A 115,343-nucleotide genomic window follows, 5' to 3' on the forward strand; every position below is an offset into this window, starting at 1 on the left:
CTTTGGACACTAAATATGCTGCTCCACCAACCGCCATTAAATACACAGCCTTGTGCTTTGCGATACTTTCTACTGTCGATGGGCCACGCTCAGCTTTTCCAATCATGCCGATGAGGCCAGTTTGCTCTAGCATCATGTCGGTAAACTTGTCCATGCGAGTTGCCGTTGTTGGGCCTGCTGGACCAACTGCTTCATCACCTACCGCATCAACTGGCCCCACGTAGTAAATAAATCTATTTGTCAAATCTACGCCATCGGGCAAGCCTTCGCCGTTGTCTAACATCGTTTGAATTCGCTTGTGTGCCGCATCACGCCCCGTTAACATTTTCCCACTTAACAAGACAGTTTCACCCACCTTCCACTCTTGAATGTCGTCTTTAGTAATATCGTCAAGATTCACTCTTCGTGTATCTTTACCTACTTCCCACGTAATTTCTGGCCAATCTTCTAGTTTAGGTGCTTCCAATTCTGAAGGACCAGAACCATCAAGATAGAAGTGTGCATGTCTGGTAGCAGCACAATTGGGGATCATCGCAACGGGTTTAGACGCGGCATGAGTTGGTACAGATTTGATTTTGATATCAACCACCGTCGTTAGGCCTCCTAGGCCCTGTGCACCAATGCCGAGGTCATTCACTTTCTTAAATATATCAAGACGGAGTTTTTCTTCAGTCGTCTCAGCGCCTCGCTCCATCAACTCTTGAATATCGACAGGGTCCATCAAACTTTCTTTTGCTAGAACTGCAGCTTTTTCAGCTGTTCCACCAATACCTATGCCTAGCATGCCAGGTGGACACCAGCCCGCTCCCATCGTAGGTAGCGTTTTTACTACCCATTCAGCGATATCATCACTTGGATTGAGCATGACCATTTTAGACTTATTCTCTGAACCACCGCCTTTTGCAGCAATCATGACTTCGATTTTATTGCCACTGACAGTATCCATATGAACTACCGCTGGCGTATTGTCTTTGGTATTTTTTCTTGCACCGGCAGGATCCGATACAATCGACGCTCTCAAGGGGTTGTCTGGGTTCAAATATGCGCGACGAGTCCCCTCATCGACCATTTCTTGCACAGTCATATCTGTTTTATCCCAAGTCACCCCCATGCCTATTTTAACAAAGCAGGTCACAATACCCGTATCTTGGCACAGTGGTCTTTTACCTTCAGCTGACATACGAGAGTTGATCAAGATTTGCGCCATCGCATCTTTTGCGGCTTGGCTTTCTTCTCGATTGTAAGCGGCTTCAACTGCTTTTACGTAATCTAATGGATGGTAATAAGAAATGAATTGAAGCGCATCCTCGATGCTGTCTATAAAGTCTTGTTGACGAATGACTGTCATGTTGTCCCCTGTTTTTTCAAAGAATAATATTGTTTTCACACTGAGAGAAGTATACTACTTAACGAACTATTTTTTCGCTATAAAACTGAATATTTCCGAGGATTGTTTTGTCAGTACCTTTACACATTATCGACGTACCCGCTTTGGACAGCATGTCCGCGGCAAGTGTCTTTGAAGCCTTTCAAGAACAACCATGGGCAATCCTACTTGATACCTGCAACAATCAGTTGAGTGACGGTAGATACGATATTATTGTCTACTCACCCGTTGTAAAGCTAGTACAAGAATCTACACTTTTAGTCGAAAGTGCTGAGCAATCATGGCAAAGCCTACTCAATAAAGATCGTGCTTCGAGTGAAACAGAGGCAAGTTGTCCTTTTGAGCGTATTTCTGAAATTCATCAGCGCTTCTGTGATTCAGTGCAAATACAAGAAGAAACAACACTTCCTTTTTTATGTGGTGCTCTCGGTTTCTTCAATTACGACCTCAATACCCGTCTAGCAGATATCCCAGATGCCAATCCGAAGCAATATAGCACGCCGGATAGTTGCGTTGGTATTTACGATCAAAGTCTCATATTTGATAATAAGCTGAATAAAGTGTTCTGTTGTTATCTTGATGAAAGTCGGGCAACGGAAATGATTCGTTTGGCAACTCAACCACTTAAATCAAAGGCACCAGCCTCTTCAACTCAGTTTGCCTTAAGCTCAGAATGGACATCGAACCTGAGTGTCGATGACTATCAGAAAAATTTATCGAAAGTTGATGATTACCTGCATTCAGGTGATTGTTATCAGATTAATTTTGCACAGCGTTTTAATGCTTCTTACACTGGGAGTGAATGGCTTGCGTATAAACGTTTACGAGAAGTAAATAAAGCGCCTTTTTCTGCTTTTATCCGTTTAGAAGATGCTTGCATTATGAGCGTGTCTCCCGAGCGTTTTCTTCAAGTGAAATCAGGACAAGTTGAGACCAAACCAATAAAGGGAACAAGAAAACGAGCGAAAGATGAGTTTGAAGATAAAAAGCTGAGCGAGGAACTACTGCATTCTGAAAAAGACCGAGCAGAGAACCTCATGATCGTAGATCTACTTCGAAACGATCTGAGCAAACACTGTTTGCCTCATTCGGTTAAGGTCCCCGCCTTGTTTGCTTTAGAAAGTTATCCAGCAGTGCATCACATGGTAAGCACTGTATTGGGCGAATTAAAGGCTGACGCAACGCCGCTTACCTTATTAAAAGGCGCTTTTCCTGGCGGTTCGATTACGGGCGCCCCAAAAATCAGAGCGATGCAAATTATACAAGAGTTAGAGCCCGACAAGCGCAGTATTTATTGCGGCAGCATTGGTTATATTGGCGTTCGCCAGGATATGGATACAAACATTTGTATTCGAACAGTCTTGGCTGAGAACAATAATCTATATTGCTGGGCTGGCGGCGGCATCGTATTGGATTCGGATATTAGCGCTGAGTACCAAGAGAGTTTGGATAAAGTAGCCAAAATACTCCCTGTTCTTGCAGAAAGTTTAGAGGTACCCTTTACGCATGAATGAAAAAGACTTCCTTGCTAAATTTCATCTACCTTGGTCTGGCGGCCCTGCACACGACTTCCCGTTCCCAGCAAGCACGAGGCCTGCTGCGGTATTAATATGCTTACAACCACCTTTCGATGACTTACAGGTATTATTTACTCAACGTGCTATGCATTTAAATCATCATGCGGGACAGATTAGCTTTCCTGGTGGTAAATTTGAAGATACTGATGCTAGCTTAATTGATACCGCTCTGCGAGAGGCCCAAGAGGAAATTGGGCTACCGCCTGAAAATGTGCGCATACTAGGTACCCTACCCGAATATAAAACCATAAGTGGCTTTGCCGTGCTTCCAGTAATCGGTATTATTGATGAGAGCATGGACCTCGAGTCCGATCTTCAAATAGATCCGAACGAAGTCAGTCGTATATTTCAGGTGCCATTAGCTCATTTGATGCAAAAAGATAATTACTATGTGCATCATGTTGAGCGCCGAAAACAAAAATTCCCCGTGTACTTCATTCAGTTCGGCAACGATGTCATATGGGGAGCGACCGCCGGTATGACAGCTCTTTTGAGTCGACACCTCGATTTTTATACCAAATAATAGTGGTACTAGCCGCCTTTTTAAAGTGCCAACTTGCCCAGTACGAGCTAACATACCATTAACAAATCTCATGCAAGCCATTAGCATTTCTCATTTGTTAATTTGCTATTCTATGTAAAACTGAATGCGGAATTAATAAACGGTATATATTGTTATGATCAGTGTTTTCGATATGTTTAAGATTGGTGTTGGACCTTCGAGTTCACATACAGTTGGTCCGATGCGCGCGGCAGTCGAATTTTGCGATTATCTGCGAACAAGTGAGCAACTGACTGATGTTACAGCAGTCAAAACAGAGTTATATGGATCTTTGGGCCAAACCGGCAAAGGTCATGGAACGGGTAAAGCTGTCATCTTAGGCCTAATGGGTTTCTTGCCGGATAATGTGCCTGTTAAAAAAGTCGATGCTATGCTCAGTGAAGTCGATAGCACTCAAGTACTAAGGCTTAATAACGAACACGAAATTGCATTTCCACGAGATGGCGCTATTGTATTTCATCGACGAAAAACACTATCACTCCACTCTAATGGCATGACCTTTTTTGCATATCGCGGCACAGAGTGTGTCGCGCAAAAAACCTATTACTCAATTGGCGGCGGATTCATCGTTGAAGAATCTGAGTTCGCTGCGCAAAAGGCAGAAAAATTCGCTGAACAACAAGTAGATGCCCCCTTTCCTTTCTCAACTGCAGCAGAGTTACTCAGTATTTGTCATGAAAACGGATTCTCGATCAGTACCTTAATGATGCGGAACGAGTTGTCTTTGATATCTGAAGAGGAATTACAAGGACGCTTACTTAAAATTTGGCAAGTCATGCAAGAGTGTGTAGAAAATGGCATTAGTACTGAAGGTATTCTGCCAGGTGGCCTGAAAGTGCATAGACGAGCGTCTGGACTGTATAGAAAGCTAAAAAATGAAAACAGTAATGACCCAATGCAAGCCATGGACTGGGTCAACTTATTTGCCTTAGCGGTGAATGAGGAAAATGCAGCGGGCGGCAGAGTGGTAACCGCGCCGACAAATGGTGCTGCTGGCATTATTCCGGCGGTCTTGTGCTACTTCAATAAATTTATCAGACCTGTCGACGACGATACAGCTTGTCGATATCTACTCACTGCTGCTGCCATTGGTATTTTGTACAAGAAGAATGCGTCGATTTCAGGCGCAGAAGTAGGCTGTCAGGGTGAAGTTGGCGTGGCTTGCTCAATGGCTGCTGGCGCATTGACTGAAATTTTAGGTGGCTCTGTGCTTGCTGTTGAAAACGCAGCTGAGATTGGCATGGAGCATAACTTAGGACTTACCTGTGACCCAGTTGGTGGTTTGGTTCAAGTGCCTTGTATCGAGCGAAATGCTATGGGTGCCATTAAAGCCATCAACGCCTCGCGCTTAGCATTTAGAGGGACCGGAAACCATAAAGTATCACTAGATAAAGTCATCAAGACAATGTGGGATACAGGCAACGATATGAAAACCAAATACAAAGAAACCGCTCGAGGCGGTTTGGCTGTCAATATTATCGAGTGCTAGTAATGCACTACCAGCGCTACCTGTTTTATTTTACAGGTAGCGTTAGGCCTTTGAACATGGCCTCTACTTCATCATTGTTCTTTTGCATCATTGCACGCTCAACCACTTCTTTTGTTAAGTGCGGCGCAAAGCGCTCAATAAAATCATACATATAGTTACGTAAAAATGAGCCTTTTCTAAAGCCAATCTTAGTGGTGCTGTAGTCAAATAAATGGCTGGCATCTATTTTCACCAAGTCAGAATCTAGTTCGTCACTTACCGCCATTGACGCTATCACGCCAATACCAACACCCAAACGAACGTATGTTTTGATCACGTCTGCATCGGTAGCTGTAAAGACTATTTTTGGATCTAAGCCGGCCTGCGAGAATGCCTGATCTAACTCTGAGCGCCCAGTGAACCCAAAAACGTAGGTCACGAGAGGATATTTCGCAATGTCTTGTATGGTAATGGATGTTTTCTTCGCTAAGGGATGCTCTTTATTTACAATGACAGAGCGATTCCAGTGGTAGCAAGGCAACATGACCAAATCGTTGTATAGATGCAAGGACTCTGTTGCAATAGCAAAATCTGCTTCACCTTTCGCTGCAAGATCGCTTATTTGAGACGGAGTTCCTTGATGCATATGCAAGGAAACCTTTGGATACTTCGTCATAAATCCTTGGATCACGTCAGGTAAAGCATAGCGTGCTTGAGTGTGCGTGGTGGCAATATTAAGCTTCCCTTGGTCTGGCAAGGTGTGCTCTCTCGCGACGGCTTTGATACTTTCTACTTTGGCGAGAATTTCACGAGAAATATTAATGACATCCTTGCCAGCTTCAGTGACATGCGTTAAATGCTTACCACTTCTTCCAAATATTTGAATACCAAGTTCGTCTTCCAACATGCGAACTTGCTTACTGATACCAGGCTGCGATGTGAATAGTGTTTCGGCCGTTGCTGACACATTGAGATTATTATTTAATACTTCGACGATGTATCTTAATTGTTGTAATTTCATTTAATAGCCTAGTCTGGTTGGCGATGCGTAGCGGTCATACTTCACGGTCTTTTATCAGTCATTCGGACAGATAGGTGGCGAGGTGGAAAGCATATAAACTTTCGAGTCAAATAATAGCGAATTTAAAACAAAATTGCATAAGAATTTTCATAGCGACTGATCCGACCATTAACACAAACAACAAGTTGATACCTTCGTATCCAATCCTAGCAACCTTTCGAGTACAAATAGTGTAGAATTTGGGCTTTAAGTCGATAAGCTTTAATATGCCAGCGTTATCTAACGCATAACAAACAACTATCCACAAGGGTGACACATGCAAGAAGCCGAAATGCCTGTAGAATCAATGTCTGAGGATGACCAAAAGCTAAATGATAAAATAGATTTTGCTTCGGTCATGGCTGTTGCAGTTCACGATATGAAAAACTCGTTGAGTTTGCTCCTTCATACAATTGAAGAGTTGCACACTCAAATACCCACAACCGAATCGAAGTCACAAGAATACATCGTTGACTTGCATTATGAAGCAAGCCGCATGAACACGACATTAGTGCAGGTTCTTTCATTATATCGCTCAGGCTTAGATGCCCTTCCATTGCACGTGGATGAATGTTTTATTTTCGACTTAGCCGAAGAATTAGTTGAATCCAATAGAACTTACACGAAACAAAAAGATATCGATGTTAATATAAAACTCGATGAAGAATTGTCTTGGTACATGGACAAGGATTTGTTATTTTTGTTGATGAACGATGTCCTCGTTAATGCGATGCGCTATGGTGCAAAAAGCATCGATATTCGTGCTGAAATAAAAGACGAATTTTTATGTTTAACGGTAGAAGATGACGGCCATGGTTATCCGCAAAGCATGCTCGATATGTCAGCAGCTGCAATGGATACCTTGTGCATTAGCGAAGGAAGAACTGGCTTGGGGCTATATTTTGCAAGAATGATAGCGCTGGCTCATAAGAATAAAAATAGACAAGGAAGCATTCAACTGAGTAATAATAGTGTTACTGGTGGTAGTATCTTCACGGTACTTTTACCTTAAGGGAAATGTAACAATACTCCGGAACGGAAATATAAAATGAGTTACACCATTGTAATACTGCTTATCGCTATTTTGATCATTGCTGGCATATCTGCGAGTGCGGTCCAGCAACATAAAGAGCGAAAAGAAACACAAAAAAGAGAAGAAGTCAGTCGTCAACGCGCTATCATTGACGAAACTGAGGCCGCTTTGACCGCGGCAGGTCAAATGCCAGTATCTCAGCAACTCATCGCTATCCTTCTGAAACGCATACATAACGCGATAAAATCAAGTTTAGAAAAAAGCCCAAACCCAGACCTTAAGCAACGCTTGGGGGAAACCACAGCGAACCTTAAAAACGTTGATATTGCCCAACCGCCTCCAGACCAAAGTGCGTTTCAGCTGCCGTCGAACGACAAGGTCATTATTAAGTACATTCAAGCAGTAAAGAAATTACGGGTTATTTTGCGCTCAGAGCAAGGTAAAGGAAATATTTCACCAAAGGTTTTTGCGTTTGAAGACAAGAGTCTTGAGCGCTTGCAGCTTCGTGTGAACATCGAAACCTTAAATAAACGTGCGAATGATGCCTTGACGTCTGGCATGCAAGGCAGTGCAAGACAGTATTTAGAAAAAGCAGTCCACGCGCTTAAGTCTCACAAGCCACAAGATGAATATACAGCGCTAAGAGTTGCTGACTTCGAGAAAGTACTTAATAGTTTAGAGAGTGCCATGAAGGAAGCGAACCTTGCTCAGGTTGCGGCAGAAAAGGCAAAAGAAAGCGAAGATATTGATGAGCTTTTCGCCCCAAAGAAAAAGTGGTAGAGACTGTATTTTTAGGCCTCTACTACAAGCTCAAGGTGCTAATAAACGCACTTGCGATTGCAGATAATGCCGCCTCTTTTGATGTAATATAACCCACCGATTTTACAATATTTAAACCATCTACTTGCTTAGCTACACACCCTTTTGCCCGCATTTGTTCGATACACATAGATGGCACGATTGACACCCCTAAACCTGATGCTACTAAATTCCCAATGGTACTAAATTGAGATGCTTCAGCGGCAACTTTTACCTTCAAATCCTGCTGCTCAAAGGTGTGCTCAATCCAATTTCGCGTGCTCGAACCTCGATTCATTGCAACAAAGGCATGCCCTGATAAATCATTAATTCGAAGGTTTTCAACCTGATTCAAAGTATGGGCCTCGTTCATTATCAATACAAATTCGTCGGTGAATAAAGGTGTAAAATCGACTAAATCATTGTCTTCAGGTGCGAAGCTAAAACCAATTTCAACACGCTGTTCAATGACGCTCTGAATCACGTTCTCCATTACCTCATCAATAACCCTAACTCCTATTCCGGGTTGCGCGTAACCAAACGAGCTCAATAAAGACGGGAGTTTACCTTCTGCAAAGGAAGGCATGGCCGCTATGCTCAATAAGCCCTGTTCTAGGTTAAAAAGTTGCTTTACGTCGAATATAGCATTCTCTAAATCAGCAATGAGCCGCCTTGCAACAGGTAAAAAAGCAGCACCTTCAGGGGTAAGTTTCACACGTCGAGTCGAGCGACTAAACAAACGCCCTCCCAGTTGCTCCTCCAACTTTTTAACCGCGGATGACAGCGCTGGCTGAGACAAATGCATCCGATGAGATGCGTCAGCAAATGATTGAGACTGGGCTACAGCAACAAATGCGCTGATGTTTTTGATGGAGACCAAGTTTATGCTCCTAATAAGCAAAATAAACACAAGCATATTAATAAATTATTTTTATCAATAGGTCAATTAAATCAATTTTACAAAACATAAACCGTGTTAAATACTGTAGTAGAAAATTTACTCAACTATAAAAAGAGGACCTATGGCAGGTTTTGATAAAGTGGTAACAACATACGCCGAGGCAATGGCGGGTTTGAAAGACGATATGACCGTCATTGCCGGCGGATTCGGTTTATGCGGTATTCCTGAAGGATTAATTGCACAGATAAAAACAATGGGCACCAAAGGGCTGACTGTTGTCTCTAATAACTGTGGAGTAGACGGTTTTGGTCTAGGGGTATTGTTAGAAGACAAGCAAATTAAAAAAATGGTGTCTTCGTATGTGGGTGAGAACGCGCTTTTTGAACAGCAGTTACTTAATGGTGAACTAGAAGTTGAATTAACCCCACAAGGCACCCTTGCAGAGAAAATGCGAGCTGGTGGTGCTGGGATTCCTGCATTCTACACTGCGACAGGTTTTGGGACACCTGTTGGTGACGGTAAGGAGAGTCGTGAGTTTGATGGCCGTGACTATATCCTTGAAGAATCTATCACCGGTGACTTTGCCATCGTGAAAGCGTGGAAAGCAGACCGCTACGGTAATTGTGTCTATCGCCATACTGCCATGAACTTCAACCCAATGGCTGCAACAGCAGGCAAAATCACTGTTGTTGAAGTGGAAGAAATTGTAGAGCCGGGTGAACTAGAACCTAGTCAAATTCACACGCCTGGGATTTATGTAGACCGCATTATCCAAGGTAGTTTTGAGAAACGAATTGAGCGTCTTGTTACGTCGAAAGGAGCATAAGCATGGCATTATCAAGAGAACAAATTGCGATGCGTGTCGCTCAAGAGTTTAAAGATGGCGACTACGTTAATTTGGGAATCGGTATCCCCACTCTAGCGGCAAACTACGTGCCAGCTGATATTGAAGTGATGCTTCAATCTGAGAATGGCTTGCTCGGCATGGGTCCTTATCCGAGCGAGGAAGAAGTGGATGCTGATATGATCAACGCTGGAAAAGAAACCGTGACTGCCAGCACGGGTGCGTCGATCTTTTCGTCTGCTGAAAGCTTTGCCATGATCCGTGGCGGCCATGTCGATTTTACAGTACTCGGCGCGTTCGAAGTGGATGTTAATGGAAGTATCGCTTCTTGGATGATCCCAGGCAAGCTAATTAAAGGAATGGGCGGCGCAATGGACTTGGTTGCTGGCGCGAAGAATATCATCGTAACGATGATGCATGCAGACAAGAAAGGTAACTCAAAGCTCCTAGAGGCTTGCACTCTACCCCTAACTGGCGTCAATTGCATTACCCGCATCATTACCGACCTAGCAGTATTGGAAGTCAAAGATCAAGCATTCTACCTGAGAGAGCGCGCGCCGGGCGTTAGTGTAGAAGAGATCCAAGAAAAAACAGCAGGTAAATTAGTGGTTGAGGGCGACGTTGCTGAAATGAATATTTAGTGACTCGAGTTCTCCAAACTCACTTTCCGGATTAATACGAAAGCCCCATTTATGTTTATTTGGGGTTTTTCTTTTATACCTGCGCCATTTAGCGGATAATAACACCTAGGCAATATTAAGAGGTTATCCATTGTTATTTTCTGAGCTCCCTATCAATAATCGAATCGTAAAGTCACTCTCTGTTCAACAAATAGAGGAGATGACTGAAGTTCAGCAAAAGAGCATTCCACATACGCTAAGAGGCAAAGATATTTTGGTGGGTGCGAAAACAGGTTCAGGCAAAACCTTTGCGTTTCTCGTCCCTGCAATCAATAGATTGCTTACAGAAAAAGCGCTAAGCCGTAAAGATCCTCGCGCCATTGTACTCGCGCCAACACGCGAATTAGCAAAGCAAGTTTTTATGCAGGCGAAAAAGCTTTGTAGCAACTTATCCATTTCAACAGCGCTCGTGGTAGGTGGTGAAAACTTTAATGATCAAGTAAAAACCTTGCGTAAAAACCCAGATATTATTGTCGGTACCGCGGGCCGTATTGCAGATCATATTAATGGTAGAAGCTTCTTTTTACATGGTATAGAGCTGCTAATACTAGATGAAGCCGATCGCATGCTGGAACTTGGCTTTTCAGAGCAACTTCAGCAAATTCATGCTGCAGCCAATCACCGCAAAAGACAAACCATGATGTTTTCAGCAACCATAGACAGTGCATCCGTTCACGCGATGACTGAAAAGATGTTGAATAGCCCAGAAACGGTAGTCATTGATAATGCCGCAATTCCACATGCAGACATAGAGCAGCGTTTCTATCTATCAGACGGTGTCTCGCACAAAGACCAATTGCTCCTTCGTTCACTTTCCCTCGTTAAAAGAGAGCAAGCCATTGTATTTACCGCAACACGAGAAGATACAGGCAGAATAGCGGATCAATTGAACGAGCAGCACTTACAAGCAATTAGCTTGCACGGTGACCTGGCACAAGCTCAACGCTCCAGTGTCATTAATGCATTTTCGAGAGGCCAACACGCCATTTTAGTCACAACTGATTTAGCATCTCGAGGACTCGATTTATCAAATGTCGCGCTTGTGATTAATTATGACCTTCCGAAATTCGCAGACGAGTACGTACACCGAATTGGACGAACGGGCCGCGCCGGCAACAAGGGTTTAGCGATTTCTTTCGTGAGTAAAAAAGATTGGTTTAGTTTCAGCGCAATTAAAACCAAAATGACTCAGCAGTACGATTTTTCTAGTTATGACGATATTGAAACAAAATTTAGCGGTTTGAAGAAAGCAACGCCAAAGGCTGAAAAAGTAGTCAAAAAGAAAGTCTCTGCCCCCAAAAAGGTGGCTGGTAAAAACAACAAAAAACGTATTACGACGATGGATGCTGTTGATGCTGGTTTCTCACCCATGAAAAGAAAACAAAAACCCGTATTGGACGATATCGTAGATAATGAAGAAACGGATATTACCAAACACTCTGAATAATTGATAAGCATTAACAACATGGACGTTAACGAATGAAAACTGCTTTTCCAATAAGCGCGACTTCCGCAATCTTTACTAGCTTGATATTACCGAGCGTATTTTTTGTCGTAATATTGTTTCTGGTTGATGCTACGAATGAGTATTACTTGTTTTTTACAGCGCTTGCATCACTTTTAACTCAGGTCCTTGGTTTTCATATCCTGTATACAATGATGCGCGCTAGAAAAATAGACCCGCGTCGATTCATTAAACCTCTCAAGCTAGGAGATAAGCGCACCATCATTCAGGTTACCTTGTACCTGTTGGCCGCTTCGTTCTTTTCATTCTATTTATTATATTTGCCATTGGCGCAAGTTTTTCCATCTCTTGTTAATATGCTGGTTCTAGATGCAAGCTCAGTATCGTACGCATTGAGTGAGCCAAACTCAATCATACTGAACATCATCGTATTTCTTAGTATTGTGATTATGGCGCCTGTTTTCGAAGAGTATTTGTTTCGAGGTGTCCTTTTGCAGAGGTGGTCACAAAAATGGAATGTGCGTAAAGCAATCATCGTATCATCACTGATTTTTGGTATTTTACATACCGATATCATTGGCGCCTTTTTATACGGCGTAGTGATGAGTTTGCTATATTTAAAAACTCAGTCCTTACTCGTCCCAATACTTTGCCATATGTTAAATAATTTAGTCGCGTGGGCCTTAGATGTGGGATTCTACTCGTATTATGGTTATGACTATGTGCAGAGCATTGAAGATTTTCAGAATGACTGGTGGCCGCTCTTTGTCTTTGGCGTGATTACGCTTGTCTGGACGGTTTACTACTACCTTACCAAATCTCGTTTAGCACTGAAAAAACCTGTAAAGGTTGTGTATTAATACAAAAAAAGCCCTGACTAGGGCTTTTCTCTTCTATTCATTTGATGCTGGGACCTAGTATTCCCACCAACCATCTTTCCACCAGTCAAGAAACTCTTCAAAATCAATAAAGCCGTCACCGTTTTCATCGATCATTGCAAAGCCTTCTTGAACGTTGCCAGCCTTCGTTTTGGGCGACAATACGGTTAGCAATTCAATAAACTCGTGTAAATCAATTTGCCCATTTAAGTCTCTATCGAAAAAATCGAAATCTTTTCTAATTTCCGCAATTTGTGCGTCTGTTAATTTTTTATCTTGGCTCATAATTGATCCTTCACGTCTTTGAGATAAAGTTTACTCCTTTGTACCCGCAGGTGTCTAGGGTAAATATCCTTTATCCCGCATTAATATTAGGAATTTTGTTTATTTTTCAACAAACTGCGCTCTCTTTGTTGTTGCGCTTTTTCTTCACGCTTTTTCGAGATAACAAGCCTTGCTTCAGTGCCAACGTGTTCTTCGTTACGCTCCTTGGCTAGTCTCACTTGTTTCTCACGCTCACGAAATCGTTCTATTTGATCGGGGGTATGCGTGCCATGACAGCGAGGGCAAGTAACACCGGCTTCATATAACTCGCTTTGCTTGTCTTCTTCTGTAATCGGAAGTCGGCAACCGTAGCATTGGTCATAATCGCTTTTTTGTAAATCGTGATTTACCGCTACACGATTGTCAAACACGAAACAATCTCCTTCCCACATGGTTTCGTCTTTTGGCACATCTTCTAAATATTGAAGAATACCGCCTTCCAGGTGATAAACCTCTTCGAAGCCCTGCTCTTTTAAATAAGCAGTGGATTTTTCACATCGGATTCCACCTGTACAAAACATAGCAACCTTTTTGTGCTTGCTTGGGTCGAGTTCTTTCGCCACATAATCGGGAAACTCTCTAAAGGTGTCAGTCTTCGGATTGATAGCATTTTTGAAAGTACCGATATCAATTTCATAATCATTTCGAGTATCAATTAAGGTAACTTCAGGGTCTGAAATGAGGGCATTCCACTCACTCGGTTTAACATATGTTCCCACGGTATTAAGAGGGTCTATACCTTCAACCCCCATAGTCACAATCTCTTTTTTCAATTTTACTTTTGTGCGATAGAACGGCTGCTCTTCATGCAAAGATTCTTTGTGAGATATTGGATTAATGCGTTCATCACTGTTGAGATAATCTAACAGTGCGTCAATCGACTCTCGAGACGCTGAGACAGTACCATTGATGCCTTCACTGGCTAGCAATAAAGTACCTTTGATACTTCTTTCTTCCATAAAACGACGGAGAGGTTCTCTCATCGCTTCGTAGTTATCTAGGCTGACAAATTTGTACAGCGCACATACGATGTAAGTGTTCATAATTATCCTTTTGCTAATTGGAACGTAAAACCAGTGCAAAATTGCGCGCGCACCTTACCAAAATTCACTTAAGTTTTAAAGCTTGAAATGATACCTCGGCGGCGTTTATATAAGTTCTGATGCTTTTGGGATGAGGTCGTACAAGAGTGTTGAATCGAGTGGAGTTTGCTGATCTAAGTCAGTGTCGCTATTTTGTGTTTCTGCCGCTACATCTAAATATCGGCGTTGTGTATGGTACGACGTATTTTCAATAATGGTCGGGTCGATATGAGTAGGCGTTCTGAATTCAGCTAAGCCTTGAGGATGCATGGATTTCATTAATAATAAACCAGCGTTATCTTGAGCACTGACCAGTGCGCTATACTCGGGTTGATGAGCAAAATCGGATGTTTGTTGGTTAATATTAGCTCTTCGATAATGATGTGTTTCTATATCAGCGAATATGATTTCATCCGTTGAATCATTATCTACAAACCTAGTTTGTTGACTCAAGTCGAGATCAACCATCGACAAGTACAGATAAAATAAGCTTTTGTCTGTATTGAGCGCACGTGTGCTTTGGTTTAAGCGTTGTGCTTGGCTAAATTCTATAGGGTCAAGTTTATTCATCAGTTCGATAGTGCAAACGGGTATAATTTGTTATCGTCTGTAGGTAGGATTTACTCAAGTAATTAAGTAAGGAAACGATAATTAATTAACATCCGTGATGTTTCCAAAGCTATTTCCACATCACTATTTCTTTCTCATCAGATAAGGTCTTAACTCTCTTATGGACAAGCTGGATTACGCTGACAAACGATGCTTAGTGGTAGAAGATAGACGTCCATTTCTGAACTTGCTAAAAGGTTTGTTAACCAGTCTTGGTGCAAAGAAAATTGATACCGAGTTATCAGCCGAATCTGCATTGAAATCATGTAAAAAAGTATCTTATGACATCGTCGTCTGTGATCTTCACTTGGGACCAAATAGAAAAAATGGCTTTGAGTTCCTAGAAGAAATTAGAAAACTCCACCTAATAAAACCTTCAGCTGTATTTATGATGATCAGCGGAGACAGTGCTCGCTCGATGGTGCTTGGCTCTCTTGAGAAACAACCAGACGACTACCTTGTTAAGCCTTTTTCACAGGCACAACTGAACGCCCGAATTACGCGCGCAAAAAACAAACGCTTAGCTTTATCAGCGCTGTACAGCCAAATTGAACACGAAAAATACGCACTCAGCATTGACACCTGCCAACACTTTTTAGAGGTTGGTACAAAATATACTGCCCACTGCACCCAAATTTTAGTGCAACTATTCTGGAAAACCGAAGAATACGATAAAGCCGAAGAACTCCTTCAGAAAGTGTTGGACGAGCGCTCAACGCAATGGGCGTTAAGTGCTATGGCAAAAACACAGTTACTCAAGAAAAATTACCAAGCAGCCATAGAACTCTCGAAGAAAGCCATTGATTCATCGCGTAATGACGTCGAATCGTATGACATTCTATCAGAAGCCTATCTTGAAAATGATATGCCGGACGAAGCGTTAAAATATATCAAAGATGCGATTGCCTTATCTCCACTATCTATTCAGCGCCATTATATGGTGTGTAAGATTGCTCGAGTCAATGATGACTTTGAAACAGCAATGCACTCTTCACAGTCGATTTTTGAATTATCTCAACGCTCGGTGCACCGCAGTGTCAATCACATGTGTACTTACATTAGAAGTATCCTAGATGCTGCTGAACACGCAGACAATAAAAAAACCTCTCACCGCTTAATGACCGATGCAGCTATGGTTTTGAAAAAAATTAAACTTGATGAAAATGCTGTAAAAATGGAAGAAGGCTTCGACTTCGATATCTTTGAGAAGTTAATTAACTCCCGATTGTCACATTTAGAAGGCAAACAAACTGAAAGTAAAGTGGCCTTAGAAGAGTCTCAGATAAAGATTGAACAACAGTTTTCCGAATTTCCTGTTGGCCTTGCCGCCGACAGTTTAAAAATCATGTTGGACTTAGGTGACTTTGAAGAAGCAGCAAAGGTCAGTAAAGCGCTAGCCGAGCAAGGTCATGACTTAGACGACAACATTCGATTTTCTATCGACAATGCGTTCAAACAAGTGAAAGAACAGCAGAGTATTTATATAAAATTCAACAAGCAAGGTATCGAGCACTACAGTAATGGCCGATTCATTGCCGCCTATGATGCATTTAAACAAGCGAAAGAGATATCTCCTGCTAACATTGGAGTGACACTAAACTTATTGCAAAGCGTTATTAAGCGCTTAGAAGGTGAATCAATGGGTGACGCAAGTCTGCAGCATGAGTGCAGAGAGCACTATCGATATATCAATAACATGCCATTGAGAAATGTTCATCAACACAAATTTGACAATATGAAAGATGATGCTGAAAAAGTCATGACCAAATAGTGAACTCGAATGAAAAAAAACGACATTCCAGCACAACAATTTGTCCATGCAATGGATCATATTACCGATGCTGTGGTGATCATCAGTCCTCAAGGCTTCGTTTCATTTATCAACGATAAATTTATCTCATTCTTTCCTGGTCGCGAAAAGCATGAGCTGATGAATCAAAACATCAAATTTCTTGTTTGTTATATTGTTGAAAGAATTCACGACTCCGAAACGAGAAGTAGACCGGCCCTCCAACGTTTCATCTGTAACAAAATAAGCAGTTCAACTGCCATCAGTGTTGACTTTCAAAAACAAGATGGTCGCCATGTGAAGTACACTGATCAAGGTTTAGCTGACGGTTCTAGAGTGGGTATTTTTTCTGACGAAAGTGCTATATCAGCCCTCCACAAACAGTTCGAAACTGCTTGTGACGAAGCTGAAAAATTGAGTCAGGCTAAAAGTGCCTTCATGGCAGCAATGAGCCATGAAGTTAAAACGCCGCTGAATGCAATCATCAGCATGTTAGATTTATGTTCTTTAGATGACTACATCGGCAATAACGAGTATATACAGCGTATTCAAAAGAACGCTGATAATTTACTAGGATTAATCAATAACGTTCTTGATTTTACAAAGTTTGAGGCGAATAAAGTCACCCTTTCCCCCACTTCTTGCAATATAAGAACCCTCTGTGAAAATATTATTGAAAGCTTTAGTGCTAGCGCGCTAAAACAACATACGCAACTCACGCTATTTGTTGACCCTCGACTTCCCACAGAAATTGAGGTTGACGATATTAGGCTAAGACAGGTCTTGAATAACCTGATTAGTAATGGTCTAAAGTTTACAAATGCATCGCACCCAAAACTGTCACTGTTTATACGCTACCATCAGCATGAAAAACGAATTGAATGCTGCGTACAAGACAACGGTATAGGGATTTCCGAGGAACAGCAAAAATATATATTTGCGGGCTTTGAGCAGGCATCCACTGACATTCACAGAAAGTTTGGTGGTACTGGTTTAGGCTTAAGCATTTGCCAAAAGATCTCTTGGTTGATGAATGGAAGCCTTAAAGTCGACAGTGTGCTCAATAAAGGCACCAAATTTACATTTAGCTTTCCATGTATAGAAAGTAGCATTGCAGAAAGCCCCGCATTACCAAACCTTCAAGACAAATTAATTCTCTGCAATGACCCTAGCCTATTTAAATGCCTCAATCTCTATCGTCCGTTTTTTCGTTTCCAAACCCGTTTTTGCGCAGAATTACCTGAACCTTTAAATGATAATGAATTCATCTGTGTTTCTCCAAGCAACAGCGCAAATTATCAAGATTGGTTAGAACAATTATCACATGACTCACGCAAACGGGTCAGTCAAATAGGAAATGCTAGCTCTGATACTAGACCAAAGAGCGATATATATTCCTTATCGTCAATGCCCCTGCGTTTGGGCGAGTTACTAGATTTTTTGTCCAGCGAGCAAACTCAAGCGTTTTCAAAAGCGTCGAGCAATACGTCTAGCAACAAGCAACAGCATGGCGTAGCTCAGGACCCTGACACCTTTTTCTTCGATGATATGACTGCACTCGTTGTGGAAGATAATAAAGACAATATGTTTGTTTTTGAGCGTCAACTACAAAGGCTAAATGTGAGCGCCGATTTCGTGCTGTCACCAGATGAGGCAATCACACGGTTTAAGGAACAGAATTACGATGTAGTGCTGAGTGATTTTCAAATGCCTCAACTAAATGGTGCACAATTGATCAGACGTTTACGTGCTATTGAACAGCTTCAACACAGACACGCTTGTCAAATGTTCATTGTGACTGCGGATAAAACACAATCGTGTTTTGATGATTGCCTAGCTGCAGGTGCTAACGAAGTTGTAATGAAGCCCTTAACACTCTCAAGTCTTTCTTCATTATTTGAAACTGCCCAGTTTCTTTTGCGAGATATTCACGAAACGAAGGTGCCTGCTTCCCAATCCCGTGACGATATAATTTACCAAATTGATGTTCTTAAAGATATTTTGGGAAGCGTTTCCGAACAAGAATTGAAAGATTTTATGGCCCAGTATTTAATCAACTTTGCCACAGCGACCGATTCCTTGAGCGCCGCAATCAGCCAAGCTGACTGGAAAAAGGTCGGCGGCTTGGCCCACTCTCTGAAGAGCAGCTCTTTAATTATTGGGGCACAAGGTTTGAGCCGAGTCTGTGTAGAATTAGAAAATGCATGCAACGAAGGTGCAAGTGCACAAAAAGAGCACTCTGTGCACACTATATGGCCAGCGGTACAAACACAAATAACCACATTGCGTGATGCGCTAAGACTAAATTATGAATAAGGTGTCGATTTAATGCCATCTACTACTATTGCAAATGTCATTATTGTTGGAGGTAATAGTCAGCAAGACCAGGCTTTGATTGACCTCGTAAACGATTATTTTAAAGCGGTAGAAACCACTCAAGACCTAAAGCAAGTTTGCAAATTAATGCTTGAACCAAAATCAAAACTGTTTGTTTTCATTGGTAATACCTTGGGCATTTGTTTAGCTTCATATTATAAATGTTTATCGGTTATCAAGAAAAGCGCTCATTGCGAACACAAAGTCGTCACTGCCATCCCTCGTAAATATGAACATGAAGCGTTTCAGGCGTACCAAGACCACGTTATAGATGATTACCTTGTTTGCCGTCCAATTTATGAAAAAAACCGGACAGTTCAGGTCTTACAAAAACAACTACACGAGCTAAAGCAAACCAAGGTAGCAAATTATAGTTTGGCAGGATTTCTTGATGCCTCTACTCATTATTCGGATGAACTGATAGCACTCATCACTGAAGGTTTAGCTGAAAAACATAAAAAGAACAGTAAGCTACAAAGTATCAGTCAGACAACCGAGCTGTATTTAGAAGATGCTATTAAACAAATTCAGCAACAACGCATACCTCAGTTAAATTTTGATGATTTGCTCCAAACTTTGGTCGCGCCGCCCTACTTACTCCCCGTCGATGTGAGTCAAAGTATCAAACAAAAAACAACCGAACTGCTGCATTATGCTTTCGAATTACTGCAAAACGAGACTGGTTTAGCAAACTCAAGCTTTGAACCACCAATACAGTTAGACAATGAAGGTATTGAAAACAACCATACTGGCATACTCGAATTAAGTGAGACGGAACCCGGCATATTACTTGTCGAAGATGATGTGCTTAGCTTACAGCTTAGCAAAACCTTATTTGCGAAACGGTCGGTTGCTTTAGATACTGCTAGCAATGGGAACAGTGCACTGCGAAAAATCAATGAAAAACAATACAGCTTGATTCTGATGGATATCAACCTGCCTGATAGCTCAGGTGTTCATGTTGTTGAGAGCACTATTGGCGGAGATGGGCCCAACAAAAAGACACCGTTCATAATGCTCAGTGGGAATAAAAGTAAATCGATGGTAGATGAAGCGATAAAAACTGGCGCCACGGGCTATTTAGTAAAACCCTTAAAAAGCGCCAGCATCGATAAGTTGTTCGCCAGGTTTAAGCTCTCTGGCAAGACAACAGACTAAGCACTAGTCTCCGAGTAAGTCTTGTACGTCATCACTAAAATCTGCAATTTCAGCAATGAGGTGTTTACGCTGTTTTTCAGTAACAAGGGTGTCGACTGCTAATAAAAATTCTTTGTATTTATTTCCATTCTCTAGGTTTCTTCTATTCAATTCTTCACCACGAAAAACTTCAGGATACAGTAATAACTCTTGTAAACGCTGCTGGAAATTTACGCCTCGATCCTGTTCTTGGAAAAGCCCCTTCAGCTCTGCTTGATAACGTTCCCGGTAAGCTTGCCACAAAGCCCCGTTACGATGATATTGACCATACATATTCTCGATTAGACGATCCTGTTCTGGAGTTAACGCACCCAGCCATTTTTTAAGGTTCTTTTTATTACGCTTTAAGCCGTCTTTTTTGCGCTTAGCTTCACTTTTTTCTTGGCGTTCAGCACGCTCCTCTGCTTCTTCCTCATTTTGCTTGTCTATTTCTGCAAACATATCCTCGATTTGTTGTTCATTCAGAAGCGGTGCTAATGTGACGAGGTCGGGTACAATGCGTGTTTTTAAACGGAGCCAGTGTTCGGCGGCTTTGTCCTGATGATAGTCCATCCTAGCCATACTGATACTTTGACTACGAATATCTTCAGAAAGCTCAGATAAATGAGCTAAATACTTGGGCAACTCTTCACTTTTATGCCAACTCAACCATTGCTGAAGTTTTATATCAACGGCTTCTTCTTGCTCGCTCGTTAACTCAATATAATCATCTATATACCAATAAGCTAACCAATCTAGGTTGTTGTAGGCAAACTTGGTCGAACAGCCCGATATCAGAATGACAAAACCGATTATTAGGAATTTTTTCACTCTCATCTTCTCCATTGTGAAAGTTTTGTTATGCTACAAGTTATACGACAACAATTACAATAAAGGTTTCCAATGCCCGTAAATAAAATTGCAGTACTTACCTCAGGTGGCGATGCGCCAGGCATGAATGCTTGTATCAGAGCAATTTGTTTGGCCTGTGAACACGAAGGTATTGAAGTCATTGGTTATACACATGGGTATAATGGCCTGCTACGCCAAGACTGGCGGACTCTGGAGCGCGCAGATGTTTACAACCTCATTCAGCGAGGTGGCACCATATTGTACAGTGCGCGCTGTGATAAATTTAAAACCAAGGAAGGCGCTGAACTTGCCGCAAAAAACCTTGACGAGTTAAATGTCGACGCACTCATTGTTATCGGTGGTAATGGCTCATTCATGGGTTTAGAGCATCTACAAACTGTTTGGGATAAGCCTGTGGTAGGGATACCCGGTACCATTGACAATGATATATCCGGCACCGATTTTACGATCGGTTTTCATACCGCAATCCAAACCGCAGTCGAATCGATCGACAAAGTAAGAGATACCGCAGAAGCATTTGAACGTATATTCTTAGTAGAAGTGATGGGAAGAGAAGCCGGTTTTATTGCCTTAGATTCTGCTATCAGTTCTGGCTCCGATCATGTTTTAGTCCCAGAGTTGTTTACCTCAGCAGCAGAAGAGTTGGTTAAAATCCTTGATAAACTCGAAGTGCGTCGGAAAAACAAAACGAATCCGAGCCATATTATCATCATAACTGAAAATCTGTGGCCTGGAGGATTACAAGTGCTAGCCGATTCTTTAGCCTCTGAGACTGGTTTTGATCTTCGAGTCCTTACTCTTGGACATGTTCAACGTGGGGGTTCGCCGGTCAGTAAAGATAGGATGTTAGCAACAAGACTCGGCGCTTTCGCTGTAGAAAGCTTATTAAATGGAGCACGAGGTGTCATGGTAGGCGAAACACATACTAAACCAGTACTAGTGCCACTAGAGCAGACCAGAACAACGACTAAAAACCTGAATCGTTATTCGGTGGAGATACTAGATCGCATTACGCGTTTGGGATAACCAGTAGGTACAAGCACCTGATCTTGATACTTAGGCAAAGGCGCAATCATGCGCCATGCCACAATGCTTTGTGATTAATAGCTGATGTTCATGCGTTTCAGCCAATGCACCCACCACCACGCCGGCCCCACTAACAAGTAGCGTAAATCTTCGAAAAATGAAGGTTTTTTGCCTTCAATATTATGCCCAATAAACTGTAAGACCCACATCACGACAAAGAGTGCGAGGCTGAACATCCATACTGAAATATCAAACATGACCAAGACTTTGATTACGCCAAATGCGGCAAGCGTGAGCAAGGTCATGGCTGCGCCAATGGGCCCAGAGAGCTTAAAATAGTAATACAGAGTTGGGATAGCCAGTATGTGGGCAAAGGTGATATTCATTGCACTCATGAACTCGGGCACTGGAATAGACCAGATAAGGCCAATCGTCACAAAATAAATGGACGGTACCGCAATGGCGTGGATCAAGATATTCGTTTTATTCGTATGACTTTCACCATAATGATTGATGAGTCGTTCTACTTCGCGCATGTTACACCTCAAGTTGTATTACTTTTGCCAGACTTTTACAGACCTAGCTGCAAAGTCATGAACTTATACTTATTATTTTATCGGCTTACGTTCATTATTAACAACGAGTTTACATTGTGAATCTATCTTGCTCAAGCGATGCTTTCATTGAGTCTACATGCTAGTCTTCTAGAACATAAATTCAATACCATCCCGATTAACCTTAGGTATACCGTATGACCGCGCAGTTAGTTTATAAGATCAGTCCTTCATCATTGAGCGAGCATTTGTTTTCTGTCTCAATAAATGTACCAAGTAGTGAATCTCAATCATTGCATTTCAGCTTACCAGCATGGATCCCAGGAAGTTACATGATCCGTGACTTTGCACGAAATATTCACCAAATTTCAGCAAAAGATGAAAACGGTGCTGAACTGAGTATTGTGCAAACAGATAAACAATCTTGGGAAGTCATCAATGAAAGGAAAGCGGTTCAAGTAGACTATTTAGTGTACGCTTTTGACTTGTCTGTTCGTGGCGCTTATTTATTTGACGAATATGCATTCTTTAATGGTACGAGTACTTTCTTAGAAGTAAAAGAAATGAGCAACAGACCAATCTCATTATCTATCACCAATAATCAAGTTGACCAAAACTGGCGTATCGCCTGTTCTTTTGCCAGTGTTGCTGAACATGAAAATGATGAAGAAACTGTTTATGAATACCTCTGTGAGGACTATCAGGAACTTATCGATCATCCTGTGCTACTCGGTCAATTTGAGCAACACACATTCGAAGTAGGTAAAACAAAATTTCACCTAGTATTGTCTGGTAGCACGCAAACTGATATTGAAAAAATATGTCTCGATCTAAGACCTTTATGTGAACACCACATGACCATGTTCGATGGCTTTCCGGAAGAAGAATACTGGTTTATTACACTTCTTACAGAAGATGGTTTTGGTGGCTTAGAACACCGTGCATCAACCGCACTGATGTATCCCCGCTTCCACTTACCTATGAAACAAGACTTCAAGGATACGAGCTATGATGATTGGCGCAGTGCAGATTATCAACGCTTTCTTAGTTTATGCAGTCATGAGCTTTTCCACACTTGGCACGTTAAACGAAATAAACCAGAAGTGATGATTAGCCCTGACTTAAGCCAAGAAGCTTATATGGAGCAGTTATGGATTTATGAAGGCTTCACTAGCCTTTATGACGATTTGAGTATGGCTCGCAGCAAACTGATTACACATGAGCGGTATGCGCAGATATTAGCCGAGAACTTAACTCGGCTAATTAGAACACAGGGGCGTCATTCACAAACAGTGACTGAATCTAGTTTTAATGCGTGGACCAAATTTTATAAGCAAGACGCTGGATCACACAATCATATCGTCAGTTATTACAATAAAGGCGCTATCGTTGCACTGTTACTAGATATCACCTTACGTGATTTATCCGCCGGAAAGTACTGTTTAGATAACGTGATGCAAATACTTTGGCGAGACTATGGTTCCAAAAATATCGGCACCCACGATCACGTTATACACGATATCTGCAAAGCGCATTTCGATATTGATATTTCCGCCTTCTTAGATATTGCTATTTACAGCACTATTGATTTGCCATATTCGCAAATGCTGTCTTCTATCGGTTTAAAACTGCATTATCGCAGCCGCAGCGGCCTGAAGGACCTTGGTGGTACACCTGCCGATAAAGTCGCCTTGAGTGGTTTTGGCGCAAGCTATCAGGACAAGGACAGCGGCGTCATTTTACAATCAGTGCAAGATGGTTCTCCAGCCAGTAGAGCCGGATTACAAATTGGAGATATATTGATAGCTATCGATAAATGGCAAGTGAGCAGCACGACCTTGCAATCTATCTTAGATAGTTACGCGTCGGATATAAATACAGCAGCAGAAAACAGTATGGTCACATTGACCTATTTGCGACAAGGCCGATTAATACACTCTAGTATGCGCGTTGAGGCAGCTATTCTTGACACGGTTTACTTCAGTATTGAGGATGCCTCAAAATTTGAGCGTTGGATTCAATAAGGTGTTCGCTAGAAGCTTCAGTCTGATTGACTTGAAGCTTCCGGCAAAACTAAAGCAGGATCTAAACGTTCTGAGAACCAATTAATACGCCAGTCTAAATGGGGACCTGTCACTCTTCCTGTCGCACCCATTTCACCAATTTTTTGGCCTTGTTCTACGAACTCCCCTTCTTTCACTGTTATTTTAGAAAGGTGGATAAACGTAGAAGACACTCCCATCCCGTGATCAACAATCAGCGTACCACCAGAGTAATACATATCATCATGCGCAAGGCTAACTCGTCCAGACGCTGGCGCCACAATAGCGGTGCCCACTGGACCTGCGATATCCAAACCATAATGTGGTCGTTTGGGCTCACCGTTAAAAACACGCTGACTGCCATACACACCAGAAATTGGACCTTCAGCAGGCAATATAAACGTTTCAAGGAAGCTCGTTAAATTGCTAAACGTTCTTCTGGCAGCACCAATCTGTCGATTATCTTCTCTGATTCTATCTGTCACTGACTGCGGCGGTGACACATATTTAGAAGCAACACCTTCAATACGCTGAATGTTGTATTCTCGCTGAGTAAGTGAAATCTGATGCGCATTTTTTTCACTTTTTTCAGGCGCTTGCCATTGTAAGGTATGACTTAGTTTAGCGTCACGCCCAAAACCAATGACAAAGTCACCTGACGGTAAAACCTTTATCTCCTTTCCGTTCAACCATACTTTGCTGTTTTCGGGAACGTTTCCACGCAACAAGGTACCTTGAGTCAACTCACCATTTAGTGTTAACTGCTCCGCTATGGCGGTGACAGGCAATAAAGAATGGGTCAACGCACACATGAGTAATGCGCGGAAAAGAACCTTAGTCATCGGCAACAATCGCTCCTTTGCCAACACCCTCGAATGCTCTCACCTCTAAACGCTTGTCAGTTTTGGTTTTAAGTTCATCAAACATATATTGCGCCAAGCACTCTACCGTTGAATCTGTTTGAATAATCTCGCTCGCACTTTTTTCAATGGCAAGTTCAAACACACCTTGAGAAGCTTCATATTTAAAACAATAAAATTGTTCTTCATTAATATTCGAATGTGAAAAGCTCAAATCACTGGGGGCAACAAGATCCTCTTCGGTGCCAACGTAGATGTCCGCCCAACGCTCCGACCAATATGACTGCCATTTTTGGCTTTCCTCACCATCTTCAAATATAAGGACTTTTGAACGATGACCGTGTGCGATCCGTTGGCAATTGCCATCGTGTTTTTTCAAACCATGGGTATAGTGATAAAAGTCCGTTAAGATAACTTCTTCACGCAAGGAAATAGCCACCGAGTGCACATTTTCAGGTAAGTGAACTTTTATGACTTCCTTTAAATACTCAGTCACAGAGTCCATATTGACCTCTTCGGCATAAACAAATGCATAGGCCTCAGGTGGACAATATAAGTGCATCGATTTTTGTTCTGAATCAGTTTTGTGCTGATAAGTGAAATCGACCTGAACGCGTTCATGAGAGGCATCATGGGTGATAACAACGCCTTGATTCTCGGCAGGCACAACAAGCTTGTGATCGACATATTCGTCGATTATGTGCTTCAGTTCTTTCTTCACTTTACCGAAATCTTGCACCATGCTTTCTTCATTCAATCCACCATCAAGCACGATATCGACAATCCAACTTTCCCCAACCATCCCTCTTTTTGGGCATAGATAAGAAAAGTCCATCACAGTTAAATCATTGACAAAAAGTTTCATAACTGTGATTAGTTTCCTTTATTTGCGCGAAGTAGTTGGTCTTTCAAGTTTGGTGGTATACCGCGGATAGTCAATGTATCAGTATTCGGATCGTATAACACGCGTTCCCCTAATAATTGGCGGTCGAAATTAAGCGTCACGCCGCCGCCGGCACCACTGAACTTCGCCAAGGTTTTAATTACGGCTCTGTCAGGTTGAAAAGTAGGCTCTAAGGGAACCTCTTGCTGTGCGTTAAAATCAGTGAATGACTGCCCTTCGTCTTCATTTTGAGGGAGATATTTAGCAATATCTTCTACGCTAACATCTTCACCGCTATCTATTTGCTCTTTAAAATAGGCGGCAACGCTCCCTCTGTGTTGATTCTTTTCGTACGCGTCGCATTGTTCCTGAGATAAATATTCATCAACGTTTTGCATTAATTGCTTATTTTGTTGCTTCACGTCAACTTGCTCTTCGCAGCCCATGAAGTTCATAAAGAAGTCAGATACTTTACGACCCATGCGCCCTTTAATGAAACTCACATAACGAAATTGTTCTGGTGTAACTTGCCATTGGGTAATATCAATGCGCACTGCAAGTTGCATTTTAGAGAAGTCGAGGTGATCGCTATAGTCCAAATCCATATTTTGATTAACTGCAACATGCTGTTTGGTATCAATCAATGCAATCATAAGATAGTTGGTTGCTAAGTATTCATATTGACTGAATATCAGAAAGCCGGTTTCAACTAACTCTTCCTTCGCCAATGTTTGTAATAAAAATTCGCCACTTTTGACGCTGAACTCATGAAAATCGAGATCACTGCTTAGAGTTTGCCCAAGATCTGCGGAAAAAGTAGACTCGCTCTCTTCAGCGAAGCCGCCAACACCCTTTCCAGGTTTACTATTGAAAGTATTATGAAGCTGCTGTGCTAAGGCTTCGATTTCTTTACTCACGTCGAAACAGGTGCTTCGCGGAATAAAATGAAGTTTTCCATCGTCAGATAAGTTTAGGCGATGGACTACGAATTGGTGAATGAGTGCACTCATATGCTAATAAGACTACCTTAAAAAATGTGCTAAACTGCTGTTTATTGCCAAATTTATTGCTTTCAAAAGAATTTGGCCAGACAATTGTTGGTGAATGTTCGGCGTGCCTTTATAATCCGCCGCCGTTATTAAACCAATTGTACCCAGTTTTTCACTAAAAATCACAGGACAGATTCATGCCTCAACAATCTCGCTACTCGAATCAAGAGTTTGAAGCCGCAATGCAAGACATATTCGATAGTTTAGAAAAAAATAATGCTAATCGAGATTTGTCCTTAATGGTCCTGGGTAATGTGGTATCAAACATCTTTGTGCAGCAGGTGCCGGAAGGAAACAGAGAAGCGATGCTTAATCAGTTTTGCGACGTGTTAAAGCGCGCAGTGAAGGGAAACTAGTAGTCCTATGATTTTTAATGAAACACCAAGAAGAAAACAGATTAATGAACTTGTTGCTTGGGGACATTGGTTTGCCTTTGCAAATATATTAATGGCAATCGTCATTTCTTCTGTGTATTTGTTGTCATCCCCTATTTCGAACACACCACTTAGCATTTTGTACATGGTGTTGACGTGGCTTGGGCATATCAGCTTTATTACTTTTTTTGGTTTTGTTCTATTGCTGCTCCCTTTGTGCTATCAACTAAAGCAACCGAGGGTGCTAAAAGCCATAGGCTCATTCATTGCGGCAGTGGGATTGGCTCTGCTTGCATTCGATGCTTTGCTTTACAACAAAACCGGTTTTCACATTAGCTTTCGATCTGCTGAACTTTTGCGCAGTGAGACAGAAGGTCAGATGGGCGCATTTTCATGGCTACAATGGTTTTACCTATTGCTACTGGTCGTTGTGTGGTTAATGTTCCAATTAGTGCTAGCGAATGCGATTCACAAGCGAATTAAACGTTTTATGAAAGTGCGGATCGGGGCCTACGTGTCATCAGCCTTTGTGGCGTGCTTTGTACTAAGTCATGCTATCCATGTTTGGGCTGATGCAAAGCTTTATGCTCCCGTATTACAACAAGACAATATGTTACCGCTCTCTTACCCTGCTACGGCGAAAACGCTGATGTCACGTATTGGCGTATTCGATTTACAGGACTACCGCCAGCGTCAAACACTCCAGTTTAACGATACTGACTTTAGCCTCACCTATCCGCCTAAGCCTATTTATTGCTCAGTAGATTCACAACAAAAACTGGTATTTATCAGTGTACAAGACAACACACCTACTGAACTTCCAGAGACACTAACACCCTATGGTTTCCACTTTGTAAGCAATACACTCGAAGAACAGTACTTGCAATCAGTGGTTTATGGTTTGCCAGAAGCATTACTTGCTAGCGTGTCTGATTCTCAACCCGTCTTACTCGCTCTAGCAAAGGCATTTAACTTAGAGGTCACTATGCATGACCATGTTAGCAGTGCAGATCAAGATAATCTGAACAAGCCTTATTACTCTGCAACATGGGAAGACTTTTCTGCGAAATTAAAAAGCTCGAACAGTGGCTTGTTCTTTGCCAATATCACTATAGATTCGCTAGAGGGCATCGACTTAGATCTATTAACTCGCTCTGCCAGCGTCATTCTGGTCACCCAGAACGATACACAAGCGCATCATCAGTTGTACTCAAATATTCCTCTCAAAGCGACCATGTCGACGACAGAAGATATTGCACCAACCATACTGCAACAGCTTGGTTGCAATGCAACGCCTAGCAATTATTCGATTGGTCAGGCATTGCAATCTCCCATCAGAACATGGGCGGTGAGCACGCAAGGCAGACATTTAGTTGTGGTGCACGACGGTCTGATTACTGAGGTGAGTAAAGATGGTAGCTTTGAGATTAGAGACTACATGACAAATGAAAAAGTATTGACCGAGATTGACACTAATTTGTTAAGTCGTTCAATCAAACACATTACTGAGTTCTCAAAACGCTAAATAAGCTTTCTATTCTCTCGATGGCAGTGTGGCCTGTTGCAAGCTTCACTGCCTCTTCTTCAATAAGGCTTATGGCTGCATTGTCTCTGGCCTCAGGTGTAAACCAGTACGCCTTAGTCAAACCTGCTGCGCATGCCGCCTGCATATCAATGTTTTTATCACCGACCATGATGCTGTTTGCCAAGTCAATATTTAACTCTTTAGCTGCACGCAAAAGCATGCCAGCTTTAGGCTTACGACAATCACAGGCTAACCGGTAGGTCTCAACACTTCCGTTAGGATGGTGAGGACAATGGAAAATGGCATCAATGTGTGACCGATGTTCTAAAAACTGATTGCTCATCCATTGGCTTAAGTTTTCAAAGGCTTCTTCAGTATACATGCCACGGGCAATACCACTTTGGTTAGTCACCACAATCACTTTCATATCAGCAGCGTTAGCACGTTGCACCAATTCAAAGATGCCATCAATAAAATCGAAGTCTTCGCGCTGGTGCACATATCCATGATTGACGTTAATCACGCCATCGCGGTCTAAAAACAAGGCTTTATGCATGAGTCCCCTTTGAGTTTTGGTAAACCCTCAGCACAAAGCTGGCCGTCACTGAGTGTAGTTCATTTTCGATCTGTGCCTTGCTTTCGTCGGACGCTCGCCAATAAAACGGAGTCATCTGCAACAGAGCTAAGCGTATTTCGGCAGTATCTAAATTCACAGGGAAAGTGATTATTTTTTCTTCCAATAAAGAAAATCCGGCAATGCCTGCTTCCGCTACCTTATGTTTTTCAGGTTTATCATAAACCTTTTGTTTAATCTCAAACAGATGTTCACTTGCAGGTTCAACGACAATGAGTAATCCGTGATGATGAAGTATTCTTCGGTACTCGTCAGAACAACTTGGTGCAAATATTTGATATACCACATCAACAGCATTATCTTGCAGTGGAATATTGATAGTAGAGGCGACAACCAATTGCTTATCTTTGTTCTTTTTAGCTGCCGCGATAATGGCAGCTTTAGAAATGTCATGTCCTGCGAACTGATAATTGTCCGGTAGAATAGCTGAGAGCGCATTTAAATAAAAACCTTCCCCACAGCCGGAATCGTATATTTTTATTGGGCTACCAGCACATGCACGCGAGTTACGCGGAACCTTTAGGGGTGATTTTTTTGACTCTTCATCTCCCAGTGCAGCGTTTTCTGAATGTGACTCTCTCAGATACGTGTTTATGCACGCTGCGATACTTTCAACGAGTGGCATATAGGGAGCCGATTCGAAAAATCGCCTTCTGGCTTGCACCATACCTTCGTCATCACCGGGGGTTTTGGAGTTTTTATGTTGCACTGGAAGTAGGTTGAAATAGCCTTGTTTGGCGCGATCAAAACTATGTTTGTTACCACACTGTAAGGTTTTATTTTCTAACTTGGCACTTGCCGAGTCGATATCTAAAAACGGGTCTTTGCACAGTGGGCATTGCCACATGTTGCGCCTCTATTCATAGTTAGCTGAACTTAAGGGCATGATAACATACCCTTATTTTTGAGTAGACCGATTTTAGCTCTAAGGTAACTGAGCGCAGCGCCCCCTAATGTTTAAACGATTTGAAAATGCTGGAGAAATCGAGCTTTCCATTGCCAGCATTACCATGTAGTTGAAACAATGACTTGGCAAGCGCTCCCATTGGCGTCACAGAATTATGCTGACTCGCGGTATTCATAGCTAAGCCTAGATCTTTGTTCATTAGATCAACCATAAAGCCACCTTGATAGTTATTTGATGATGGCACAGTTTCCATCACACCTGGACAAGGGTTATAAAGCTCTAACGTCCAATTTCGACCTGAACTTTGCAGCATAATGTCTGACATCACCTTAGGGTCAAGACCATTATCAATCGCCATTTGCAGAGCTTCAGAGGTACCCGCCATCAAAATCGCCAACAGCATATTGTTGCATATCTTAGCGACTTGACCGGCGCCAACCGCGCCAGCATGGAAAATATTTTTCCCCATGTTCTCCAGCACTGGTTTCGCCTGTTGAAAATCAGCTTCATGTCCACCCACTATAAATGTCAGCGTGCCAGCAGCAGCCCCGGCAACGCCACCAGACACAGGCGCGTCAACAAAGCGATGACCGCTATCATTTAACTTTCGGCCAATAGAAATTGCCGCATTTGATTCAATGGTACTGCAGTCGATAAACAGTGCATTGGCTTGTATATTTTCTACAAGCCCTTGTGGACCGAAATACAGTGATTCAACGTGCTTTCCTGCAGGCAGCATCGAGATAACTATTTGAGCACCCTCGCAAGCTTGAGCTGGCGTGTCTGCCCCTATTGCGCCAACATCAACCAGACTTTTTACCTGCGCTTCTACAAGATCATAAACGCTGACTTGAAAACCAGCCGATACTAAGTTTTTAGCCATCGAAGCGCCCATGTTACCTAAACCAAAAAACGCAATTTTTGTATTATTATTCATCGTTCTAGCCTTTTTTATTCAATTATCACCACAAACGCCTAGTTGGCCGTAAGCACTGAGTCAATGTGTAGTAGCGGGTTTTCACTCACGTCAAAATACGTAAAGTGCGAAGCAATAAAGCTTGCAGGCACATCGCCCCACTCTGTGTAACGCCACTTAGCCTGACGGTCTTTGTCAATCAGCAAGGCTCGCACGCCCTCTTGAAACTCACCGTGCATGCTACATGACACTGCAATATTTATTTCTTGCTGAAAGCAAGCCGCTAAACTCAAATCTCTACCTCTGCGTAGTTGTTCAACCACAAGATGGGCCGTAATTGGACTACCACGTTGCAGGCCTTTCAGTGCTTTTTGCAACCAAACATTGTCTTCATGCTGACTCGCAATCTCTTTGAGTGCTTGTTCTATATCCTGCACACCATTCACATCTGCAAATGACGCGAAAGCATCTTTAAATGGCGGCAATTTACCGCTTAAGCCTTCTAATTCCGGACTTTGGGATTCAGGGCTCACCTGTAAATCATCCAATATCGCAGACACATCTTGATCAGCTAATTGAGGACTTCTGAGCAGGTGTTCGACAAGCTGTGGTAGCACACTTGAGTGCAAGACATGCTTAGCAAGGCCAAGAAACAACGCATCCTTAGCATTGATGCTAGCGCCCGTTAAACCTAGGAACAGGCCCATCCCTGTTGGCATTTTATTTAGAAAATAACTCCCACCAACATCAGGGAACAATCCTATGGTGATCTCGGGCATGGCGATATGTGAGGTTTCGGTAACGATGGCGTGCTTCGCAGCAGCAAATAAACCCAATCCTCCCCCCATGACGATACCTGTACCCCAACAAACTATTGGCTTGGGATATTGGCTAATAAAGTAATCTAGCTGATACTCTTGGGTAAAAAAGTCTTGTATAAAACCAGGCGCCTTATCCAAAGTGTCATTAGGCGCAAGGTTTTCTTGTTCTCGTTGCTCCTGCATGGCGCGATGCATTGATACGACATCGCCGCCAGCGCAGAATGCCTTCTCGCCCTCACCTAATAGCAAAACAGCAGATACCGATACATCTTTTTGCCATTCACTTAAGAAGCCGGTGAGCACTTGTACCATTTCCAAATCCAGTGCATTAAGTGCTTTTGGCTTATTAAGACGTAATACCCCAAGAAATGTATTGCCTTGCTCCCTAGGCAACAAATGCGCTGTTACGGGAGCATCAATATGACTATTTGGTGCAAGTTTGGCACCTGAGAGCCAATCTTTCTCTAACATAATAGTCCCTACAATATTTCAGTGTCTGACGATACCAAACGGCGACCAATGATAACCCGCATGATTTCATTCGTACCTTCGAGGATTTGGTGCACTCGCACATCTCTAACGTGACGCTCTAGTGGATATTCTTTGATGTAGCCATAGCCGCCGTGTATTTGCAGCGCCTGATTACAAACCTCAAAGCCGACATCTGTCGCAAAACGTTTCGCCATGGCGCAATACGTGCTTTTGTCAGCGTGGTTATTATCAACCTTGTTAGCCGCCAACCGAACCATTTGGCGCGCCGCTACTAATTCAGTGGCCATATCAGCTAGTTTGAATTGAAGTGCTTGAAAGCTCGCTAAAGGCTTTCCGAACTGAGAGCGCTCTTGCATATACGCCTGAGCTGTATTCAATGCTTGTTGTGCCGTGCCAATTGAACAAGTTGCAATATTTACACGGCCTCCATCCAATCCTTGCATAGCAAATTTGAAACCTTCACCTTCATTACCTAATAAAGCAGTGTTGTCTACTTGCACGTTATCAAACGTAATCATGCGAGTTGGTTGGGCATTCCAACCCATTTTCTCTTCCGCTTTACCATACTCAATACCTTCGGCATCGGCTGGGACAACAAAAGCCGATACACCGCCCGGTCCGGCTTCACCGGTTCTTGCCATTACTACCAGTACTTGAGTTGCTCCAGCACCAGAAATAAAGACTTTAGAGCCATTCAATAAGTAGCCTTTGTCATTCTTTTTTGCACTGGTGCGAAGCGAAGCAGCATCAGAACCCGAGCCAGGCTCTGTTAGGCAGTAACTTGCTATTTTTTCACCCGCTACCAGACTCTCCATCCACTCACTTTTCACTTCCGTGGTGCCCCACGTTGCTATCATCCAAGTGGCCATGTTGTGTATCGTCAGCATCGCGGTTGTTGTGGTACATCCCATTGAAAGCTGCTCAAATATGATGGATGAATCTAGGCGAGAAAGGCCTAAACCGCCTTCACTCTCGGGCGTGTAGAGGCCACAAAAGCCTAATTCACCCGCTTTCTGAATCGCTTCGATCGGAAAGTAATGGTCAGCATCCCATTTCGCTGCATTTGGCGCTAATTCTTGGTCTGCAAACTGTTTTGCTGTTTCAGCGAAGGCCTTTTGATCTTCGGTCATTTCAAAATTCATACGTCAGTCTCCTTATCATCTTCCAAATGCGATTACTTAAGTTCAATCGTCATATTAGGGCCAGAAGGAATATCGTCATCTAACCAACGAGCAGTAATGGTTTTAGTCTCAGTGTAGAAGCGCACAGCTTGCTTTCCGTAAGCATGAAGATCGCCATAGAATGAGTTTTTCCAACCTGTGAAAGAGAAGAAAGGAAGCGGCACTGGAATAGGCACGTTAATACCAACTTGCCCTACTTCTATATCGCTTTGATACTTACGAGCAGCTGCGCCACTAGCAGTGAATATCGATGTACCGTTGCCGTAAGGATTAGCATTAACTAGTTTAATTGCGTCTTCTAATGAGTCGACAACCATACAGCACAATACGGGTCCAAAGATTTCTTCTTGGTAGATACTCATCTCTGCTTTTACATCGCTAAACACAGTTGGACCAACCCAGTTACCTTTTTCGTAGCCTTCAAGGGTAAACTCACTGCCATCAACTAGGCATGTAGCGCCTTGTTCTTTGCCTTCTGCAATCAATTTCAACACTTTTGCTTTTGCTTGTGGGCTTATCAACGGGCCAAAACCTGCATCTTTGTCGTCCCATAAACCCGGCTTCACTTCACCAATACGCTGAGCTAATTCAGGGATCCATTCTGCGCTATCGCCAACGAAAACGGCTACAGAAATTGCCATACAACGCTGGCCAGCAGCACCGACACTTGCACCAACAAGGTTATTCAATACAAACTCTTTGTTTGCATCCGGCATAATCACAGAGTGATTTTTAGCACCCGCGAAACATTGTGCACGCTTCATGTTGTCTGTTGCTGTTTTATAAATATGTTGACCCACTGGCACACTACCTACGAATGACACGGCTTTAATCGCATCATGATTCAGTAAATAGTTCACCTGGTCCTTTCCACCATGAATCACGTTCAATAAGCCTTTCGGTGCACCTGCTTGCAAAAACAATTCAGCTAACTTCATTGGCGTTTTTGGATCTTGTTCAGATGGCTTCAGGATAAAGGTGTTACCACACGCAATTGCCATTGGAAACATCCACAAAGGGATCATGGCTGGGAAATTGAATGGCGTAATACCTAAGCAAACACCTAGGGGTTGAATCATGCTGTACGTGTCAATGTTGGTCGCAACATTTTCAACTGTCTCACCCATCATCATTGAACAAACATTGGCTGCTTGCTCAACCACTTCGATACCACGCCAAACATCGCCTTTTGCATCAGCAAATGTTTTACCTGTTTCTTCCGACAGAATCGTCGCTATTTCGTCATGGTTTTCTTTTAATAGATGTTGGTAGCGCATCATTACTCTGGCGCGTTCGGGAACCGGTACTTTTTTCCAAGTTTTAAACGCTGTTTCAGCGCTCTTAATAGCATCTTCAAGTTCGCTTGTTGTTGCACAAGGTGCAAGCGCGATCACTTCGTTATTAGCTGGGTTGGTCACTTCAATGAATTGAGTTGCCGCAGACGGTGTAAATTCACCGTTAATCAATTGTGCTATTTTGTTCATGCTAAACCTTTAAATGATTCATCCGATATAATATTGAATGGTAAATATAGACGTTATGGCACTACAGTAAACAAGCATGCCCTTTACGTAAACGTAAAGTGTAGTTGAGCGACGCACCGCTTGTAAAGTAATTGTTACGGGTTAGTAAAGATTAGCAAGGCAATCCCCTGCAAGGTTTACCTATGTATTGCAGTGAATACCCAAATTTGATGGATTTTTACGCAATGAGAATGCAAAACAACACGTGGCTTGATATGCTCCAATCTCGGAATTTGGAATCGAAATACATGGCTACTAACAAAACTAAGATCGCAATTGTAGAAGACAACGCTACCGCAAGAATGAATTTGCGCAGTAACTTAATGTCGCTTGGCGACTTCGATATTGCAAGCTACAGCAACGGCAAAGAGCTGAGAAATGGTCTTAGAACAATTGAATTCGATATCGTTGTGACTGACTTTCACTTAGGGCAGAGTAAAAACGGTGTCGAGTGGATTCAGTATCTGACAGAAGGTAAGTTAATCAAACCTTCCACTGGCCTTGTTTTCCTGACCTCAGATAGACTCCCACGAACCATCAGTCAAATTTTAGATATTCATCCCGACATTTTAATCATTAAGCCCTACACTCTAAAAACATTGCATTCATCAATGTTGCATTACTTGGCTGTACGCAGAAAAATTAAACCCGCATTAGAATTTCTGGATAATGAACAACCGAACAAAGCACTCAAGTTCATCGACAATATGCTCACAGATGACCTGAGCAAGCGCACACGAGCAGACCTAATTAAATTGAAAGGCCGTTTGCTAATCAGCGAACAGCGCTACACTGAATCGGCCGCCCTATACAGTGACATCCTTGAAAAGAGTTCGAATGTATTGTGGGCACATTGGGGTCTTATAAAAAGTGAATTCATGGCGGGTCAATGGCGCCACTGCCAGTCAATGTTAGACAGCTTGATCACGGAACAGCTAACTAAAGACAAAGCATATGAATGGATGGCTTGCGTCGAAATTGGAAAAGAAAACTTCACAACAGCCGAACGCTTGTTAGATAACATCAAAGAAAATGACCTCACTATTCCTGCGACAAAATTAAAAGTACTCGCTTATAAAATGCAAGGACGAAGCGAAGAAGCGATTCGTCTGCTTGAAAAGAAACGCCAGAGTAATTTTACTGTAAAAGAGCGTTTCGATGAATACACAATAGAACTGGCACGTTATCATTTGCAATTAGCAGAAAACTCAGCTGTGAATGATAGAGCACCTAAGCTCCATGCCGCCAAATGTTTAATTGGTAACGCGAATAGAACGATTCTTGATCAACAAACCCAGCATCAGCGCGACTACATGCTGGCTTTCGCTAGTATTTTAGAAGGTGATAAGCAACGCGCTGAGCGCATAGTGCAAGATAAGACTGTGAATGATGCGAAGAATGCAAAAATCGCGTCGATGGTTGATGCAATCAAAGTCTGGTTTAATCTAGGGAATACAGAGAAAGCCAAAGAAATTTGGAACGAATGTGATCGCAAACTCTCTGCGAAAGACGACCAAATAGACCAGATCTTGGCAGACAATCTCATTTTTGAAACCGAAAAGTCACTTGGTTTTGCAGAAGAAAAAGCCAAGAAAATCAACGACCAGGGCATGGTATATTACCTTGCCAATCAACTCCAAGAAGCTATCGATTTATTCTATAAAGCCCGATTGCTTTGCCCCGAAGTACCTGCTTTTACTTTGAACTTGTTGCAATGTTTAAGCGATATCAAAAAAGCAGAGTACAAAGACCAGCAAGCACTCATGCTAGTTGAAGAGCTTCGCGACAAACCCTTATCAAGTTCTAACGAGAAGCGTTTCAAAATCATTCAACAGAAATTAAAAGCTAACCCTGAAATCTATAAGATCCATGATGTAGAGGATGATATTTCCATCAATGTCGCTTAGTACATTGAGGTAAATTATATTTATAGTTCACTATAGTCACAAATATAGCGACCTTATTTTGTTTATTGCTACAATAACAAAAAACAAAAAAGGAAGTACTATGTCTACCATTTATGATTTTGATTACACATCCAACAGTGGCGAAACGATAGCATTCAAGCAATACGAAGGGAAAGTGCTACTCATCGTTAACACAGCCAGCAAGTGCGGGTTTACTCCTCAATATGATGGCTTAGAAGCGCTTTACAAATCACACAAAGAGAATGGTCTTGAAGTGATTGGTTTCCCATGCGACCAGTTTGGTCATCAAGAACCAGGCAGTGATGACGAAATCGCACAATTCTGCGAAATGCGTTTTAATCTCTCCTTCCCCCTATCAAAAAAAATTGACGTTAATGGTGAGGATGCAGCGCCAGTTTACAAAATGCTAAAAGATGAAGCGCCTGGTGTGCTTGGTACGAAGCGAATCAAATGGAACTTCACAAAATTTTTGATTAACAAGGAAGGTAAGGTAGTCAAGCGTTACAGCCCCACCACAAAACCGGAACAAATCGAAAAAGATATCCTAAATCTTCTAGCAGCCTAAGCATCAGATTGACTCGGGGCGCTCAAGCATCAAGTGAAAGTACTTACCCAACCACAAGAATGGTTCCTCACTTGAATGTTTGAGCTCTAATTCAAACAAAACATCATACTCATCAATTTGCTTATTGCGGTCATGCAGATAATCATGAAAGCACCGTATGCCAGCCTTGTGTCGAATAATGTAGTCGCGGTAGTGCTCTTGCAAAAAATTGATAATCTCTTGTGGCCTCTGAGCATTATGAGGGTTCAAACGGACCTGATTACGGATATTCAACCCTTTATTAATATAATCAAAATTCCCCCATATCGCATTATTGAACAAAGCTGCGTCACGATTGAAGAAGCTTAAGGATAAGGTACCTCCGGGCTTTAACAAAGAACACAAGTGGTGAAGCAGCCTTTTCGGTTCATTCACCCACTCGAGTACCGCATGACACAACACTAAATCATAGCTTGCCGGTTCTAATGCTTCTATCTCACTATGGATGATGGTGCACTTGTTGTACTCAGCTAAACGTTGTTTCGCAATGTCGAGCACCTCTTCCGATCCATCACACAGCGTCACGCGATGTCCTTGTTGACAGAACGGCAAGGTCATCATGCCTGTGCCCCCGCCAGCATCGAGTACACTGAGTTCCTTTTCTGAATGGATAAAATCGCTCAGAAAATGCAGTAGTAACTGGTGTCTAATTTTGCCTTTACTGGTGCCGTAAATGTTCTTATCAAACTTATTCGCTATGCCATCGAAGAAAGTATCTTGTTTTACTGTAGTTGCCGCTACAGCTTGTTTTTTCTTCTTAGTCACTTCACGCTCTTTATTATCATTATGCTGGATTCTCTACGTCAACAAATTCGACACTGATTTCAGTATTCGCCTCGATATACTCGCCAAGCGCTTTCACGCCATAACGTTCGGTGGCATGGTGGCCCGCCGCAAAGTAATGTACGCCTAATTCCCTCGCCAAATGAGTAGTTTGTTCTGATATTTCACCGGAAATAAATGCGTCAACATTTAGTTCAGCAGCTTGTTCAATGTAGTTTTGGCCGCCGCCGGTGCACCACGCAACGGTGCTGATTAGATCTCGCCCCTGTGCCTCAATATGCATTGGTTCGCGTTTCAAACTTTTATTTATTAACTCACTGAAGTTCAAGAGAGTAATAGGATTAGCTAATTCTCCCTGCATAATAATTCCATACGGTTTAACTTCTGGATGCGCTTCAATATTCACTAAACCTAGCTGTTGACCAAGTTGGGCATTGTTCCCTAACTGGGGATGAACATCGATGGGAAGATGATAGGCAACTAAATTAATACCATTATCCAATAGTGCTTTAATGCGGCGCATCTTGATACCTGTGATACGCTGATCTTCTCCCTTCCAGAAATAGCCATGATGCACCAGTAAACAATCAGCTTGGCGTTTAATAGCCTCATCAATCAGGGCTTGTGATGCTGTTACACCTGTTACGATCTTGGTAATTTCGTCGCTTGCTTCAACTTGCAAACCGTTCGGGCAATAGTCATTTATCGTTCGACTTTGCAGTATTTCTTCTAAAAACGCTAAAAAATCTTGTTTTTTCACTATAAAAAGGCTCCAAATCACTCAAATTAGACATTTGAAATAAAAAAGGTTTACACTGTCACTAGTTTAACATCAACATAACAAAAAGGGTTCATAAGAACGTATGAGCAAATTAGACAAAGACAGCGTCTTAGCTAAATTTACAGCTGCATATGAAGCGGCAAATGGAAAGGCACCAACGATTGAAGCAAAAGGTGGTTGGTATAGTGTCGATGGCGGCAAAAACGTTCGTTTAGCACAGCTAGACGAAATGGCTGATAGTATGGGCAGTGCCCCTGCGAAGAAGCCTGCTAAAGCGGCCAAAGCAGAGAAACCAGCGAAAGCGGAAAAACCTGCTAAAGCAGCAAAAGAAGAGAAGCCTACCGCTAAGCCTAAAGCGAAAGCTAAGCCTAAAGCTAAAAAGCCTGCATCATCTTTTTCTGTAAAAGACTTTTACACGCAACAGATTAAAGAAGTTAACCCTGGGGCGAAAGCACCGCGTTAATTAAAAAGTTGTGTAGAAAAAAGCGGCCTCTAATTAAAGAGAGCCGCTTTTTTTATATCGACTAGCCTTTACACAAACCTAGATTATTTATACAACTTATTCCCTGCATCGACTAAACGCATGAAGGTCTGCTCTATTGCCTGATAGGCGCCAAAACCAAGCTTTTGGGCGAGCGACTTTTTGGTTGCATAGGATATTTTATACAGACGCTTGCTTTCATTCGCAGTCATTAAAAAGTCATCTGAAGTTTGCAGTACATCGACAAGGCCAAGATCTTTAGCACGTTGTCCATACCAGTATTCACCCGTTGCTACTTTATCAATATCCAGTTCAGGGCGATGCTGCTGAACAAAATCCTTGAACATTAGGTGCACATCTTCAATTTCCGCCTGAAACTTTTCTCTGCCAGCATCAGTGTTTTCACCAAACATTGTCAAGGTGCGTTTAAAATCACCTGCTGTGTGTTGTTCAAATTCAATATCGTTTTTCTTTAATACTTTATTAAAGTTCGGCAGTTGCGCAATAACGCCTATTGAACCGATAATTGCAAATGGCGCAGACAAAATAGTATCAGCGACACATGCCATCATGTAGCCACCACTTGCCGCAACCTTATCTACGCTCACCGTCAGTTTGATGTTCTTATCTTTAATTCGTTGCAACTGTGAGGCTGCGAGGCCGTAGCCATGCACAACCCCACCACCACTTTCAACGTTGACTAGCACTTCATCTTTTTCTGTGGCGACACACAAAATTGCTGTAATTTCTTCTCTCAGCGTATCGACTTCTTGTGCGTTCATAGAGCCTGAGAAATTAAGAACAAACAAATTATTCTTTTCAGGCTCATCTTCTTTTTTATTTTTACTCTTTTTCTTTTGTGCTTGTTTTTCTTCTTTTTCACGCTTTTTTAGCGCGTCTTTATCTAGCAATACTTGTTGTGCATCTCTTTTGATATCGTCGTAATGCTCCGACAAAGATTCAAACTCAAGATTACCGTTGCTTTGTTTTTGTTTTGTTGCCAATCCCGCAATCAAGCCAATAACGATTGCAATAGACACCACTAGGGTGACCGCTTTAGCCAAAAACAAACCATATTCAAATAAAAATTCCAAACTTCGCTCCTATGAACAACTATCCAAATGATATTGATATCATCCCGTATTTTCAGCAGTAGATATCGGGGCAAATAAAAAAAATAAAAGGACCTTATAGGTCCTTTTAAAATGCCATGCCGTTTATATCACATTACGAGATATATCGCGGTAACTTTATTCCATTGCTGCGTTTGATACCGTCATTTCCTTCACCAAATTAGCTGCAATATCAGCTTCAGTGAAGCGAAGTGGACGTAGTTGAGGTTGTTCGGAATACAGTTTGGTTTGATCGTCTGACTGCTCAGATTCCGGATTATGAGATTGCGAATAACTCAACAAGCCTCGCGCCACAGGCCCATCTTCAGTGAAGTTAGCGATAAACATCCAAGAGCTTCCATAAGTAATATGATAACCCTGACCTTCTGCGCTCAGTATCGAAGTTGAATCCATTAACGGATAGGTATGACGAGGCAATTCAGTCCCGTTATTTGATGTACGAGCATCAAATACATTGAAACCACCCTCTACATTATGTGCACCACCCCACGGCAAGCGTTCACCACTTGCTTCGCCACTAGCTGTGCTTTTCTCAACAAATTGCACTTCACCTAAGCTAGCGTCTAATGCAATGCCTGCGCGATTAATTTTATCCACCGCCGTAGCTAATTGAGTCAAGGTTGTATCATTATCTAAAAGACCATTCGGTGTGTTTAACACATCATTCACGTCATATTCGACAGCCCACTGTGGATCACGTCTAAATTGAAACGCAAATTCACGGAATAAATGAGCACCCACGCTCGCTTTATTCATAGTGCCATCCCAAGCTGAGAGTGCATCGCAAGCATCACCAAGAGAAACCATCGTCCCGTTAACGTCGATACTTGACTCACGATTTGCTTGGCAAATACTGATCAATTCATTGGCAATCGCTTCACCGAGATAATTGCGATTCCCCATCAGGGCTTCTTCAACTTCCATCATATTGAACTTAGCATCAGAACCCGCTGCGTCGGCTAACAGCTTGTGCGCCATTCTTGAACGCAGTGACTGTTGGTTGCCAACCTGTCCGTATAAAGGAGAAACGCCTGTGATCGGATTATCAAAATTCGTTAGCCAGAAGCTATCGTTCGAGTTTTGCACATAATCAGTACCTTCATACTTCGGTGCATTTTCATAAGGAACAGGACCGTCAAAATCAAATGCACTAATAAAGCCTGGCAAAACAGTGAAACCAGCCAAGGCTTTGGTTCCGATTAAGACTGGATTTGTTGCTAACTCATTCAACGCTGTTGCCCCTAATCCTGGCACGGTTGAATCATCAATATAGAAAACTTCACCCGATTTAGAAGCAGCCATTGTGTTATTAAAAATTACACCATCATAATCTTTAAAAGCCTGTTTGAACTCTTCCATATTGCTAGACAAGTTCATCGCTAACCAATGATCGATAACATCGTAATTAGGTAAGTTAGCATCTTTTATAGCAAACGCATTACCACTGCCCCAGTCAAAGTTGCCGGGCACGACAATCATAGGGCCATAGTTTGTGTAGTAACTTGTTTTTTCTAGCTCAATGGTTACACCAGGACCAATAGCAACTTCAATTTGCATATCACGCTCGAAGATTGTCCGTCTATTTCCGTCGACTTTATGCGTTAGGTTACTCGGATCATTTTCATCCAGCGCCAATTGGTATACAACAAAATGCTCAGCAGTCGAAAAAGTATGTGTCCATGCCATATTTTCATTAAAGCCAATGTTCACTGCACCAGGCAAGCCCATTAAAGAGCCTCCCATCACATTCAAATGCCCAGGAATTGTTGTATGGAACTGCCAGAAACGAAGATTGCCGGTATGCGGAAAATGCGGATTCCCCAATACCATACCCATTCCATTTTCTGTCATATCAGAGCCAAGTCCCCAACCGTTTGAGCCCATTTCTTGAGGGTTTCGTTCAGGTAATGTAACTTCTGGCGATATTTTAAATGGCAATTTACTGTTAGCTGAACTTTGGTTCTCACCAGTAACGCTTGCCGTTACAGGGCGAGGAAGCGGATTTTCTCCTGGAGGTGCGGCAATAAACATGGGACCCAAGAAGTTCGCTGCGCCAGGTAACAGTGCAACCCCTAGTGAATAGGTTAATAGATCCACACCATCAATCTCTTCTACCCAAGGTTGGTTTGCACAACTCGGATCAATGTTCGCTACGCCCGTATCTCGAAGGTATTGGTTATAGCCTTGAGTATATCCACTCAGCATCGCGCGACTGTTTTTGCTCAAGCTAGCAAAATTTTGTTCAGCCTGCTCTCTAATGCCAACGGTTAAGAAACCAAAATCATTTATCAGATGTTCTGAATCGCCCGAACCTGGCACTCTGTCGGGTCCTAAATATTTTGCTCGCTCTGAATTATATTTGATGATTTGATCAGCTAATATACATAGATTGTCTTGTGCAAATGCATATCCAACACCGAATGACATACTTTCTAGGTTATCTGCAGTCACGTGAGGAACACCATAGTCCGTCCACCTGATATTTGCTTCGAGAACACCATCAGTATCAAATGAGGGTAATGCTGGCGGTGTGACAGGTGCTTCAGGCGGTGCTGGAGGTAATGGTGGCTGAACATCGGTGAATTGATTATCTTTATCACCACATGCTGATAGCCCAGCGATGATCGAAACTAGCAGGGCCGAACTTTTTAAAGTTCTGAGTCTACAAAACATAATTTTTATCCTTGTTATTCTTATTTGTCCTTAATCATAGTACTAAAATTAACTTTTTGTTAACAATAATTTAAGTGAATTATTGTTAATCAGTGTTCATACATGTGAACAGCACTTCTCTATATTGCAGGCACAAAAAAGCCAGCATTAAGCTGGCTTTTCATTGTTGCTTTTTGACTAGTTTAGTTAGCTACAACGTCTTCGTTGGTTACAACAATCGCCGTTGCACCAGACGCTACGTAACTCGCGACTTGTCGCTGCATCTCTGTGGTAACAGCTGGGCTGCTTGCAGGGCTTAAACTGCTTGCATGTGCACCTTGATTGAAGAACACAACACCGCTTTGTGGCGACGTTCCTGCAGTTGTCGTTGATACTTGTGGTAGTCCCATAATATCAACTAACGCTTGTTGACCTGCTAAAGGTAAAGCAGTAGTCACAGGAATAACTTGATCAGGTAGGTTTGTTTCACCACCATCGCCAATCACTGTCATCATGTGCACTGGTGTATTAGCAGCCAGTGTCTCAAAGTAGTTAATTGGGTCAGATGAATCAATCACTGTTTGAGCTGCAAAAGCGAATTGAGCAAACAAAGCATTTGCCGTTGCTAACTGCTCTGGGCTAATAGCACCAAGGAAGATACCAACGCCTTCTGTTAAGTCAGCTTCAGATACTGCCACGCTACCGTAACGGTCAATTAAGAACGCTTGGAACTCAGGTGAACCTTGAGACAACAACAAACCTTTTACCAATGGTCCAAAGGCCGCAGATTCAAGGAGGAAGTTAGCTGTACCACCACCTGGTGATTCCAAAGATGCCGCTTGGACTGCAAATAAACCGTCAAAGGCCGCTAAAGGACCTTCAAAGCCAGTGTTCGCAACTGATGCAAAGTTACCACCAGTAATCGCACCTAACGACACACCGAACACAGATACGTTAGACGTATCGATATCAACAGACTGTGTCGCTGTCGCGTCGACTACCGCGTTTAGACCTAAACGTAAACCGAGTAAATCCGAGACGCTTTGACGTAAGTTATCACGTCCAGTTGGTAAGCTACCTAGGTTCAGATAGTGAGTCGCGCTAACCGTTGTTGCGTTTAAATCATCAACGCCGTCACCGTTCAAATCAAAACCACGGCTACCGTGAATAGGTTGGTCAATTGCAAATGTAGCAAAACCAGCTAAAGATAATGCACCCGTAATTGCGAGCATATCTTCCTTCTGCGAAGTAATGCCGTGAGCAAGCATCACTACAGGCCAACCTGCTTCAGGTTTCTCTAAGGTAATACCAAGTGCACCAGCAACCATCGGGTTTGGAACAGTGATTTGTACATCGAGTGTTTCATTGCCTTCATTTCCACCAGTAGCTTGAGGTACTGGAGAGAACTTAGTTAAGTTGCGATCTCGGTCAAGTAATTCACCGTTAACTCTCACATCAGCAAGACCGACAGCAGCACATAATGCAGCGTTAGGACCGGGTTCTGCTGTAGGTAACACAGATGCAGCGTTAGCTAGTACGATCCCGCTATCACAAGCCGCTGTCCAGAATGTATTAACAGGAGCCAGTGGGTTAGTCGCTGAAGGCACACCAGAGTAATAAGGCAATGAAATATTACCTTCAAAGCGGTCTGCTGCGCAGAATGGACCCACTTGAGTTAACACGCCGGTTGCTACTTGTGCTGCAAAGTCGTTAACTTGCGGAACTGGACTACCGAAACCACCGCCAGCACCATTCAACAAACCCGAACATGTCGTGAATGAAGAAAAGTCAGATGCATTGATTGCTGGAATAATCGGTGCTGCTTCAGGTGGTAACTGTGAAATACCCACTTGCACTGCACCATCGACTAAAGCCTGAGACACCAAACCTAAAAACTCCATAGTGTTTGGTTGTGTAGCCACGTCTCTTGCTACTATAGCAGGAAGTGCTTGACCAGCAGTTGGGTCGCCGGCGGCTGCTCTTTGAGCAAACTCAGACACCATTAATTGTTTGACAGTATCAAGCACGTTAGACACTGACTGTGTCGTAAATGCCGATACATAAGTAACATTGTCAGTGTTTACGCTAGCAGCACGTAAAGAATCTAAGTGCAGGTTGATAAGCGTCTGTAAAGATAACTGTGACTCTGTTGCTAATGGTCTAGTGTTAATATCTTGCTTTACTAAGTCCCATGTTGTCGAGCCCTGTACTCCTTTACCTGATGAATCTTTCAAATCATCAGTCATCACCAATAGATAACCTTGAGCAGGCTTCAATGGACGAAGTGGAATGACGGTTACAGTATTGTTATCAACCGGACGAACAATATAGTCTTGACCGAATACGAGTTTATCACCCACTTTACAGCCGGCACTTGGAATAGGAATAGCCGCACAATCAGGATCGTTTTGGTTCAAACCCAATGTCGCTTCATATAAGTGTATGCCTTGGCTTAAGGTGGATTCATCCAAACTAGTGTTTGGTGGTGTAACAACATCGATAACAAACGGTTGAGTCGTTGACCATCCATCAAGGACGTTTAATGCATTTTGCGGATCAGAAAAATCACTTGGGTCAGCTACTGGGATGTTTAAGGTATAATCGAAGAAACCATCATCCCCTGGTAGCATTAGTAAGTCATTGGGAATATTTAAATTCCCTGCTGCCGGATCAAACACAACTCGAGAAAACGGTGTTTGTGCCGGTGCGTCTTCCTTGATGTCGCTTAGGCTATCGCCGCCGCCACAACCACTTAGGCCTAATGCAGCTAAAACACTAGCGCTAATTAACAATTTATTCATTCTTTCTCCCCACTCGCTTGCAGATAATATTTATCCACCACATTTTTACTTTTTATTAACGTGATGGTATTGCGGATAGTCTAACAAGTATGACCAGTTATAATAATCTTAATAGTATTGGCTTTACATTAACTTTGCAAAGGTTTGTTAACCATTTGTAATGAAAAAAACAAATATCTAATAATTTCTCACCAAAATCTTTAGCATCAGAGACTATTACGCTAACATTGCGCTTTTTGATTAGCGACACTACAAGGCTCAAGAAACAATGCATTCTCACTTACAATATGTAGCGCCTAAAAACGCTTTACGCAACAAAGTTATTCTTGTTACCGGTGCAGGTGATGGGATAGGAAAAGAAGCGGCTATTTCTTATGCAAAACTGGGCGCTGAAGTTATTCTGTTGGGCAAAACCGTTGAGAAGTTGGAAGCAACTTATGATCAAATCATCGCTGACGGTGGTGTGCAACCCACTATCGTCCCCATAGACTTTGCAGGTGCAACACCCAAAAATTATACCGATATGGCTGCCAGTATAGAGGGACAGTTCAAAAAGCTTGATGTGGTACTTTTTAATGCCAGTGTATTAGGTAATTTAAGTCCTTTTTCAGAAATAACAGAAAAGGAATTTACCGAGGTGATGCAGGTAAATTTGAATAGTCAGTTCTTTATGGTCCAAGCGTTACTGCCACTATTAAGGAAAACTGAACAGGCATCGGTTATTTTCACGACATCATCAGTGGGTAGCCAAGGTCGCGCTTATTGGGGAACTTATAGTATTTCAAAGTTTGCTACGGAAGGAATGATGCAGGTTCTTGCTGACGAACATAAGAATACGCATGTACGCTTTAATTGCATCAACCCGGGCGGCACAAGAACGAACATGCGCGCAAAAGCGTTTCCAGGTGAAAAAGCGAGTAGCTTGTTGACGCCGGCGGACATTATGCCAACGTATCACTACCTTGCCGCGAACGACAGTGCGGGTATCAACAATGAGACTCTGAGTTGCCAACCAAAATAATAACGTAGCCAAATAAAAAAGCTCTGCCTTTATACATAAAAAGCAGAGCTTGGTTTGTTAGCAACTAGCTTTGATTTTGTTTAGCCCAAGTATCTCTTAGACCAACCGTGCGATTGAATACCAAGTTTTCTGACGTACTGTCTTTATCTACACAGAAGTAACCAGTGCGCTCAAACTGGAAAGCACTCGCAACGGGTGCATCTGCCAACGAAGGTTCAACTATCCCCTGCTTAATTATCAATGATTCAGGATTAATAGTCGCTGTAAATTCATCTTCTCCAGCAGGATTAGGCACCGTAAATAAGCGGTCGTAGAGGCGGATCTCTGCCGGTTTCCCTTCACTCGCACTTACCCAATGAATAACGCCCTTTGCCTTTCTGCCATCTTCAGGGTCTTTTCCTAAAGTATCGGCATCATAGGTACAGTAAACAGTGGTGATTTCGCCCTTATCATCTTTGTCACAACTATTAGCTTTTAAGAAGTACGCGTTTCTTAAACGTACTTCTTTTTCCAGTACCAAACGTTTGAACTTTTTGTTCGCCGACTCTTTGAAGTCTTCCCTTTCAATAAACAATTCTTTGGTAAAAGGTACTTTGCGTGTGCCCATAGAATCATCCATTGGATGGTTGATAGCATCTAGCCATTCGACTTGATCTTCTGGATAGTTTTCAATAACCACTCTTAAAGGTTCTAAAACTGCCATTCGTCTTGGCGCCGACACATTCATTTCTTCACGAATACATGCTTCAAGCATGCTCATTTCAACCAAGTTATCCATTTTCGTGACACCAATACGCAGGCAGAATTCACGCACGGAAGATGGCGTGTAACCACGTCTTCTGATACCGGCAATCGTTGGCATTCTTGGATCATCCCAACCGTCTACATGTTTATCGTCTACCAACTGAATCAATTTACGCTTACTCAGTACAGTGTACTCAAGGTTTAAGCGAGAGAATTCATATTGGCGAGGTGTGCAATCAATAGAAATATTTTCAATTACCCAATCGTACAAGCGTCGATTGTCCTGAAACTCCAAAGTACATAACGAGTGCGTGATACCTTCGATAGCGTCCGAAATACAATGCGTAAAATCGTACATAGGATAAATGCACCATTTATCACCGGTTTGATGATGATGAGCAAATTTCACACGATAAATAACTGGGTCACGCATGCACATGAAAGAAGAACTCATGTCTATTTTCGCGCGCAAACTACATTCACCTTCTTTATAGTCACCCGCTCTCATTTTTTCAAAATGCGCTAAGTTTTCTTCAATGGATGTATCTCGATAAGGACTGTTTTGACCCGGCTCTTTCAGCGTGCCTCGCAGCGCTCTAACGGTTTCTTGTGAACTAAAATCAACGTAGGCTAAGCCTTTTTCAATCAGTTCCCGTGCAAACATATAAAGTTGATCGAAGTAGTTTGATGAGTATCTAGCCTCACCTTGCCAGGTAAAACCTAGCCAAGAAACGTCTTCTTTAATCGAGTTAACAAAATCCATATCTTCTTTTTCTGGATTAGTATCATCGAAGCGTAAGTTACATGTACCTTGATAGTCTTGAGCTATACCAAAATTCAAACAAATAGACTTAGCATGGCCAATATGAAGGTAGCCATTCGGTTCTGGTGGAAAGCGTGTTGATACTGACGAGTGCAGACCACTTTGTAGGTCTTTATCAATGATTTGTCTGATAAAATTTGACGGTCGATTCTCAATCTCGGCCATGTTTTCGAGTTCCTTGCGGTATAAAGTTATTGATCGCTTTAAGTATATCACCTTGCTCGTAATACCATAGTCACAATTTGATATTTCCACGCACATTTACGAAATAACTGCTTACCTTGTATTTTACTTCACCAACTAATGGAAACAATTTGAACTTGCTGGCCTCAGTAGTGTATAAACTAGTAACCAAACAATAAGAATCCGTCACCAATGAAGAGCAAAGCAACCTCATTCGATATTGCCCACATGGCAGGAGTTTCTCAGTCGACCGTATCAAGGGCACTGAGTAATAGCCCCTTGGTCAATCAGGAAACGCGAGATCGAATCAAACAGATTGCTAAAGACCTTAATTACAAGGTCGACAAAAATGCGAGTAACCTGCGTAAACAACACAGCCAAACCTTAGCACTGCTGCTGTTTGAAGACCCTACTTCTGATGACTCTCTTATTAATCCTTTCTTTATATCGATGTTGGGCAGTATTACTAAAGCCACGGCCGCAGCCGGCTACGATTTGCTTGTTTCTTTTCAAAACCTGAAAGATGATTGGCATGCGGTTTATGAAGATAGCAACAAAGCCGATGGACTGATTTTACTGGGTTACGGTAGTTACACGGACTACGAATACAAATTATCTCAGTTAGAAGAACAAGGGACTCGTTTTTTACGTTGGGGCGCGCCGGACGAGAAACATCCAGGTATATCTATCGGTTGCGATAATTTTCTTGGTGGTGTGTTGGTCACTCAGCATTTGGTTGATATTGGTCATAAATCTTTCGCCTTTATTGGCGATGCTGATGAAAGTGCCCCCGAATTCAAAGCCCGTTTTGATGGTTTCATGAGTGTCATTGCCGAAAGTAAACTCAACGCCGATAGTGTTGTTCAAAAAGATGCGATTTCTACAGAGTCAGACGGCTATAATGCCGCGATAGAGATCCTTAATACTGGCAAACCAGACGCTATCGTCTGTGCGTCAGACCTTATCGCCATGGGAGCAATCAGAGCCATTAGAAGCCTTGGCTTTAAAGTGCCTCGTGATGTAGCTGTAGTAGGATATGACAATATCCAAATCAGTGAGTTTGCATCAACCCCTCTCACTACGGTCCATCAAAATACACAGTTGGCAGGTGAGCTGCTTGTCGCTAATTTATTGAAACTGATTAACAACGAGATTGTGACAGACTACCTAATGCCACCAGAGTTGATAATTAGGCAATCTTGCGGGCGTACCACATAAAAAAAGCCTCAACAGAGCAAAGCTAAGTTGAGGCTAAGTAGGGATGACACCCAAATGAAAAGCGTTAATTATCCTTTTACTTCAGTAACTTGTACGTGTTCTTTCACTCTAAACACTGCGAAGCCCGCCAACAACATAGATACACCTGACACTACAATAATGTTCACTGCTTCATTGTCGAACGCAAACTTCAAAATATAACCTGCAGTTAGGCCACAAATGATTTGCGGCATAGCAATAGTGAAATTGAAGATCCCCATGTAAACACCCGTTTTATTAGCAGGCAATGACCCGGCTAACATTGCATATGGCATGGCTAAAATAGCAGCCCAAGCAATACCAATACCGACCATCGGCAACACTAGCAAAACTGCACCATAAGGGACTGTCACTTCAGTAATCAATAAGTTCACCGTAGTTGGCGTGAGGTCTTCAAAGAACAAGAAACTGATATAGCTAATGCCACCTAAGAACAGTGAACCCGCATACACGACTTTACGACCAACTTTGTTAGCTAGCTTTGCAAGGAATACCGAAAAGACGGCAGCAAACAAAGAGTAGGCAGCAAATAGTATCCCTACCCAATCGCCAGCAGCACCTTTCGCTGCGACGATTGATGCAGGCACGTCCACTGAGCTTAGATAACTAGAATCGAACCACTTCACTTCAACGCCCCAAATGTGCTGAGTGATTGCAGGCGTGGTATACACCCACATAATAAACAAGGCAAACCATGAGAAAAATTGAACAACGGCTAACTGTCGCATAGTGTCAGGCATTGTTTTTACTAAACCAATGAACTCGCTCAGCTTCTGACCGAGTGGTTTCTTCTCAGCGAGCTCTCTCTCCATTTGTGCAGCGTCGAGACCTTTATAATTGTAGTAGTCTTTTGGCGCATACTCTTTGGTTCTAAATACGGTCCATAGCACGCTACCCAACAGTACAGTCGCTCCGATATAAAACGCCCAAATTACCGATGGCGCGACTTTGCCAGCCTCTGCTGTGTTTTCTAGGCCTATTACATTTGTCAGAACAAAAGGCAGGATTGAACCGATAACAGCACCCACATTAATCAACAATGATTGAATAGAATATCCAGAATTACGCTGCTCTGGGGGGACCATGTCAGACACTAAAGCACGAAAAGGTTGGAAACATACGTTAAAAGAAGCGTCCATTAACGCCAACATTAAGACACCAAAAATCATTGGCGCCATGAAGGCAACAAATAGCGAAGCGTTTGGCATAAGGAACATGCCAATAGCAGCGGCGATAGCCCCTGCCAGTATGAACGGACGGCGTCGGCCCATTCTATTCCAAGTGCGGTCAGAAGCGGCACCAACAATAGGTTGAACCAACAAGCCCATGATTGGCGCAACTAGCCAGAAGAAAGACAAAGAATGTAGGTCTGCACCTAAATCGGAAAGAATTCGGCTAGCATTTGCATTCTGCAGCGCGAAACCAAATTGAACACCAAGAAAGCCAAAACTGACCGTCCATAGTTGCCAAAAACTGAGTTGTGGCTGTTGTTTTTGCATATTTTTCTCTTTTTATGTGTCCGGAGCGTTTACACACATAAAATCATTAGATCTCATTCAGACGTATGTAAACCGGATGTTAATTACGCGAGCAAGTTTACCTCTTAGCGCAACAAATAACTACGCAAGTGCATACGTATTCACTTCATGCCACACTGCTATTTGGGGGATTTTGACACGATTCGCTCAAGCTTTAGCTGAACAAACTTGTTAGAATTAGGTAAACGAGAAACAACAGTCAACGCAATGTTCGATCGCTAAATAGGAAATCAGCGCATGCAAAAAAACTTACTCATTGTCGGTGGCGGTACGGCTGGTTGGATGGCAGCCAGTTTACTCAATCATTACTTAAAACGACAAGGCAGCTCTGCTCATCAGTGGCAAGTTACCTTAGTCGAATCACCTCAAATTGGCATCATTGGCGTGGGCGAAGGATCGACACCACAATTAAAACGCATGTTTGATGAACTTGATATTAGTGAAGCTGAATGGATGAACGCTTGCTCAGCAAGCTATAAGAATGGCATCAGTTTTATTAATTGGACAGAACACACCTCAAGTAATCGCTATTTTCATCCCTTCCCTTCGCCATTTGATCGTCAAACTGCAGCCGCATTTTTGTACCATAATAAATTGCGCATGCAAGGTATGGACGTCCCTGTTGAACCAGATACCTTTTTCCTGTCTGCCTACCTTGCAGAACATGCGCTTAGCCCTAAAACCCAAGTTGGCAAACCCCAAATCCCATTAAATTATGCCTATCATTTCGATTCGGCAAAGCTTGGTAATTTTTTAGCAGAAAAAGCAACAGCCGCTGGCGTTAAACATATTCAAGGCAAAATAAGCAGTGAAAAAAATGCCATAGCACTCCACGAAAATGGGCATATCAAATCACTTGCGCTCGACACAGGCGAAATGCTTCAGGCCGATTTATTTTTAGACTGTACTGGCTTTCAATCTTTATTATTGCAAAAAGCACTTGGGGTAAAGTTTGAGTCTTTCGCGAATAACTTGTTTAACGACAGTGCGATTGCTATTCCCAGTGAACGATTAAGTCCTTTGCCATCAGAAACCCGTGCCACAGCGTTGAGTGCGGGTTGGGCCTGGCAAATACCATTACAAAATAGAACAGGAAATGGTTACGTCTATAGCAGCAAATATTTAAGTGCCGAAGCCGCTGAAGCTGAGCTATTCAGTCATGTGTTTGAACCAGAAACACTTACGCCAAATAAATTAGATGAATTGAGAGAGCAGGCTAAGCATTTAGATATGAATGTTGGGCAAGTAGAAAAACACTGGCATAAGAACGTGGTGGCTCTTGGCTTATCTCAAGGGTTTATAGAACCATTAGAGGCAACGGCATTACACTTAGTGCATGAAACCATCCTCAAACTGAAAAACGTGTTGGTCAGCGATGAATATAATCAAGCAGTGGCAGATATTGAACCCCTTAAATCTGAATTTAACGACGATATCAGAAGCCGTTTTGAAGGCGTCAGAGACTATATTGTTTGTCACTACAAAATGAATACTCGAACGGATTCTCAGTATTGGATTGATAATCGAAATAACGCAGATATTTCGGATAAATTAGGCGCTGTTTTACAAGCCTGGCAGAGTGAAAAAGATATTGGAGAAATATTAGAAAGGCAACAGATGACCAGCTATTATCCTATTATTTCGTGGTATTGCTTATTGGCTGGATACGGCGCTTTCAAGCCTGCGACCAGCGAAAACCGTTTACCCGCTCATCAATTGAATCAAATGCGTCGTTTTATTGAAAACGCGGCGCAACAATTTGCGCCGCATGACAGTGTTTTACATCTATAAGGTAAAAGCCAAGACTATTGGTACTTAGCCTACTTGATAAGCAGTTCAAGGCGTGATTCCAAACGCGCTTTAACTCTTAACTGTTGTGTTTTTTCATTCCAGTAGGCGGCTTGGTGGCTTTTTACGAATGCTTTTGCATCAAGCACTTTCACTGCACTTCCATTCACCAAAACCTCGCTAACAATCTCATTCACGCCATGTACCACAAAAGTAATATCTCGCGATTTAGGCGCATCTGCAAAACTCCCTTTCACTTGAGTATCAAGCTGTAGCCCTGCATCAGAACTCATTGCCTGAAAATCGATTGTTTGATAATTTGCCTGCTTAATCGAATCGGCACTCTGGCCGTCGTCATCGTACATCGTGTAAGTCGTTTGCGTTACCGATGGATCGTGATAATAGTGGACCGTTAAGTCACTTGGATCATAAGCTTCGGTTGATTGAATATCTTTTGCCATTGGGATGAAAGAGCCAGCTTTAACTAGCACAGGTAACTCTTTCAAGCTTACACTGACCTCAATTTCTAATGGCGTTTCTTGGTCATCAGACAGGTTTTTATATCTTGAGTCATTCCAAAAGTTGAACCATACACCAGGCGGCAGTTTCATTTTCACATTGGTGACGCCAGGGTCGGTAATAGGCTGAACAAGGAATGCATCTCCCCAAAAGTAACTTGTCGAATTTTCTATATCACTCGATGCGCTATGCAAAAATGTAGGTCGCATCATCGGTAAACCTGATAGAGAATTTTCAAAACTCAGAGAGTAATTATAAGGTAACAGGCGATAGCGCAGTTTCACGAACTCTCTCACAATGTCTTTGGTCGCTTGATCATGAAAGACCGGTTCAGGTGCAATATTATCCTGAGCATGCGGCCGGTAAACCGGCTGGAACACACCGTATTGCATCCATCTTATATACAATTCAGGATCAAATACCTCACCACCGGCAAAGCCACCTAAATCAGAGTGCGTATACGCTAGACCGAACATACTCATTTGTAAGCTAAGTTCAACCTGTGGTTTTAAGCCGCCCCACTCTCTGGATACGTCTCCTGTCCACGGAATAATACCGTAACGCTGTGTACCCAGAAAGCCGGAACGCATCATAATAAACGGGCGCTCATTGGGCGTCAGTTTTGTTTGGCGTTCGTATACCATTTTTGCCCATTGGTGCCCGTATACGTTGTGAATTTCATCGCCTGTAACCTTGTCACCATTGAAATGATGGATACTATCGCCTGGGTGTACTTCTGGTTCACCCAAATCGCCCCACCACCCTGCGACGCCTTGCTGATCAAGCGCGGCATAAAAGTCCCAGAACCAGTCTTGTGCGGCTTCATCAAAGACATCGACTAAGCCTGTATTACCAAAATAAAAGTCGAAACGACGAGGTCCACCCCCCAAGCTTCTTGCTAATGCGTCATTCTCGACAGCTGAATCCCACTGTGTCGAGGTGCTTAGTATGAATGGTTCGGTAATCAATATAGTTTTAACACCGTTTTTCTTCAGTGTTTTGATCATTTTCTCTGGCTGTGGAAAGGTGTTTTTATCCCATTGTAGATTGCCCATGTGGCCTTTAATATCAGGGCCGAACCAATAGAGATCTAATACGACCGCATCTAAAGGAATGTCATCTTTGCGAAACTGTTCCACTGTTTCTAGGGTTTGCTTTTGGCTTTTGTATCCGAAACGAGAAGCATAATTTCCTAATGCCCAACGCGGAGGCAATGGTTGCTTACCTGTCACGTCCACGAAGTTTTTTACAATTTCAGCGTAGGTTTCACCGCTTGAAATAATATAGGATGTACGCCCACCAACCGCTTCGAACTGCAAAACGTCCGATTCAGTGTGGCCAATATCTAAAAAGCCGGAAGCACTATTGTCAAAGCCAATTGCGTACATATTCGTAGACATTACCGCTGGCAAACTGTAGTACATTTGTGAGGATTCAGTGGTATAACCATAATGCGCTCGGTTGTACAAAGGCATGCGATGACCACGACGATCCATGCCTAACACACGCTGCCCGCCACCCATCAACTTTTCATCGTCTTGCAGAGCGAATCGGAAGCCACGCAAAGTATCATGCGCAAAAAATCCGGCTTCTTCGCTCACGAGCAATTTACCATCGCGATAGAACGACACACCTAACGAATCTTTATTTATAACTGCGCTAATATTTTTCGCCGAAAAAGTGAAAGCCTTTTCGTTTTGGCTTAACTCTGTCACGATAAGGTCGCGTTGCTTTACTTCTTCACTAAGCGCAAATGACGGTAATTGTTTAACACCATCCGCTTCGTAGCTTACCTCAAAAGTACTATCATTGAGGGCGGTAATAGTTAACTCAATTTTTTCGCTACTGATATGTAAGGCTTGCGCCCGCTTCTCAGTAGAGAGCAACTCAGCGGCATTCAGCGGAGCCAGCAACACCAACAAACAAAACGTGAAGCAGACAGATTTCACAGATGTATAGAATGGATTAATGATAGTTGCTCTCATTATTTACTCGCCTTTAAGTTAATCTCTAAGACCACTGAACTAAGCGCATCCAACTCGATATTAATTTCCGCAGATGACCGTTTTTTACCTACCGCAACTTTATACTCATAGCCATTCACTAGGTCTACTGCACTTAATTCACCTTCGTTAAGTTCCCATTCGGTAATCAGCTTAAGAGGGAGTTTAATACTTAAATCTTGCACTTTTTGCTCAGTAAAATTACTCACGATAACAAGTGCTGTTGTATCGGTATAGCGAACAAATGAAAACTGACGCTCGCTGTAATTTTCGCTACTTTTCACGTTAAATGAATGCAAGCTTTCGTATTTTCCCAACATAGTTGGGTGTTCTGCTGAAATTTGCATTAGGCGTTCATAATACGCTCTCAATGCTTTTTCTTCTGAGCTTGATTGCCCACCATCGAACTTTCCATCATTCATCCAGCGCTGGTGCGCAGGCACACCGGCATAATCAAAAATAGTGGTTCTTGTTGGATCACCGAAGCCGGTTTCTTCCGACCCATCTTCACCCACGTCCTGACCAAAATAAAGCATGGTCGGCGAGCGACTGATTAGGGCAGAAACAACCATAGCCGGCAGACCTTTTTCAGCACTACCGGCAAAATCAGGACTCGCAATCCTTTGTTCGTCATGGTTTTCAAGGAAATGCAACATATGCATCTCTATATCGGCAAGGCTCAGCTGGATGTCTTCCAGTGCTTGGGCATCTCCTTTACCTTGCATCAAAAGCTTCAATGAATCGTAGAACTCTACTTTGTCGTACAGGTAATCCATTTTTCCAAGTTGTAAATATTCTCTATACAGTGTCGGGTTATAGACTTCGGCGAGCAGGAACGCATTCGGGTTTTTAGCTTTAATTGAGGAATTCAAATATGACCAAAACTCGACTGGCACCATCTCGGCCATGTCATAGCGAAATCCATCTACACCTTTGTCCAACCAGTAGTGAACTATCTGTTCGAACTTGATCCATGAATCAGGCACAGACTTCCCTTTCCAAAATGCCGCATGCTCGACTACGCTCTTGTTTGCATATTCTTCTGGCAGACGTTCAAAATCATAGGTGCCATCGGGTCTAACCCCATAATTCACTTTGACAGTTTCGTACCAATCATGAAAACTTGGTTGTGGCGCACGAGCGCCATTGCCCGTCCATTTTGCTGGTGTCTCAGCAAACTTACCATCTGCCAGAGGATGTGGTTCTCCTCCTAAGGCTTGATAACCGTTCTCACCTATTGGTACTTCGAAGGACTCACCAACAACATAATAGAAATTGTTGTCTCTGGCATATTCAACAGTAGTGTCATCTTTTTCACCAAAATCGCTGACACCCTCTGGTTTATTTAAAGACTTATATGCTCGTGCTACATGATTAGGCACAATATCAATAATGACTTTTAGATCATTAGCATGACTGCGTTCAATCAATGCTTCAAACTCTTCTAATCGCATTGCCGGATCATCGGCTAAATCAGGATTCACATCGTAATAATCCTTAACAGCATAAGGAGAACCAGCTCTACCTTTTACAACATCTGGATCGTCAAGGTCTATGCCATACGCAGTATAATCATTAATGACAGCGTGATGAGGTACGCCCGTATACCAAATATATGACGCGCCTAGTTCTTTAATGCTTTTTAAAGCAGCATCATCAAAATCACTAAACTTACCTACACCGTTTTCTTCCAAGGTGCCCCAAGGCTTGTTTGTTGTGTTCGTGTTTCCAAATAATCGTGTAAAAACCTGATACACCACTGGCTTACCTTGACCTTGGGCTGCATGAGGGTGACTTTTAGTTGATGCTTGCATCATATTTTCTTTTTCGGTTTGTTGGGATGACTTCTCGGCGGGAGAACAGGATAACAAGAACAGAACCGAGCAACAGAGTGCTGCGATCGGAGCGCGTTTGGCTGAAAAGCGTGGTTTGACGGTAAACGAAGTAGAAGCGTTGTGCATTATTGTTTTCCTTATTGCATATTACGCACAGAATAACCGTTAACAACTTGTTAAAAAAGTTACATACGTATTCATAGGCACGAAAACACGGGCAATCATTGCCCGCTTCGGTTTTTACTTTAAAACAAAGTGTAAATAAAGGTGGCTAGCGATGATTGCTGTGTTGCGACAACCACAAAACCAAGTAAGGCCATGACAACGATTATGGGCAGTAACCACAGCTTTTTCCTAACGCGCAAGAAAGCCCATAAGTCTTGTAAAAATTCCATCATATTAAAAAGGTTCCTCTAGCCGAGCTTTTTGTTTCTGAGATTGTTTATCGTCACGTGTCACCCAATTAGAAGGTTCATGAACGCGGTGTTTATATTGTAACTTCCCCAAGGCCTTCATCATCACGCCGATGGGCGTTATCAGTAAATAGAAAATAATACCTAAGAGTAGCTTTGTATTTAACCACCCCAATATCGATGCGATGACCATCCATCCAACATAGGGGTAATAAAGCAAATGTGGCACAACAAGGTAAAGAATGCCTAATACGATGCTCACTGCAAAAGGCCAAATTGGCATGTCCGCAGAGAAAAGCCAAGGCAGAAGCAAACTAAACACAACAGGAAAAGCAATAGCCATCGTTATCGCGAACGACTTCAACGCTGAAAGGTCATCTTTACTGGCTAGTGGCAACATCACTTTTTGTAACTGCTTCATTGCTGTAAACATCGCTACTCTGCTTCCTTCTTAATGGTCTATAGACTCGTTCAATTTATTGTTGGCACTGTATGTAAAATCACTTGAGCGGTCGTGTAATCGCTATCAATCAAGTTCAAAAGTCACTTGTTTAGCTTGTTCAATGGCTTCGTCAGCTTGCTGTTCCTTTAATAGCATCGTATTTTCCATGACCAATACGTCCATATCGGTAGCTAAAAAGCATCGAATTGCGTCTTCAGGTGAGCACACAGGTGGCTCTCCTCTTACATTAAAAGAGGTATTTATCACCATGCCTATCCCAGACACTTTCTTGAAAGTACTAATAAGCTCATGAAAACGTGGATTAGTTTCTTTGTGCACTGTTTGTACTCTTGCTGAATAATCAACGTGAGTAATAGCGGGTACCGAACTTCGTATTTGATTTAGTTTTTCCAAACCCTTTGCATCTGTCATCTCAACAGTTTGATGATGCGTTTTTTTTACATCTGCTACCAACAACATATAAGGACTGATGGTGTCTAGATCGAACCACTTAGCGCTTTCTTCTGCTAAGACTGCTGGCGCAAACGGCCTAAAAGATTCTCTCTGCTTAATTTTAAGATTCATTTGAGATTGCATCTGAGTGTTGCGCGGGTCACCTATTATCGAACGATTACCCAATGCTCTTGGCCCAAATTCCATAGCACCTTGAAACCAACCAACTACCTTACCTTCTTCAATATGCTTGGCGCTAACAGCAAGAAGCTCATCGTCATTTAGCACCGTATAGGGCAATTGGCGTTGTTGACACGTTTCTACCACAGCCTCATTTGTATATTTTGGTCCGAGGTATGCCCCCTTCATGTGGTCTTTCAACGCTGAATTTTCGGCCTCTTCATTCCCAATTTGACTAACGCGACCCTGTTCAAAAAACTTGTGCCAAGCTTGTAAAGCGGCTCCAATCGCACTGCCCGCATCACCTGCAGCAGGCTGTATCCATAAATGTTTGAATGGGCCTTCTCGCAGTAGTCGACCGTTGGCAACACAGTTCAAGGCCACGCCACCCGCTAAGCAAAGTGCGTCACTTTGTGTGTGCTGACGTAAATACCTAGCAATGGTTAAGACAATATCTTCAGTAACAATCTGAATTGAGCGCGCTAGATCCATTTGTTTTTGCTCAGTCGGCGCTTCGCTAGGATGCGGCGGACCACCAAACAAATCGTGAAAACGTCTGTTGGTCATGGTGTTGCCAGCAGCATAGTCAAAATACGACATATCTAAAGAGAAACTGCCGTCTTGATTTACCTGCACAAGGTGCTGTTTTATGAGGTCAACATACTTGCCTTCGCCATAGGGTGCCAAGCCCATTAACTTATACTCACCACTATTCACTTTAAAACCACAATACTGGGTAAATGCCGAGTACAACAATCCTAATGAGTGCGGAAAATGAATTTCAAATAACGGACTTAACTCTGCTCCACTACCTTGCCAAGCGGATGAGGTTGCCCACTCTCCTACACCGTCCAGACATAGCACTGCGGCATCATCATAGGGGCTTGGGAAATAGGCGGCGGCTGCATGAGACTCATGATGTTCGCAAAACAACAATTTAGGTACTTTCGGCTTTTTTTGCTTTTGGCGCTCTATATAGTAAGAAGTACCATTGGCAAGCGCCCGCTCTTGATGGATAAGTTTGCGTAACTCTGTGCGCAGGACCGATTTCAAATATAGTTTTTCTTTCAGCCAAATCGGCATTGCTTTAGCAAAGGACAAAAAACCTTTCGGAGCCGTTGCTAGATAGGTTTCCAATAGTCGCTCAAACTTTAGCAAGGGTTTATCATAAAATACCACTGCATCAAGCGATTCAACTGAAACACCTTGCTCCTTCAAACAAAACTGAATCGCCTGACTTGGAAATGAAGGGTCATGTTTTACGCGCGTAAACCGTTCCTCTTGAGCAGCGAAAGCTATTTCACCATCACTTATCAGCGCAGCTGCACTATCGTGATAAAACGCGGAAATCCCCAAGATGTGATTCATACTTACCTTTGTAAAACACTCAATCAACACTTAGTTTACTTATATTTGACCTAGGCACTAGTAAAAAGGCGTGATAATGCTCAATTTACACTACGCATACGTATGCAACATTGTATTAACATGCTTTTTTGTCGATTTTTACGATAAACTATCAAGGTAGTAAAATAAGAATGGATGATAATTTGAGCGCCGAACCTACTAAGCAGTCACAGCAAAAAAATGGACAACGTGATCAAACAAAGTCACGTGCGGTTTTTTATCTCATTGCCATTCTGCTTCCCTTTGCGTTCTTAGCTTTATTTGAACTGGTGCTAAGAGTGAGTGGATTTGGTCACCAGTATCCCTTGTTCATTGAAGCATCTAGTCCACTTAAGGCGCAAAGTACCTTATCGGGTAGCTATTTACAGCCTAACCCTGAGGTGATTAAACGTTTCTTTCATTTACCCGAATTTGCTCCCCCTGTAGAACCCGATACCTTCCTATTTAAACAAGAAAAACAGATAGGAACATATCGCATTGTGTTGATGGGAGGGTCCAGTGCAGCAGGCTTTCCATATGGCCGTTTTGGATCTCCGGCTGGATTACTCAAACAACAGCTAAAGTCGGTTTATCCTGATAAGAATATTGAAGTCCTCTCTGTGGCTATGGCCAGTATCAATACTTATGCTTTGTTAGATTTCACACAAGAAGTTATCGACATTCAGCCTGATTTGGTCCTTATTTACGCGGGACACAATGAGTACTTAGGTGTCATGGGCGTGGGCTCTGTATATTCTCAAAGCAACAGTAGAGCAACTAACCTATTCTTTTTAAAATTAAAAGAGCTTCGTTTATTTCAGTTGGTACAAGGTTTATATTACTGGCTGAAACCGCAAACTGAGCCCTTTAACCACAACGACAGTTCACGAACCGTGATGGCATCTGTGGCTAAAGAAAAAAATATCCCACTTGATTCAGAGCTATATGCAGCCGGTAAGACGCAGTTCAAAGAGAACCTTAGCACAATCGTCAAACTGTTTAGTCAAGCCGACATTCCAGTATTGCTATCAAGTATCGCGTCGAATGAACGAAACCAAGCTCCCTTCGAATCTATGAACAGCACCTCGGCTAATTCTCTTATTTCACCAGACAAGCCGCGCTCCTCTCAACGTATTATCCAACAAGGTGTATCGCTTATTGAAAACGGAGAACAATCAGCAGATTTAGCCTTCGCAATCGCCCAAGCTTATGAGAAAACCAATCAAATGTCGGATGCGCTGACTTACTATAAAAAAGCACGAGATTACGATTTATTGCGCTTTAGAGCCCCTAGCGAATTCAACGACATCATTGCCGAGATTGCCGCCAGTCATCAGCTGGTCACCTTTATAAACGCCGACGAGAAGCTGCGCAACGATACTGAGACAGGCATTATTGGCGAAGAACATATGCTCGAACACCTACACCCCAATACACGTGGCTACTTTATACTTGCCTTAAGTTATCTCGAAGGCATTGTGGATGGGCAGTTCTTACCTTCACCAAAAAGCGCAATTGAAACTGACGACTTATGGCAGACACAAAGCATGCTACGCAGCGATATTATGCTCGCCGAGTATAAAATAGCAGTCTTAAAATCAGATTATCCATTTACAGCAACAAAACAAACTGTGCGCCTGCCCTCCGCGAAAGATGCCATTGAAGAACTTGCCTTAAAACGAATTGCCGGTATGGATTGGCTGAGCGCGCAGCAAGCCCTATTAAGTTTGTACCAGGAGCAAGAATCGTGGCTCGAGGCAGCAACAGTGGCAGGTTTAATGTTTGATGCCTTACCTGAGAGAGGCGACATAGCGCGTATTGCAAGCTTACTTTACCTGCGTGTCAATCAATTGGGCCTCGCTGAATACTATGCTCGCAAAGCGATTCAATATATGCCAACGCTCGGATTGGAAGAACAAGGTAATTACTACTTAAGCTTGGGTGAGACCTTATTTAAATCAGGCGATGTAAATGGAGCCATAGAGGTTTTAGATGCATTACTAGTCATGCAGCCAATGAATCAGAAAGCATTGGCTATTCGTCAACGTATTTCGCCGCCCTAGCGCACAAAACCGACTAAACTAGTGCGCTGAACTGACGCTTAAGTGAAACAATTAACTACGTATATTGAGAGAATAACTAAACGCGATGACTAAACGAAACAACAATCAAAAGAATAAAACAGCATTCTATGCCATCGCATTACTCATTCCGGTTTTATTTTTTCTTATTTTAGAGTTTGGCTTGCGCCTTATTGGTTTCGGCACAAGCACCCCTTTATTTATCGAAAACCCAGCCAACCCAAATTATATTTTACCGCAACCAAACATTCTCCAGAGATACTTTCCGGAAGGCACCGAGCAGCCCTCTGTAACCATGGAAGCTAATTTCATCTTGAAAGAGAAACCCGCAAATGGCTATCGCATTGTTGTGCAAGGTGGCAGCACCGCGGCTGGCTTTCCATACGGTTTAGGTGCGAGCATTGCTGGCATTCTCGATCAACGCCTTAAGCCAAGTTTACCTGGTCGACACGTCGAAGTGCTCAACACCGCCATGTCAGCAGTTAACTCCTATACTCTGATTGATATTGCAGATGAAATCATTGAACAGAAACCAGACGCTATCATGATTTACGCCGGTCATAATGAATACTTAGGGATACTTGGTGTCGGATCAAACTATACCGCATTTGGCGCAGGACTCAGCACAACATGGTTTTTGAAACTGAAAGAACTGAGCTTGTTTCAGCTAATGCAAAAACTCTCCGTTGCGCTTATTGCACCCGATACTGAAGCACCATCAAACGAAAAACCGGGGCAACAGACACAAGGCAGTGCTCGCACGTTTATGGCCAAAGTCGCAAAACATAAAAACATCGAGAAGGGTTCCGACCTCTATGACGCTGGTTTGGAACAGTTTGAAAAAAACATATCTGCCCTACTACAAAAATATCAACGAGCTGGTATACCCGTGTTTATTTCGACCATTGCCAGCAACATTAAGGACCAAAAACCTTTCGTAAGTGCTGAGCTCGAACCAGAATATCAAGCAAGCGCTCAAAAACTATTCGCTAGCCTAGAACAACAATCGAAAGCACAAAATATCAGCTCACTTAAGAAAGTATCTCTGACGCTTCAGCAGTCGTCCTCTGCAACCCTACATTTCAAACTCGCTCAGCTTGCCCTTGCGTTAGGTGAGTCGTCTATTGCGAAAACGCATTTCGACCTAGCAAAGGAACATGACTTATTGCGCTTTAGAGCCCCTGAAGCAATTAACCATATTATTCGTGAACAAGCACAGAAGTTTGATGCCATTGTAGTTGAGACTCAAAAAGAGCTGGAGATACGCAGCCCTGACAGGATCATCGGCAATAATCTTATGCTTGAGCATCTGCACCCTAACCTAAGGGGCTATTTTGTGGTGGCAAACAGCTTTTATAATAGTTTCGCTGAGTTCTGGCAAACGCAAGGTGATAACTCTCCTTTCTCGCCTGTATCTATTGAACAGGCATGGGCCGAACGTTTAATTTTACCTCAAGAAGAGTATTTTGGTTACGCCACTATACTGGGTTTAACGTCTGACTATCCTTTTACGGATAATCCGCGTAAGCCTCGTTTGCCCAAACCTACAGACTGGCAACAACAGTTAGGCCAGGATTTTTACGCAAAAAAAATCACCTGGCTAGACATGATGGAAACGAGCTTGAAGCGATATACGCTTGAAGAAAACACAAAGCAGCGTAACAAAACCCTGCAAATTCTGGCGGATGCATTGCCCCATCAGGGTCTGTACAATCTACAAATTGCTGAAGTGAAGTTTCAACAAGGTCGCTACAATGAATCTCTGCATTATTATCAGCGGGCCAAACTTGCAGGCGCCATTGGTAATACGATTGATTCAAATATCAGCACCTTAGAGTCGATATTACAAAAAGATTAGGCACTGAAATAGCCTATTGCGGTTTACAGAGGTTTGACGATTACACTGACTTTCGCCTCCACCTCCTCAATTAGCTCTTGATCCATGTATTGATATTCATCAGGAATGTCCAATATGTTTGGTAAGCTAAGTTTTCACGAACCCATTACTTTTAAAGCAATATATGGTGATAAATTTAAGAGTAGTATCGCTATTTTATAGTTACCCAAAAACGCAAAATACATGTTGGGTAAATCAGACGCTTCAACGCCGACGATTTTACTGTGAAGATTAATGGTAAAACGTTTAAATACGATAATAAAAAACGCTGAGAACAAATAAATACCAATATTGATTACAGTACACCAACCGAAAAATGTAGTCAGTTCATTTGCGCTAATCATTAATTATATCTCCGTGATATTTGTTATACGCTGCCAGCTCGTTCTACTACCAAAATTCTCGCTTGGCCTTGAGGGTGAGCAACATGCTCAGTACCTATTGAAGCAAAAAATATATCTCCAGTGTTTAGAATAGCAGACTTAATCTCGTTATTTTCTTTATAGAGCATTTCGACAACACCATCCATAACTGCAAAAACTTCTTCGCCATCGTTTACATGCCACTTGTACGGTTTGTCTGTCCAATGCAAACGAGTAGTAATACCGTTCATACTGGCGATATCCTTAGCACCCCATGCCTTGCTTGCGGTGAACTCTTTACTTCTAATGACTTCCATTGTAACTCCTTTTTAATGCGATATTTCAGGGCGTATAACACTTACAATTTATTTATGAAAAAGCTGTAATTCAAACCGGTATTTTGCGCGGCCTTGTACGAAGATTTAGGCTGAACACTGATGTATTTTTATTGGGTGGATTCCGGCCGATATACCTCACACATATACGTCCCAGATGAAGAGCTCAGAGTTAAAAATCCTGTTGGTAAAGCTCTTGCGTCATAGGGTATATACCCTTCAGAGTAAACGTAATCTTCTACATAAACTCTGTAATAAACTAAATTCAGAAACTTGGTTAATGTAAGTTGTATAGAGCCGTTTTTCTTTGGTATGGACATCGCTACCACTGGCCTTTTAAATAAACCTTCATTTTGACTTGCTTTTAAGACTTCATAACGAAAAATCCATTGCGAATCTTCACTTTCAACCATGCCAAATTGTAGAGCCTCACCTTCGGCAGATGAATCTCCAAGCATTATGCTTATGAACGGTCCATATTCCTCGAAGAATGATTCCTCAATATTGACGGTACATGTAATAGATTCAAAATTATCGATTTTATCTATCACCTTTAGGGTAAGGGTGTTTCCACTTGTCGTATTATATTTTTCTTGTTTAGAGAGAAGATTTTTAGTTTCAAGACTTTTTAACTCTGAAAGATCAGCATGACAAAGGCTCGACATTGTGAGAAGAGTGATGCACATAATCCAAGCAATTATTTTTTGCATGACGGTGAGCGTTTTATTATATGCCAGCATCAATCAACCTTTTGGCTTCCTCTATCAGACTACTAAAATCGTCAAATTCATCGCTGTAAAAGTAGTTTTCCGTAACGTGTCCCTGACACATAAACACCTTATCGGAGCTTAAAAAGAATAGTACCCTTTGCCTGATAACAAATGAGGAGCCCAAGCCGCAGTCGCCTCCCCCATATGAAGAATATAAAGTAATGCTTTCTTGATTTTCACCTTTCAACAATTGCTCTACTCTAACGGTTATTTCTACGCCAGCATCATAGGGACGAACACTTTCATCGATGACTGCAAGATCCCTTAGACTCACAACGGTGCCAACTAGAATATTCTTTGAATTTTCTAGTTTGTCGATGAGTGGAAGCTCACCACAGGAACATGCATTGGCCCGTGCGGATAATAAGAGTAAGAATATTGCTAATAAGAACCTCATTGTTCGATTTTTCCTTTTAGTATTTAACAATAAGCTAAGGGGCGCGGACGTGGTGCGAAAATGGCGAAACCGCGCCACGTTTGCGTCCCAGCCCACATTAGTATGCGTTCTCAAGCGTATTGTTATACGTTACCTTCGCAGTTAAATAGCCTACTATCAATGCACAGAGGATCACGAAAAAATTAACCCAATATATTGAGTAAGTGAATGGGTACATTAACGACACTTGGCAAGCGCCAAAAACAACAATGACACTATTAAGGAAGGATCCGGTACATAGCCGTGAATACAAGAAAGCAAAAGCTGCAGCCAGCAATCCAAACCCTAGAAGTTGAACTACAAATATATCCCAGAGCAGCATGGATAGGACTGTATTAAAAGACTTTGGCATTGCAAAGGCTGCCGTATAACCAGTTAGATGAACGCCAAAAAAAGCAATTGATAACCCACCTAATATTGCGATGGCAATAGGTAAAAGCTTATTCATATCTTTATCTCTCCATAGACGTGTAACGCTTTTGATAAGCGGTTTGGCTGATCTTGGCAACGTCAGCTTGAATTTTTTTGTTATATGCCGATCCCAAGTGCGGAACAATTAATCCTAACATTAGACCCCAAAAGAATGCATTTGAAACTCTAGCGCTAACTTTTTCCTCAGCTTGGCGCTGCTCAATTGAATCAATTATTTGTTCTACAGAACCGTTTTCTACAGTAAGTCGATTTAGTTTGTATTTGCTTTCAACTGCGATTGGAACGCAATACTCTTTGTGTTTGCGAAAGAAGCCTCTGAGTGCCTGTTGACTAAACCCAGTATCTAACGACAGTGAAATGACACCGCAACCTTTCTCGCCATGAGAGTCGAGAGCCTCCAAGATTTTCCTTGTTTTCAATTGTGTTTTTTCAACCATTTAGAGTTACCATTTACAGTGGCATATAACACCTGATTAGCGAGTGATCAGATTATGGCGTGTCGGTTGCGAATGCAAGCGGCATGACATGAACTGGGCATCTCTGTTCAATCTCTTGTTAGGTTACCTTGTTAAACAGAACAACCCGCACTCATTAGCCCATGTTTCTATTTGAGCTGCTTTCGCTGGATTGCGAAGATAAAAAATATTTGTATCGTCCCAGCTTTCTAAGTATACAGCCTCTAGTTCCGGTAATACGACCATGTAAAAATGTGAACTGTCCACGTTATGTGGTGTGCACATCAAATAATTTACTTTAGCGTTGTGAGAAGTAAATTTCCGAAATGATGGTAAAGCTTTAATCCTACGTCCCTTAAAAGTAAAATTCAAAATCTCAGTATTATGTATTAGCTTTTCAGCGAATTTTATAAACCTTGAATCTCGTATTTGTTGCTCATCTTCTGAGACGTCTGAAAGTAACTTTAATGAGTCTTCATGGCCTAACCACCTATCGAATACTGAAACGGCGAGATAGGTATACTTTGAGGTGTCTTCAACAGCGACTAACTTGTCTAAATCAGGAAAACTGTCTCGCAGTTCTATCTGAGCATTCTTATTTAAAACTGAAAATCTACGCATGTTTCCGCTGGTAACCTAACGCTTTGCATAAGTTGTTTTGTGGCTCTTTTCCACAAAATCCGTCTTCATGAATTTGTTATTTGCCTTACACAAACACATAAAAAAGCACCATTAAAACAGGAATACCAACCCAGAATATTGGTGATTGGTATATTGGTATTGGCCCAGTTTTATTAAATCCTAATTTTTTAATAAATATGTAATGACAAACTGGAAACACGAACAAGTACACAAATAGATAAAGAAGTATTTTCCGTAAGCTATCTTGCCCCTGTGATATCGAAAAAATAGGAAACACGACGCATAAAAGTAAAAATATCCAGTGCTCTTTCAAATATTTTTTCATAACTTCCTTGTTGTTGAACTAAGCATATAACACTAAGCTAACGGGCTAAAACGTGATGCCATAAAATGCGAAGCATGGCATTGCGTTTTTGTCCCGTTCAGCGCATTGTTATAGCTACCAACCTGTAAACTCTAAAATGTTTTCCAACCTAACTAACTCGAAACGATTGAATCCTGTTTTAGTTTCCCAAAACCTTTTTCTTTCATGCTCGGAGCCAGCACCTTCCCACTCAACAATTAAAAGTTCTTTTTCATCTTTTCTTAGTTTTATTCTATTATTTAAATGTTCATCGTAACCCGAGTAACCAAACAAAATAATTTGAGATGATTCTTCAAATGCTTTTTCAAGCCTACGCCAGTACGCACTCAAGATATGGGATGATCCTATAATTAATGGCTTATGTTCGACATGAGTTAAAACTATATGGCATTTATCTTCTGGATCTAAGAAGTCTCTGCCGGCATACATAACTTTACTATTTTCAACAAATAACGGTGAACCATGTAAATGCATATACCAACCATGCCTATTTACATTGTGTCTGTCTAAGTGCTCTTCATCAAAACCTGAACTCCAAAAACCATCAATTAATGCTCCGTTGTAACCATTGAGGATTTTCTCAGTAATAAATGCATCATATAGCAAATTATCATAATTTAATGTGACAACATGAGTTTTTGTATTTTTAACAAATTCAGATAATGGTTCAACAAATGTTTTAGGTAAACTCTGCCCAGAACGTTGATAATGTAGAGCAACCTCATGGATATATTTTCTAAATGTAGAAGGTAATTCTTTCGCAGGTTCAGAAATCCATGAAGCACCGCTAACTTCAAAATTACTCAAAAACTCAGTTGCAACAATTGCCACTTGTAGTTTATCTAATTGGTCTTCTGAACTTGGAGGTAATTCATCAGTGGTTCCTTCTATCGCACTAAGAATTAAATCTTTGTGCTCATTGCTTAAATGTTCCGTATTGTTCCAGACGCTTTCAAGTCCATTTTGTAAAGAAAAGAAATCAGGATCAAGCGCAAGGCCAATGCCATTACCTGTAATTAAGATTGAACGTGCCACATATCCCTCCGTAGCTATAACACCACGTTTAGAGGCGAAAATTGCTCTTTATTTTTGTCCGCTTCAACGTTTTGTTATGCATTTGCTGCGATTATCCGCTCGACTTCTCTTTCGAGACCAAGAATTTCATTTGAGTTTATTGCCACGCCAATATTATTTGGAATTTGAGTTATTGGCACGGGGACATTTGAAGTTGGGGCAGTAACGATTTGTATTGCACCAGATGCAGTATGTAGGGCACCGGCATAATGAATACCTAACAGACGAATACGATGGCTACCCATATAGGTGTTACCTTTGTTGTCCATGTAGCCCCCAATATTTGCTAAAAACACAGGCGAACCACTAGAGCCAGGAAAGCTTGCAATATCAGTGAGAAATTCAGGCTTACCGTTCCACGGTACATTAGCGTGGGTAGCTGTGATTCCTTTTCTTATTATCGGAAGGTTATTCTTGGCATCCCATATTCCGTTGGGATACCCAATCATTACTATATCTTCCATTGAGGAGAGTGTTTCACGCTCCTCATCTTTGGGAATTAGTTCAGTTTTAAGCGGCATATAAAATAACTTTCCACCTGACTGCTGAATCTTATTTAACAATGGTCCAATAAGAAACGCCGCTAAATCTACATTTGGGTCTGGGTGCTTTATGCATTGTTGCTCAAAGTTTGCAAACTGAAATTGTTGGTGCTTACCTCTCTCCGGCAGACCTTCATCTGTTGCTAAAGTTACGTGAAACCTACCAATCTTTGCATTGGCAACAACATGTTTATTGGTGACTATTACAGGAATACAAGTATCTTGTTTTTGAAGAAAATTCATGTAAAAACCTGTGCCAGTAGATAGACCACCGCCATGCAAGTCAGTTTCAATTCTCACTGTACTGTGAGTAAGTTGCTCCATTAAACCGAGGCTCATTATTTATCCTTATGAATAACACCATTTTAAGCGGCGATTAACCGCTCTTGTTAATTGACCGTCTTTAAAATTTTGTTATGTGACCTTTACCACGATTCTTGAACAATAATTTTTCCATCACTGCTTTTTTGAGTGACGTGCTGTGTTCGCTTAAAACCATTAAGTGAAGTATGGTCTTCGTAAACTACTGAGCCTACAACCTCACCTTTACTATTTATCACTGAGTAGCACTCAATATCAGTTTGAGCCATCGTTCCTTTAGTTCGGGAACGCTCATGCTTGAGTTCTTCACCTTGCTCTAGCTTTAATTTCGTTATCACTACAATCTCCTTGGTATTTTGTGCCAATCTCAGCTTGGAAGTCCAAACCCTGCGATTAAACTGCCAGGCAGAACGAATATTGTTGTTACAAAGGCCATTAATAGGTTTGCTGGATGAAAAAAACCTAACTTTTTGTAGTTCTTATCAAAACCCTTGACGCCATATTCAGGATAGTATTTTTTGACAATATTTCTAGCAACGTGGATTAGTGTAAAAGCTATGACCACACACAGTAGTGGTACTAAAGCCGTTAGATAGAGGCTAATTTGAAGATAATCACCTTTTATTGCAGGAAGTCCAAACCTAAAAAATGCACCAAGAAAAGCGTAATAGGTTAAGCATTGCATAATATCTTTCACTAATTTGTCATCAGCAAAAACTTTGGTCAGTGACATATTCCCTCCTTGGCGCATAACACTTTCAATAAGCGTTATGTGCCCGCTTTTGCACAAAATCTGTCTTCATTGATTTGTTATACAGCATTATAAATACATCCTTTCAAGTAAGCTTGGTAAGACTTTATCAAGCGTATTCCTTACCTCTTCAGCTTCTTGAGCGATCTCGAGCAATCTATTATTTAAATGTGGGTTACTCTTCCAAAAATCTTCATCTATGCTGCTGACACTAAACAATAAATCGCCGGTATACATATCGCCTGAAGCCAATATGTCGTTCTCAAGTAATTCAAGAGCTAGAGGAACAGTATGTAGCAACCCAATCTTTTGCGAAATTAATAATCTCAAATCCTCAGGACTTAGGTCAATTAATGGGGTTTTCTGCAACTCAAAACACCTATTCGCCAGACCCGAATGAAACGACGGTTTTTCTGTTTTCATACCATCTAAAGACTCGATAGTTTTGTCTAACTTCATATGTTACTCATTGCTGTATAACACCCCGCATAACGGGCAGTTTTTTGGGTGGGCATAGTCCCAACCAGAAAACTGTCCTGCGCGAGCGCAGCGAGGTTGATGCGTTTGTTATATTGCTTGAGTTTATTACGATTTTGATAAAACATTCCATGTTTCCTTGCGTTAACCATTTAGCTAAAACAATACTCGTTTGAAGCTGATACTACAACTGATGGTTGGTAGCGGAGAACAAACATTATGCGCTCGCGAACCCGAAATTTAGTTTCTGACATTAAGATGAGAGTGACTCTTGAAAGAAAGAGCTTTCACAATGGTAGATTGTAATTCGCTCCTAAATCCAAAACTGCCACCATTTAGCTTTAGCTCTTTTCTCTTGTTGCAACTGTTTATATTTGGCAATATTTTCATTAACTTTGCTATTTTCAGAATACAAACTATTGACTCTCGCCTTTTCCCGGTCGGCAGCAGCTTCTCTATCTAGTCTTTCTTGATACTCACTTTTCTTGCTATTGTATTCTTTAAACCAAATACCATCCGTGATTTGATAGAACAATAGAGCTGCGGGAACTATGGCGTAAGGAGAAGATATGATTTTCATTACTATAAAGAACACTGCCACAGCAAGTAGGACTATAATCACTTGATCTCTAATGTAGTTTTTTGGTTTCTTGGGCTCCTGCATCATTAATTACAGCACTTATAACACTTTACATAACCGGTGATGGCCGCTCTTGCCAGCATCCGGTTTATGTTTTTGTTATGTGCGTGCACGCCAAGTCATTGTCTTTCTCGCACAATGCAGAACAGCAAACACGATAATGATATCGTTAACTTTTTTAAAAAATACAGCATAAGGAAAACGCCGAACTAAGATGCGTCTAATAGATTTGTAAACTAAGGGATAATGCTGATAATCTGAGGAAATCTTTGCCAATGCAATTTGCACACATTCCATAAAATCAGCCCCTAAGCCAATTCTGCATTGTTCGAAATAAGAATATGCATCCTGCAAGTCCAATTCTGCCTCTGGTCGTATCCTTACGTTTTCAAACATTATTTATTTAGAATCCTCGTTTTAACTGATGCCCATGGGTTTCCAGTATTTCCATCAGATTCAAACTCTGAGACTCTTCTGCCTAACTCAGCTTTCTGATTCGCTGAAACTTCCAAAGAGTCCTCATTAGCCACAACTGAATCCCAAAGCTGCTGCGCCAAAACAACCTTTTCGTTTGTAGTAAGAGAGTCGATTTTCATTAGCTCCTCCAATTAAATACATTACCGATTCAAAGTATAAACCAATTTCCACAGTGAAACACCTGTACCACTTAGCATATAACGCTAAGCTAAGCGGCGCAGCTTTGCTGCGTCCTTGCTTGAGCGCCTTGTTAGGGCTTGGGTTTGATACCGAATTGCTTCGCAAACTCAGGATCTATCCAAACTGATTCAACTTGATCTGGCTTCAGCTCAACCGCTTCAGGTTCTGTACAGCCAGAAATGAATTTGTCTAATGAACTAGCGACAAACTCTGACTCTGTAGTTTCGTGATCCCAGAAATGAACCGCCCCATTTACTTCAATGAAATAGTTTCCTGATTCATCTTCTGCCAATACCTTTCTCTCGGCAAGATCACTAGGAAATGGCTGAGAAGCCTCACGGATTATTCCGAATGCTACACCTTTTTCACTTATGAATACTTTTGCGAATGTACGATTCAATTCTAGGGCCCTAACACCCCGCATAACGGGCAGCATTGCGTGCAACCGCACGTAATGGTGTCCCAGCGACCGAAGGGAGGGCGTTTATGCGATTGTTATGTTGTTTCGGTTTAGTGCGGTTTCGATAAAACATTCCATGTCTCCTTGCGATAACCATTTGGGTAAAACAATACTCGTTTGAAGTTGATACAGCAACTAATGGTTAGTAGCGTGAACCAAACAACTGATGCTCGCGAACCCGAAAATAACTCATTAAAAACAGATGAGGGTGACTCTTGAAAGAACGAGCTTGCGCCATAGTCGCTTGCTATGTGCCAATTACCATAAGCCTTTAGTTTTCATTCCATTAAATTCATCCCAAGCTCTTGAATGGGCTTTAGACTTGGGGCCTAGAAATGGAAAACAATTCTCTGGTTTGTATTGACCACTTTTTTGAACCAAGCTCTCAAGAAAGCATGTTGCCACAGCCTCTGATAAATTATCATCGTGAGAGTTGAGAGCATTTTCAATATAACCAAACAGTATTATTTTATTTTCGGAAGACAAATCATCTAACTTCTGAACAATAAAGTGGTTGTATTCCAAAAATACAGTATGCTCGTTTGGTTGTTCACCATCTCCAAATTCTTCATCTTCTTTTAACCATTCAATCCAAACTTTCATGAAGCCTGGAGTCATAGATTCTAGCTCCTCAACCAAGCATAAAACTTTACTCATAACTTACCTTGGCACATAACACTTTCGATAAGCGGTTTGGCGCTGGTCTTGCGACAAATCCGTCTTCATCGTTTTGTTAGTTGCCTTATGCGCAGACATATTTAAGTAAGTCATTGTAATCATTTAATACTATATTTACCGCGTCATCCAAATTATAAGAATTATCATCAACCATTTCAGCGTCGTGATAAATACGATACAACCTGCCACTTTTTCCGTCATTTGCATTTATAAAATATGGATCACCTGAACCTTGCAGGCAAATAGCTACAGGAATAAAACCCTCTTTAATAACTGCCAAGCCCGGATAAAACTCGTTGGCTTCCTCTAATATTTCATTTCTATTAAATATTCTTAAATCACCGCCATCTAATTCGGATAAATCTATTTCCTCAGGTATTTCACAGTATTTCCCAATGAGTGAATTATCGGCTATAAAATCAACCCAATATTTAGGAATCATATTTAAACTCAACATGGCAACTAACACTTACAATAAGCGGTTTTGGTCGTTCTTGCCAAAATCCGCTTGATTGTTTTGTTATGTGTGAACTGTAAATACAACCTTGCCTCCGGTAACCAGAACATTGCCAAAGTCGCCATCAAGCAAGAAGCCCCTTGATGTTGCAGAAAACGAATCTATATTGCCATAGTCAAGTTCACCTGAAGCATCACTGGACTGAACAACTTCTGACTTAGATTTTAATCCAGATATTGAGTCGAAATCAAAGAATCTAATTGAGGCTTTCTTATAGCAAGTATGTTCAGATTCCTTAGGCTCGACATAGTGTTTAGAGCCTGGCCAAACACTAGCTTCAATTTGAAACACTAATTCTGAATTGCTCTCAGACCAGTCTAAAACAAACGAGTCTTGCAAGTCGATACCTTCCATTGAATTCAATGCACACGCCTCACACATAACACCAATTTAAGCGGCGCTGCGTGCTCTTGGCAGTGTCCGCTTCAAATTTCTTGTTAGGTGGCATTTGCGCGAACCCCCACGAAAGCTATTAAAGTACCAGAAAGTACGCCTGACAAAATCGCCGCAATCTGCCATTCTATTTCGCCTGAAAATAGCATTGGAAGACTACATAAAATTCCAGCTACAACAAAATTACGCCTTCGATAAAACCTAAACTTGCGCATTACAATTAAAGCAGTTCCACCTACCACTACAAAGTATATAGCTATCAAAGTACCAGTTAAGAGAAATAAGGGCATTAACTCAAGAACATCTGAAACAAAAAACTCTATTCCGTCCCACTTAAATGCAGCCGAATGAATTACGGTCGCCACTAGCCAACTAAGTAAAATCGAAAGAAATAATCTCAACGCTGACACCTAACACTTTCAATAAGCGGCGGGGCGGCGCTTTTCCGCCACGTCCGTCTTCATTGATTTGTTAACTAGCCACTTCCCGATACTTATTGAATAGAAGATACCAAATCCTAAAACAATTACAGAGCCAATGAGTTCCAGTGTATCTTTTCCAAGAGTTGTCGGAAAATACCATTCTAAGTTGACAAACATGCCGCCAAAAAAAATAAGACTAGCGATTGTAGTTCCGCTGCCAATCAGAACCATGTTGAGTTTCGACTTGTAATTTACTTGAATGGAAACAAGCCAAAGTCCAATAATACCTAAAATTGCCAAAATACATATACAAATAAGAATAACTCCACCAATTGCATTGCCATTTGAAAGGTGGTCGAAAGCTAACATCAAGCCTACAAATATAATAGGTAATGTTATCGAGGCCGGAATAGCCGCAAAGATTAGGGTCAACATTCGTCGTTTCATGGCTAGTTAACTTTTCAATAACGGGCGCAGGCATGTGGGGCATAATGGCGACGCCGCCCCGCATGTTTGCGTCCCAGCGAACGTAGTGAGTATGTTGATTGGGTTGTTAGCTGCGATCACTATTCTGTCGCGTTGCTTGCTTGCACTTCTGCTGCTCTAACCTCTAACCCGGTTTCTACTCTCGTAATTCGAGCATCCGAAATCAAAAATGACGATCCATCCGTAGTGATTTTGAGTTGATAGCCCTTGCTCGAGTGATTTTCAATCGTTGAAATCTCAAATGGAACTGTAGAGGGAATAACCATAATCACATCGCCTAAGAACGTGGTATCTCTTTTATCCTGAGAGACAATCATTTTTTCCGCTTGAACTTCTATACCTGGTGAAGCAGTGGTTGTTGATGTAAGAAAAACACACGTGGCTAAACTAAAAAGTAGAGCAAAAGAGGTTATTGTTTTCTTAAGCACCTTGTTTGGTTGTGGGGATCTGAAAATTAGACTGTTAAAGTCCGTTTCAAACGCTGATGCTAGAGATTTCAGCGTTTCTATAGATGTGTTTCCTTCGTTCTCTACTCTCTGAATAGTGCGTAGACTTACACCTGAAACAAGGGAAAGATGCTGCTGACTCCATCCCTTCTCTTTTCTGAGTTTAACGATTAATTTTGAGTTTATTTTCATTTCCATATTACTATTCCTTTGTTTAACAAAGCTCTATCGTAAGGGAATAGTCCTCATTTTTGTTACGACAAACACACGCCAGTGCGACGTCAGTAGTACGCCAAGCAGCTAACGCCGCGTTAACCGGTGGAGTAAAAGTGGCGGCTGTTTTGCGTGTCTTTGCAAAACAGGTGACAGTTTTACGGAGTCCGAGTTGAACGCTTTGTTATGCACTTAGTTATTCTCTGCGTATTGAGCTACAGCACATGTTTTAAATTGAATTGGCCTAGACCCACCTGGATTTAGAATTGCGTAATCCATACCCTGAAGGATAGCAGCCAATAAAGCAGGTTTAACACTTACCAAATCTTTTTCAAAGCCACTACCTGCAATTTGAGACTTTGCCTCTGATTCATGAGCAAAAATTGGAATCGAATCATGGCCATTGATAATGAAACTACGGGCGTTAATTTTATTGTCTTCTGGGTCGCCCCACCATAATAGAGAGTATATATTTTCTGGTTGTGAGAATAACGCATGTATGATTTTTGCTTGATCTTCATCCATATTACATTCCTTCGAATATGCTCCAGAAACAACAAAAAGCGATAAAAATATTACGAGAAAGAGTCTCAATTAGTGCTCCTTATTGCATAACACTTTCGATAAGCGGTTTGTGGTACTTTTCCACAAATCCGTCTTAATCGATTTGTTAGAACCTTACGCATGACATAACTTATGGAATGTACCCACAACATATTTACTATAAATTATTTCAAGAGCAGCATAGTATTTTCTGTAGTCAAACTCAGATTCTGCTGCTTTAAATAATTTTATTATTGAGTTCAATTCTGGAATTATTAAGCAACCTTTTAACTCCAATAAATCAATAACCTTCTTCGTAAAAGAAGAATCAAGAAATTCGTTAGGAAACTCACAGACCATGTCATTTAGATCACATAGTAAGTAAATAATTGCACCCGTTCTGAGCAATTCTTCAGATATTTCGTTGGCGTTAGAGTCTGCTACAGATACATTTATATAGTCAAAACCATTGAACAAGTCTCGGTCAATGTATACCGTTTCGCTTCCTATAAAGCCTCCTCCTTCAGAAAGATGATAGAAAAGTAATAAAACGCAGGCCATAGCTTTATTACCTTGCTCGTAGTTTTCTGAAATTACCAATGAGTTTTCCATGGGTTCTAACACCCCGCATAACGGGCAGCATTTCGTGCAACCGCACGTAATGATGTCCCAGCGACCGTAGGGAGTGCGTTTATGCGATTGTTATGTTGTTTCGATTTGATGTGGTTTTGATAAAACATTCCATGTTTCCTTGCGATAACAATTTAAGTAAAACAATACTCGTTTGACGCTGACACTACAACTGATGGTTAGCTGCGGGGACCAAACAACGAATGCTCGAGAACCTGAAAATAACTCATTAAAAACAGATGAGAGGGACTCTTGAAAGAAAGAGCTTACGCCATAGTCATTTGTTATGCATGACGCGGCGTCCTATCAGTTTTAGCTTTTCTAAGGCAGCAATTGAACCAAACCTACCACTTGCAATATAGTCAGGCTTGTCGGCATCAATATCTTTGCATACTTTATACAAAATTTGGTCTCGAATTTGTTCATGAATCAAAATTCTATCTCTATACTTGCTCAGTAGAGCTAGCTCTTCAGCATCAGACTCATGGCCATCTAGAGCGCAATAGTCGTAAAAATTATTATAGTCACTGCAAAATGTCCAAAAATCTAGCTGCTCATTTATACATTCAAAAACAATCTTGTCATGCATATCTAGATGCTGAACCATATCTTGCTCAGACTCAAAAATTACCATTTAAGACCTTACACATAACACCTTGGATAAGCGGTAGCTGGCCGCTCTTGCCAGATACCCGTCTTCATCTTTTTGTTAGCCAAGTGCTCGCATGACCGCTTGAGGTTCTTTTGCAACAACATTGAGCAAAGCAAGTGCTGGGCCATGTGGATTGCGATCCCCCCTTTCCCAGTGACGCAGAGTTGAAACGCTAATACAAAATTTAGAAGCAAACTCCATTTGAGTTAGTCCAAGATTTTGTCGTATTTCAGCAACATTAACTTCTGGGGCTCTATGAATTCTAGCTGCTACCTTTTTACCATCGTTAAGATCTATTGCTTCTTTTAGACCTTGAGCAATACTTTCAAATGCACTAGTCATTGTATTTCTCCAAAGCTTTTACTACCAATATTTTGACAAGTTTCGAAAGTGAGTTTCTATCGGCTTTCGTCAAATTAGCCTGTTCATTCTTCCCAAACATCGTTAATAAATAAAGTGGAATTCGTTCATCATGATAGTAGTAAATTACCCGAACGCCACCACTCTTTCCCTTATTACCTTTACTCCAACGCAATTTCCGAATACCACCAGTACCTTCCATTAGAGTTCCCGCTTTGGGGTGCTCCGATAAATAATCAATAACATCCTTGCGCTCTGATTCAGTTAAAAGAGAATCAGCACGTTTTATGAACTCTGGTAGTTCGGCTATAGTATTTTGCATCCACAGAGTATAATCCAATGGATTACTTAAATCAAAGAGAGAATTGAATGGCTAACAATTCATTAGACAGAATCCACGATAAGTACCAAAGGTCCGTAGATCATGTCTTTCTTAAAATATAATATCCTCGGTTATACAACGCTTGAGCTTAGTTTGTCTAATCAATTTTCAAAAGTATCTGCGGTTTTATCCATACTTTGAAGAATAGTAGGTTTTCCTTTTATTTCTTTTGGTTATTAATTTTTGTTCGAAAAATCAGTTTATTGAGTAGAACAAAACAGCAATAGAAGACATCTTACCTGTTAGTGCGTCTAGGTTTGGAACAAAAGAAATGGAGTTTTTTGTGTCAAAGTTTATTGGTGAAGTTAGGCAGTTTATGCGTACTAAGCGCTATAGTCTAAAAACAGAAAAGGCTTATATTTATTGGATAAAAAGTTTTATTCGGTTTCATAGTTATAAACACCCTTCATCACTAGATAGTAAAGAGATATCTATGTACTTAACACATTTGGCAAATATCGAAAAGGTTAGTGCCTCTACACAAAACCAAGCGTTATGTGCCCTTGTCTTTTTATATAAGAAGTTCTTGAATATCGACCTTGGAGAATTAGATTTTGGATATAGCAAAAAACCTAAAAGCTTGCCCAGCGTAATGTCAACAAACGAAGTAATTAAGGTTTTAGGGCACTTAAAAGGGGTGCATTTATTAATAGCTGGGATTTTATATGGGGCTGGTTTAAGAATAAATGAAGCATTAAGTTTGCGAGTGAAAGATATCGATTTTGATAACAACAGTATTTTTATATTTAGGGGAAAAGGTCAAAAAGACAGAATATCAATTTTACCTAAGAGTTTAATTGAGCCTCTCAAAACCCAAATAGCTAGAGTTGAGAAGATACATCAGAAAGACTTGGCTGAGAATTATGGAGATACATCGCTTCCACCGAGTCTGCATAAGAAGTACAGCCAATCACTCCGAGACCTCAAATGGCAATATGTTTTTGTATCAACTACTCGTTGCATCCACCCTTACGATGGGTATGTATGTCGACATCATTTACACGCTACTTCATTTAGCAAACAATTAAGGAAAGCAGTCATTGCCTCGAAAGTGAATAAAAAAGTCAGCGCGCACACCTTTCGTCACTCTTTTGCTACTGAAATGTTGAGAGCTGGCGCCGATATCAGAACCTTGCAGGAATTAATGGGGCACAGTGATATAAGAACGACTGAGATGTACACACATGTGATTGGCGAGCGATTCGCGAGTGACACAAGTCCATTCGATAGACTTAAGATGTAAAATAAGCACACGCTTGCTGGCATGTGCCGAACATGTGTTCTCTTCTCTATTTTTTATTCGGGCTCAAGCTTTAACAGTCTGATAGAGAAATGCATACTAGCTATTTATGGCGCTTACTTTATCTTAAAAACAAAACGCCCCTGCTCGTCTACTGTTCTTGAAAATTCATCTGCAAAGTACAAATAATTCAGATGTGATAAAGCTTCCGCGATTGCGAAAAATAGATTGTGGGGATTGAGTTCACGTTTGAATAATACAGGAAGACACTCTTCCACTGTTTTTTCATCACGGCAAAATTGCCTTAAATTCTGTAAGTGCACCTGATGATGCACTAACAGTTCCTCTACTCTAGTATGCAAGCCATGAAAGGGTTGTTTGTGTGACGGTAAAACCAAGGTGTTTTCTGCTAAGTTCAAAAACTGCGGTAAAGTAGTGAGGTATTGCAACAATGAGTTTGCGTTTGGCTCTGTGCTGTAAACCCCAATATTAGGGGATATACCCGGTAAAACGTGGTCGCCCGATATCAATATTTCACGCTTTTCATTATATAAGCAAACGTGTTCAGGTGAATGGCCTCGCCCAATAATGACTTGCCAATTGTCATCACCTAGTCTCAACACATCACCTTCCTGCAAGCGTTCAAACTGCAGTGGTATTGGACGGATGACCTGACCTACCCCTTTATTCTTTTTACGATTCTCACTGGCAGTCGAAATGTACTCCGAAGACATGCCACAACGCCTTAGATACTCGTCGTCTTGCCAATCAGATGCTCCTCGACTTCCTGCAGAAAGCGCCCTACCGACAAAGTACTCTGAGTGACTCATGTATAAAGGTACTCGAAATTTTTCGACTAAATAACCAGCCATACCAATATGGTCGGGGTGCATATGAGTCACAATAACTTTACTAATCCCTTTATCTAGCTTCGCTAAGAGCGTTTCCCAGAGTTCCTCAACTCGCGTTGTGCCAATGCCTGTATCAATAAGCGCGTAGTGATCACCATCATCCAGCAGGTAAAGGTTAATATGATCTAAGTCGAATGGGAGTGGCATTCGCAACCAATATATCCCCTCGGCTACCGACTGTAAGTTACCGTCATCGGGAATAGGCGCATCAATAAAACTGACAGACATGAAAACTCCACAAAAGAACAAATGATCAGAAATACTATTAAAGAGAATTTTCAAAGATAACACCAAGCACCATTATTAATTGAGAAGTATTAGAGGGCTTGATGTTGGTTTATTTTTTGTTTTTCAGCTTCCACTTTTGGCAAAATTTACAATAAAAAAACCAGCGCAAGCGCTGGTTTTTGATAGTAAAAGTTTTGGGGAAACTTTTATTCTACGGCAGTTACCGTCACTTTTGGTGCTGTTGCATCAGGGCCTTCAACTTTAAATTGATAGGTACCTGCAGCTGGTGCACTCAGCGTTAAGTTAGCGCTATTTCCATCTTGGAATAGTACTTTTGCTTCGCCTAGCGTCACCGCTGCTTCTTCATCAGAAGTCGCTCCCAAGTTAACAGTAGACCAGTCTGATGTCGCAACCTTGAAGTTAACATCGTTCCCATCTAGGTCGATATTCACTGTGTATACGCCATCTCCTTCGTAAACCAAGGCATTATCTTCACTCCAGCCATTCATGCTGCCGCGAACAAATACGGTATTTGCTCCGAAGAAATTCTCAGCGAAAACGCGAATTTTAGGTGCATCTAAGTCTGTGCTATCAAAGATAAACACATAATCACCCGCTTCTTCGACGTTAATGAACACATTGGAACCATTCTCGGTCAAGAAAGTGTTTTGACCCAAAATCACAGTGTCATCAAGATCATCTTCACTAAATGCACCTAGGTTTGGACCGGCCCAGCCTTCGTTAGCAACTTTAAACTGATACTCTTCAGCACCCAAGTTCACAGCAACAGAGTACAAACGACCACCATCGTAGTTGAACTCATCGTCTAAGCCCCAACCGTTCATACCACCACGAAGGTATATTGGGTTACCAACATAAGGCTCTTCGTTAACGATAGTCAGTACAGGTGCATCTGTATCACTTGCATCAACGCTAAATACGTAAGTTGCATCAACACTTGGCGTAAAGCTCAGGTTATCACCACCTGGAACTAAGGTTTTCGCTTCGCCTTCAACAACAACTGGCTCATCTGTATTACCTAAGTTTATAGCACTCCAGTCTGCATCAGCTATTTTGAATGCATAGCTTGTATCACCCACCAACTCAAATGCGACTTCGTAAACGCCATCACCTTTGTAATCGAAGGCAGTAGTATCGCCCCAGCCATTCATAGAACCACGCAGCAACACCGTTGTATCGCCGTAAGGCACCACATCAGGCGCACCTGACGTTGCAAACGCTGATAAACCGTAACCACGCTCCATTCCTTGATTCTTAACGAATACTGCCATGCTTAAAGCCGGCACTGTGAACGTACCATTGCCTGATTCATCAGCACCTTCAGTAAACGAGGCGCCACGAATAGTTGGGTCAACAGAGTTAGCTAGAATAGTGTGAAGTTCAAAACCAGTAGCCGTTAAGACTTCAATTGATTTTTCTTCATACCCTGTATTGATAACAACCGCGATTGCATCGTACATCGGATCTAAGTCTTCCAACATAACATCACTGTCGGGCGTAATACCGTCATCTAGGCTCATGACAATCAAGCCTTGTTGCTGACGCGCACCAATGTTATGGAAACCAAGGCGTTGCTTAATGTCTTCAGCTGTTGTTAAGCGAAATAACTTACTGTCGGTACGAATACTCAAGTATTCTTGGAAAACCTGAGCAGCAAACTCGATGTCTGTCATTGTTGCAGCGCGCTCAGGAGAGAACATGAATGTAGAAATAGTATCCCACATGCTTTCATTATCCTCTGCCAACGGCAGACCTACATTCCAGTTGTTTGTTGCGTATGTGAAATCGATACGGCTAAACCAATCACCAGAATCATACGTGTTTCTGTCCATTGATTTAGAACGCAAGAAGTCACCACCCATTTGCAAGAATGGTAGACCTTGCGACAGCATTGGAATACCAATACCAATGTTTTGTGCACGGATACGTTCTTCAAGGGTTAAGTCACGAGGTAAGTTGTAGCTATATTGATCCCAAAGTGATTCATTATCATGTTTTGACACATAGTTAACGATATCTGCTGGATCTAAAGCATATCCACCTAACGAACTCGTTTCAGTGGCATTGCCTCCAGACGTTTCAAGAACAAAGTCAGTCAATGTGCCCGCCATCGACATTTTCACGATGTCTTGGTCACTCATAGCAGCAGCTAGGCTCATCTCGCCATCAGCGCCTAAACGGCTATTGTTAGTGCCATTGTAGAAAATGTTAGCGCGACGAATACCTTCGCGAGTTCTGTCATTGAACGTGCCAATTTCAGTGCCGGCCATGTTAATTTGATTTGCTTGCTCATAGCCACGGTCTTGACGTGTCCAACCTTCTCCGTAGAAATAGTTATCTTCATCTAACTCACGAACTTTTGCATACAAGTCAACCATGGTTTGTTTGGTCGCTTGACTCATAATGTCGAAACGGAAACCATCAAACTTATAATGTTCAGTCCAAAGTAGAAGTGAATCTTCCATGAACTTTTCCATCATACGGTTGCGTGGTTCCGTATCGTCACAGCAAGTCTCACGAACGATCGCGCCTGAATCAACTTCATAACGATGGTAATAACCAGGGACAACTTTATCGAAGACTGAGTTTTCAAACAAACCTGATGCGTTTGTATGGTTATAAACCACATCAAGTACTACTCGCAAACCAATCTCATGTAGTGACTGATTCATTGCTCTCATTTCAATAATACGCGCTACACCATCTGGATTAGAAGAGTAGCTTCCTTCTGGCGTATTGAAATGCTTAGGATCATAACCCCAGTTAAACTGGTCAATGTCACGCAATTGTTGAGCTAATGCTTGTGCAGCACCTGGCTCTGATAACACGCTAAAGCTGTTATACAATTCACCAATTGTGATATCGCGAGGCGTATTGTCTTGGCATACTTCTGCAGTCGGTTTAATAGCACACACGTCTTGGACCGTGCTAGAGAAATCAACAACCTTAGTTTCATCTTCGTTAATTGTTGCAATATCATTCGCAGGCAACATGTGGAAGTGAGTTAAGCCTTTCTCTGCCAAGGTAGCTAAATGCTGCATAGGTGCAGAGTCTTTTTCTGTAAACGCCATATACTTACCGCGATTTACTTCACTTGTAGACTCATCCAATGCACTGAAGTCGCGTATATGGCCTTCATATAAAACCGCATCTTCAGGATCCTGAATTGATGGAATAGTATGTGTATCCCAACCTTCCGGTTTCAGATCTTCATCCAACAAATTAACAAACTGTGAGAAGCGACCATTCATAGCCAAACTCACTGAGTAAGGGTCAGTCACGTCTAACACTTCAATTTCTTCGCTTTCAGGATGATAAACAGTCACTTCGTAACGGTATAGTTGTCTGTCTATATCCATCGAACCAGCATAAGTCCAAATACCGGTAGTATCGTCATATGCCATTGCATTCGTTGAAATCAAACGTTTGTCTTCGCCATAAAGTTTCAATGCAACATTTGACGCAGTCGGTGCCCACACTCGAGCTTCAATACCAGAGTCGGTATAAACCGGTCCAAGGACAGCCTCATCGGCATCGTTCTCACCGACAGTGTATAGTTGGTCTAACACATTCGGAATTTGGATGCGTGTCGCTGCAACTAATTTACCTTCGTCATTATAAGCACCTAAAACAGCCTGAGTTTTCAAGACGGCTTTTGCGTCATCGACAGTCCACTCACCTGCAAAAGCCGGTAAGCTTGAAAGATGCGGAGCAATCGCCTGTTGTTCATCTGTTAAATCGACTTCGGTCAAATCAGCTACTGTGCCATTCAAGCCATCTTCTAAAGTCACTTCTAAGCTAGCGTCAGCTGAATAGTGAAGCTTCACAGAGTCAACTACCGCAAAATCGACATCCCAAAGTAATGTGGACGCATCAAGCCAGTGCGCTTGCACACCATCTATCGATACGGGTTGCTCACCTAGTGAATCAATAGGGAATTCATAGATAGTGGGTACACCAGAGAACGTAAAGTTCATACGAGCAAAACGCTCATCATCTGGTTGTTGCAATGGACCTTTAAAGTCGCCACCACCCAATTCTTTACCAGCATCGTCAGTACCGATGTGAATAATGAAGTTATGACATGCGCCTGGTGTTGCAGCGTAACCGGGTTTTAAATCTAATACCCAGTAAGCACCATAGGTCGGATCGATACCGTCATGTATACGGCCATCTTCCCATGCAGTATCTGCATCCGCATATGCATCACACGCATCGTTGCTCCAAGTATGCAAGCGATAGCCTTCATAAGCGGGATCGCCAGCACTGTTGTCAGCATCAACCGCTATACGGTTGTAATACAATACTGCTTGGTCAACACCTGGGAACACGACCGGATCCGGCAAGCTTGAATTGAAACCAACCACACAGGCATCGTTTGTGTCATTTGGCACAGTAGGTGCTGGACAACTGATAGGTGGTGGCGGAACGCAGGCTGTTGCATCCGAATTGGGAATATTGGGAACTGAACAAGTTAGTGCAACCTGCCCCGACTCCACTTCTGAACCGCCACATCCTGACAATACAAAGATTGAAAGTAATATAGCAGAGTAGCTAATGATACTTTTACGACTAAACATAGCTTTACGCTCCAATGTCATATTTGTGTTGCGGCCTTTGTTGCGTAACAACAAAGACATAAAGTTAATTAATCTCATAGTGAATACGTTAGCCCCAAGAAGTATTGTGTACCGAAGTACTGAATGGTTCCTGTGCGAGCTTCACTGCCAAAGTAACTCTTGGTTGGCGCATCTGTGAGGTTATTAACTTGGAATAAAACACCTAAATTGTCGGTTACTTCATAACTCGCTTGGTAGTCAATAACCAATTCCGAATCGAAGTTAACCACTTCATCATTTACCGACACTTGCTTGGACACAAACGGGTCTCTATAACGAGCACTAACTCGTGTTTCGAAACCTTCATTTTCCCAGAACACAGTTCCTGCCAATACCTGCTTACTTAATCCTGGTAATTCTGCTGTATAGATGCCATCGCTAGCACTTGCTCTGCGAACAATTTCAGTTTCAGTGTAAGAGTAACTTGCGCTGACACCTAAACCAGACCAAAGACCCGGTAAGTTGCTATAAATTTCAGTGTATGAGAGTTCAATACCGCGAATATAACCACCTCGCGCATTATTCTCGAAGGTCGTGTACGAACCATTTACGGTAGGAACGGTAACAGTCAGTTGCTCACCTAGTTCATCAAGAACAGGCTGTGAATCTTCCTCATCTGTAAAGACAGGTACTTCAATTTCTGTAGGTACAACAAAACCATTGCCAGCAAAGTCGTAAGGGTCTATTGTGCTGCGGTCAACAAAAGACTGAATGTCTTTGTAATAAAGAGCCGCAACAAATGCGCCATCTGTGTCGTTGAAGTAATGCTCGTAAGATATGTCGTACTGATTTGCATAGAACGGACGTAAATACGGGCTGTTATCACTTTGGCCATTTAATCTTGCTTCACCAATAACTGTGATTTCGCCTGTATCAATATTTTGGCTCGCGAACGGTTCAGATATTGTTGCACCCGCGTTAGCGAACATTTCATTGATTGGGGCTCTCCCCATCACCTTCGCAGCAGCAAAACGCACTTGTTGGTTACTGCTCAGTCTAAAGGTCAAGTTAAGTGACGGAAGGTAATCAGTGTATGTATCTTCTAGGATAACTGGACGGAAAGTATCAACTGCAAAACCCACATCATCAACAATGATTTGCGCGCCAGCGGTAGGATCTCCCCCAACATTCTGTAGGAAAGTAGATGCCTGTTTAGTATCAACCATGCGCACACCCACATTACCTGTAACTGGGATGCCTGCTAGTTCCATATCCAAATTCGCCATCACATAAGCTGACGTGACTTCTTCGAATACTTTACCGCTTTGCAGTACTGACCATGAGGTATCACCAATTGGGTCGCCTTCTGGTGGATTAAGTACCCCAGAGAATCCGCCCCAACTTTGCACAGGCTGTGGTACGCCACCTGGGAACCATGCATCGAGTGCTTTATCTAAATCAATTGCTAAGTAGCTTGGGAAATATGAAAATTCGCCTTCCCAATTAACTACCGTCACCATATCTTCAGTTAAGCGCAATGGTGGCTGGCTTCTTGAAAAGCCTGAATCTGAACCGTACTCAAATACTGAGCGGTCATTACTGTATTCACGGTCAGAATAACGTGCACCAAATTCAATACTGCGTACCCAGTCATTATCTAGGACATATTGAAAATCAAGACGGTATGCATCTAGCTCATCTGAGTTTTGGAATGGATAGATGCCATATTTAGAGACCAATACTTTATTCAAATCAATAAAGTCGTCTGCTTGGTTAAAGCCTAAATCAGGTAGGTCCAAACCATTCAACAAATAACTAATCGAAATATTTTCGTCTAAGTTTGGCAGTGCAGCGTTAGCATCCTCAGCAACAAGCGACCAAAGTAGACCGTTTCTGAAATCACTTTCGGCAGATGAATGCGCAATATCAAAGCTCATTGACCAATCATCTGATATTTCCCACGCTGCATTAATACCAAGGCTTTTGACTCTGTCGAAATCTTGGTTATCGTCGTTTACCAACTCAACTCGTGTGTTTTGATCAGGTACACGTTGGAAAGTCCCACCGATGACATCGTTGTCCACCACTGTCGGGTTAGCGATAGTGACATTCGGCGCTTCTAATTTGACACGAAATCCGCGAGCAAATTCTTCTGAATCAAATTTTGATAAGAACGCGTCGGCTTTTAATACAAAATTATCGGTTGGTGCCCATTCAAGCGCCGCCATATAACCATTTCGCGTTTCGCCACCACCTTTGTGTTGTAGCTCGAAACCTTCACTGATCCTTTCACATTCCCCACATTGGCCTTCTGGCGCTAAATCTGGGTTGAGATTTTCAACGTCACCATCAAGAAAATCGACGTCTTTTTCACGACTATATGACAAACCAATAAATTGAGTTGAAACACTTGGCTGATACAAGCGAGCATAACCTAAGGCTACACCTAATGTATCTTCTAAGAATTTACCTTGATAAGAGAAGCTAATCCGCGAGCCAAACTCATCTGCATCTGCTACTTCACTCGCTCGGTCATTATACATGCCGCGAATATTTGCATTAAAGGTATGCGTTTCGCTATTTGACAGAGGGCTTGCCGTAGTGAGTTCTACTGTTCCAGCAACGCCGCCTTCAATCAAAGACGCCTTTGGCGACTTATAAACAGCTGCGCTACTAATTAATTCTGAAGGGTATTGGTCAAACTCAATGGAACGACTACCGCTCGTTGATACTTGCTCTCTGCCATTTAAGGTAGAGAAAACAAAATCGCCGGCCAAACCACGAATGTTAATTTCCGCAGCTTGCCCCCCGGTTCTTACTGCTGAAATACCGGGTAGACGTGTTAATGCATCCGCCATAGAAACATCCGGTAAGCCGCCTAGATCATCTGCCGAGATTTGTTCTGATACCGTATCACTGAACCGTTTTTGATTCAGAGACTTTATCAAACTAGTACTGTAACCACGTACCTCAATCTTCTCTATTGTATCTTGCGCTTCTTGACTAGAAGATTGCTCTTCACTGTCTTCTTGCGCATACAATGGCAAACTACCAAACATCATTCCGCTGGCAACAAGTGCCGCAGTAATCAAGCTGGGTTTGAATTTATTCATAGTTGTGTCCCATTGGTGTTGTAGTTGGCGTTTTTGTTTGCAACTCACACGATTGTTCAAACAGAGCATGCAAGAACGCCTATTTATACTCGAGACAAATGTTACATTTTTGCTACTCTATTTGACATTTTGTGCATACGTATTCATAACATTCACTTAACATTTAATACCTAAATGAGATAATTTTTTTATCAACACGAACCTAAATTAAATATTTTATACATAAAATTCAGTTGGTTAATTAAGATTCAGCGATATCTACACTTTACGTTTCGTTAACCTTACTTTTGTTAACACTTCGTGCATTTATGCAGGGAACACCTAATGAAAGGGCTTACACGCTTCACTCATGTACTTTATTCATTACAAAAATGAAGCGTTTTTCTGTGATTTACGGCTTGAATGCCGAAAGGAAATCATTGTGACTAGGCAGTTTTGCGGCTGTTCCTTGCATGATTGCACTCAAGTTTTGCAGAAGCTCTGAGGCTTGTTCATCACTTAGAGAATCAGCTAAGGTGTGATAAGACTTCGGCTCGATACCTTGGCCAATCATAACTTGTTGCCATGCGGCTTCGGTAAATAATTCATCTTGTTCTCGGAAAATACTCCCAGTCTCTTTAAAAAGTGTCATTTTTTGTTGCAGAGTATCTGGTATTTCCATGGCTTTCATTCGTTGCCAAAATGGCTCTGTGCGGTTATTAAGCTTGTAATGAAGAATAATAAAATCACGAATGCGTTCGAACTCGATTTGTGATTGGCGATTGTATTCGTCGACGTTAGCTTGATTAATTTCCTGTTGTGGGAACAACTTAACCAGGCGCACGATAGCGCTTTGAACTAAATGTAAGCTAGTCGATTCCAATGGCTCTAAAAAGCCAGAAGAGAGGCCAATTGCGACACAGTTTTTATGCCACTGTTTAACTCGGCGCCCAGTAGTGAACTTTATCGGACGCGGCTCACCCAATGCTCGACCATCAACATTATTCATCAAATGGGCCGACGCCTCATCGTCACTCATGAATTCACTTGAATAGACGACCCCATTCCCGGTCCGGTGCTGCAATGGAATTCGCCACTGCCAACCTGCCCTGTGAGCAATAGATTTGGTAAAGGGTTTGATGGGGGTTACAGACTCGCATGGCATCGCCATCGCGCTATCGCAAGGAAGCCAATGTCGCCAATCTTCATATCCCGTTTTAAGAGCACCCTCAATCAGCAATGCCTTAAAACCACTACAATCAATGAAGAAATCGCCTTCAATCACCTTGCCTGACTTCAAGCTGAGGCTAAGGATATTACCACTAATAGGCTCGAGGTTTACCTTATCAATAAATCCTTCAACCCGAATACAACCCATCTTTTCACTGAGCTGTCGCAAGTAAGCTGCATAAAGGCCTGCGTCGAAATGATAGGCGTGCACTAAACCGGGTAATTGCGTATTTGGAATTTTCTGTAAAAAGCCAAATTTGTTGTTCTTTGCAGCCTGATAATTCAGCGAATAATCCCAGAAATCGGTGTTAAGTCCAAGAGACTTCCCTCGCAACCAAGTGTGGTGGAACCCCGCCATTCCCATGTCTTTGCCAACGCGTCCAAACGCGTGCATGTACGAATGTTCGGCATCGCGCCAGCCGTCAAATTCAATACCTAGTTTGAATGTGCCTTTTGTTGCATTAACAAATTCAGCTTCATTAATTCCCAGCACCTTATTAAAGTAAGCAATGGGTGGAATAGTAGCCTCGCCCACTCCTACTGTGCCAACTTCTTCAGACTCAACTAGAGTAATCTCATGCTGTTTACCGATTAGACGGGATAACATGCTCGCTGTCATCCACCCTGAGGAACCGCCGCCAACGACTACTATTTTCATGAATTTACTTCTCTATTGCTAATGACTTATCTGATGCTTAAACAAAGAACCACTTCCGAAGAAGTGGTTCTTATCATAGCATTGAATGCTTCAGTGTATATCTCTGTAAACTACAGATTGATTAGAACTTATAGCTCAAACCAAGCAAGTAGTTACGACCAAAGCGTTGCACATCTCTGATATCTAATGAAGTGTCATCTGAGGCACTGTGCTCAGTGACAAACTCTTCATCAGTTAAGTTCTGTGCTTGTAGGCTGATAGTTAAACCATCAAGGCTTTCGATGCCAGATTCGCTAAAATCATATGAGATTTGAGCATCGACCAGATCGCTTCCTTGAACATTCACTGGCTGTCTAACCAAGCTCAAGCCTGCTACTTCGCCTAAGAAATCAGAGCGACTTCTCCAGCTAACACGTGCTTGGAAGCCTGATTTTTCATAATACACAGTTGCATTAAACACTTCTTCAGACAAACCTGGTACTGGGTCACTAAACTCTAGCGTTGTCACATCGCCATCCAAATTTGCGGGCACTTCAACTGTATAATCAAGCTCACTATCTAAGAACGTTGCAGAGAAAATACCACCAAAGCCTTCTAAGCTTTCGCTAAACATTGCGCCGCTAAGTGAAAGGCTCAACTCAAGACCAGAAACGTGGCCTTCACCAAGGTTATTCCACGAGTTTAATACGCCAAATGGTGCCACAGGCTGTCCGTCAGGCGGTGTTAAATCTGATGTATCAACCAATTTCCCTGCTTGTTGCTGCCAGTCAGACAAATTTTTGTAGAAGTAAGCAACTGCAACATAACCTTCATCATGGAAATAGTTCTCATAGGTAATATCAAACTGGTCTGCCATGATTGGTCTAAGTTGTGGGTTTGCTACACTTCCCGACCAAATATTCGTTTGCTCACTGTAAGATAAGTCACCAGAACTTGCGTTCATGCGGTCCATACGTGAGCGAGACATCGTTCTTGCAATACCCACACGAACCAATTGATCGTCAGCGACATCCGCAATCAGGTTAATACTTGGCAATACTTCAGTGTACTTGTCACCGCCAGTCGTTGGTTGAATATCTAAGGTTCTATCAGCTAAACGTCGAGATGAACTCCCCGTCGAACTTTGGTCAAGTTGAACAACCTGAACACCCACATTACCACGAACAGGAATGTTACCAATTTCCATATCTAAGTTAGCTTTTACAAAGAAAGTTAATGCTTCTTCGTTCACAACCCATGTGTTCTGGGCACGACCTGGATCAGTAATCGCTGAATCAAACTCTAAGTAGTTTCCATCTTGCCAGAAGCGGAAAGAATCAAAAGCAACCTGCTCGCCGAAACCGATAAAGTCTAAAGAAACATTTGGTAAACGATATTCATCAGGGATAGGCAAACGATAACCTGGAATAACATTACCAAGGGCGTCAATTGCACCTGGTAATGTTAAGAATACGCCAGTATCAACACGTTCTTTTGTGCGATCACTGAAATTCATACCGAAGTCGATACTTGAAACGATACCCTCGTCGAAAACATACTTCGCTGCCGCTTTTAGCGTAGTCAGCTCATCTTCCACTGTTGGCGTGTTGATGAAACCATCTTGGTCATTGTCACTATTAGGATCGATGAGGTTACCCCATCCCCAACCTTGCGGGTTACCTAATTGAATAACACTTGCATCGCCGTAGTTTAAGTCAGGATCAAAATCGACATTAGTATTGCCATCAAACAATGTAAAGTCGATGGTTTCAGGCTGACGATCGTTTGGACCGCGACCAGAGCCAGCATACGTTTCTAAAGACCATGTTTGACGGTCAACTTTTGAGTAAGACGCGTCTAGTTCAAGCACCAGATTATCACTAAGTGCGTATTCTATGTTTGCACCTAGTGCGAAAAGATCGGCTTCACGAACCGTAACGTCGTTACGAATAACAGCGCCCACTGGAGAACCATCAGAACCAATAGTGCCTGTTCTGGCAAAACCATCAACAGTATCGGTTACGGTAATCCCTGCATCACCCCATGCAGCTGGAATTTCTGGACCACGAAGCACTTGATCGTCTTTAAAATCGATATATAAGGCATCGATGTTAATCTGTAGATCATCACTTGGCGCAATCTCTAACACGCCCATAAGGGTGTCACGAGTCAATTCAGCAGAACGAACGAAAGGTTTAAACCCGCCTACTACCCCGTCTGGATAGCCCCAAGTATTAAAGCGCTCTTCGTTATTTGGAGAGCTCATATGGGCATAAGCTAAGGCAATACCCACAGTGTCATCAGCAAACTGATTGATATATGAAACACTGCCACGTACGCCAGTATCTTCGCCATCTGGGTTAAGCGCACCGATATCGTTTTGTTCACCACGCAAGGTAAACGATAAACTTTCTTTACCAAACGCGAGAGGCTTAACAGTACGCATATCAATCGTGCCGCCAATACCTTGTGTGATGAGTGTCGATTCTGGTGTCTTGTAAACAACAACTTCGCTCATAATTTCTGATGGATAAACATCAAATTCCACACCGCGGTTATCACCCAAAGATACTTGCTCACGACCATTAAACGTTGCAGAACTAAAGTTTTCACCCAAGCCACGAATTGAAATAGAGCTAGCACGACCATCTAGTCGCTGCGCCGCAATACCCGGTAAGCGTGCAATTGATTCAGCAATACTGGAATCCGGTAGCTTACCGATATCTTCTGCTGTCACAACTTCAACAATTGAAGACTCAGTCATTTTGATAGACTGTGCTTTCTGCAAGCTAGCACGGATACCGGTTATTTCGATAACTTCGACAAGCTCTTCTTCATCTGCAACAGGTGCTTCTTGCGCTGCAATTGAAGAAAGACTGAAAGCCATGCCGCTGCTGATAAGCGCGAGCTTAATTAGGCTGGGTTTAAACGTTCTCATTAGTGTGTCCCTATGTGTGTTTGTATTTTAAATGTAAATATTCCATTACACTTTTGTTTATTCAGACGCGTGAATAGTAATCTGAGCGCCAACATAAAGACAAATAACTGCATACGTATTCAACGCATATCAAAAACATTCCATTAACATTTCAGTGTCGAAAAGCCACTCTAAATTAAGCTTAAATACATGAATATATTGTACTTTATCTAATTAGCAAGTTTGAAATTGAGAGTATTAAATATGAGAAGATAAAAGGATAAAGCAGTGAAAATGATTAACAAAATTGAAAAACAATTAGGTTTATGAAGGTTTAGATCACTCAAACACAAAAAAACCGACAAGACTTTCATCTTATCGGTTTCAATTGACTGTATCTGAGTGCACCGAAGCGCTAGCTCATTACCAACCAGTAATTTCGCGTAAGCCTTTACCGATGTCAGCAAGAGAACGAACAGTTTTAACACCCGCCGCTTCTAATGCTTTAAATTTCTCATCAGCTGTACCTTTACCGCCAGCGATAATCGCACCAGCATGACCCATACGCTTACCAGCAGGAGCAGTAACACCAGCAATGTAAGAAACAACCGGCTTAGTTACGTTTTCTTTGATAAACGCAGCCGCTTCTTCTTCTGCGGTTCCACCGATTTCACCAATCATCACGATTGCTTCTGTCTCTGGATCTTCTTGGAACAACTTAAGAATATCGATGAAGTTAGAACCAGGGATCGGGTCACCACCAATACCAACACAAGAAGACTGACCGAAACCTTCGTCAGTAGTTTGCTTAACGGCTTCATAAGTCAAAGTACCTGAACGAGATACGATGCCTACTTTGCCTGGCTTATGAATGTGACCTGGCATGATGCCAATTTTACATTCGCCTGGAGTGATAACACCTGGGCAGTTAGGACCGATCATACGAGCGCCCTTCTGATTTACGTATTCTTTCACGTAAAGCATATCGATCGTAGGGATACCTTCGGTAATACAAACTACCAATTCGATACCTGCATCAACCGCTTCAACGATAGAATCTTTACAGAAAGCAGCTGGTACGTAGATCACTGATGCTGTTGCACCAGTTGCTTCTACCGCTTCTCTTACAGTGTTAAACACTGGAAGACCTAAATGCTCTGTGCCGCCTTTGCCTGGTGTAACACCACCAACCATTTTTGTGCCATATGCAATTGCTTGCTCAGAATGGAACGTACCTTGACCGCCAGTGAAACCTTGGCAGATAACTTTGGTGTCTTTATTAATTAATACTGACATTATTTGCCCTCCGCAGCAGCAACAACTTTTTGAGCAGCATCTGTAAGTGATTCTGCAGCGATAATATCTAAACCAGAACCAGCAAGTACTTCGCGGCCTAATTCAGCATTCGTACCTTCTAAACGAACAACTACTGGTACATTTACACCGACTTCTTTAACCGCACCAATGATACCTTCAGCAATCATGTCACAACGTACAATTCCACCAAAGATGTTCACTAGCACTGCTTTAACATTGCTGTCAGAAAGAATGATCTTAAACGCTTCTGCTACACGCTCTTTAGTTGCACCGCCACCAACGTCTAGGAAGTTAGCTGGGCTACCACCGTGTAAGTTTACGATGTCCATAGTACCCATTGCTAAGCCAGCGCCGTTAACCATACAACCTACGTTACCGTCTAGTGCAACATAGTTTAATTCAAATTTCGCAGCATGAGCTTCACGAGCGTCTTCTTGTGACGGATCGTTCATCTCTGCAACTTTCTTTTGACGATATAACGCGTTGCTATCTACGCCCAACTTAGCGTCAAGACAGTGCAAGTCACCATCTTCTTTAATCACTAGAGGGTTGATTTCAATTAGCGCTAGGTCTAAATCTTCAAACATCTTGGCTAAGCCCATAAAGATGTTTGTGAACTGACGAACCTGAACACCTGTCAAACCAAGCTTGAATGCGATTTCGCGAGCTTGAAAAGGTTGAGCACCTACAAGTGGATCAACTTCTGCTTTAAGAATCTTTTCTGGTGTCTCTTCAGCAACCGTTTCAATTTCAACACCACCTTCGGTAGATGCCATGAATACGATACGGCGAGATGTTCTATCAACTACAGCGCCAAGATATAGCTCTTGTGCGATGTCAGTGCATGACTCAACCAAGATACGACTAACTGGCTGACCATTTTCATCTGTTTGGTAAGTAACTAGATTTTTACCAAGCCAGTTTTCAGCAAATGCTTTTATCTCTGACTTTTCTTTTACTAGTTTAACGCCGCCCGCTTTACCGCGACCGCCTGCGTGTACTTGACACTTAACTACCCACTCAGTTCCGCCAATGCGGTCTGCAGCTTCAACAGCAGCTTCTGGAGTATCAGCAGCGTATCCTTCAGATACTGGCAAACCGTATTCTTTGAATAACTGTTTGCCTTGGTATTCATGCAAATTCATGTTGATTTATCCGATTTTATTTAATAGAAAAGCCGCCTTTGTTAACTTCTATAGTTGCTTACCAATTTAAGCAAAAAAGTAGCTCGGGCGACTTGATTTAACCTTGCTGAATTTTATCACAAACTCAGCAATATGACAGATGATAACAGAGCTATCGCCTGTCTTTTTCTCTTTAGACCAAAGTATTAACTCTCTGTTTACACATCAAGTAACAATCTTGTTGGATCTTCTAACATTTCTTTAACAGTTACCAAGAAACCAACAGACTCTTTGCCGTCAATAATTCGGTGGTCGTAAGACAATGCTAAATACATCATCGGTAAAATTTCAACTTTACCGTTTACCGCCATTGGACGATCTTGGATTTTATGCATTCCCAAAATAGCGCTTTGAGGCGGGTTAATGATAGGGGTAGACATGAGTGAACCAAATACACCACCGTTGGTGATGGTAAAGTTACCACCCTGCAAATCAGACATTGCTAATTTACCGTCTCTGCCTTTCAATGCGAGTTCTTTGATGCCTTTTTCAACACCGGCCATACCTAAGGTATCTGTATCTCTTAGTATAGGTGTCACCAAGCCACGAGGGGTTGATACCGCAATCGAAATATCGAAATAGTTATGATAACAAATATCATCGCCGTCAAGTGACGCGTTAACTTCAGGGAAACGCTTAAGCGCCTCGGTAACAGCTTTCACGTAGAAAGACATAAAACCTAAGCGAATACCATGACGTTTCTCAAAACTGTCCTGATACTGCTTACGTAAGTCCATGATAGGCTTCATGTTCACTTCGTTGAATGTCGTTAACATGGCTGTTGAGTTTTTAGCTTCCAACAAGCGATTTGCGATGGTTTTACGCAAACGCGTCATTGGAACACGTTTCTCTGTTCGCTCACCTGCAGCCACTGCTGGCGCTTCAGTGCTTGATTTCGCAGAACTAGCAGCTGGTGCCGCTGGTGCTTTAAGATGCTTTTCAACGTCTTCTTTTGTAATTCTGCCGCCTTTGCCTGTTCCTGCAATTTTTGCTGGATCAACACCTTTTTCTGCAAGCAAACGTCTTACTGATGGGCTTAATGCATCATTGTCAGAATCACTTGACGCTGGTGCTTCGGCTTCTGCAGCTTTGGCAGCTGGTGCTGCAGCGCTCGCACCTTCAACGAATACGGCAATATCAGCTTCAGCTAACACTGTCTCACCCTCTTGGGCTAATATTTCGCTGATTGAACCGTCTGCTGGCGCAACAACTTCAAGTACCACTTTGTCCGTTTCAATATCGACTAAGTTTTGATCTCGAGTGACTGCTTCACCTGCCTGAACATGCCATGTCGCGATTGTTGCATCAGCAACAGACTCAGGAAGCACAGGTACTTTAATCTTTGACTCTTTACCACCACCTGAAGGTGCTGACTCTGCTGCCGGCGCAGGACTTGAAGAAGTCTCATTGCTAGCCGTTGTAGTTGCTGTTGACGCACTCGCGCCTTCGTCTACTTTACCTATGACTTGTTCACCTAACACAGTATCACCGTCGTTGTGAATAATTTCAGCCAATACACCGTCGGCTGGTGCCACAACTTCCAGTACTACTTTGTCTGTCTCAATATCAACAAGGTTTTGATCGCGTGTGACTGCTTCACCCGCTTTTACATGCCACGTTGCGATAGTCGCATCTGCTACTGATTCAGGTAATACGGGAACTTTTATTTCAATTGTCATCTTGGTTCCTTAGTTTAGTGTAAGTGCGTCTTCGACTAACGCTTTTTGTTGTTGATTGTGTACAGAAACATAGCCTACTGCAGGAGAAGCAGAAGCCTTACGACCTGCGTAAGTTAATTTAGAGCCTTGTGGAATTGACTGCCAGAAATGATGTTGGCTACAATACCATGCTCCCTGATTTTGTGGCTCTTCTTGACACCATACCCAATCAGTTACATGTTCATACTTCTTCATCATCGATGCAAATTCGGCCTGCGGGAATGGATAAAGTTGCTCCAAACGCACAATAGCCACATCTGTTTGTTCGTTTTTGCGTCTTTGGTCGAGTAAGTCGTAATAGACCTTACCCGAACACATGACCACGCGCTTCACATTTGCTGGATCAATATCATCAATCTCATCAATAACATTGTGGAAAACACCAGCCGCTAGCTCTTCCATACTCGATACCGCGAGTGGATGACGCAATAATGATTTAGGAGACATCACAATCAATGGGCGTCGCATAGGACGCACAGATTGTCTGCGCAACATGTTGTAAACTTGGGCAGGTGTAGATGGTATACACACCTGCCAGTTGTGGTCAGCACACATCTGCAAGAATCTCTCGAGTCGAGCCGAGCTATGCTCTGGACCTTGGCCTTCATAACCATGAGGTAAAAGCATCGTTAGACCGCACAAGCGACCCCATTTTGCTTCACCCGATGATAAGAATTGGTCAAATACCACTTGAGCGCCGTTGGCGAAGTCACCGAACTGAGCTTCCCAAATAGTTAAACAAGAAGGTTCTGCTGTTGCAAAGCCATATTCAAAGGCCATAACTGCCTCTTCCGATAATACCGAGTCATATATTTCAATACGGCCTTGGTCAGAAGATATGTTTTGCAAAGGCATGTACGAACTGCCATCTGTTTGATTGTGCAGTACTGCATGTCTGTGGAAGAAAGTACCACGACCTGAGTCTTGCCCTGTCATTCTAATGTCTGTTTTCTCAGCAAGAATACTGGCGTAAGCTAAGTTTTCAGCCATGCCCCAGTCTAATTGCTTTTCGCCGTCGACCATTGCTTTACGATCTAGGTATAGTTTGTTCACTCTCGACTGCAAACGATGCTCTTCAGGGAAGCTAATTAAGGCCTGCCCTAATGATTTAATTGTTTCAACAGGCAAGCTACCATCATATTCCACATCCCAATCGTGGCCGATGTACGGAGACCAATCTACTGAATGTTCAGTCATTGGACGCCACTCTTCTACCACACATGCGCCATGATCAAGTGCTGCTCTGTACTCAGCGGCAAGCTTATCAACTTCATGCTTCTCGATGGTACCTTCAGCAATCAACTGATCAGCATAAATTTGCTTAGGCACAGGGTGCTTTTTAATCTTTTGATACATTAATGGCTGAGTTGCATTTGGCTCATCGGCTTCGTTGTGACCGTGACGGCGATAGCAAACTAAGTCAATAACAACATCGCGTTTAAACTTGTTGCGATAATCCAAAGCCAGTTTAGTGACAAACATGACCGCTTCAGGGTCGTCTGCGTTAACATGGAAGATTGGTGCTTGGACCATTTTCGCAATATCAGTACAGTACTGAGTTGAGCGAGTGTCTTCTGTGTTTGAAGTTGTAAAACCGACTTGATTGTTTATAACAATACGCACAGTACCGCCGACTTTAAAGCCGCGAGTTTGTGACATATTAAAGGTTTCTTGCACAACGCCTTGGCCTGCAATTGCAGAGTCACCGTGAATGGTGATAGGCAACACTGCTGAACCGTCTTCACAGTTGCGTCTCGCCAATCTTGCTCGTACAGAGCCCATAACAACTGGGTTAACGATTTCTAAGTGTGATGGGTTAAAAGCCAAAGCTAAGTGTACATTTCCGCCTGGCGTGGCAAAATCTGAAGAAAAACCTGCGTGGTATTTTACGTCACCAGCACCTAAGCTGTCGTCATGTTTACCGGCAAATTCATCGAACAGAACCGATGGATTTTTACCTAAAACATTCACTAATACGTTTAGACGACCTCGGTGAGCCATACCAACGACAACTTCTTTGGTTCCAGCAGCACCCGCCTCTGTGATGAGACCTTTAAGCATTGGAATAAGTGAATCACCACCTTCCAAAGAGAAACGCTTCGCGCCTGTAAACTTCGAGCCAAGGTATTTTTCCATACCGTCAGCTGCGATTAGGCCTTTTAAAATTTTGACTTTTTCTTCACGGCCAATCACTGGCTTAGCTTCTACAGATTCAATTCGTTGTTGCAACCAACGCTTTTGCTCTGTATCAGTGATATGCATGTATTCTGAGCCGATAGAGCCGCAATAGGTACGATTAAGTGACTTGAATAAATCGCCAAGACCCATTTTTTCTGCATCGACAGCATAGGAGCCTAAATTGAACATCGCATCAAAATCGCTCTCAGACAGATTATGATGAGATAGCTCTAAATCTCTTACTCGCTCTTGCTTCCATAAACCGAGTGGATCGATATTAGCTTGTTGGTGACCACGAAAACGATAAGCGTTGATTAACTGCAACACTTTTACTTGGCGTTCATCGCTTTGAACACTACCCGAACTTGCCGCACCAGAACTAAATCTTGCCGCTGGGCCAAGTGAGGCCATGTGTTTAAAATCGGCCTTAATTTGCGTGTGGTTGGTTTCGACTTCTACACCATCTACCTTGGGTAAACCGTCAAATGTGACTTTCCAGTTTTCTGGGACACTTTGTGGATCTTCAAGATAAGCCTCGTACATCTCCTCGACGTAAGCGGCATTACCTCCCGCCATGTGGGATGATTCCCACCATGCTTTCATCACGCTATCTTGCATTCTTAAGCCTTGATTTAAAAAGTTAAGTGTATTGTATTCTATGTATATTCTTCTTGTAAATTGTCATTTACGCCTTTCACCGCATACATACGACTATAAACGTATATAAATGCATAAATTTCGACTGTGCAATAAATTTTATATAAAAAAATAGCCATCCTTCTCAGGACAGCTATTTAGTAATCAACTCTATCTACACAGTAGACAAAACGGCACTAAACAGCCCGTTGCAGCAGCATGGACTTAATTTGTCCAATCGCCTTCGTTGGATTCAAGCCCTTCGGACATACGCTAACACAGTTCATGATGCCATGACATCTGAAAACGCTAAAAGCGTCGTCAAGATCGTTAAGACGTTCTTCAGTCGCTGTATCTCTTGAATCAATCAAGAAACGGTATGCATGAAGTAAGCCAGCTGGGCCAATGAATTTATCTGGGTTCCACCAGAATGATGGGCATGAAGTTGAACAACATGCACATAAGATACATTCATATAAGCCATCTAACTTAGCTCTGTCTTCTTGTGACTGCAAATGCTCACGCGCTGGTGGCTGCTTGTCATCGTTAATTAAGAAAGGCTTAATCTTTTCGTACTGAGTATAGAACTGTGTCATATCGACCACTAAGTCACGCACTACTGGCAGACCTGGTAGTGGACGAACCACAATTTTACCTTTACCCAAAGCAGACAATGGCGTAATACACGCAAGGCCATTCTTACCGTTCATGTTCATACCATCAGACCCACAAACACCTTCTCGGCACGAGCGACGGAAAGACAACGTTGGATCTTCTTCTTTCAATGCAATCAAAGCGTCAAGAACCATCATGTCTTGGCCTTCTTCGACCTCAAGCTGATAATCTTGCATCTTAGGTGCATCATCTACATCTGGGTTATATCGATAAATCGAAAATTCTAACTTCATAATGATTACTCCTATTAATATGAACGTACTTTAGGCGGGAAAGCTTCACGAAGCTTAGGTGCCATGTTTACGTCACGTTTGCGCATTGATTCACTCTCTGGAAGGTACAAGCTGTGGCACAACCAGTTATCATCATCACGCTCAGGGAAGTCAAAGCGACTATGGGCACCACGACTTTCCGTTCTGAAGTTTGCCGCAACAGCTGTGCTGTATGCAGTTTCCATCAGGTTATCTAGTTCCAAGCACTCAATGCGTTGAGTGTTGAAGTCTGAACTCTTGTCATCCAAACGTGCATTCTGTAAACGTTCGCGGATTTCTTTAAGCTCTTTAAGACCCTCGGCCATTGCATCGCCTTCACGGAAAACAGAGAAATTAAGCTGCATACACTTCTGCATGTCTTTCTTAATTTGAACAGGGTCTTCACCCTTACCTTTCTCTGAGCTTTCCCAGCGATTGAAACGCGCCATCGTTGCATCTAGGTCTGAAGCTGAAGCATCACTCTTCACTTCAATTTCGTCAATATTCTTGCCTAAGTGCAAGCCTGTTGCACGACCGAAAACAACTAAGTCTAAGAGAGAGTTACCGCCAAGACGGTTTGCACCGTGTACAGATACACATGCAATCTCGCCACAAGCGAATAAGCCATCGACTTTGCTTTCGTTTCCGTCAACGTCTACAGTAATCACTTGACCATCTACGTTGGTTGGAATACCACCCATCATGTAGTGGCAAGTCGGAATAACAGGAATAGGTTCTTTCACTGGATCCACGTGCGCAAACGTTCTTGAAAGCTCAAGAATGCCAGGTAGTCTTGATTCTAGAACGTCTTTACCTAAGTGATCTAGTTTCAATTTGATGTGAGTTCCCCAAGGACCTTCACAACCACGACCTTCACGAATCTCAGTCATCATTGAACGTGCAACTACGTCACGACCAGCTAAGTCTTTCGCATTTGGCGCATAACGTTCCATGAAGCGTTCACCGTCTTTATTAAGAAGGTAACCACCTTCACCACGACAACCTTCAGTAACTAGCGTACCAGCACCTGCAATACCTGTCGGGTGGAACTGCCACATTTCCATATCTTGCAACGGCACACCAGCACGTAAAGCCATGCCAACGCCATCACCAGTGTTAATGTGAGCATTTGTGGTCGATGCATATATTCTACCTGCACCACCTGTCGCAAGCACAACAGCTTTAGACTTGAAATAAACAACTTCGCCAGTCTCGATGTCGATTGCAGTACAACCCACTACTTGGCCTTGTTGGTTTTTCACTAAATCAAGTGCGTACCACTCGCTGAATACTTTTGTACGATTTTTAACATTTTGTTGATACAGAAGGTGAAGCAAAGCGTGACCTGTACGGTCAGCCGCGGCTGCAGTTCTAGCAGCCTGCTCGCCACCAAAGTTCATCGACTGCCCACCGAATGGACGCTGATAAACCTTGCCTTCTTCTGTTCTTGAGAATGGTAAACCCATGTTTTCCATCTCAATAATAGCTTCGGGACCAGTTTTGCACATATACTCGATAGCTTCTTGGTCACCAATGTAATCCGACCCCTTAACGGTGTCGTACATGTGCCATTCCCAGTTATCTTCGTGAGAATTTCCTAGCGCTACAGTTATACCGCCTTGAGCAGAAACTGTGTGAGAGCGCGTTGGGAATACTTTTGATAGCAAAGCGCAAGACTTGCCTGATTCTGAAATTTGTAATGCTGCGCGCATACCTGCACCGCCAGCACCAATTACTACCGCGTCGAACTCATGAACGGGTAAACTCATTTTAAACACCCCACAAAACGAATAGACCTACTGCAACATACGCGAATGCAATTAGGTTAAGAACATATTGAAGACCGGCGCGTAGACCAGCTGGCTTGATATAGTCTGTTAAGACCTGCCACAATCCTATACGCACATGAATCATGATTGAGATCAACGCAGCAAGAGTAAATGCTTTCATGTAGATATTGGCAAACAAACCTTGCCAAACTTCAAATGAAACTACTGGTGTAGTTACGAAGAAGTAAACCATAAATAAAGTAAATGCTGTGATGATTGCCGCTGTGGCACGCAAAGAAACGTAGTCTTGGACACCGTTTCGTTTGATTGATGCTTGATTCGTTACCATAATACTACTCCCAAACCGATTGAAGCTAATACCCAAATGGCAATCGCGATTTTCGCACTGTTGTTACCAGAGTCTAGTTCTTCCCAGAATCCCATGTCCATGATCACATGGCGTACACCACCAATAATGTGATAGGTCAATGCAGATGCTGTCCCAATTGTTATAATCTTACCGTACCAAGCATCCATCATGCCTAATACAGTGTTATAACCCTCAAGAGACGCTACTGATGTTGCCCACGCATAAATAACGAATAACAATGCAAAAAACATTGCTACGCCTGTTACGCGGTGAAGGATAGATGCAATAGCGGTTGGCGGAAAGGTGATCGTATTAAGATCTAAATTTACCGGTCTTTGTTTCTTCACAATAATATGCCTGTAGTCGTTCGTAGATAAAAGAAGGCGCTGCCTAACTGATATCTGAGTTGTGTGTTTTACTAAGTGGAGCGAATTAACGCCCTTATTTTGTTAACAATTTGTGAATAGAATATTGCCAAAATGGAACAAAACTCATTCCTTGTATTTAGCGGGCTTGAATATAACAATCTGCCTGAAGAATTACAATTTTTTGTTGCTTATTAAGCCTTTAGTCGTAAACAATTCTTGCTACCCTATATACTAACGGTAAATGGAGAATATTTATTAATCTAATGTGCATTTAAATTGACTTATTACTACAATACCAGTACAAATAGCGCCACTTTTCGTAACGATGTGAACAAAATTACGGTTTACAACGTTATATTAGAAAATTAATGAGGAGAGCATTACATGGCAGAAGATAAAGCCATTTTAAAAGCAGGTGATACCGAAGTTGAACTTCCAATTCTGACGGGCACAGCGGGTCATCCTGTAATTGATATCAGAGCATTGGGTGCCAATGGTTATTTCACATTTGACCCAGGCTTCATGGCTACAGGTTCATGTGAATCTTCAATTACTTTCATCGATGGTGCGAAAGGTGTGCTATTACACCGCGGTTTCCCTATCGACGAACTCGCGCGTGATTCTGACTATTTAGAAGTATGTCACATGTTATTGCACGGCGATGCACCGAACACTGAACAATATAAAACGTTCAAAGAAACAATCACTCGTCACACGATGGTTCACGAACAAATCAACATGTTCTTCCACGGTTTTAGAAACGACGCCCACCCAATGGCTATGCTTTGCGGCACCGTTGGCGCAATGAGCTCGTTCTACCACAGCGACTTAGATGTAAACAGTGAAGAACAACGTTTACGCAGCGCACACCGCCTTATCGCGAAAATGCCAACGCTAGTTGCAATGTGTTACAAGTACAACGTAGGCCAGCCATTTGTTTACCCGAAGAATGACCTTAGCTACGCTGCAAACTTCCTTAACATGATGTTCTCTGTTCCTGCTGAAGACTACAAAGTGAGCCCAGCAGTAGAACGCGCAATGGATAGAATTTTCATCCTTCACGCTGACCACGAACAAAACGCTTCGACGTCAACTGTTCGTTTAGCAGGTTCTTCAGGTGCAAACCCTTATGCGTGTATCGCAGCTGGTGTAGCGTCTTTATGGGGCCCTGCTCACGGCGGCGCGAATGAAGCTTGTTTGCAAATGCTTGAAGAAATCGGTTCAGTTGACCGCATTCCAGAGTTCATCGACAGAGCGAAAGATAAGTCTGACCCGTTCCGTCTAATGGGCTTCGGTCACCGTGTTTACAAAAACCACGATCCTCGCGCAACAGTGATGCGTGAAAGCTGTCACGAAGTATTAGCAGAGCTACAACTTGACGATCCACTACTTGAAGTAGCAATGGAGCTAGAGCGTATTGCTCTAAGCGACCCATACTTTGCAGAGAAGAAACTGTTCCCTAACGTAGATTTCTACTCAGGTATCGTACTTAAAGCAATCGGCATCCCTACCAATATGTTCACGTGTATTTTCGCACTATCAAGAACCGTTGGTTGGATTTCACACTGGCATGAAATGCTTAGTCAACCGGGACAGAAAATTGGCCGTCCACGCCAACTTTACACTGGTGAAGCTCAGCGCAAGTACACGCCAATCGACAAGTAAATGTTGTAATCTAAAAAAGCGCTCGTTGAGCGCTTTTTTTTCGTCACAATCAAAGTGTGTTTGGATAAACAAAGGCGTCCGTCTTGATTGGCTTGTAAAATGCCTGAAAAGACGAGTAAGGCGAATGTCTTTGTTTATACAAACCGTCAAAGGCCACGGATGGCCTTTGAGAGCGGACAGGATGTCGTAAAGCGTGTTTGAATAAACAAAGACGTTCTCTTGATTGGCTTGTAAATATGCCTAAAAAGACGAGTAAGGCGAATGTCTTTGTTTATACAAACCGTCAAAGGCCATGGATGGCCTTTGAGAGCGGACAGGATGTCGTAAAGCGTGTTTGAATAAACAAAGGCGTTCGGCTTGATTGGCTTATAAAAATGCCTAAAAAGACGAGTAAGGCGAATGTCTTTGTTTATACAAACCGTCAAAGGCCACGGATGGCCTTTGAGAGCGGACAGGATGTCGTAAAGCGTGTTTGAATAAACTAAGGCGTTCGGCTTGATTGTCTTGCAAACAGTAAAAAGAGAAAGAAATGAATAAACAATTTTGGATTTTGGGTTACGCGGGACTCATACCGTTTGTGGGGCTTCCACTGTTAGCGTTTACTAATTTTTTAGATAATATGCTTGCATATCAATACTTTGTGCAGTATTCAGCAATCATCTTGTCATTTTTTGGTGGAATCCATTGGTTTGATGCTCTCCAAAAGGATGAAGCATCACACCAGCTTTATGTTGCTATGCTACCCAGTATTGTTGCTTGGCTTAGCTTGGTTACCTTATCTGGTTCAATCCTGTTAGGTGTTTTATCCTGCTCGTTTATCGGGATGCTCATGTATGATAAATACACATTGAAGATGGAAAAACACAAGATTATTGCATATACCCAATTGAGAATGATTTTGACAACCGTGGTCGTGCTATCGCATTTAGCAATGAGCTTATTGTAAGCTCATTGCCGTCGTATCATCTAGGCAGTAATTAACGCCATCAATTCTGCGGTTTTTTCTTTCATTAATGGAATATCACCTTTTGATTCAACATTAAGTCGAATAACCGGCTCGGTATTAGACTTACGTAAGTTGAAACGCCAAGAACCAAACTCCATGCCGATACCATCTGTCTTATCGATATGCTCCGCTTGATCTTGGTAGTGCTCAACTACTTTTTTAATAGTTAAACCTGCATTCTCTACTGTAGAGTTAATTTCTCCCGACGAAGGAAATGCCGCAATACGTTCTTTTACCAGCATAGAAAGCGGTTTGCCGCTAGCGCTAATAAGCTCAGCAACCAGCATCCAAGGGATCATACCAGAGTCACAATAGGCAAAGTCACGGAAATAGTGGTGTGCACTCATCTCGCCGCCGTATACTGCATCTTCCTTGCGCATCCTTTCTTTTATGAAAGCGTGCCCTGTTTTAGACTTAATAGGTTTGCCGCCGTTAGTCTTAACAATTTCTTCGGTATTCCAATACACTCTCGGGTCATAGATGATGCTAGCCCCTTTCTCTTTGGCTAAGAATGCTTGAGCGAGCAAGCCAACAATATAGTAACCCTCAACAAACTCACCCTGTTCATCAAATAAGAAACAACGGTCAAAATCGCCATCCCAAGCAATGCCCATGTCAGCTTTGTGAGCCAGTACGGCATCCGCTGTATCAGCACGATTTTCAGGCAATAAAGGATTCGGAATGCCATTTGGGAAATTGCCATCAGCTTGATGATGAACTTTGACAAACTCCACTGGCACATTCTGATGTTGAAAAAATAACTCAATAGCGTCTAGTGCTGGGCCAGCAGCGCCGTTACCCGCATTTACAACCAACTTTATTGGTTTAAGCTTGCGATAATCAATATATTCACTTAAATGCAAGACGTAGTCGTTGACACAACTTACGCGTTCGTAGCGCCTGGTTTCGAGCAGCTTAATCTCTTTGATCGAGTGAGATCCTTCAAGAAAATCTTTGTCACTCACCAGTTCAGCCCCACTGTAGGCTATCATTCGAGCCTGAACATTCATTTCATCGTAAGTTTGCGCTCTATCACGAATAGCAAATAAACCACTGTCGCCAGATATAGGAACTGAGCCAGACTTCACTAGCTTCATGCCGTTATAATTAATTGGGTTATGCGATGCTGTCACTTCAATACCGCCATCTACGCCTAAATGTTTAGTCGCAAAATAAATCTCTTCCGTTCCTGCCATGCCGATATCGAGCACTTTAGCACCGCCATCGAGTAAGCCTGCAGATAAGGCCAATTTAAGAGGTATCGAGGTTTTTCTTACATCTGCACCGACTACAACTGTTCTAGTTTGTAGTTCTTCAGCAAAAGCGCGCCCTATCCGATAGGCTACAGATTCCGTCAGTTGCTCAATGAGTTCACCACGGATGTCGTATGCTTTAAAGCAAGTAATACTTGTCATGTCATCAATCTTTTTTTTAATAATTATAGCGTTAGAAACGCGAGAACTGAGCTTGGTAGGCCAAGCTCGTGACCTTATTTATTTTTTAACACCAGCGCGACCATAGCGGTCCGAAAAGCGAACAATATCATCTTCACCAAGGTAACTTCCCGACTGAACTTCAATAAGTTCTAGTAAGATTTTCCCAGGGTTTTCTAAGGCATGTACTTCGCCAATTGGGATATAGATGGACTCGTTCTCAGTCACCAGTTTTGTGGTCTCACCGACGGTCACGCTTGCAGTGCCTGAAACGACAATCCAGTGTTCTGCGCGATGATGGTGCATCTGTACGCTCAGTTTCTCTCCAGGTTTCACACTGATGCGTTTCACTTGATAACGTTCGCCGTTATCCACAGAATCATAGCTGCCCCAAGGTCTGAAAACTTCACGATGGAACTGAAACTCCGGTCGTTTTTTGGCTTTTAGTTCGTTTACCACATTTTTGATATCTTGCACTTTATTTTTATTAGCAACCAAGACCGCATCTTTCGTTTCAACCACGACCACATCATCAAGGCCAATCACAGAAATCAGTCTTTGCTCAGAGTTAATATAGCTATTATTAACGCCTTCTAGCATGACGTCGCCGACCGTTACGTTGCCATTTGCGTCTTTATCACTAGCGGTGTCCCAAAGCGAACTCCAACTCCCAACATCACTCCACCCTGCGTCTAATGGAATAACACAGGCATCCGCTGTTTTTTCCATCACAGCGTAATCGATGGAGTCATCTGGACACGCCGCAAATGCTTCCTCATCTACGCGCAAGAAGGTCATGTCTGTATCTGTTGCATTCATTGATTTGACACACGCGTGATAGATTTCAGGCGCATGTTTTTCTAGCTCAGTAAGATAGACACTGGCTTTGAACATGAACATGCCGCTATTCCAGTAATATTCACCACTGGCTAAATACTTCTCTGCGGTGGCAGCATCTGGTTTTTCCACAAACTCAGCGACATCAAAACCGTCGTTGGCTTGCGCAGCGCCAGCTTTTATGTAGCCATACCCTGTATGAGCTTCGTTTGGTACCACGCCAAATGTAACTAACTTGTTTACCTCGGCAAGCTTGGAAGCGTTAGCTATCGCTTGATGAAATGCACTATGCTGACTAATCAGGTGATCTGCGGCTAGTACTAGCATGATCGGGTCTTCACCACTGGCGACGGAGTGCAGTGCAGCCAGCGCAATTGCAGGAGCTGTGTTTCGCCCTACTGGCTCGAGGATAATTTTATCATATGAAATATCAGCTGAGCGCAATTGCTCTGCTGCTAGGAAACGATGATCTTCATTACAAATGAATAAAGGACTGTCCATCGTTGCTTTCGGTAATCGCTGTATGGTTTCTTGCAGCATGGTCGCTTGCGAAGTAAGCGGGAGAAATTGTTTTGGAAGAGCCGCTCGAGATTTGGGCCAGAGCCGGCTTCCAGTGCCACCGGCAAGTACGACAGGTTTCATTTGTATTCCTTTAAAATCACAATTGCTTCGATGTTATTGAAGAATGGCCGATTTTTCAATGACAAAGAAGGTGTAAAGCAAGAAATACTGCGTAATATTGAGAAATGGCTCAATATTACGCCATAAAAAACTTTAATTTTAAAAACTAATCGAAGTTAAGATTCTTATCGTTTATGCCAATACACCTTGTTGATAATCACGCAAGGCCTGATTAATCTCTTCCTGACTATTCATCACAAAGGGACCATATTGAACAACCGGCTCACCTATAGGCTCACCGCTTACTAATATTGCTCTGGCATCATCTGACGTTTGTATTGTGAGTGTATCTGCAAAGTCAATCACACCTAATTGTCCTTTACTTAGGCGCTTTCCAGAAATCTCTATATCTCCTTCATAAACATAAACAAAGCCATTATGACTTGCTTTTGTTGGCAATGTGACTTCCTCTGTTCCCACAAAATGTAAGTCGAAGAACTGTGGTTTCACCGCTTGTGTGCTGACGGCTCCTTGTTGGCCCTCATATTCTCCTGCCAATACACGAACAGTGGACGCTTTACCTATCTTCAGTTCTGGCACTTGTTTAGACGGAATATCATGATAGCCAGGTGCTGACATTTTTTCACTCGCAGGCAAATTAACCCAAAGTTGAAAACCTCGCATACGCCCTTCTGTTTGCATTGGCATTTCTTCATGAATAATGCCTTTTCCTGCATTCATCCATTGCAATCCACCGTCTTCGATAATACCTTCATTGCCAACAGAGTCCTTATGTCCCATCTTTCCCGTCAGCATGTAGGTCACCGTTTGGAACCCGCGATGCGGATGTTGTGGAAAGCCTGCAATATAGTCCTGAGCATCTTCAGAACCGAACTCATCTAACATCAGAAAAGGATCGAGGCGCTTGAGTGCAGGCTGACCTAATACTCTTTTCAGTTTAACACCCGCACCATCCGACGCAGCCATGCCCTGCACTATCTGTATAATTTTACTATTCATAATATCTCCTAATGAGCCAATTCGCCCAAACGCTATGCCTACAGGTGTTCACGACCATGTGCTGATTGCAAATCCATCAAGGGGCCCTTTGGGACAACTTGTGTTGGGTTGATCATCGTGTGGCTGTAATAATAATGACGTTTGATATGATCAAAGTTAGTTGTTTCTTCAATGCCGTCAATTTGATAAAGCTCCTTCACATAGCCAGACAATGCAGGATAGTCTGCTATCCGTTTCAAATTACACTTAAAATGCCCAACGTAAACTGGATCAAAACGAATTAAGGTTGTAAATAAGCGCCAATCAGCCTCAGTGATGCGGTCTCCCATCAAGTAACGTTGTGTGCTCAATCGTTCGTTTAGGGTATCTAAACCGTCAAACAATGCGCTTACGGCCGATTCATACGCCTCTTGAGTCGTTGCAAAACCAGACTTGTAAACACCATTATTCACTTTGTCATAAACAAACTCATTCAATTCATCGATTCCATCGCGCAAAGTGTCTGGGTAATAATCATCTGTATTGCCAGTCAATTCATTAAATGCAGAATTAAAAATGCGAATGATGTCTGCAGATTCATTATTGACGATCTGATTTGTATGTTTGTCCCATAGAACGGGCACAGTGACACGAGTTGTAATATCGGCCTGAGCTTTGGTGTATATTTCATGCATGTAAGTGGACGAAAAAAGGTGGTCTTCTGTTGCACCATCATAACCACCAAACACCCAACCATTGTCCAGCATATCCGGACTGACCACTGACACACTGATATGCTTTTCTAAGCCTTTCAGCTTTCTAAAAATCAAGGTCCGATGTGCCCACGGACACGCTAGGCTAACATAAAGATGGTAGCGACCAGATTCAGGTGTAAACTCACTGCCATCTTCCTTGGATATAGTGTGTCTAAACTTCGAATCCTGGCGAACGAATTTGCCATTACTCTTTTTAGTATCGTACCATTGGTCTTGCCATTTACCGCCTACTAGTAATCCCATGATGATTTCCTCATAATGCCTTGCGTTTTCAATGTAGTTATTAAAGCATTAAATTTATCGGACGTAACTTGCTATTAATCGCATAAATCGTTCGATTAAATAGAATTATTTAAATGAATGGCATGATAAGAAACTTATTTAAGAGAAAATGAATGAACGAAGCGAGTATTCCAAGCCGTTTTTCTGGCTTAAGCCGATTATATTCGGCACAAGGTGTTAGAAAATTGATGAGCGCAAATGTTGCCGTTGTTGGCATTGGTGGCGTTGGCTCATGGACTGCTGAAGCGCTGGCCCGTAGCGCCGTTGGTAATATTACATTGATAGATTTAGACGACATTGCTAGCACTAACATTAATCGTCAGTTGCATGCCCTCGATTCGACGATAGAACAATCGAAAGTCGAGGTGATGCGAGCAAGAATGCTGGATATTAATCCCGATTGTCAGGTTAATGCTATTGAAGACTTTCTGACGTCAGAAACCCTTTCAAGCTATCTGTCCAATGAATTTGATGTGGTGATAGATGCAGTGGATAGTGTGCAGGCGAAAGCATCTATGATTGCATTTTGTAAACGCAACAAAATAAAAGTCATTACTGTCGGTGGCGCGGGCGGACAAATCGATCCGCTGCTGGTAACATGCAACGACTTAGCCAAAACAATACAAGACCCACTCGCGGCTAAACTTCGATCAGAATTAAGACGTTCTTATAATTTCAGTAAAAATCCAAAGCGTAATTTTGGAGTGGAATGCGTTTACTCCTCAGAGCAACTGCGCTATCCACAGCCCGATGGCACTGTTAGCTTCCAAAAAACACAGCAACAAGGCAGCGGTAAAATGGATTGCAGCACTGGCTTTGGAGCGTTTGTTGGTGTGACAGCCACATTTGGTTTAGTTGCTGCCAGCAGAGCAATCAAACATATACTCAAATAAGACTAATACTATGCTTTTGCGTCACCTTTATCGTCGCCTTTATTGTCACTTGAGCGATGCTTTTTCACATCAAAATACAAAGCGATAAGCAGCCACAAGGATACAATGCTGATGAGTAGCGCGGTATTTTCAGCCATCGCCATTACTTGTTCGCTCAGCACGGCAGTGCCGGCTATCAGCAGAAGGTAATACGGTAAGTTTAACAATCCAGCAGTCGCAATGACTTTCGGAGATTTTCTTTGGTTACCTTGAGAGAACATAAAAAAGGCTAAAGAATTAATGTGGATCATAGCCAACAGTAGATGTTTTAGTTTGGTTTTTTCGGTTTCAGGAGGCTCACCCTTCCTTTCTTGACGCCTAGCGGCCATTTTTCCCAACATAAAGTTAATGAACGATCCTATTGTCGCAGCCAACACCATGCAGATAGTTAAGTAAACCACATCCATGGTATTTGGCTTGGAGCCTACGACGAGGATGACAGCGAAAAACTGCCCTGGAAAATAAAAACCTATATAGATAATCGATTCGAGAAGGATGATCAAGAATATCATCACAAAAAAGCCGCTCGCCATGCTGCTTTGTAAAGACTCGAGAATGCTTAAGCCTGGTGGTATCACTTGGTAATGCACTAATAGAGCAATAAGACTAAGGGCAACAAGCGCTGACAAAGGTAAAAACGATGCGTATTTCATATCAAACCGATTAAAACGTGATTTATCGTAAGTTTACGCTATGCTTTAAGAGAAGATCAGGAAATTTAATTACATGTTTTTAATCATAAAAATCTCACACACAAAATTTATAGAAGGACAGGCACATTTTGTATAGGCCGAAAAGCACCTTAGAGCAGTGGCGAATACTACAAGCCGTTGTTGATTTCGGGGGTTATGCACAAGCTGCAGAAAAGCTCAATAAATCACAGTCCTCGTTAAATCATGCGGTTGCCAAACTGCAAAACATGCTAAACGTGCAACTACTTGAAGTTGTGGGACGTAAAGCTGTTCTCACGGAAGCCGGTGAAGTCATGCTTCGTCGCTCACGTTATTTAACACAGAACGTCGAGGACTTAGAATCGCTAGCAGTCAATATCAATCAAGATTGGGAGCCAGAAATTTCGCTGGTCGTTGATTTAGCCTACCCTCGTTCTCTTCTATTTCCTGTGTTACAGGACTTTCTTCCCGAATCGAGAGGCAGTCGCCTACAAATCATTGACCATGTGTTAACTGGCACCGAAGATGCAATCACTCGCCACACGGCCGATTTAGTCATTCATATGCAAGTTCCTAAAGGATTCCTGGGCGAGCCAATTGCGCATATTGAGTTTGTGCTTGTTTGTCATGCGCAGCACGACCTTGCAAGTATGCAAAGCCCCATTGACCCAAATGAATTAGCACAGCACTTACAAATAGTCATCAAAGACTCTGCAGAGCGACCTGATGAAAAAAGCGGTTGGCTAAAATCAGAAAATAGATGGACCGTTAGCCAGTTCGATACGGCCATTGATTTGCTGTTGCAAAAAATGGGCTTCTGTTGGTTACCGTATCATCGTGTTAAAACCCTTATTGATGACGGCAGACTCGTTTCGCTGACGGTCGAAGGGAGCACTTTCAAACAAATGACTGCATTTTTAGTCTGTCCGACGCCGGATAATAAAGGCCCTGGGACACAGCTTTTAGAGAAGCTCATTTTACATCA

The 115,343-nt window shown here is 42.3% G+C and carries 104 protein-coding genes (2 of these 104 only partly in view); 29 read left to right on the forward strand and 75 right to left on the reverse strand.

Features of this window, described 5'->3' with window-relative positions; genetic code table 11:
• Positions 1-1,348, reverse strand: the 5' portion of a protein-coding gene (locus RM544_RS03750; RefSeq protein WP_311360420.1) for a fumarate hydratase. It extends 188 nt beyond the left edge of the window; the window shows 1,348 of its 1,536 coding nt (coding positions 1-1,348); the start codon lies at positions 1,346-1,348; its stop codon lies off the left edge, out of view.
• A 107-nt stretch (positions 1,349-1,455) separates the two neighbouring features.
• Here RM544_RS03750 and pabB point away from each other — a divergent pair, with 107 nt between their 5' ends.
• The 3 genes from pabB (at position 1,456) to RM544_RS03765 (ending at position 5,015) form a co-directional block, all read left to right on the forward strand.
• A complete protein-coding gene (pabB, locus tag RM544_RS03755; RefSeq protein WP_311360421.1) occupies positions 1,456-2,901 on the forward strand; it encodes an aminodeoxychorismate synthase component I in 1,446 nt (481 codons plus the stop codon).
• On the forward strand, positions 2,894-3,487 hold the full coding sequence (locus RM544_RS03760; protein ID WP_311360422.1) for a CoA pyrophosphatase: 594 nt from the start codon (positions 2,894-2,896) through the stop codon (positions 3,485-3,487). Before pabB ends, RM544_RS03760 begins: the two co-directional genes overlap by 8 nt.
• 154 nt (positions 3,488-3,641) lie before the next feature.
• The gene (locus RM544_RS03765; protein ID WP_311360423.1) at positions 3,642-5,015 is read left to right on the forward strand and encodes an L-serine ammonia-lyase; all 1,374 of its coding nucleotides are present in this window, start codon (positions 3,642-3,644) and stop codon (positions 5,013-5,015) included.
• Between the two features lie 25 nt (positions 5,016-5,040).
• Here RM544_RS03765 and cysB read toward each other — a convergent pair whose 3' ends face one another.
• Positions 5,041-6,015 carry an HTH-type transcriptional regulator CysB gene (gene cysB, locus RM544_RS03770; protein ID WP_311360424.1) on the reverse strand — a complete coding sequence of 325 codons (975 nt, stop codon included), beginning with the start codon at positions 6,013-6,015 and terminating at the stop codon, positions 5,041-5,043.
• Between the two features lie 316 nt (positions 6,016-6,331).
• Here cysB and RM544_RS03775 point away from each other — a divergent pair, with 316 nt between their 5' ends.
• Together RM544_RS03775 and RM544_RS03780 are read left to right on the forward strand one after the other, a co-directional pair.
• Positions 6,332-7,066, forward strand: coding sequence for a sensor histidine kinase (locus RM544_RS03775; protein WP_311360425.1), 735 nt, complete (start codon positions 6,332-6,334; stop codon positions 7,064-7,066).
• A 36-nt stretch (positions 7,067-7,102) separates the two neighbouring features.
• Positions 7,103-7,867 carry a hypothetical protein gene (locus RM544_RS03780; protein ID WP_311360426.1) on the forward strand — a complete coding sequence of 255 codons (765 nt, stop codon included), beginning with the start codon at positions 7,103-7,105 and terminating at the stop codon, positions 7,865-7,867.
• Positions 7,868-7,889: 22 nt separating this feature from the next.
• On the opposite strand, the gene RM544_RS03785 is transcribed toward RM544_RS03780, so the two are convergent.
• Positions 7,890-8,765, reverse strand: coding sequence for a LysR family transcriptional regulator (locus RM544_RS03785; RefSeq protein ID WP_311360427.1), 876 nt, complete (start codon positions 8,763-8,765; stop codon positions 7,890-7,892).
• A 142-nt stretch (positions 8,766-8,907) separates the two neighbouring features.
• Between RM544_RS03785 and RM544_RS03790 the strand changes: the two genes are divergently transcribed.
• The 4 genes from RM544_RS03790 (at position 8,908) to RM544_RS03805 (ending at position 12,635) form a co-directional block, all read left to right on the forward strand.
• On the forward strand, positions 8,908-9,612 hold the full coding sequence (locus tag RM544_RS03790; protein WP_311360428.1) for a CoA transferase subunit A: 705 nt from the start codon (positions 8,908-8,910) through the stop codon (positions 9,610-9,612).
• 2 nt (positions 9,613-9,614) lie between these two features.
• Positions 9,615-10,271 (forward strand): CoA transferase subunit B, encoded by a 657-nt coding sequence (locus RM544_RS03795; RefSeq protein WP_311360429.1) that lies wholly within the window; start codon positions 9,615-9,617, stop codon positions 10,269-10,271.
• A gap of 130 nt (positions 10,272-10,401) precedes the next feature.
• A complete protein-coding gene (locus RM544_RS03800; protein WP_311360430.1) occupies positions 10,402-11,757 on the forward strand; it encodes a DEAD/DEAH box helicase in 1,356 nt (451 codons plus the stop codon).
• A gap of 32 nt (positions 11,758-11,789) precedes the next feature.
• Positions 11,790-12,635 (forward strand): CPBP family intramembrane glutamic endopeptidase, encoded by an 846-nt coding sequence (locus RM544_RS03805; protein ID WP_311360431.1) that lies wholly within the window; start codon positions 11,790-11,792, stop codon positions 12,633-12,635.
• Positions 12,636-12,689: 54 nt separating this feature from the next.
• On the opposite strand, the gene RM544_RS03810 is transcribed toward RM544_RS03805, so the two are convergent.
• The 3 genes from RM544_RS03810 to RM544_RS03820 form a co-directional block, all read right to left on the reverse strand.
• Positions 12,690-12,938 carry an EF-hand domain-containing protein gene (locus tag RM544_RS03810; RefSeq protein ID WP_311360432.1) on the reverse strand — a complete coding sequence of 83 codons (249 nt, stop codon included), beginning with the start codon at positions 12,936-12,938 and terminating at the stop codon, positions 12,690-12,692.
• Between the two features lie 86 nt (positions 12,939-13,024).
• A complete protein-coding gene (gene trhO / locus RM544_RS03815) occupies positions 13,025-14,020 on the reverse strand; it encodes an oxygen-dependent tRNA uridine(34) hydroxylase TrhO (RefSeq protein ID WP_311360433.1) in 996 nt (331 codons plus the stop codon).
• 105 nt (positions 14,021-14,125) lie between these two features.
• The gene (locus RM544_RS03820; protein ID WP_311360434.1) at positions 14,126-14,629 is read right to left on the reverse strand and encodes a hypothetical protein; all 504 of its coding nucleotides are present in this window, start codon (positions 14,627-14,629) and stop codon (positions 14,126-14,128) included.
• Positions 14,630-14,789: 160 nt separating this feature from the next.
• Here RM544_RS03820 and RM544_RS03825 point away from each other — a divergent pair, with 160 nt between their 5' ends.
• The 3 genes from RM544_RS03825 to RM544_RS03835 are packed head-to-tail and all read left to right on the forward strand — an operon-like array spanning position 14,790 to position 19,991.
• Positions 14,790-16,439: a response regulator gene (locus RM544_RS03825; protein ID WP_311360435.1), complete on the forward strand. Its 1,650-nt coding sequence runs from the start codon at positions 14,790-14,792 to the stop codon at positions 16,437-16,439.
• A gap of 9 nt (positions 16,440-16,448) precedes the next feature.
• The gene (locus tag RM544_RS03830) at positions 16,449-18,773 is read left to right on the forward strand and encodes an ATP-binding protein (RefSeq protein ID WP_311360436.1); all 2,325 of its coding nucleotides are present in this window, start codon (positions 16,449-16,451) and stop codon (positions 18,771-18,773) included.
• 12 nt (positions 18,774-18,785) lie between these two features.
• A complete protein-coding gene (locus tag RM544_RS03835; RefSeq protein WP_311360437.1) occupies positions 18,786-19,991 on the forward strand; it encodes a response regulator in 1,206 nt (401 codons plus the stop codon).
• Between the two features lie 3 nt (positions 19,992-19,994).
• On the opposite strand, the gene RM544_RS03840 is transcribed toward RM544_RS03835, so the two are convergent.
• A complete protein-coding gene (locus RM544_RS03840) occupies positions 19,995-20,840 on the reverse strand; it encodes a DUF6279 family lipoprotein (RefSeq protein WP_311360438.1) in 846 nt (281 codons plus the stop codon).
• Between the two features lie 72 nt (positions 20,841-20,912).
• On the opposite strand from RM544_RS03840, the gene RM544_RS03845 reads away from it, so the two are divergent.
• The gene (locus RM544_RS03845; RefSeq protein WP_311360439.1) at positions 20,913-21,908 is read left to right on the forward strand and encodes an ATP-dependent 6-phosphofructokinase; all 996 of its coding nucleotides are present in this window, start codon (positions 20,913-20,915) and stop codon (positions 21,906-21,908) included.
• Positions 21,909-21,982: 74 nt separating this feature from the next.
• On the opposite strand, the gene RM544_RS03850 is transcribed toward RM544_RS03845, so the two are convergent.
• On the reverse strand, positions 21,983-22,444 hold the full coding sequence (locus RM544_RS03850) for an Mpo1 family 2-hydroxy fatty acid dioxygenase (protein ID WP_311360440.1): 462 nt from the start codon (positions 22,442-22,444) through the stop codon (positions 21,983-21,985).
• 215 nt (positions 22,445-22,659) lie between these two features.
• On the opposite strand from RM544_RS03850, the gene RM544_RS03855 reads away from it, so the two are divergent.
• Positions 22,660-24,486 (forward strand): M61 family metallopeptidase, encoded by a 1,827-nt coding sequence (locus RM544_RS03855; RefSeq protein WP_311360441.1) that lies wholly within the window; start codon positions 22,660-22,662, stop codon positions 24,484-24,486.
• Positions 24,487-24,503: 17 nt separating this feature from the next.
• On the opposite strand, the gene RM544_RS03860 is transcribed toward RM544_RS03855, so the two are convergent.
• From RM544_RS03860 to yejK, 3 genes are read right to left on the reverse strand one after another with little or no spacing between them, the layout of a single operon-like run.
• Entirely contained in the window at positions 24,504-25,346 is an 843-nt protein-coding gene (locus RM544_RS03860) for a M23 family metallopeptidase (RefSeq protein ID WP_311360442.1), read from the reverse strand.
• Positions 25,339-26,229, reverse strand: a complete 891-nt coding sequence (locus RM544_RS03865; RefSeq protein ID WP_311360443.1) for a 6-carboxytetrahydropterin synthase — start codon at positions 26,227-26,229, stop codon at positions 25,339-25,341. The genes RM544_RS03860 and RM544_RS03865 overlap by 8 nt, the downstream gene beginning before the upstream one ends.
• Before the next feature lie 8 nt (positions 26,230-26,237).
• A complete protein-coding gene (yejK, locus tag RM544_RS03870; protein ID WP_311360444.1) occupies positions 26,238-27,257 on the reverse strand; it encodes a nucleoid-associated protein YejK in 1,020 nt (339 codons plus the stop codon).
• A 176-nt stretch (positions 27,258-27,433) separates the two neighbouring features.
• Between yejK and RM544_RS03875 the strand changes: the two genes are divergently transcribed.
• Positions 27,434-27,652, forward strand: a complete 219-nt coding sequence (locus RM544_RS03875; RefSeq protein WP_311360445.1) for a YejL family protein — start codon at positions 27,434-27,436, stop codon at positions 27,650-27,652.
• A 7-nt stretch (positions 27,653-27,659) separates the two neighbouring features.
• Positions 27,660-29,195 carry a DUF3413 domain-containing protein gene (locus RM544_RS03880; RefSeq protein ID WP_311360446.1) on the forward strand — a complete coding sequence of 512 codons (1,536 nt, stop codon included), beginning with the start codon at positions 27,660-27,662 and terminating at the stop codon, positions 29,193-29,195.
• On the opposite strand, the gene gmhB is transcribed toward RM544_RS03880, so the two are convergent.
• The 6 genes from gmhB to RM544_RS03910 all read right to left on the reverse strand — a co-directional run bounded on the left by gmhB (position 29,173) and on the right by RM544_RS03910 (position 35,630).
• Positions 29,173-29,751, reverse strand: coding sequence for a D-glycero-beta-D-manno-heptose 1,7-bisphosphate 7-phosphatase (gmhB, locus tag RM544_RS03885; RefSeq protein WP_311360447.1), 579 nt, complete (start codon positions 29,749-29,751; stop codon positions 29,173-29,175). The two genes, RM544_RS03880 and gmhB, sit on opposite strands and share 23 nt — an antisense overlap.
• Positions 29,744-30,676, reverse strand: a complete 933-nt coding sequence (locus RM544_RS03890) for a putative RNA methyltransferase (RefSeq protein WP_311360448.1) — start codon at positions 30,674-30,676, stop codon at positions 29,744-29,746. Before RM544_RS03890 ends, gmhB begins: the two co-directional genes overlap by 8 nt.
• 103 nt (positions 30,677-30,779) lie before the next feature.
• Positions 30,780-31,673 carry a 3-hydroxyisobutyrate dehydrogenase gene (gene mmsB, locus RM544_RS03895; protein WP_311360449.1) on the reverse strand — a complete coding sequence of 298 codons (894 nt, stop codon included), beginning with the start codon at positions 31,671-31,673 and terminating at the stop codon, positions 30,780-30,782.
• Positions 31,674-31,711: 38 nt separating this feature from the next.
• Positions 31,712-32,944 carry an enoyl-CoA hydratase/isomerase family protein gene (locus tag RM544_RS03900; protein WP_311360450.1) on the reverse strand — a complete coding sequence of 411 codons (1,233 nt, stop codon included), beginning with the start codon at positions 32,942-32,944 and terminating at the stop codon, positions 31,712-31,714.
• A gap of 8 nt (positions 32,945-32,952) precedes the next feature.
• The gene (locus RM544_RS03905; protein WP_311360451.1) at positions 32,953-34,107 is read right to left on the reverse strand and encodes an acyl-CoA dehydrogenase family protein; all 1,155 of its coding nucleotides are present in this window, start codon (positions 34,105-34,107) and stop codon (positions 32,953-32,955) included.
• A gap of 32 nt (positions 34,108-34,139) precedes the next feature.
• Entirely contained in the window at positions 34,140-35,630 is a 1,491-nt protein-coding gene (locus tag RM544_RS03910) for a CoA-acylating methylmalonate-semialdehyde dehydrogenase (RefSeq protein ID WP_311360452.1), read from the reverse strand.
• Between the two features lie 287 nt (positions 35,631-35,917).
• On the opposite strand from RM544_RS03910, the gene RM544_RS03915 reads away from it, so the two are divergent.
• Both RM544_RS03915 and RM544_RS03920 read left to right on the forward strand, forming a co-directional pair.
• Positions 35,918-37,576, forward strand: a complete 1,659-nt coding sequence (locus tag RM544_RS03915; RefSeq protein WP_311360453.1) for a response regulator — start codon at positions 35,918-35,920, stop codon at positions 37,574-37,576.
• A 100-nt stretch (positions 37,577-37,676) separates the two neighbouring features.
• Positions 37,677-38,162, forward strand: a complete 486-nt coding sequence (locus RM544_RS03920) for a glutathione peroxidase (RefSeq protein ID WP_311360454.1) — start codon at positions 37,677-37,679, stop codon at positions 38,160-38,162.
• 3 nt (positions 38,163-38,165) lie between these two features.
• On the opposite strand, the gene RM544_RS03925 is transcribed toward RM544_RS03920, so the two are convergent.
• Positions 38,166-38,966, reverse strand: a complete 801-nt coding sequence (locus tag RM544_RS03925; RefSeq protein ID WP_311360455.1) for a methyltransferase domain-containing protein — start codon at positions 38,964-38,966, stop codon at positions 38,166-38,168.
• A 19-nt stretch (positions 38,967-38,985) separates the two neighbouring features.
• Positions 38,986-39,747: a Nif3-like dinuclear metal center hexameric protein gene (locus RM544_RS03930; protein WP_311360721.1), complete on the reverse strand. Its 762-nt coding sequence runs from the start codon at positions 39,745-39,747 to the stop codon at positions 38,986-38,988.
• Between the two features lie 100 nt (positions 39,748-39,847).
• Here RM544_RS03930 and RM544_RS03935 point away from each other — a divergent pair, with 100 nt between their 5' ends.
• Positions 39,848-40,228: a hypothetical protein gene (locus tag RM544_RS03935; RefSeq protein ID WP_311360456.1), complete on the forward strand. Its 381-nt coding sequence runs from the start codon at positions 39,848-39,850 to the stop codon at positions 40,226-40,228.
• Positions 40,229-40,311: 83 nt separating this feature from the next.
• On the opposite strand, the gene sohB is transcribed toward RM544_RS03935, so the two are convergent.
• The 3 genes from sohB to RM544_RS03950 all read right to left on the reverse strand — a co-directional run bounded on the left by sohB (position 40,312) and on the right by RM544_RS03950 (position 46,832).
• Positions 40,312-41,340 carry a protease SohB gene (gene sohB, locus RM544_RS03940; RefSeq protein ID WP_311360457.1) on the reverse strand — a complete coding sequence of 343 codons (1,029 nt, stop codon included), beginning with the start codon at positions 41,338-41,340 and terminating at the stop codon, positions 40,312-40,314.
• 156 nt (positions 41,341-41,496) lie between these two features.
• On the reverse strand, positions 41,497-44,052 hold the full coding sequence (locus RM544_RS03945) for an acylase (protein ID WP_311360458.1): 2,556 nt from the start codon (positions 44,050-44,052) through the stop codon (positions 41,497-41,499).
• Between the two features lie 182 nt (positions 44,053-44,234).
• Positions 44,235-46,832 carry a VolA/Pla-1 family phospholipase gene (locus tag RM544_RS03950; RefSeq protein WP_311360459.1) on the reverse strand — a complete coding sequence of 866 codons (2,598 nt, stop codon included), beginning with the start codon at positions 46,830-46,832 and terminating at the stop codon, positions 44,235-44,237.
• 268 nt (positions 46,833-47,100) lie between these two features.
• Between RM544_RS03950 and RM544_RS03955 the strand changes: the two genes are divergently transcribed.
• Complete coding sequence (locus tag RM544_RS03955; protein ID WP_311360460.1) at positions 47,101-47,853, forward strand: YciK family oxidoreductase; 753 nt, start codon at positions 47,101-47,103, stop codon at positions 47,851-47,853.
• A gap of 64 nt (positions 47,854-47,917) precedes the next feature.
• On the opposite strand, the gene glnS is transcribed toward RM544_RS03955, so the two are convergent.
• The gene (gene glnS, locus RM544_RS03960) at positions 47,918-49,585 is read right to left on the reverse strand and encodes a glutamine--tRNA ligase (protein ID WP_311360461.1); all 1,668 of its coding nucleotides are present in this window, start codon (positions 49,583-49,585) and stop codon (positions 47,918-47,920) included.
• Positions 49,586-49,795: 210 nt separating this feature from the next.
• Between glnS and RM544_RS03965 the strand changes: the two genes are divergently transcribed.
• Positions 49,796-50,821 carry a LacI family DNA-binding transcriptional regulator gene (locus RM544_RS03965; protein WP_311360462.1) on the forward strand — a complete coding sequence of 342 codons (1,026 nt, stop codon included), beginning with the start codon at positions 49,796-49,798 and terminating at the stop codon, positions 50,819-50,821.
• Positions 50,822-50,889: 68 nt separating this feature from the next.
• On the opposite strand, the gene RM544_RS03970 is transcribed toward RM544_RS03965, so the two are convergent.
• On the reverse strand, positions 50,890-52,359 hold the full coding sequence (locus RM544_RS03970; protein ID WP_311360463.1) for an MFS transporter: 1,470 nt from the start codon (positions 52,357-52,359) through the stop codon (positions 50,890-50,892).
• Positions 52,360-52,635: 276 nt separating this feature from the next.
• Here RM544_RS03970 and RM544_RS03975 point away from each other — a divergent pair, with 276 nt between their 5' ends.
• A complete protein-coding gene (locus RM544_RS03975) occupies positions 52,636-54,189 on the forward strand; it encodes a tryptophan halogenase family protein (RefSeq protein WP_311360464.1) in 1,554 nt (517 codons plus the stop codon).
• Between the two features lie 29 nt (positions 54,190-54,218).
• On the opposite strand, the gene RM544_RS03980 is transcribed toward RM544_RS03975, so the two are convergent.
• From RM544_RS03980 to RM544_RS04000, 5 genes are all read right to left on the reverse strand, one after another.
• Complete coding sequence (locus tag RM544_RS03980; protein ID WP_311360465.1) at positions 54,219-56,690, reverse strand: glycoside hydrolase family 31 protein; 2,472 nt, start codon at positions 56,688-56,690, stop codon at positions 54,219-54,221.
• Positions 56,690-58,669, reverse strand: a complete 1,980-nt coding sequence (locus RM544_RS03985) for an alpha-amylase family glycosyl hydrolase (protein ID WP_311360466.1) — start codon at positions 58,667-58,669, stop codon at positions 56,690-56,692. The genes RM544_RS03980 and RM544_RS03985 overlap by 1 nt, the downstream gene beginning before the upstream one ends.
• 119 nt (positions 58,670-58,788) lie before the next feature.
• Positions 58,789-58,941, reverse strand: a complete 153-nt coding sequence (locus tag RM544_RS03990) for a DUF5989 family protein (RefSeq protein ID WP_311360467.1) — start codon at positions 58,939-58,941, stop codon at positions 58,789-58,791.
• 1 nt (position 58,942) lies between these two features.
• Positions 58,943-59,389, reverse strand: coding sequence for an SxtJ family membrane protein (locus RM544_RS03995; protein WP_311360468.1), 447 nt, complete (start codon positions 59,387-59,389; stop codon positions 58,943-58,945).
• Positions 59,390-59,482: 93 nt separating this feature from the next.
• Entirely contained in the window at positions 59,483-61,399 is a 1,917-nt protein-coding gene (locus RM544_RS04000; RefSeq protein ID WP_311360469.1) for a carbamoyltransferase family protein, read from the reverse strand.
• Positions 61,400-61,569: 170 nt separating this feature from the next.
• On the opposite strand from RM544_RS04000, the gene RM544_RS04005 reads away from it, so the two are divergent.
• Both RM544_RS04005 and RM544_RS04010 read left to right on the forward strand, forming a co-directional pair.
• The gene (locus tag RM544_RS04005) at positions 61,570-63,480 is read left to right on the forward strand and encodes an SGNH/GDSL hydrolase family protein (protein WP_311360470.1); all 1,911 of its coding nucleotides are present in this window, start codon (positions 61,570-61,572) and stop codon (positions 63,478-63,480) included.
• Between the two features lie 85 nt (positions 63,481-63,565).
• Positions 63,566-65,356, forward strand: coding sequence for an SGNH/GDSL hydrolase family protein (locus RM544_RS04010; protein WP_311360471.1), 1,791 nt, complete (start codon positions 63,566-63,568; stop codon positions 65,354-65,356).
• Positions 65,357-65,490: 134 nt separating this feature from the next.
• Here the strand turns inward: RM544_RS04010 and RM544_RS04015 are convergent, their stop codons facing one another.
• The 28 genes from RM544_RS04015 to RM544_RS04150 form a co-directional block, all read right to left on the reverse strand.
• Positions 65,491-65,739 (reverse strand): DUF6868 family protein, encoded by a 249-nt coding sequence (locus RM544_RS04015; RefSeq protein WP_311360472.1) that lies wholly within the window; start codon positions 65,737-65,739, stop codon positions 65,491-65,493.
• Between the two features lie 23 nt (positions 65,740-65,762).
• Entirely contained in the window at positions 65,763-66,074 is a 312-nt protein-coding gene (locus RM544_RS04020) for a cupin domain-containing protein (protein WP_311360473.1), read from the reverse strand.
• Between the two features lie 128 nt (positions 66,075-66,202).
• Positions 66,203-66,832 carry a hypothetical protein gene (locus RM544_RS04025; RefSeq protein WP_311360474.1) on the reverse strand — a complete coding sequence of 210 codons (630 nt, stop codon included), beginning with the start codon at positions 66,830-66,832 and terminating at the stop codon, positions 66,203-66,205.
• On the reverse strand, positions 66,819-67,259 hold the full coding sequence (locus RM544_RS04030; RefSeq protein WP_311360475.1) for a hypothetical protein: 441 nt from the start codon (positions 67,257-67,259) through the stop codon (positions 66,819-66,821). Before RM544_RS04030 ends, RM544_RS04025 begins: the two co-directional genes overlap by 14 nt.
• Positions 67,260-67,356: 97 nt before the next feature.
• Positions 67,357-67,746: a hypothetical protein gene (locus tag RM544_RS04035; protein WP_311360476.1), complete on the reverse strand. Its 390-nt coding sequence runs from the start codon at positions 67,744-67,746 to the stop codon at positions 67,357-67,359.
• A gap of 4 nt (positions 67,747-67,750) precedes the next feature.
• On the reverse strand, positions 67,751-68,167 hold the full coding sequence (locus RM544_RS04040; protein WP_311360477.1) for a hypothetical protein: 417 nt from the start codon (positions 68,165-68,167) through the stop codon (positions 67,751-67,753).
• Between the two features lie 123 nt (positions 68,168-68,290).
• The gene (locus RM544_RS04045) at positions 68,291-68,806 is read right to left on the reverse strand and encodes a hypothetical protein (protein WP_311360478.1); all 516 of its coding nucleotides are present in this window, start codon (positions 68,804-68,806) and stop codon (positions 68,291-68,293) included.
• A 460-nt stretch (positions 68,807-69,266) separates the two neighbouring features.
• Complete coding sequence (locus tag RM544_RS04050) at positions 69,267-70,226, reverse strand: SIR2 family protein (protein ID WP_311360479.1); 960 nt, start codon at positions 70,224-70,226, stop codon at positions 69,267-69,269.
• A gap of 74 nt (positions 70,227-70,300) precedes the next feature.
• Entirely contained in the window at positions 70,301-71,146 is an 846-nt protein-coding gene (locus RM544_RS04055; protein ID WP_311360480.1) for a S1 family peptidase, read from the reverse strand.
• A gap of 86 nt (positions 71,147-71,232) precedes the next feature.
• Positions 71,233-71,466 (reverse strand): hypothetical protein, encoded by a 234-nt coding sequence (locus RM544_RS04060; RefSeq protein WP_311360481.1) that lies wholly within the window; start codon positions 71,464-71,466, stop codon positions 71,233-71,235.
• 29 nt (positions 71,467-71,495) lie between these two features.
• Entirely contained in the window at positions 71,496-71,861 is a 366-nt protein-coding gene (locus tag RM544_RS04065) for a hypothetical protein (protein ID WP_311360482.1), read from the reverse strand.
• An 87-nt stretch (positions 71,862-71,948) separates the two neighbouring features.
• Positions 71,949-72,338 (reverse strand): contact-dependent growth inhibition system immunity protein, encoded by a 390-nt coding sequence (locus RM544_RS04070; RefSeq protein ID WP_311360483.1) that lies wholly within the window; start codon positions 72,336-72,338, stop codon positions 71,949-71,951.
• Positions 72,339-72,669: 331 nt separating this feature from the next.
• Complete coding sequence (locus tag RM544_RS04075; protein ID WP_311360484.1) at positions 72,670-73,023, reverse strand: hypothetical protein; 354 nt, start codon at positions 73,021-73,023, stop codon at positions 72,670-72,672.
• Positions 73,024-73,095: 72 nt separating this feature from the next.
• Positions 73,096-73,392, reverse strand: coding sequence for a type II toxin-antitoxin system RelE/ParE family toxin (locus tag RM544_RS04080; RefSeq protein ID WP_311360485.1), 297 nt, complete (start codon positions 73,390-73,392; stop codon positions 73,096-73,098).
• Positions 73,392-73,592, reverse strand: a complete 201-nt coding sequence (locus RM544_RS04085) for an addiction module protein (protein ID WP_311360486.1) — start codon at positions 73,590-73,592, stop codon at positions 73,392-73,394. Before RM544_RS04085 ends, RM544_RS04080 begins: the two co-directional genes overlap by 1 nt.
• 131 nt (positions 73,593-73,723) lie before the next feature.
• The gene (locus tag RM544_RS04090; RefSeq protein ID WP_311360487.1) at positions 73,724-74,053 is read right to left on the reverse strand and encodes an SMI1/KNR4 family protein; all 330 of its coding nucleotides are present in this window, start codon (positions 74,051-74,053) and stop codon (positions 73,724-73,726) included.
• A gap of 10 nt (positions 74,054-74,063) precedes the next feature.
• Complete coding sequence (locus RM544_RS04095) at positions 74,064-74,186, reverse strand: hypothetical protein (RefSeq protein WP_311360488.1); 123 nt, start codon at positions 74,184-74,186, stop codon at positions 74,064-74,066.
• Positions 74,187-74,371: 185 nt separating this feature from the next.
• Positions 74,372-74,770 carry a DUF7674 family protein gene (locus tag RM544_RS04100; RefSeq protein ID WP_311360489.1) on the reverse strand — a complete coding sequence of 133 codons (399 nt, stop codon included), beginning with the start codon at positions 74,768-74,770 and terminating at the stop codon, positions 74,372-74,374.
• An 85-nt stretch (positions 74,771-74,855) separates the two neighbouring features.
• Positions 74,856-75,233 carry a hypothetical protein gene (locus tag RM544_RS04105; protein WP_311360490.1) on the reverse strand — a complete coding sequence of 126 codons (378 nt, stop codon included), beginning with the start codon at positions 75,231-75,233 and terminating at the stop codon, positions 74,856-74,858.
• A gap of 78 nt (positions 75,234-75,311) precedes the next feature.
• The gene (locus RM544_RS04110) at positions 75,312-75,671 is read right to left on the reverse strand and encodes a hypothetical protein (protein WP_311360491.1); all 360 of its coding nucleotides are present in this window, start codon (positions 75,669-75,671) and stop codon (positions 75,312-75,314) included.
• Between the two features lie 74 nt (positions 75,672-75,745).
• Positions 75,746-76,102 (reverse strand): hypothetical protein, encoded by a 357-nt coding sequence (locus tag RM544_RS04115; protein WP_311360492.1) that lies wholly within the window; start codon positions 76,100-76,102, stop codon positions 75,746-75,748.
• A gap of 18 nt (positions 76,103-76,120) precedes the next feature.
• The gene (locus tag RM544_RS04120; protein WP_311360493.1) at positions 76,121-76,558 is read right to left on the reverse strand and encodes a hypothetical protein; all 438 of its coding nucleotides are present in this window, start codon (positions 76,556-76,558) and stop codon (positions 76,121-76,123) included.
• A 131-nt stretch (positions 76,559-76,689) separates the two neighbouring features.
• Positions 76,690-77,253: a helix-turn-helix transcriptional regulator gene (locus RM544_RS04125; RefSeq protein ID WP_311360494.1), complete on the reverse strand. Its 564-nt coding sequence runs from the start codon at positions 77,251-77,253 to the stop codon at positions 76,690-76,692.
• Positions 77,254-77,460: 207 nt separating this feature from the next.
• Positions 77,461-77,793 carry a hypothetical protein gene (locus RM544_RS04130; RefSeq protein ID WP_311360495.1) on the reverse strand — a complete coding sequence of 111 codons (333 nt, stop codon included), beginning with the start codon at positions 77,791-77,793 and terminating at the stop codon, positions 77,461-77,463.
• A gap of 153 nt (positions 77,794-77,946) precedes the next feature.
• Positions 77,947-78,423, reverse strand: a complete 477-nt coding sequence (locus tag RM544_RS04135; RefSeq protein WP_311360496.1) for a hypothetical protein — start codon at positions 78,421-78,423, stop codon at positions 77,947-77,949.
• Positions 78,424-78,718: 295 nt separating this feature from the next.
• Positions 78,719-79,075 carry a hypothetical protein gene (locus tag RM544_RS04140; protein WP_311360497.1) on the reverse strand — a complete coding sequence of 119 codons (357 nt, stop codon included), beginning with the start codon at positions 79,073-79,075 and terminating at the stop codon, positions 78,719-78,721.
• Between the two features lie 75 nt (positions 79,076-79,150).
• A complete protein-coding gene (locus tag RM544_RS04145; protein WP_008845992.1) occupies positions 79,151-79,435 on the reverse strand; it encodes a helix-turn-helix domain-containing protein in 285 nt (94 codons plus the stop codon).
• Positions 79,428-79,775: a type II toxin-antitoxin system RelE/ParE family toxin gene (locus RM544_RS04150; RefSeq protein ID WP_311360498.1), complete on the reverse strand. Its 348-nt coding sequence runs from the start codon at positions 79,773-79,775 to the stop codon at positions 79,428-79,430. The genes RM544_RS04145 and RM544_RS04150 overlap by 8 nt, the downstream gene beginning before the upstream one ends.
• Positions 79,776-80,118: 343 nt before the next feature.
• Between RM544_RS04150 and RM544_RS04155 the strand changes: the two genes are divergently transcribed.
• Positions 80,119-81,078, forward strand: coding sequence for an integron integrase (locus RM544_RS04155; protein WP_311360499.1), 960 nt, complete (start codon positions 80,119-80,121; stop codon positions 81,076-81,078).
• Between the two features lie 113 nt (positions 81,079-81,191).
• On the opposite strand, the gene RM544_RS04160 is transcribed toward RM544_RS04155, so the two are convergent.
• The 13 genes from RM544_RS04160 to sdhC form a co-directional block, all read right to left on the reverse strand.
• The gene (locus RM544_RS04160) at positions 81,192-82,214 is read right to left on the reverse strand and encodes an MBL fold metallo-hydrolase (protein ID WP_311360500.1); all 1,023 of its coding nucleotides are present in this window, start codon (positions 82,212-82,214) and stop codon (positions 81,192-81,194) included.
• A 206-nt stretch (positions 82,215-82,420) separates the two neighbouring features.
• Positions 82,421-86,815: a pullulanase-type alpha-1,6-glucosidase gene (gene pulA, locus RM544_RS04165; RefSeq protein WP_311360722.1), complete on the reverse strand. Its 4,395-nt coding sequence runs from the start codon at positions 86,813-86,815 to the stop codon at positions 82,421-82,423.
• 74 nt (positions 86,816-86,889) lie between these two features.
• Complete coding sequence (locus RM544_RS04170; RefSeq protein ID WP_311360501.1) at positions 86,890-89,907, reverse strand: TonB-dependent receptor; 3,018 nt, start codon at positions 89,905-89,907, stop codon at positions 86,890-86,892.
• A 391-nt stretch (positions 89,908-90,298) separates the two neighbouring features.
• Complete coding sequence (locus RM544_RS04175; RefSeq protein WP_311360502.1) at positions 90,299-91,774, reverse strand: tryptophan halogenase family protein; 1,476 nt, start codon at positions 91,772-91,774, stop codon at positions 90,299-90,301.
• Positions 91,775-91,895: 121 nt separating this feature from the next.
• Positions 91,896-94,691: a TonB-dependent receptor gene (locus tag RM544_RS04180; protein ID WP_311360503.1), complete on the reverse strand. Its 2,796-nt coding sequence runs from the start codon at positions 94,689-94,691 to the stop codon at positions 91,896-91,898.
• Between the two features lie 402 nt (positions 94,692-95,093).
• On the reverse strand, positions 95,094-95,966 hold the full coding sequence (sucD, locus tag RM544_RS04185) for a succinate--CoA ligase subunit alpha (protein WP_311360504.1): 873 nt from the start codon (positions 95,964-95,966) through the stop codon (positions 95,094-95,096).
• The gene (gene sucC, locus RM544_RS04190) at positions 95,966-97,132 is read right to left on the reverse strand and encodes an ADP-forming succinate--CoA ligase subunit beta (protein WP_311360505.1); all 1,167 of its coding nucleotides are present in this window, start codon (positions 97,130-97,132) and stop codon (positions 95,966-95,968) included. Before sucC ends, sucD begins: the two co-directional genes overlap by 1 nt.
• A gap of 197 nt (positions 97,133-97,329) precedes the next feature.
• The gene (odhB, locus tag RM544_RS04195) at positions 97,330-98,850 is read right to left on the reverse strand and encodes a 2-oxoglutarate dehydrogenase complex dihydrolipoyllysine-residue succinyltransferase (RefSeq protein WP_311360506.1); all 1,521 of its coding nucleotides are present in this window, start codon (positions 98,848-98,850) and stop codon (positions 97,330-97,332) included.
• Positions 98,851-98,859: 9 nt separating this feature from the next.
• Complete coding sequence (locus RM544_RS04200; protein WP_311360507.1) at positions 98,860-101,685, reverse strand: 2-oxoglutarate dehydrogenase E1 component; 2,826 nt, start codon at positions 101,683-101,685, stop codon at positions 98,860-98,862.
• Between the two features lie 215 nt (positions 101,686-101,900).
• Positions 101,901-102,611: a succinate dehydrogenase iron-sulfur subunit gene (locus RM544_RS04205; protein ID WP_311360508.1), complete on the reverse strand. Its 711-nt coding sequence runs from the start codon at positions 102,609-102,611 to the stop codon at positions 101,901-101,903.
• A 14-nt stretch (positions 102,612-102,625) separates the two neighbouring features.
• A complete protein-coding gene (sdhA, locus tag RM544_RS04210) occupies positions 102,626-104,398 on the reverse strand; it encodes a succinate dehydrogenase flavoprotein subunit (protein WP_311360509.1) in 1,773 nt (590 codons plus the stop codon).
• 1 nt (position 104,399) lies between these two features.
• Positions 104,400-104,747 (reverse strand): succinate dehydrogenase, hydrophobic membrane anchor protein, encoded by a 348-nt coding sequence (gene sdhD, locus RM544_RS04215; RefSeq protein ID WP_311360510.1) that lies wholly within the window; start codon positions 104,745-104,747, stop codon positions 104,400-104,402.
• Positions 104,741-105,115: a succinate dehydrogenase, cytochrome b556 subunit gene (gene sdhC / locus RM544_RS04220; protein ID WP_311360511.1), complete on the reverse strand. Its 375-nt coding sequence runs from the start codon at positions 105,113-105,115 to the stop codon at positions 104,741-104,743. Before sdhC ends, sdhD begins: the two co-directional genes overlap by 7 nt.
• A 405-nt stretch (positions 105,116-105,520) precedes the next feature.
• Here sdhC and RM544_RS04225 point away from each other — a divergent pair, with 405 nt between their 5' ends.
• Positions 105,521-106,801: a citrate synthase gene (locus tag RM544_RS04225; protein ID WP_311360512.1), complete on the forward strand. Its 1,281-nt coding sequence runs from the start codon at positions 105,521-105,523 to the stop codon at positions 106,799-106,801.
• 529 nt (positions 106,802-107,330) lie between these two features.
• Positions 107,331-107,747: a DUF3429 domain-containing protein gene (locus RM544_RS04230; protein ID WP_311360513.1), complete on the forward strand. Its 417-nt coding sequence runs from the start codon at positions 107,331-107,333 to the stop codon at positions 107,745-107,747.
• Between the two features lie 20 nt (positions 107,748-107,767).
• Here the strand turns inward: RM544_RS04230 and RM544_RS04235 are convergent, their stop codons facing one another.
• The 4 genes from RM544_RS04235 to RM544_RS04250 all read right to left on the reverse strand — a co-directional run bounded on the left by RM544_RS04235 (position 107,768) and on the right by RM544_RS04250 (position 112,716).
• Positions 107,768-109,222, reverse strand: a complete 1,455-nt coding sequence (locus RM544_RS04235) for a phosphohexomutase domain-containing protein (RefSeq protein WP_311360514.1) — start codon at positions 109,220-109,222, stop codon at positions 107,768-107,770.
• A gap of 78 nt (positions 109,223-109,300) precedes the next feature.
• On the reverse strand, positions 109,301-110,719 hold the full coding sequence (locus RM544_RS04240; protein ID WP_311360515.1) for a mannose-1-phosphate guanylyltransferase/mannose-6-phosphate isomerase: 1,419 nt from the start codon (positions 110,717-110,719) through the stop codon (positions 109,301-109,303).
• A 171-nt stretch (positions 110,720-110,890) separates the two neighbouring features.
• Positions 110,891-111,718, reverse strand: coding sequence for a pirin family protein (locus RM544_RS04245; protein WP_311360516.1), 828 nt, complete (start codon positions 111,716-111,718; stop codon positions 110,891-110,893).
• A 38-nt stretch (positions 111,719-111,756) separates the two neighbouring features.
• On the reverse strand, positions 111,757-112,716 hold the full coding sequence (locus RM544_RS04250; protein WP_311360517.1) for a glutathione S-transferase family protein: 960 nt from the start codon (positions 112,714-112,716) through the stop codon (positions 111,757-111,759).
• Positions 112,717-112,868: 152 nt separating this feature from the next.
• Between RM544_RS04250 and tcdA the strand changes: the two genes are divergently transcribed.
• Positions 112,869-113,648, forward strand: coding sequence for a tRNA cyclic N6-threonylcarbamoyladenosine(37) synthase TcdA (gene tcdA / locus RM544_RS04255; protein WP_311360518.1), 780 nt, complete (start codon positions 112,869-112,871; stop codon positions 113,646-113,648).
• A gap of 8 nt (positions 113,649-113,656) precedes the next feature.
• On the opposite strand, the gene RM544_RS04260 is transcribed toward tcdA, so the two are convergent.
• Positions 113,657-114,340 (reverse strand): hypothetical protein, encoded by a 684-nt coding sequence (locus RM544_RS04260; RefSeq protein WP_311360519.1) that lies wholly within the window; start codon positions 114,338-114,340, stop codon positions 113,657-113,659.
• Between the two features lie 128 nt (positions 114,341-114,468).
• Between RM544_RS04260 and RM544_RS04265 the strand changes: the two genes are divergently transcribed.
• Positions 114,469-115,343: the 5' portion of a LysR family transcriptional regulator gene (locus RM544_RS04265; protein ID WP_311360520.1), read on the forward strand. It continues 34 nt past the right edge of the window; the window shows 875 of its 909 coding nt (coding positions 1-875); it begins with the start codon at positions 114,469-114,471; the stop codon falls past the right edge of the window.

The organism is Brumicola blandensis, assembly GCF_031846165.1.
Taxonomy (GTDB): domain Bacteria; phylum Pseudomonadota; class Gammaproteobacteria; order Enterobacterales; family Alteromonadaceae; genus Glaciecola; species Glaciecola blandensis.

Excerpts from the sequence above, each read along its gene's own strand:
- sdhD (WP_311360510.1), bottom strand. The coding sequence starts at position 104,747 with ATGGTAACGAATCAAGCATCAATCAAACGAAACGGTGTCCAAGACTAC.
- mmsB (WP_311360449.1), bottom strand. The coding sequence starts at position 31,673 with ATGAATAATAATACAAAAATTGCGTTTTTTGGTTTAGGTAACATGGGC.
- RM544_RS03790 (WP_311360428.1), top strand. The coding sequence starts at position 8,908 with ATGGCAGGTTTTGATAAAGTGGTAACAACATACGCCGAGGCAATGGCG.
- RM544_RS03875 (WP_311360445.1), top strand. The coding sequence starts at position 27,434 with ATGCCTCAACAATCTCGCTACTCGAATCAAGAGTTTGAAGCCGCAATG.
- RM544_RS04250 (WP_311360517.1), bottom strand. The coding sequence starts at position 112,716 with ATGGGATTACTAGTAGGCGGTAAATGGCAAGACCAATGGTACGATACT.
- RM544_RS03905 (WP_311360451.1), bottom strand. The coding sequence starts at position 34,107 with ATGAATTTTGAAATGACCGAAGATCAAAAGGCCTTCGCTGAAACAGCA.
- RM544_RS04230 (WP_311360513.1), top strand. The coding sequence starts at position 107,331 with ATGAATAAACAATTTTGGATTTTGGGTTACGCGGGACTCATACCGTTT.
- sdhA (WP_311360509.1), bottom strand. The coding sequence starts at position 104,398 with ATGAGTTTACCCGTTCATGAGTTCGACGCGGTAGTAATTGGTGCTGGC.
- RM544_RS04200 (WP_311360507.1), bottom strand. The coding sequence starts at position 101,685 with ATGCAAGATAGCGTGATGAAAGCATGGTGGGAATCATCCCACATGGCG.
- RM544_RS04130 (WP_311360495.1), bottom strand. The coding sequence starts at position 77,793 with ATGGATGAAGATCAAGCAAAAATCATACATGCGTTATTCTCACAACCA.
- RM544_RS04170 (WP_311360501.1), bottom strand. The coding sequence starts at position 89,907 with ATGAATAAATTCAAACCCAGCTTGATTACTGCGGCACTTGTTGCCAGC.
- RM544_RS04035 (WP_311360476.1), bottom strand. The coding sequence starts at position 67,746 with ATGAATAAGCTTTTACCTATTGCCATCGCAATATTAGGTGGGTTATCA.
- RM544_RS03835 (WP_311360437.1), top strand. The coding sequence starts at position 18,786 with ATGCCATCTACTACTATTGCAAATGTCATTATTGTTGGAGGTAATAGT.
- RM544_RS04120 (WP_311360493.1), bottom strand. The coding sequence starts at position 76,558 with ATGTTGACCCTAATCTTTGCGGCTATTCCGGCCTCGATAACATTACCT.
- sucD (WP_311360504.1), bottom strand. The coding sequence starts at position 95,966 with ATGTCAGTATTAATTAATAAAGACACCAAAGTTATCTGCCAAGGTTTC.
- RM544_RS03975 (WP_311360464.1), top strand. The coding sequence starts at position 52,636 with ATGCAAAAAAACTTACTCATTGTCGGTGGCGGTACGGCTGGTTGGATG.
- RM544_RS03760 (WP_311360422.1), top strand. The coding sequence starts at position 2,894 with ATGAATGAAAAAGACTTCCTTGCTAAATTTCATCTACCTTGGTCTGGC.
- RM544_RS04010 (WP_311360471.1), top strand. The coding sequence starts at position 63,566 with ATGACTAAACGAAACAACAATCAAAAGAATAAAACAGCATTCTATGCC.
- RM544_RS04135 (WP_311360496.1), bottom strand. The coding sequence starts at position 78,423 with ATGGAAAACTCATTGGTAATTTCAGAAAACTACGAGCAAGGTAATAAA.
- RM544_RS03920 (WP_311360454.1), top strand. The coding sequence starts at position 37,677 with ATGTCTACCATTTATGATTTTGATTACACATCCAACAGTGGCGAAACG.
- glnS (WP_311360461.1), bottom strand. The coding sequence starts at position 49,585 with ATGGCCGAGATTGAGAATCGACCGTCAAATTTTATCAGACAAATCATT.
- RM544_RS03805 (WP_311360431.1), top strand. The coding sequence starts at position 11,790 with ATGAAAACTGCTTTTCCAATAAGCGCGACTTCCGCAATCTTTACTAGC.
- RM544_RS04045 (WP_311360478.1), bottom strand. The coding sequence starts at position 68,806 with ATGCGTAGATTTTCAGTTTTAAATAAGAATGCTCAGATAGAACTGCGA.
- RM544_RS04015 (WP_311360472.1), bottom strand. The coding sequence starts at position 65,739 with ATGATTAGCGCAAATGAACTGACTACATTTTTCGGTTGGTGTACTGTA.
- RM544_RS03850 (WP_311360440.1), bottom strand. The coding sequence starts at position 22,444 with ATGCGCGAAGTAGAACGACTCATCAATCATTATGGTGAAAGTCATACG.
- RM544_RS04005 (WP_311360470.1), top strand. The coding sequence starts at position 61,570 with ATGGATGATAATTTGAGCGCCGAACCTACTAAGCAGTCACAGCAAAAA.
- RM544_RS04055 (WP_311360480.1), bottom strand. The coding sequence starts at position 71,146 with ATGAGCCTCGGTTTAATGGAGCAACTTACTCACAGTACAGTGAGAATT.
- RM544_RS04235 (WP_311360514.1), bottom strand. The coding sequence starts at position 109,222 with ATGACAAGTATTACTTGCTTTAAAGCATACGACATCCGTGGTGAACTC.
- RM544_RS04100 (WP_311360489.1), bottom strand. The coding sequence starts at position 74,770 with ATGAGTAAAGTTTTATGCTTGGTTGAGGAGCTAGAATCTATGACTCCA.
- gmhB (WP_311360447.1), bottom strand. The coding sequence starts at position 29,751 with ATGCATAAAGCCTTGTTTTTAGACCGCGATGGCGTGATTAACGTCAAT.
- RM544_RS04260 (WP_311360519.1), bottom strand. The coding sequence starts at position 114,340 with ATGAAATACGCATCGTTTTTACCTTTGTCAGCGCTTGTTGCCCTTAGT.
- RM544_RS04245 (WP_311360516.1), bottom strand. The coding sequence starts at position 111,718 with ATGAATAGTAAAATTATACAGATAGTGCAGGGCATGGCTGCGTCGGAT.
- yejK (WP_311360444.1), bottom strand. The coding sequence starts at position 27,257 with ATGAGTGCACTCATTCACCAATTCGTAGTCCATCGCCTAAACTTATCT.
- RM544_RS04105 (WP_311360490.1), bottom strand. The coding sequence starts at position 75,233 with ATGATTCCTAAATATTGGGTTGATTTTATAGCCGATAATTCACTCATT.
- RM544_RS03795 (WP_311360429.1), top strand. The coding sequence starts at position 9,615 with ATGGCATTATCAAGAGAACAAATTGCGATGCGTGTCGCTCAAGAGTTT.
- RM544_RS03990 (WP_311360467.1), bottom strand. The coding sequence starts at position 58,941 with ATGATGGAATTTTTACAAGACTTATGGGCTTTCTTGCGCGTTAGGAAA.
- RM544_RS04000 (WP_311360469.1), bottom strand. The coding sequence starts at position 61,399 with ATGAATCACATCTTGGGGATTTCCGCGTTTTATCACGATAGTGCAGCT.
- RM544_RS04030 (WP_311360475.1), bottom strand. The coding sequence starts at position 67,259 with ATGAGGTTCTTATTAGCAATATTCTTACTCTTATTATCCGCACGGGCC.
- RM544_RS03910 (WP_311360452.1), bottom strand. The coding sequence starts at position 35,630 with ATGAACAAAATAGCACAATTGATTAACGGTGAATTTACACCGTCTGCG.
- RM544_RS03820 (WP_311360434.1), bottom strand. The coding sequence starts at position 14,629 with ATGAATAAACTTGACCCTATAGAATTTAGCCAAGCACAACGCTTAAAC.
- RM544_RS03995 (WP_311360468.1), bottom strand. The coding sequence starts at position 59,389 with ATGTTTACAGCAATGAAGCAGTTACAAAAAGTGATGTTGCCACTAGCC.
- odhB (WP_311360506.1), bottom strand. The coding sequence starts at position 98,850 with ATGACAATTGAAATAAAAGTTCCCGTATTACCTGAATCAGTAGCAGAT.
- RM544_RS04225 (WP_311360512.1), top strand. The coding sequence starts at position 105,521 with ATGGCAGAAGATAAAGCCATTTTAAAAGCAGGTGATACCGAAGTTGAA.
- RM544_RS03890 (WP_311360448.1), bottom strand. The coding sequence starts at position 30,676 with ATGTGGCAATGCCCACTGTGCAAAGACCCGTTTTTAGATATCGACTCG.
- RM544_RS03865 (WP_311360443.1), bottom strand. The coding sequence starts at position 26,229 with ATGAAACTTTTTGTCAATGATTTAACTGTGATGGACTTTTCTTATCTA.
- RM544_RS04125 (WP_311360494.1), bottom strand. The coding sequence starts at position 77,253 with ATGGAAATGAAAATAAACTCAAAATTAATCGTTAAACTCAGAAAAGAG.
- RM544_RS03970 (WP_311360463.1), bottom strand. The coding sequence starts at position 52,359 with ATGCAAAAACAACAGCCACAACTCAGTTTTTGGCAACTATGGACGGTC.
- RM544_RS03935 (WP_311360456.1), top strand. The coding sequence starts at position 39,848 with ATGAGCAAATTAGACAAAGACAGCGTCTTAGCTAAATTTACAGCTGCA.
- RM544_RS04080 (WP_311360485.1), bottom strand. The coding sequence starts at position 73,392 with ATGTTTGAAAACGTAAGGATACGACCAGAGGCAGAATTGGACTTGCAG.
- RM544_RS03830 (WP_311360436.1), top strand. The coding sequence starts at position 16,449 with ATGAAAAAAAACGACATTCCAGCACAACAATTTGTCCATGCAATGGAT.
- RM544_RS04075 (WP_311360484.1), bottom strand. The coding sequence starts at position 73,023 with ATGATGCAGGAGCCCAAGAAACCAAAAAACTACATTAGAGATCAAGTG.
- RM544_RS03950 (WP_311360459.1), bottom strand. The coding sequence starts at position 46,832 with ATGAATAAATTGTTAATTAGCGCTAGTGTTTTAGCTGCATTAGGCCTA.
- RM544_RS04140 (WP_311360497.1), bottom strand. The coding sequence starts at position 79,075 with ATGGTAATTTTTGAGTCTGAGCAAGATATGGTTCAGCATCTAGATATG.
- RM544_RS03965 (WP_311360462.1), top strand. The coding sequence starts at position 49,796 with ATGAAGAGCAAAGCAACCTCATTCGATATTGCCCACATGGCAGGAGTT.
- RM544_RS04240 (WP_311360515.1), bottom strand. The coding sequence starts at position 110,719 with ATGAAACCTGTCGTACTTGCCGGTGGCACTGGAAGCCGGCTCTGGCCC.
- RM544_RS03810 (WP_311360432.1), bottom strand. The coding sequence starts at position 12,938 with ATGAGCCAAGATAAAAAATTAACAGACGCACAAATTGCGGAAATTAGA.
- RM544_RS03825 (WP_311360435.1), top strand. The coding sequence starts at position 14,790 with ATGGACAAGCTGGATTACGCTGACAAACGATGCTTAGTGGTAGAAGAT.
- RM544_RS03945 (WP_311360458.1), bottom strand. The coding sequence starts at position 44,052 with ATGTTTTGTAGACTCAGAACTTTAAAAAGTTCGGCCCTGCTAGTTTCG.
- RM544_RS03900 (WP_311360450.1), bottom strand. The coding sequence starts at position 32,944 with ATGTTAGAGAAAGATTGGCTCTCAGGTGCCAAACTTGCACCAAATAGT.
- RM544_RS04025 (WP_311360474.1), bottom strand. The coding sequence starts at position 66,832 with ATGCTGGCATATAATAAAACGCTCACCGTCATGCAAAAAATAATTGCT.
- RM544_RS04095 (WP_311360488.1), bottom strand. The coding sequence starts at position 74,186 with ATGTTTTATCGAAACCGCACTAAACCGAAACAACATAACAATCGCATA.
- RM544_RS03880 (WP_311360446.1), top strand. The coding sequence starts at position 27,660 with ATGATTTTTAATGAAACACCAAGAAGAAAACAGATTAATGAACTTGTT.
- RM544_RS04175 (WP_311360502.1), bottom strand. The coding sequence starts at position 91,774 with ATGAAAATAGTAGTCGTTGGCGGCGGTTCCTCAGGGTGGATGACAGCG.
- RM544_RS04020 (WP_311360473.1), bottom strand. The coding sequence starts at position 66,074 with ATGGAAGTCATTAGAAGTAAAGAGTTCACCGCAAGCAAGGCATGGGGT.
- RM544_RS04085 (WP_311360486.1), bottom strand. The coding sequence starts at position 73,592 with ATGAAAATCGACTCTCTTACTACAAACGAAAAGGTTGTTTTGGCGCAG.
- RM544_RS04065 (WP_311360482.1), bottom strand. The coding sequence starts at position 71,861 with ATGTCACTGACCAAAGTTTTTGCTGATGACAAATTAGTGAAAGATATT.
- RM544_RS04040 (WP_311360477.1), bottom strand. The coding sequence starts at position 68,167 with ATGGTTGAAAAAACACAATTGAAAACAAGGAAAATCTTGGAGGCTCTC.
- tcdA (WP_311360518.1), top strand. The coding sequence starts at position 112,869 with ATGAACGAAGCGAGTATTCCAAGCCGTTTTTCTGGCTTAAGCCGATTA.
- RM544_RS03915 (WP_311360453.1), top strand. The coding sequence starts at position 35,918 with ATGGCTACTAACAAAACTAAGATCGCAATTGTAGAAGACAACGCTACC.
- trhO (WP_311360433.1), bottom strand. The coding sequence starts at position 14,020 with ATGAACACTTACATCGTATGTGCGCTGTACAAATTTGTCAGCCTAGAT.
- RM544_RS03765 (WP_311360423.1), top strand. The coding sequence starts at position 3,642 with ATGATCAGTGTTTTCGATATGTTTAAGATTGGTGTTGGACCTTCGAGT.
- RM544_RS04160 (WP_311360500.1), bottom strand. The coding sequence starts at position 82,214 with ATGTCTGTCAGTTTTATTGATGCGCCTATTCCCGATGACGGTAACTTA.
- cysB (WP_311360424.1), bottom strand. The coding sequence starts at position 6,015 with ATGAAATTACAACAATTAAGATACATCGTCGAAGTATTAAATAATAAT.
- RM544_RS03855 (WP_311360441.1), top strand. The coding sequence starts at position 22,660 with ATGACCGCGCAGTTAGTTTATAAGATCAGTCCTTCATCATTGAGCGAG.
- RM544_RS03980 (WP_311360465.1), bottom strand. The coding sequence starts at position 56,690 with ATGAGAGCAACTATCATTAATCCATTCTATACATCTGTGAAATCTGTC.
- RM544_RS03780 (WP_311360426.1), top strand. The coding sequence starts at position 7,103 with ATGAGTTACACCATTGTAATACTGCTTATCGCTATTTTGATCATTGCT.
- RM544_RS04145 (WP_008845992.1), bottom strand. The coding sequence starts at position 79,435 with ATGACTAGTGCATTTGAAAGTATTGCTCAAGGTCTAAAAGAAGCAATA.
- RM544_RS03775 (WP_311360425.1), top strand. The coding sequence starts at position 6,332 with ATGCAAGAAGCCGAAATGCCTGTAGAATCAATGTCTGAGGATGACCAA.
- RM544_RS04070 (WP_311360483.1), bottom strand. The coding sequence starts at position 72,338 with ATGAAGTTAGACAAAACTATCGAGTCTTTAGATGGTATGAAAACAGAA.
- RM544_RS04150 (WP_311360498.1), bottom strand. The coding sequence starts at position 79,775 with ATGCAAAATACTATAGCCGAACTACCAGAGTTCATAAAACGTGCTGAT.
- RM544_RS04180 (WP_311360503.1), bottom strand. The coding sequence starts at position 94,691 with ATGAGAACGTTTAAACCCAGCCTAATTAAGCTCGCGCTTATCAGCAGC.
- RM544_RS03845 (WP_311360439.1), top strand. The coding sequence starts at position 20,913 with ATGCCCGTAAATAAAATTGCAGTACTTACCTCAGGTGGCGATGCGCCA.
- RM544_RS04205 (WP_311360508.1), bottom strand. The coding sequence starts at position 102,611 with ATGAAGTTAGAATTTTCGATTTATCGATATAACCCAGATGTAGATGAT.
- sucC (WP_311360505.1), bottom strand. The coding sequence starts at position 97,132 with ATGAATTTGCATGAATACCAAGGCAAACAGTTATTCAAAGAATACGGT.
- RM544_RS03860 (WP_311360442.1), bottom strand. The coding sequence starts at position 25,346 with ATGACTAAGGTTCTTTTCCGCGCATTACTCATGTGTGCGTTGACCCAT.
- pulA (WP_311360722.1), bottom strand. The coding sequence starts at position 86,815 with ATGTTTAGTCGTAAAAGTATCATTAGCTACTCTGCTATATTACTTTCA.
- RM544_RS03955 (WP_311360460.1), top strand. The coding sequence starts at position 47,101 with ATGCATTCTCACTTACAATATGTAGCGCCTAAAAACGCTTTACGCAAC.
- RM544_RS03985 (WP_311360466.1), bottom strand. The coding sequence starts at position 58,669 with ATGCACAACGCTTCTACTTCGTTTACCGTCAAACCACGCTTTTCAGCC.